Origin of the sequence: Pseudoalteromonas rubra, from assembly GCF_001482385.1 — a bacterium.
GTDB lineage: Bacteria > Pseudomonadota > Gammaproteobacteria > Enterobacterales > Alteromonadaceae > Pseudoalteromonas > Pseudoalteromonas ardens.
On record NZ_CP013612.1, the window covers coordinates 403,700 to 519,042 of the forward strand.

A 115,343-nucleotide genomic window follows, 5' to 3' on the forward strand; every position below is an offset into this window, starting at 1 on the left:
CAGCAATGGTTTTTCGAGCAGGCTTTTGCGGTCCCTGAGCACTGGAACCAGGCGGTCATGCTGAGCATTGATAAGTCCGTTTCTTATGCACATTTGTGCGATGCCGTGCAGGGCCTGATACAGTGCCATGATGCCCTCAGACTGTCTGTCAGAGGGGGGGAGCAATTACATATCATGGAGCAGCTCGACAGCGCAGCTGTGTGTCATGCTCACGACCTTAACGCCAAAGGCACTTGCTGGCAGGATGCTCTGGCGGAGATCTGTGCGCTAGCACAGGCAGGATTTACTTTTGACGGTTCCCCCTTGTTGCACGTGTGCCATATCGTGACACCAGACACAGAGCAAGCTGATCGGTTACTGGTGATTGCTCATCACTTACTCATTGATGGCGTGTCCTGGCGTATTTTGCTGGCCGATCTTGAACAGGCATGTGCTCAGGTTCAAAGGGGACAGGCTGTGCAGTTACTGCCTGCGAGTGCTTCGCCGGATGCTATTGCGTTTTATCTTCAGGGCCGCGCACAGGAAACTCAATATCTTGCCAGATGGCAGGACGCGGCAGCGCTCTCTCAGCGTCAACGGCTGCTGGGCGCAAGTTTTTCAGGCAGCCAGCTGACAACGGCCATTATAAATAAAATACAGTTCAGCCAGTCTCAAACACAGCAGCTGTTAAATGAGGCAAACCGACCGTACAGAAGTAATATCCAAACCTTATTGCTCAGTGCGTGGCAGTGGCTTGCGTTACGTCACTATCAGCGTACAGAGCAGGTAGTAATGCTCGAAAGCCATGGCCGCGCACAGCTGCAAGGTGCGCTGGATGCCAGTCGTACCATTGGCTGGCTAACCGCTTTATTCCCGCTGCGTTTAACCTGTGGTAGTGCCATATCGGAATCGACACTGACCGAGGTTATCTGTGCTGTCAAAGAGCAACTTGCCTGGACTACCCGCCATGGCAGTGAGTTTGGCGCTTTGTGCCATTCTCACCCGGACCCTCAGATCAGGGGGTCATTGAATATAAATACCCGTGAACAGGTCTTTTTTAACTATCTGGGGCAGCTCGATACGGTCTTGCAGCACAGCGGCTTGCTTGGTGACGCCACTGAGCACACAGGCTTGCTACGCAGCGAGCAGGATAACCTGTTCGGAGCATTACAAATTACCGCAGCGGTGACAGGCGGTTGTTTGTCAGTGACGCTGGAGTGTGCGTCTGATTATTATTCTGAACAAGATGCCAGGCAGCTGAGCACGCGTTTTGAGCTGGCCATTGAAGAAGTACTTGCGCATTGTGTCGCGCAGACAGAGCACTGTTTCACGCCCAGTGACTTTCCTCTGCTGCCGCAGCTCGACAGACTGCAACTGGATCAATTGCTGGACAAAGCAGGGCAAGGTGTTGCCGATATTTATCCAATGACGCCTCTGCAGCAAGGCATGTGGTTTCATGCACAAGGTGCTGATAACAGCGCCTATCTTGAACAGTCAGTGATGTTACTGGAGGGAGCTTTAGATACTGAGGCCTTCGGCTATGCCTGGGCGCAGCTGATAGCCAGTCATTCAATTTTGCGAACGGCATTTTTTGTCACCCCATATCAGCCTGTTCAGGTGGTATTTGAGCAGTGCCCAGTGCCTTTGCAAATTGACGAGCCGCAACCTTATGACGACACAGTGGAAGCTTGTCTGACTCAGGTGGCTGTACAGGAATATCGACATCCAATCGATTTACAAGGTGCGCCTTGCATGCGTCTGAGGCTGGTGCCGTTTGCCGATCATTGTCACGGATTTGTCTGGACGTATCATCACATGATCATGGATGGCTGGTCTTTGCCCGTGCTGTTTGCTGAGCTGGTTGAACACTATCGTGCGAGAGTGCAAACCCGGATGGTGAAATCCGTCATGGATCCGTTCCGCGACTATGTTGAATATCTTGAAAACCGGGATGTGCATGCAGAGAAGGCGTTCTGGCAACAGCAACTCGCACAGATCGATACGCCAACGCTGGTGACAGAGCATCTGGCCATCAGAGATGGAAACAATCACAGCGTCAGTGAGCTGACAGAAACATTGAGTACGGACTTTACCGCTCAGCTTAGCGCGTTTGCAAAGCAACGTGGACTGACGCTCAATCAGGTGGTTCAGGGAGCCTGGGCTTATTGGTTGAGTACCTGTTGCCAGAGTGACTACGTGCTGTTCGGTCAGACTGTTTCCGGACGTCCTGAGTTCCTGCCTCGAGTTGGAGAACGAGTCGGCTTGTACATCAATACTCAGCCGGTGCTGATTAATACTCCAGGTCAACTGTCGGTCAATGACTATCTTGCGCAGATCAGAGAGTTGCAGGCATCACTGGCGCAACATGCACATACGCCGCTGTCGCAGATCCAGCAATGGAGCCAGATTGATAACAGCAGCGATTTGTTTGATGCGCTTTATGTGTTTGAAAATTATCCCAGCGATCCGCTGGCTGAAAACAACGCGCCGTTTAAAGTGACGATATGCTCGGAGCGGGACCAGACGCACTATCCAATAACGCTTGCGGTCGGTGTTGCAAAACAACTGTCGCTAACGCTCTGTTATCGCGACGCGATGTTAGCCGCGCAGCAGGCGCGCCAGAGCCTGTGCCTGATAACGGATTTACTGACTGCCTTTATGGAGACTCCGGATAGTACGCTGGCGCAGTTGTCGCTGGTGAGGCCGGACCAAAATGCCCGGCTGCCGCATTTTGAGCTACCCGGTGCGAGCAGGCAGGCCGTTCATCATCAAACCATACAGCAGGCGTTTGGCCAGGTTACGGCCAGCCACAAGCAAAGCACCGCTATTCGTTTCTATCAGCAGGGCACAGCGCTTCCTATTCAGACACTAACCTACGGTGAGCTGGATGAGGCTGCCAGTCGACTGGCAAATTACCTGATGTCTCGGTATTCGTTGCCCGCCGACCGGGCTGTGATTGCGGTGTGTCTGCAGCCTGGGCCACAGTTGATCATTGCGATTCTGGCTGCGCTTAAGCTTGGCGCAGCCTATTTGCCGGTTGCACCAGCGTTTCCTGAACAAAGGCGTCAGTACATGCTTTCCAATGCAGAGGCCGCTTTATTGATCAGCACAAAACAAGACTGGCTTGGAGATATGCCTACTTGCCCGCTCGTTGATTTGGCAACCTGTGAGGCTGATATTTCAGCTGAATCGAGTGATTGTGTGCAGCGCACGTGCGACAGCACATCTCCTTGTTATGTCATTTACACCTCCGGTACCACGGGTGAGCCAAAAGGTGTGCAAGTTGCCCATCGCAGTGTGCTCAATTATGTGGCGTGTCTGCAAAGCAATTATGCCATCGCACCGGGTGACAACTATCTGCAATTTGCCAGCTGTAGTTTTGATGTTTTTGCAGAAGAAGTGTTTTGTACTTTACTCAGTGGCGCAACCCTGGTGATGGCTAAGCAAAACCAGTTGCTTGATAGTCATGCGCTTGCCACACTGGCGCAGAGCGCCGAGTTAAGCCTGATGAGCTTGCCAACGGCTTACTGGCAGCAACTGGCGGCCAGTCCCGTCGATTTTGGTTCTCGCATGCGGATCATCACAGTTGGCGGCGAGCAAATGCAAAGTGCGGCACTGCGCGCCTGGCAGGCCCATTATGGCTCTGCTATCCGAGTTATCAATGCCTACGGGCCGACCGAAACTACCATTTCTGCCACGCTTCAGGACGTTACGTGTTATCAGGGTGAGTCCGTGCCAATTGGCCAACCCCTGGCTGGCCTCGAGGCACATGTGCTGGACAGTGAGCTCAGAGCCCTGCCGGATTACGTTGCCGGAGAGTTGTATGTCAGTGGCGAGGCGCTGGCACTTGGCTATTTGGGCGATAAAGCGAAAACGGATAAAGCCTTTGTACTCAACCCCCACACTCAAACGCGCAGTTATAAAACCGGCGATAAAGTGCGAGTGATTGACGGGGCGTTACACTTTTTAGGACGCCTGGACGAGCAGGTGAAAATCCGCGGTTATCGCATTGAGCTGGGCGAGATTGAACTGGCCCTGTTAGCACAGCAGGCGGTGTCTGCCAGTGTTGTAGTTGTGAAACGAGATCAGCACAACGGCGATCAGCTGGTGGCCTTTGTGGAGTCAGCGTTTGAGCCTGATGCCTCTGAACTTAAAGCGGCTCTGGCTGACCACTTGCCCGCTTATATGGTGCCACAGTTGATAATCGTTCGCGCACAGCTACCCCATAACCACAATGGCAAACTGGACAGGAAAGCACTTGCCAGTGAGGCTGACACGCTAATGTTGGCCGAACCCGAACAGTATGTTGCTCCAACCACGCCCCTGGAGCGTCACTTATGTGACTATCTTGGCGAATTGTTGCAGTGTCCGCAGGTGGGGCTCAGTGATGACTTTTTTGCGCTGGGTGGTCATTCATTATTGCTCATGCGATTGCATACTGAGCTGTGTGATGTACTCAAAGCCCAGGTGCCCATCGCTTTGTTGCTGCAACATACCCGTGTTGATGCACTCGCTCAGGCCTTAAGTGATTTCCAGCAAGCCAGTCAGCAACATCCTGTGGAGCTTCAGAGCCTGTTATGCCTGCAAGCTGGCAGCCCGGGCGTTACGCCTGTGGTGTTGATAGCCGGTGCAGGTGGTCTGCTGATGGCCTTTCAGGCATTGGTACAGGGGCTAGATAAACAGATCCCTGTCTATGGTCTGCAGCCTGATCTGATCGCACATGACCCGGATGTCGTTGGGTCGGTTGATGCAACGGCGCAGCATTACTTGTCTGCACTCGGGGAGGCGCAGATTGGCTCTGTTCACCTTATTGGTCACTCATTTGGCAGCTTTATCGCACTGGCAATGGCGCAGCAGCTGGACAAGAACTCCCTACCTGAAGGAGAGACGCAGCGTGTATCGGTGTCGTCAATAACCATACTGGATACACCTAAACCAACGCATAGCTCAGTGTCGATCACGGCCGCTGAGGCAGATCAGTTGATGCTGGAGAATCTCAACGACTTCTTTGCACTGGGTTTGAATGCCGAGCAGCTCAGCGCGCTCAGAGTCGAGACGCTTGCTCAGCAAACCACAAGCCTGGTGGATGCCATGGCTCAGTCAGGTTACCACTTTACAGCTGAGCAGTTATCGCGCCTTCAGGCCGTGTTTCGCGGTCAGCTACTGGCTGAAGTGCACCTGGGGTTACAGCTAAGTTGTCCGCTGACCGTGATCAAAGCCAGTCAAACCCGGGAGTTTGAAGGCCGAAGGCTCTCAGCTGGTATGGGCTGGCAAACCTTGTATGCCAATGTGAATGCCCACGAAGTTGAGGGCACTCACTTGTCGATTTTGCAGTATCAGCAAGTCGATAGGGTTATAGAAATAATAGAGAGTTACTACTTTTTGTAGTCTATTGTTTAGCAAAGTGTTTTTAAATTGTTTTATTTGATGTTGATTGTGCGTAAGAAACAAACAATAAATGTCAAAATTGCGATGTAAGTTTTATTTGATACCTAACGAGAAGGATGGGAATAAAATGGATCAGTTACTATCAACAGACATGGATCTCAGTTCCGCCGAAACAGATCAACGGATCCATGATCTCTCAGGACAAAAGCAAAGTGGTCTTGCCTGGGTCAAGGCGAATGTGAAGGAAATTAATGCCTGGGTTGACCGCGATGGGTTCGCGTTGCTTCGCGGTCTCAACATCGTCAGCACCAATCAGTTCAGCACAATATTGGAAACGATTTTTGGTGAGCCGTTAAGCCAGTATATCTATCGCTCTTCCCCTCGCACAGCACTGCGCAACAACATTTACACCACCACTGAATATCACGCCGATCAGGTGATCCTGCAACACAACGAAAATGCTTATTCAAATTGCTGGCCAATGCGAATGGGCTTTTTCTGTGTTGTACCGGCCAAAACCGGGGGAGACACGCCACTTGCTGATAGCCGTGAAGTTTATAAACAGCTGCCAGAGGCGTTAAGAAATCGCTTTGAAGAGCGCGGCATTATGTATGTGCGCAACTTCGGGGACATAGATTTGCCCTGGCAAGAGGTGTTCCAGACTCAAAGCCGTGACGATGTGGAAGCCTACTGTTGGAAAAATGACATCCAGTGCGAATGGTTTGACGATGGTAGGTTACAAACTCGTCAGTTCAGGCCTGCGGTGATGACGCATCCACAGACAGGTGAAAAGGTTTGGTTTAACCAGGCACACTTGTTTCATTGCTCTGCTGTTGACACCGAAATGCCCGACAGCATTGGTGCTGACTATTTACCGCGTAACGCTTATTACGGCGATGGCGGTGAGATTGCGAAACAAGATATTGATGTCATCAACCAGGTCTATCGCGATCTGACGTTTTCTTACCCCTGGCAGCGTAACGATATTTTGCTGCTGGATAACATGCTGTATACCCACGGCCGTCAGGCCTATACAGGTACTCGTAAGGTACTGGTGGGAATGGCAAAAGCTGCGCGTTAAGACGCGCATAATGGGGTTTGTTAGTGGTGCGGCGGTTGACAAACAGAGTAGTCAAATTTGAGGAATCCAAACAATGAAATGGTTAAACCCTTCAAGGCTGAATATCATGGTGATGTGCCTGATCAGCCTCGCCCTGGCATCGTGTCTGCAAAACAAAAGTACAGCGAAAGATACTACGATCACCGCATCACAAATTGAAATGATAGATACCTCTGTCAGGCAATACTGTGATGCTATGGTGTTTTTCGGGACTATTTACATCACTTCTGTAGACAAAATGGTTTATGAATACCACTGTGGTCCGCAAAACATGCAGTACAACGTGGATAACACGGTTAATTCTAAGTACCGGATTGGCTCAAATACCAAAGCGTTCGCAGCTGCGATCCTGATGCGGATGCTCGAAGGGAAGGACCTTAGGGTTGAAACCGTTGGCGATCATCTGCCCTGGTATCCTAAAAACCAGTGTGCAGACGTGACTTTGCACAACCTGTTGGCCATGTCATCAGGGATCCCGAACTACAGTGACAACGAAGAAGTTTATAACGACTGGGGCTGGCGTCCTTATCTGTACGACGAAACCCTCAATTTGAATGGTCCGGAAGGGTTTGGCAATCGTTTTTGTACTTGTGAAGAGCAAGGCGGACAGCCGTCTTTTAGTCAGGGTAGCAAGTATGAATACAGTAACTGTAACTATTACCTGGTTGGCAACATCATTGAGCAGCTTGCAGCGGGTACTCAGGGTGACATCGACCGCAGTTTCTGGTTCAGCAATATCCTCAAAGAGCAGATACTCGATCCGCTGGACATGAGCGAAAGTGGCTCGTTTAGTGCCATAGGTATCTACTCGGATATGACGACAGGATACATCTACAAAGATAACCAGTATCTGCCACTGGCCAATGGTCGTCCGCCAGCAACTGGGGGTCCTGCGCCGTATGAAGACATTCTGGTGAACCCTTACAGCAATCCGCTCGTGCTTTACTCAGCCGGTGATATGTATTCAACCGTGGAAGATATGCACAAATGGGATCAGGGTTTATATACCAACAAAATACTCAATGAAGCCCAGAAACTGGCTGCATTTGCACCTTATTCCAACACCGGTAGTTCCTCATCATGTGAATACTACGGTTATGGCTGGTTTGTGACCTATATCGACCCAAATCAGTATGGCAAAGTCGCTGATTGTCCGGATGACCCAAGTGAAACAAACCTCAGAAAATATGAAAAATTCTTACAGTATTCAGGCAGCTATCCGTACTCATGGGTGACCAGTTTTAACCGCCTGTTGGAGCGCGACCAGAATGTAATGGTGTTCAGTAATTACGTTAAAACGGGCACTGAATCGGATTGTATTGCGCAGGAAATTCGCAACATCATCTTTTATAGCGATAAACACCGTACCGAAGCGTGTCAGACGGTATTGGATGAAGCGTAAAAGTGAATAGGGCCGCTCTGCACTCAGACACCTGCTGATGCGGGATCTGCTAACCGGCGACACATTCAGGAAGCAATGGGAGCAAAACGATGGTTCCATTGCAAACAAAGATAAAGCAGTGAGTAACGGCGGTTTTGTATCGTATCCATTGCATTTTAAACGAATTTACTTGCTGTGTTTTAGGACATGGAAAGTGAAAAAGGGCAAGTTAGGGTCTAGGCTTTACCTGACTTGGTGGGTTTAACAACTGTTTATGCCAACTGAATTTTTAACGACGTTGGTACAATTCCAATCATAGAGGAAAAAACATGACAGCGACAAAAACAGCGAAGGATGACAAGGCCACAGCGGCTGCTGGCGCTGCTCCACAGCAGGAATCAGCAAATGTTGAGGTTGAGAATCGCGAAGCCGTAGCACGCATTATTGTCGACAAGTACACCAAATGGTCTTTCGGTACGGGTTTGATCCCAGTACCAGCCATCGATTTGGTGGCCTTGACTGGTGTACAAATCAAGATGATCAGTGAGATTGCTCAGGTATATGGCCAATCTTATAGCGACAATAAGATCCGCGGTACGGTAAGTGCGGTGATTGGCGGCTCATTCCCACAGTCTTTGGGCGGTGCAGGACTTAGCAGTTTCTTAAAGTCGGTACCAATCATTGGCACGCTTAGCGCACTCGCATTTATGCCAGTGGTATCAGCTGCATCTACAAATGCAGTAGGTTCTACGTTTATCCGACACTTCGAAAACGGCGGCACTTTGCTAGATCTTAATCTGGCAAGCATTAAGGGAGACATCTCTGAAATTGCTGCTAAGTATCGAAAAGATAAAGGCAACAGCACTCAAGACAACCAAGCTACAGCGTAAGTTGAGAGGCTAAAACACAAATAAACCAACGGCGTGTCTGTTGGTTTATTTGCTCATCGGTTAATTGGAACTGCTTGTCAGTTCAGAGGAGCAAATTATGTTAGTTACTTTGTATCTGGTGCTATGTGTACTTTCTGGTTACTGGGGGCGCAATACCTTTGCCGGTCCAGTTGGGTTTTTCTTTATTGGCCTGGTATTCACGCCACTGGTGAGCTTACTGGTGCTGTTACTTGCCAAAACACGTCTGGCAGAGCCAAGAGAAGCGGAGGAATAACAGAAAATCCGGCATTGCCTAAATTCACTATTTGATTGTGACCAAAAAACAGGCAAGCTTAAAACCAGAGGATGTAGATCCTCAAGATAAGATAACAAGGATTGCAGTTCTGACTGCGTCGTAGCGCTCAGTATTATGACCAGTGGCGGACTTTCAGGCCACTGGTAACACAGTGAAAAGACAATAAAAATGGTATTATACGATTTAATAAGTCGAAACATTAAAATTAAAAAAAGGACCTTTGTATTACTCGGTTGTATCTCTGGCCTTGCCAATGCACTGGTGCTTGCTCTTATCAACAACGTGGCAGAAAACATTTCTGATATCCACAAAGAAAACCATGTGTTTTACTATCTGGTGCTCTTTACCCTGACGGTGTTGATCTACGGGTTAACCCAGCAAAGGTTAATGACTAAAGCCGCTAAAATGGTTGAAAAGTCCATTGATCATATGCGAGTTGAGCTATTCGAATCGGTTCGGCATACCGAACTATCGACGCTTGAAAAAATTGGCAAGGAGCGAATTTTTAATACGCTCAGCAAAGAGCTGCAAACCATTTCTCAGTCTGCTCAGCTCTTTGTGATCATTGGTCAGTCTATAAGCCTGGTGTTTTTCACCTCATTGTATATTGCTTATCACTCGGTGATGGCGTTTGTGGTCCTGAGTGTATTGATCATGTTAGGCGGCAGTATTCACCGCTTACGGGCCAATGAAATTCAGCGCAATATGGCGCAGGCATTTCAGAGCGAAAACCAGCTTATCCAGCGCTTGTCGGACTTGCTCGACGGTTTTAAAGAAGTAAAACTGAGCGCACCGAGAGCAGACGACCTGGAACACGAGTTTTCCCTATCCTCTGGCAAAGCGCGGCGCGCGCAAACGGTGACCAAAACGTTGTTTGCGACCGACTTTGTCCTTTCTCAGATAACCTTTTTCGCTGCAACCGGTGCAATGGTGTTTTTCGTGCCAGTGTTATCAGATGTTTATCCGGAAGTGGTCATCAAGGTGACGACGGCCTCGTTGTTTTTAATCGGTCCGATCACCAGTATTGTGGGTGGTATTCCAGTGTTCACCACGGCGACGGAAGCGGCGCAAAATGTACTGACACTTGAGGCAGACCTTAAACGGGAGCAAGCTGAAAGTACGGTACGGCGTAATACTCAGGTACAATCCATTGATAATTTTGAGGAGTTAAGGCTTGAGGGCGCGTATTATCAACATAATCGTAAGCCTGGCGACAGGCCTTTCTTTGTCGGGCCGGTCGACCTAACGGTTAAAAGAGGACAAATTACCTTTATTACCGGTGGTAACGGCAGCGGTAAAACTACGTTTATTCGTATGTTAACCGGTTTATATGAGCTTCAGGCCGGACAAATCTTCCTGGACGGGCGGGCGGTTCGCGACGCCGATCGAGAGAGCTTCCGCAGTATTTTTACCTCGGTCTTTGCGGATTTCCATTTGTTTAAACAGCTCTATGGGATCAAGACAACGTCACAGGAAGATATCGATGAATGGCTGACCTTTTTAGAAATGAACGCAAAGGTCAGTGTGATTGATGGAGAGTTCAGTACCATAGACCTTTCTTCCGGGCAAAGAAAACGCCTGGCGCTACTCAGCACCATACTGGAAAATCGGCCGATTTATATTTTTGACGAATGGGCCGCCGATCAGGACCCAATATTCAGACGAAAATTCTATGAACAGGTATTGCCCAGACTCAAGGCCCGTGGCAACACGGTGATCGCAATTACACATGACGACGCCTATTTCCATCTGGCGGACGTGCATTTGAAGATGGTAGAAGGACAACTAATGGAACATCATGAAGTAGAAACAGATGGAGTACCGTCATGAATATAATCCTGCCGCCTGATTTGGCGCTCATAGGACTGGCGGCTGCCTGCCTGTTGATACTTATTGCTAACCTGGTAATGCGGGCACTCAGGCGCTACAAGCCAGCATGGCGCAAACGTATATTATCCTGGCGCTTCAGAGCTGGATTAACCCTATTAATCTGTTTGTTCTTAATCGTGGCGCTAGTCCCGTTTATCTTTATCCGGGTTGACTCCGGTGAGGTTGCTGTATTGTGGAAGCGCTTCGGTGGAGGTACGTATCTGAAACAGCATTTTAGCGAAGGTACGGTATTGGTGATGCCCTGGGATAAGCTGATAATTTATAATGGGCGCTTCCAGACTGCACATGAAAGCATAGATGCGATCACCAAAGAGGGACTCAGGATCACACTCAATGTTACGGTCAGATATCGTCCGGTCATTGAGCATGTTCCCTATTTGCACCAGCTGGTTGGCCCAAAGTATTTGGAAGAAATGGTACTGCCAGAGGTTGCGTCTGCGGTGCGAATGATAGTGTCACGATTCAGGGCAGAAGAGGTATATAGTCATCAACGTTTAGAAATTCAAAAACAGCTTCTTAATGAAGTACTTGATGAATTACACATACAGGAAGAAACGATTTTAGAGCAAAGCACACACATGAAAGATGGTCATGCCTTAGTTAACCTGGACGATATGCTCATAAAGCGAGTTGATGTTCCAGATAAAGTGCATGAGGCGATTATTTCTAAGGTGAACCAAAGCTATCTGAACGAGGAATACGCGATGCGGCTGGAAGTAGCAAAGAAAGAAGCGCAGCGTAAGAAGACAGAAGCACAGGGGATTGCCGATTTTCAGGAAACTGTAGCAGGTGGTATTTCGGAAACTTACCTGAGATGGCGTGGTATTGAAGCGACCATTGAGCTGGCAAAATCAAACAATGCCAAAGTGGTTGTGATTGGTAGCGGTAAAGATGGGCTGCCTTTGATCCTGAACACGGAAAGCAGCTTGAATGGCTCAGCAGCTAACCTGGTTCAGGAAGCAGCCAATGTGGTTAAAGCTGAGGAGGCAACAAAACCTGTGCCTGACTACGCAAACAGTGTGATTAAACCAGGTGAGCCTATGAGTATGCATCATATGAGCTCAGCAAAATCTGGGGAACCATTGCATAAGTAATAGTATCGGCCTCATCTTTGCGTCGGCATAGTACGTCAATGGAGCCTGTGTTGAGTACTGGATGATGCAAAGCGGGGCAGAGTTGTAGTCGGTTTGATTACATTAATATACAACCAGCGCTGTATGGTTTATCTGGTCTCTGAAACTGTATTGCATGTAAAGATATCCACTAGCCGATACAAGGATATCTAAATAGTTTTGCAATCACCTTTGGTGTTACATGATCCACCTAAGCTATTCCCCTCACTGTCGCCCCGGCCTTCGAGCCGGGAACTACTTTGCAAACAGTGCGAATGTTGGACTAAAGACAAGCCGTGTAAAAAGTAGCGTGGATGCTGTAGTTCAGTAAATCCTGTGTCGAGCATGGGTTGATAGAGAGGAGTGAAGCGAGCGCATTTGCATATCGTCTGAGCTAACTAAATGGCCGTTCTGGTCTTCGGAGCGGTATTGAATGTTAAATGTGCCTTTACTTAATAAAGGATCAATCAAATAGTCTTGCAATCACCTCTGGTGTTAAATGATTCACCTAAGCTATTTCCCCCTCCGTCATTCCGGCCTCTGAGCCAGGCGCTACCGGCATACTACCCGATATGCCAGATACCCATAGAGATTTCGTTGCCTGTCGCTCTCGTAAAGGGGCTTTACATTTTTTCAGACCTGGTGTGTAGAGCGGCGAGTTAAAGGCAACAGCAACATGGTATGCACAAACGTGTTATGGAGGGTGGCAGAAATGATCAGATGACATGAGAAGAGTACAGTGTCTCTTATACAGGGCACACAGTGTGCCCTGTATGTAACCTGTTTATCTGGGGTTACAGGTATTTACTGGGTAGTAAGAAAAGTATGGGCAACCTTTCTGGACTCTGGTTGGCGGAATAGCCGTTGCACCACCAGCGATCATTGGTGTTTGATCTGAGTTCAGTGCGTTTTTATTGCCTAGGTTTTTTAGGTTCTTTTTACTTAGTTGTAACTTCATGGGGAACTCCTTCTTCTGTTTATAAAATGTTCAGAAGTATTGTTCGCACAAAGTACAGCAAGTGTAAATTGAAAGAATCTAATGTGTTAATTTTGTAAATTTAAAATGAGGCTTCATTCAGCGAGTTGAGTTTCAGCGTGGCACCTCGTAATGTGCTGTTCTCTGTATGATTTTAACGCGCTGTCTTTACAAAGATTGAGCTTAGTACAGAGGTTTTTGCCATATCCATATTTTGTTCTCATTTCTTGGTTAATCTTTCGGAACGGTCTGAGGGAGCATTGTCTGCTTATGAATCGAGCTGTTACTGGCGACAATTACCAGTGCGGAGTTACTCTGCGCAGTAGTGAATATTCCGATAGGGGATATTTCGCATTTCTATGCGCCTGACAGTAATGGCTTGATGGTTTATTTGGCCTTGATTTAAAGGGTAAATAGAATAAATAAGTCTAGTCACTGGCCAGGGTAGCCTGAAAAGGTGGTCAGTATAAAAGACTGTAATTGAGAGTACTTGTATCAAGGCACACAGGATGTGCCTTTTTTATCCTAAAGCGCCCGCATGATTACTAACAAGCACATCTTTTTCCATCGTACTTTGATTATTGGCGTGTTAAATTTCAACAATGCCATCATGTCATGGTTGTTTGACTTCCATCGTTTCCTGCACTCCCTTCTTGGGGAGTTATCAATATCGGGTTTCAGGCGTATATTTCTATGAGCTTAAACGGGCAGCACGAAACACCTTTAAACAACTCAATAACAACATAAGGCTTATATTGGTGTAATTAAGTACTTTTGGCGGCCAAGCACTGGCAATATAGCCATAAAAGAGACTGTTTTGACACAAGCGTAGCGCTGCTGTTTTTAGGTAAGACCAGATATGAATGAAGGGCGCAGAAAAATAAAGTTATCAAACACGGTGTAAAAAGGCACTCTAGTATGCGCGACTGCGTCCTTGGTTGCTAGTGCTGAATACATGGTTGTTATCTTGAGTTGTCCACGCTAGTTAGGGGGCAACGCAATTAGAAATACATTCTGGTATTTACAGCCAGAATCGTGAGGGCAGTGAGTTTTGAACAGTTTGAAGCACACTTGCACGGAACTTCGGGTTTTCGCGGGAGTCGAAAGCTTACACAAGCAAAGCGATGAAGTGAGTGATTATGGTAGTCTGATGTCTGGCTAAATCGGGTGCTGGTGATCGCTATCCAGCGAGCTTGCAGATAATCAGCCTGGGGTTTTATCACAGGGCTTAGTATTAAGAATCCAACTAAGTAAATTGAGTGTCAATAAGTAGGCCAACCACAGGGGTATACACTGGGTTGGCCTCTTTTTTTATGGGATGAGTAAACTCTGTTTTGCTTTGAGTACTGCCTCTGTTCTGTTCGCTGCACCTAGCTGATTAAGGATCTGGCTTACCAGCTCTTTAACTCTGTCTTTGGACACTTGCATCAGCTCAGATATTTCCGGGTTAGTCATTCCTTTGGCCATATACAGCAAACACTCGCTGCTTTTTGGCGTTAACGAGGGTCGCATAAATAAGTAGTCCGGACACTCTTTGATAATTCTGGGGATCAGAGTGAGTGTGATGTCACTTAAAATCGTACTATGTTGATGATAAATTGATTTAATTTCATCGTATGATTGGCTGGAAAAGAAATTTACCAACACAATGGCACCGCCATAATGAACCGGTATAGCTATACCGCCATTGATTTTTTCCTGAGCGAACAGGCTGCCTAAGGTTTTTGGTGCAAGCGTTATGTTGTTGTAGTCATGAGTACTCCAAAAACGCGGCGCCAGTGTTTGCTGGCAGTAGTGGATCAGGTCATCAGAAAAACAATGCCCATCCGTAAAGTAAGCGCGAAGGAACTGTTCGGAACAGGTAGAAAGATACCTGTAAACTGGCTCGGTGCCATTCACACCAACAATGAGAAACTGATCCATGCCAAGTGGTTCCGAAAATCGACTTAAAGCGGTGGTGATGGCTGTCTCCGGATACAATGCAAAGGCATCCGAGTGACTGATTTTTTTACCTGAGTAGTCCATATAAACTCCTGTGTGCTTTTTTGTTTATTCGCAGGTTCCGTTTTTGCGCTCTGCACCTTTAAGTTAGTGAATTTTAGAACTATCAGTTATGAGAAAAGCGACACCGAGTAATGTAAAAGCGACATATATAATTGTTAGTATATAAATCAATGGTTTATCTGTTTTTCAAGGTTGGCTTGGAAGAGTTTTGGGTGTTTGATTATTGTGCAAATTTAAAAACTCACTCTTTTTTGATTAATTCTGTTGGCAAATTTTTAACAAACTAGTTGACTGTACCTACTAAAGGTTATAGAAAGTAATTACGCATTTTACAGTAAGGACGTAAGGGCAATAATGCTAAAATGGACCTTGGCAGTTATCTTATTCTTTATCATTCAGTGCCCAGTACAGGCACGTGAGGTAGCCCAGCTCAGGCTGCACCTTCAATCCATCGACAAACTTGATATGGTCACCATTATTACTTCTGTTTCACAAGACAGTCAGGGTTATTTGTGGATCAGTGGCACTTCAGGTGTATTGAGGTTTGATGGGTATCAGTCCATATTCTACTCCCATCCGTTAGCAAGAAAAGTGGTCGAAGACGCTCAGGGGCGCAGGTGGTTGCTGACAGGCCATGGTTTGTTTTTACATAATGACCAGCAGGACAGGTTCATGCCTTATCTGGACACTTTGCGCCAACAGACTCCAAAAGACGCACGTCTGTTTAAGGACAGCTTTCTTTCTGTTCGCTCCAGGGATAATGATGCCTTCAGGCCAGCTGCTTTATATCAGGACAGCAGGGATAAGTTTTGGCTTGTGGGCGATGATGGCCAGTTAGTCCACTTTTCTCCTGATGAAGACGCCTATCAGCTATATGACCTCCATAGTTCAGGGGTCGAACATAATCTTCGCTTTAGTGTTACCCTATATAAAGATGCTCCTTTGTTTATCTCTAAACTTGGCGAAGTATTCAGATTTGATAAATCCTCCGGCACTTTTATTAAGTTGTGGCAAAACAGTGTACTTGCCGATACCCGGATCGTCACGACCGGACCTGATAACAGTTTATATGCCGTGTCTGAACAAGGTTTTTTCAGACTCGAACAGCCTGACTCCAGACAGCCTTCACTGATCCATTTAAGCGATATTGACCATCATGCAGTTACTTTTGTGTACTCAGGTCTCCACTCTACATATGTAGGAACTGAAAATGAACTCATAGCATTAGACTCCAGTGACAGAATCAGCCGGGTCAGCCGGTACCACACAAATGCCCGTTCGCAGCAAATATTCCTGATATATAGCGTGTTTGATGAGCAGGGAACGGTCTGGCTCGCAACCAGTCACTCCATATTTGAAGTGGAACTGATACAGCCCGAATTTACAACAGAAAAAGCGGATCAAATCTCCTTAGTGCACAAGATGCCAAGGATTGATGGCTTACAAGTCGATGAAAATGATAACTTGTGGTTTATAAGCCAGAATCGGGTTTTCATGCAGCATCATGGTTTTGCTGAGGCCGAGCCTATATATCTGGATCCCGCTCAGCCAGAACTTGAGTTTTACACCGTTTATGCCGGGCGAGATGGGACATTGTGGTTTGGTGCATTATCCGCCTTATACCGGCTTGAAAAGGGGGCGTCCTCTGCAACCAAGGTTCGTGTACCAGCCGAAAATGCAGGTAACGAACTGATGATTAGGGACATAGAGCAGTCGGATAACGGTCATTTATGGTTACTGACCTTTCAAGGAGTCGTAGAATTTTCGCCACAAACTGGTCGCTGGGTGTCTTTTTTGCCCGGGCATTTTAAAAACCTGAAAAAAGGCAGTAATGATGCGGTAATAGCTTGTGGTTTTGAGACATATATTTTGGGTCAGGGGGCACCTGCCAAGGTGCAATTCCAGATATCGAAAAGTAATAAGAAACTTGTTGTATTTGATGCTGATATCGACCCTGAAGGGAATTTGTGGGCGGCAACTTCTTATGGTTTATTACTGCATGACTTAAAAACAGAGCAATCACAGCTGCTTGATGTAAATGGTGTATATCCGAACGTAGCATTTAGCTTTGTATATCGAGATAGTACAAGGCATATCTGGGTGTCTGATATGACTAATCTATATAGACTCTCGCTTGATACTAAGGAGGTAGTATTTTCAACTCCAGTTAAGCGATTGAACATAGGTGCAAAAACCTATGACAGTGCCGCTGAATCAAGCACCGGAGTTTTATATCTGGGAGGAATAAGTGGGATCGTTGCCTTATCAAATATACAGGCTGTGGATCCCTATGGCGTGCACATAAGCACCGTATATGTACAAGGTGAGCGCTATGCGGTGTACCAGGATGCTTTGCATTCACAAAATATTATTCTGCCGGGCAGAGAGTTTAACAGTGAGCAAAGGAACTTTAAATTCGAGTTCGTGAATATCAAACGGGATCGGGACGTTGATGTCTATTATCAATATCGCCTTCTAGGGTTTGATACGAATTGGACGGAGGCAGAGCAAACGCAACGCAGCGCTACCTATACTAACCTGCCGCCGGGTATATACAAGTTTGTGATTAGAAGCAGGGCGATTTCGAGTGACTGGACTGAATCGCGCTTTGAATTTGAAATCGCAACGCCCTGGTATTTAACTGGCTGGGCTTTCACACTCTATGTTTTTGGCTTTGTGTTGTTGACCTGTCTTCTCCTGTTTGCCAGAACATACCAACTGAGGCGACGTAACCTGCACCTGGAAGAGCTGGTACTGTCTCGCACCAAAGAGATAGATCAAAAGCGTGCACAAATAGCCAGTTTGATGGAAAGTAAAAATGTGTTTTTTGGCAATGTATCCCACGAGTTGCGAACGCCTCTGGCCGTGATCATGCTGCCAATTAAAAGTATGTTGAGGCAGTCAAGTAGTGACGGCAATAGCAAATGGCATGCTGCCTATTCACAGGCCCTTAGGTTGGAAAAACTCATCGACAATCTGATCCGCTATGCTAAAAAAGACGATGTCTCCCCGTTTGAAAATCATCACTTTACTGCCAAAGAGGTGCTGCTAAAGCAGACTCATGCATTTGAGTTGCTCGCCAACGAAAAACAGATCCATTATAAGGTTACACATACCCTGGATGCACAGGAAGTGTTGCTGAACGAAGCAGATTTTGAACAGATAGTGACAAACTTACTCTCTAACGCTGTGAAATATACGCCTGAAGAAGGTGAGATTTTTATAGAAGCGCATCAGCTTGGCGGTTTCCTGAAACTTGTGTTTACTAACTCCGGGCCTGGTATTTGTAAATCCTTACAGGCTGATGTGTTTAAACGATATGTGCGGGGAGAGCACAGTGAAATAAACGGGCAGGGGATTGGTTTGTCTGTGGTTCACAAGCTTATTAGTGACTGTGGAGGCGATATAGTGCTGAGCAGTGAGCCGGGGAAAGGGTGTCAGTTTACCCTCATGCTCCCTCTTTACAGTGAAGTGTTAGTGCACGATCCTGACAGCAGAATACAAACAGAAACAAAGACTGAGTTTCAGTTGACTGACAAAGCTGAGTCTAATGCCCATGTATTGATTGTGGAAGACAACCCACAGCTAAGAATGATGCTACAGGAGTCTTTGTCTGTGTGGTTTGATTGCACAGTTGCCTGTGATGGAGAGCAAGGCCTGTTGCAAGCAAAATCTGAGTTACCCGACCTCATTATCAGTGATGTGATGATGCCCCAAAAGTCAGGACTGGAGATGTTGCAAGAGATTAAGCAGGATGAGACAACGAGCCATATTCCTGTGATATTACTGACAGCAAAAGAGGATGACGATAGCCGGATCTTAGGGTTTGAAGCAGAAGCAGATGATTACATAGGTAAACCCTGTGATCTTGATGTGTTGAGGCATAGAGTAGAAAACTTGATTAAAGGGCGTAAGAAGCTGGCGCGGCTATTTGCTGAACAGATCCTACGCAGCCCGCCTAAGGCTGATGTGCTCGGTGATACAAAACGACTTCCCTTTATTGATAAAATCCAGCAAGTGATTGCACAAAATTATCAGGACCCCACTTTTGATACTGAGAGCATGGCCAGCCATGTGTTTTTGAGTGTACGACAGCTGCAACGTAAAACCCGTAATCTGACAGGTTTATCGCCAAATGCGCTGCTCAGACAATATCGTTTAGAGCAAGCACGTGCCCAGTTGGTGGCACTGTACAAACTGAGTAATCACGCCGATGTGAACTGATCCCTGGCGCTGGCTTCACTGAGCTATAGTCGAGTCAGGCCAGGTAGTAAGACATTCGCTTGAGGATTTTTTCGAGGTACGAGGTTGTACCAATTTGGTAGTCATGCATATCCTGTAGGTCTTCGGTGAGTTTTCCAGCGAGTGAATGGTCAATGGATTTTAAAAAGGCCATTTTATGGTGATATGTGTCCTCAATTAATCCGATTTCGAGGGCTAGCTGCAACCAATAGTGATAGCACTGAATCGCTCCATCAAAATCGATGGCTTGTTTGGAGTAAAACCCCATTGGGACCAGGTAAAAACTCTCATTATCTGACTCGTCTGCATTTAGCCAGTTAGCAATGCGATAATACAAGTCTGCCGCAATGGGTGAAAGTGGCAGTGTCATTGCCATTCTCATGAACATTTTTGTTGTTGATATCAGCTCAGTACAAAGAGATGCGTATTCGGGATTGTGGACTTTCTCGTAAGTCAAAATAAGCAAGTAAGTGAGTGCATCCAGACTATCCTGCTCACTAAGTGCATGAACTGTTTTTCCATAAGGGTGCTTGCGTTTTATATTTCCGCTGGTTGTACGGGCAATACCCTTAGAGGATATGGCCGGTGGCAATGACAGCAAAATCGAGTTAATGTTTGCTTCAGTATAAGGTGTATCTAAAAGTTGCCAGATTGGATGGCAAATAGTTGAGTACATTAAGTCAATTTCGACGTGCAACTGTTTTTGCAATTTCTGCTCAATGTTGCGAACAACGCCTTCTCTCCCGATCACTTCTCCGTCACGCTTTTTATAAAACAGCTTATTTAGGTTGTGCTTTTTGGTTAGAGCACTTTTCGAGCCGTCTTCTGCATATAGTAGCTTTTTGGTCACCTGGTAAGGATTTTTTGATTCAGTGATGTTTTGAATAAAAGAAGCAAAGTAACGAGTCGCCAGGCTTTTACTTGGTCGTGAAAGGCGTTTGTAGTCATGGAAGTTGAGCATAAAAAGTTGTGCATTTCAATGTACACAGTGACCTATAAAAGCAAAGTGAAGTTAAGTCAGTGATTTAGAGTTCATCGTTTATGAAAATCCATATCTTTAATCTAATAATAAGGCCTTTGATGGTTTTTGCCAGCTTGACTAGGCTTACTCAGTTGCGTTTAGTTTACCTTTGAAGGGGGTTGTCTGTGAGTGAAGCGATTGACCCAGAATGTAAGGCGCTTGCACTGCAATTGGAGCAAGATTTACTGGGATTATACGCTAGCCCGATACTATCTGGTGAGCAGTTGAGGTTAGCCATGGGGTATAGAAGTGTTGAGGCACTTCGGCAGTCTATTGTTCGTAACACCATTCCTATCAAGATATTCACTATTCAAAACCGCAGGGGGCGTTATGCATTAACCAAAGACGTCGCACTCTGGCTGGCACAGCAAAGAACCGATTCAAGTGATACTTAACGTCTGGAGGTACTAAATGATTGTATAGCGTGTTTTATTTTTGCCGGAGCTAGAAAGCAGAAGGCCCGAGTTGGTCCCTCGAGCCCTATGTGTTGATTGTCGAGTTGTATACGCCGACTCCTCAATCCTAGTTCCTCACTGCACTTAGGTCAAGCTTTCTACTGCGAAGGCTGGTGATGCTTTGTGCTTGTTTTTTACATGAGGAAAGAAAATATGAGTTATTTAAAGCCACTGAAGCGGCGCAGGCTGGTGAAGCTAGTTTTAGTAACGCAGCACTCGAATAAAAAAATTGCTGGCATAGTCGGTGTTTCAGAAAATACCGTTAAGAGCTACCGGCTGAAATGTGAGCAAAAGTCAATCAAGGTAGAAATGGTGGATGATGCCAATGACAGCGAACTTGCCAACATATTTGGTGTCGGGCAAAAGGTTTCCTGTTCAAGTCTTAAGTGCCCACCTTTAGACTGGGTTCATGATTTGATGCAAGAAAGGCATCAAACACTGATGCAAATTTGGCACTCTACTCGCCTTCAGGATCCTGAAAACTTTATCAGTTATTCTCAGTTTACACATCGGTACCGAGCTTATGTGAAAAAGCTGGATATCAGTATGCGACAAACATATTCACCCGGTGAAGTTGCCTTTGTTGATTTCGCAGGAAAACGAATTCAGATAAAAGATCCTGAGTCGGGCAAGTTAACTTGGGTAGAGATTTTTGTCTTAGTCTTGGGCTACTCGCAGTATATCTTTGCGTGTGCAGTCAATTCACAGAAAACAGAAAACTTTTGCCTTGCACAGCAAAAAGGATTTGAGTTTTTAGGTTGTGTACCGAGAGCAATTGTCCCTGACAACTTAAAGGCTGCCGTTATTAAAGCGGGTAAAGAGCCGCATCTAAACGCAGCATACGAAGAGTTTGCAGATCATCACGGAACGACGATTGAGCCTGCCAGAGTTAGAAAGCCGAAGGATAAATCACTAGGAGAGCTTGGCGTGTTGCTTGTAACCCGGTGGATTACAGTCGTTTTACGAAGAAGAACCTTCTTTAGCATTGAGGAGCTAAACAAGGAAATTGCTCGGTTACTTGTTGTGTTAAACAATCGACCGTTTAAACGATTTCCGGGTAGCAGGTATCAACGGTTTCACGAGGTAGAGAGAGCAGCGATGCAGCCGCTAAATAGCACGGCGTTTGAGTATGGGGCATGGAGTTATAACCGTACAGTCGGAAAAGATTATCATGTCGATATTGAAGGGCATTTCTACTCAATACCTTATCAGTTCAGACATGAAAAAGTGGATGTGAAAGTTTGTGCCGACAAGGTTGAGATCTATCAAAACCATGAGCACCTGACCACTCATAAACGCAGCTTTGTAGTAAATGGAACGACAACAAACAATGACCACAGACCATATAACCATAAAAAGTATGCCCAGATGCACAAATCATTCTTTCTCGCTTGGGCATCCGGAATTGGTGAAGGGGCCATTAAAGTCGTCTCTGAACAATTCAAAAATAAGAGTGACCATTCGTCAAAGGCCTGTCAGGCCTGTGAAAAATTGAAAGTACTTGAGAACGATTTTGGGGTGACACGTTTTGAAAAAGCGTGTGAATGTGCATTAAGAATACACTCGCCAACTTACACAAGCATTAAGTCAATCCTACAGTGCCGCATCGATGAGCACGAAATGGTGGAGGAAGGGGGCGAGGGCAACCTGCCGGAGCATTCTAACATCAGAGGCCCAGAGTATTACAAAGGCCTAAGGGGGTCTCATGTATAAACAGCAGGTATTCGACAAGCTGGAAGGTCTGGGCTTAAGCGCTGCGGCAAAAAGGTTAGACTCAATCCTTTCTTCTCCGGATAGTGCTTCTCGACCTGTACTGGATATTGTTGCTGATTTGGCTGACGCTCAAGATGCTGAAAATATGAGGAAAAAGCTAGAGCGTATGTTGAAAAACGCGAAGTTGAAACAGTCCAGTGCATGTATAGAAGACATAGACTATAGCCCTCAAAGAGGTATTGATAAAAAGCTCATCGAATCTCTGTGTGAATGCTCATGGATTGAAAAAGCTCTGATTATTATATTGTCCGGTAGTGCAGGTGCAGGGAAAAGCTGGTTGGCATGTGCATTAGCGAATAAAGCGATCAGAGAAGGCTTTAGTGCTTTATATAAACGATGTAGCTTTTTATACGAAGAATGGGAAGTTGCCGCAAGAGACGGCTCAATATCTAAGGTCCGTAGGCAGCTCAAGCGACCGCGAGTAATAATCCTGGACGATTGGGGGATGACTCCTTTGAATGCCCGAAATAGGCAGGACTTGCTTGATATGCTTGAAGACAGAGCAGGCTGCGGCGCAATGATCATCACTTCCCAACTACCGGTTGAAAAATGGCATGAGTATATTGGTGAGCCAACTGCTGCGGATGCCATCATGGACCGTATTGTACACCGGGCCCATATCATTCAGTTGCATGGCGAATCAATGCGCAAGCTCCACTCTCCTATCGCGGAGGAAAACTCATGAATAACATGACTCAGCCTGAACATATTCGGCAATTTGATCTGCAAATTCGTACGCAAACGCTGCCTTTGCTCTGTGAGCATTACAGACAGTCTTTTCAGGCGTCTGCACGGGCAAAACACTATGTACGGGAGCAACTTGGTGAGGCGTGTAGCCTGCCCGGGCAAACAATGCTGGGGTTTGCGGATCGCACTATGGGTAATCGCCTGCCAGCGCCCCGCAGTGCAGAAGGACAGCTGGTGCGTGGTGTTCTAAAACGGTTGGGCATCATCAGGCCCAGTGGCCATGAAGTGTTGAGCGGGTGCATCATCGTCTTTCTGCAACAGGCCGAACAGTTACATGCGATATACGGTGAACGCATTGGCAGAAGGCGCAAAGGCGCATTTCAGCGGTTGTGGATACCCCTGTCGCATGAAAGCCTGAGGCAATCACTGCCAGAGGGGTTTAAGCCTGTATATGAGCTGGCGATGTGCCTGAGCCAACTCCGGCGGGAGGTGTAAGATGAACCCTCGAATTAACAGCGCCACACGACAGCTGCTTGATCGTAACGATCAGTACAGGATGGCCGATGGGTTGTCGCTGATGACCATTGACAAGCAGCGCAATAATCATGAGTTGTTCTTTGCCTGGCTGCACGCTCAGGGCATTGAAAGTGCGGAGCAGGTAACGAAAGCTTGTTTCGAGCAATACAAAGTCTACTTGTGTCGCCATATTAGCCCGAAAACACATGCACAGCTGAATGCCACAACGCGACGAAAACGTGCAGCAGACATTCGCACATTGTTCAAAGAGCTGGCCTATACGGGGCTCATTACTGAAGATCCTCTGGTGAGCGCCAGAATACCTAAGGCACCACGGCCCGTCGTGACCGCCTTTCTGAGCGAAGAAGAAATTGAATGGTTAATGTATCAGACCCGGCCATACGGCCTCACCGGCTTGCGCGATAGAGCCATTTTGGAGTGTTACTACGGCACTGCTGCACGACGTATGGAAGCCGGAAAGTTGCAGTTGCAGGACGTACGGACTGACTCAGACAAATGCGCCATACTGGTCAGAAAAGGCAAAGGTGGTAAAGGTCGCTACACCCCTTTGTATCCCAGAACGGTATCCTGGCTGAACGCTTATCTGAACTTTGCCAGACCAAAGCTGGCGAAACTGAATTCGGGGACTCACTTCTTTTTGGATAACCAGGGAAAACCGTTTAATGCGTCACAGCTAAGCAGGCTGGTAAAAAAGTATCTGCTGATGGCGGGTCTTGACGTTGGGGCTGCCTGCAATGTACTCCGGCATTCGGCCGCCACACATTTGCTACAACACGGTGCGGATGTGAGGTGTATTCAGGAGTACCTCGGACATGCCGACATTTCTACAACTCAGGTCTATCTGAGTGTTACTCAGGTGCAATTAAGGGAAACGCTGAGCCGATGCCACCCGGCGGCCAGGTCGCAGGCAATGGCAGACAGTAAGCTACATGACTATATCAGGGAAGATGTGTAGTTGAGACCGTGATGTTTATGGACATTAACAGGGTTTTATATCTCAATTTGTGATATTTTTGAGACATATCTTTTATCTTTATAATATACTTATCTCAAAATTCAGGTGTTTTGAGATAAGTATATGATTAAGCATCCACCGCAATTGACTCACACTGATCCACTGACCTGGATCACTGAGCATGCCCCTAAAGAGCTCTCCCGTTATTTTGATCACGCCTCCGTGGTTGATGACAAGGGGCGCTACCTGCACTATGACGAATTACGGTTTCGTCTGCCAAAAGGGCTGGAACTGGACATTGCCTGGAGCCTTATCAAGAAAGCCAGAAGTAAACAGCTGAGCCCCGTACTGCCATTGGATGAACCCGAGCGGCAGGCCCGTTTCTATCTGACACCGACCATGCAGAAGGCAATCTCAGAGGCAGACAGGCATGCAACCAGCGCCTCACTCGAGTACATGTGCAGTAAAGTAGGCGAAGAAAAACACTTTGAATATTTGCTTAATGACCTGATCGAGGACGAAGCCATTAGTAGCAGCCAACTGGAGGGGGCTGCTACCACAACAAAAGTGGCAAAAGATCTGCTCAAGCGAGCAAGAAAGCCAAGGACGCCAGACGAGAAAATGATCATTGGCAATTTTAAAATGATGCAATTCGCCTGGCAAAACCGCCACAAACGGTTGTCCATTGACCTTATTCAGTCCATGCACCAAATCGGTGTGGAGTCGATTGATGATGAAAAATACCACCCCGGCGCGTTCAGGCAGACAGATGATGTTGAAGTGGCTGATGCTGAGGGCAACACGGTACACACCCCACCGCCAGCAAACCGAATTCACGAGCGGCTGGAGCAGTTTATTGCCTGGGTAAATCAGGACCATCAGGATGTCGAAAGCAGTCACTATTTGCATCCACTTATTAAAGCAATCGTTATGCACTTTGTGATTGGATTTGAGCACCCATTCAGGGATGGAAATGGCCGCGTAGCGCGCTCGTTATTTTACTGGTACATGTTCAAAAATGACTACGCGGCCTTCAGGTATATAGCCATCAGCGTGCTACTTAAAGCAGCCCCTATCCAATATGGAAAAAGCTACTTATACACTGAAACGGACGACCTGGATCTAACCTACTTCATTGACTACCAGTGCAAAATTGTAGGTCGTGCGATTGGCGAATTTAAGCATGCCTATGAGAATAACCTGAGAGAGTCTGAAGCGTTCACCCGCTGGCTATGGGACTCCGGCCTGTTCAGTAAGCTCAGTGACAAACAAAAAACGCTGTTTATGGTGGCAAAAAGCGGTAAGACCAAGCAGTTTACAGCGGTTAATGTGAAAGAAAACCTGGGCTGCTCATACAATACCGCACGAGATGCCTTAAACGGCCTGGTTGAGCTGAACCTATTTGAAAAAGAAAAAGCAGGCAAGGAATGGGTATTCACGATGCGCAGCAAAACAGCAATTATTGAGAGCTGGGGGTAAGGCAATGAACAAGAATGGCCAAATATAGCTACGGGCCATTCTTACCTACAAAGTGGCGAGTTTAGCCAAAGTTTTGGCCTGACGAAGTTTGATAAGGCTGGTTTCAGATCTGACGATTTGCCTGCCTTCACTGGTACTCAGATCTAAATCGGACTTCACCTTGATAGCTGGCCTGTGTACCAGTTTTACACCATAATCTTTCATGTTACACCTATAGAATAGCCAGCTTTCCTGACTTGAATACAAGCAATAAGTTTTTATACGCTTTTAGGAAAGCATGGTGAGCTATGATACCGCATTGAGGGTTTCAGGCACCAAAATAATCATAGAACAAATATAGCGAGAGCTGATTGAGAGGGATCCAAGATCACATTCGCCCATATGAATGGTCGGATCTACGATGCAGACACGGGTAGGTTTATGCAGGCGGATCCGGTGGTGCAGGCACCGAGTAATTTGCAGAATTACAATGCTTATTCTTATGTGTTGAATAATCCGCTGAGTTATACGGATCCGAGTGGGTATTTGTTTAAGAAGCTTGGCAGCTTGTATAAAAAGTATTGGCAAGGGACTGTAGGCAACGCACTACGCGCAATTGCCAAAGTACCGGTCCTTAATGCGGCTGCTCAAATTGGGATTGGGATAGTATGTAATGCGGCGGCTCCTGCTTGTTTGGGGGCGTACAATGCAGCGCAAACTTATGCTGTGACGGGAGATTTTGGTGCAGCGTTAAAGAGTGGTGCTATATCTGCGGCCTCTGCTTATGCATTCCAGCAGGTAGGGGAGCATTTTAAAGGAGAATTTGGAAATTTCGCGACCGCTGAACTATCGGAGCAACTGGCTTGGGCCGGTAGTCACGCGCTTGTTGGTGGTGTATCTAGCGTCTTGTCGGGCGGCAAATTTGGCCATGGGTTTATTGCGGCTGGCTTTACTAAAATGGCCATGGGCAATGCCGGGTTTAATATGAATAACCGCGAATGGTCAGCAATCGCAGGTAGAACGGCTGTAGCTGCTATTGTCGGTGGTACAGCGAGTGCGATTACCGGTGGCAAGTTCTCAAATGGCGCACGAACAGCGGCTATGATGCACTTGTTGAATGCTGAGATGCGATTCAATGGCAAGAAATTGAAATGGATAGATGATGAAGGAAATGTCAAGAAGGAGTGGGATGCGGTATCGGGTAGAGATGGAGCTACTGCAGATCAACAGAATGTAAAAGATGTTGGCCCTATACCTGAAGGTGAATATTATGTGGAGCAGCATCGTTTGCAAGATTGGGAATCTCTTCCTGACGAGTATAAATTAGCTGCTATCATGAAAGCGGGTCCTTGGCCGGGCGGAAAGATTGCGTGGGGGGAACACCGAGTATGGCTTTCGCCAGAGTACGGGACTGAAACTTATGGAAGAAGTGGATTTTCTATCCATGGTGGCATGTATCCTGGTTCGGCAGGCTGTATAGATTTGACATCCAACATGTCTGATTTTGTAAGGTATTTTAAAAGTTACAATCAGGATATTATATTGAAGGTAAATTACGAGTGAAGATGTTTATTGTTTTTTTTAATGTTTTATTTTTACTTGTTGGGTTGTTTATTCTTGGTTTGTATTTAAAGTCACCAAGTGATTATATTTTTGGTTCTGAGGTGTATGGTTTTTGGTATTCCTCAAGTTCTCATTATTGGGGTTATATTTTTTTGGTAAATCTACTTCCATTCTTGTCAACTCTTTTATTTTTTAAAAAAAAGAGATGGTTAAGTTCTTTTCTGTTGCTAGTTAACTTTTATATCGTTTTTCTTTGAAAAAAAGTTAAAGATAGGAATAGTGGTACCCATTCAAGTTGGCGCTCAGTGAGCGCCTTTTTTCTGTGCAATCAAGCCAGCACGGTGTGCAGTGGAAATCAGCGCTGGCATGCACAACTGACCAGCGGAGGATGCATTTGCGGCCAGTCCCACCACCCAGTTACAAGCCGGTGCTTTAGTCGCTGATGTTGCTTATCAGGTTGGGTTTTCATCCCCTGCCTATTTTAGTAGTTGCTTTAAAGCAGAGTTTAATATGTCTCCGCAGCATTATACGAAGCAGTATGAGAAAGAGTCTGAGCAGCGAGAGTAAATCAACGAAAAAAGGCACAATGTGTGCCTTTTTTATATTTAATCAATTATATAGTTCAACATGATTATTTGTTTATATAGTATCTTGATTACATGTTGTAACATTCGACCCTGTAGCATGTGGTCTGCTATTTAGGTTGGTTACCGCTCCTCCCTGTACCCGCGGTGTAAATTGAGCTTGCATTGCTTGAATACCTGACAGGTTCTTCATCTTTTTTGTTTTTAGAGTAAGTTTCATAATGGTCTCCGTTTTGTTATGTCACCGGGGATTACTTTTACACTTTCGGAGCCGCTTGTAAATGGCCAAGTTACCAAAACGAGTACATATTCCGCCCCCATCTGGGGAGTGTATTTTATTTGAGAAAGCAGCTTTAGATTGCGGCATTTTTTTGGGGGGGACTCCCCGAGACTCATTGTAGAGAGTCAATCAGTCAGTACATACCGACACGCAGTAAGAATGTTATTTGAGCGACTAACTTTATTTTGAGCGCTATTTAATGATTGATTACTAACTTTTATTTGATCACAGCCTTGTTCTTACGTCTTTACTCTTGTCTAATAGCTGCGAATTTGTGCCGTTTGGGTACAAATCACATAAAAAAGGAATAACAATGAAGACAAAAGCAACAAAAGCCCTGATTGCAGGGTTATTACTTTCACCTGTGCTTAGTGCACACGCTGCGCTCGACCCGACAAAAGGATATTCTGATCCGTATAACTTTAACTCACATAGCAAATGTAGTTATGAGCAAAAAGGTCTGAATTATTCAAATGACTCAGATAGCTACTACAACGCTTATTTTCGCAACAAAGTATCGCCCTATGACTATCTGAACAGAACCCTTAACGAGCGTTTGCTGCGCGGTAGTTACTATAGTCTGGATAATCAGCTTTTTTACGTGGGTGGACAAAATGTACCTAAGTATTCAGGCCCGGCATCAACAGGATCAGCCAAAGCGGCACCGATGGCTGTTCAGCGTGGCGACTGGACTTATTACATCATCAATGGGGCACATTCAGACTGCGCCTTGAATGCGCCTGCGCCAAATAAAGGGTATGAACGTTTGGTGTACGCAGTGGGTGCCTACAACCACAAAACGGGCATGATCAAAGAGCCTGTGATTGTGCATGTTAAAGATACCAGTGATTTTCATGATACGGCCGTCATTAATGTTGACAGCCAGGGCTATGTTTATGTGTTTATCTCTGGACGCAACTCAACCCGGGGTGGCCTGATTTACCGCTCATCGAACAAGCACGATAACTTCTTCGCACATTTAGGCTCATTCAAACTGGTCGATGCGAAAAACGAACGCGGCCTGACACTGGACAGAGACCATAACTGTACTGACAGCAGCAAGAGCTGCTACAACCTGGGCTTTACCTATCCGCAGGCTTGGTGGGTTAATAACAAGTTTGTACTACTGAATACTCGTTATATCCAGACACCTACTGAGGTGACAAATGAGTACAAACAAACCGCGCGTCGCCAGCTTTATATGACAGAATACCTGCCACAATCGGGTGGCCTGACGGCCCTGACAAGTAAAAAGCTGGTTGCACTGGATGATAAACTGAGCTTTGGTCACTATTCAGTAAGTACTGAGCGCAATGGCGTATTGGCCATGGCCTTTAATGTGCATATGCCAGACAGCTGCACACTGAAAACAGGTGCACGAAGTGAGTGTCTTGCGCTTGGTAAAAATGGCATAAAACAAAACCGACATGTTCCTAACGACAACCGCACTAACCTGTACTTTATGTATTCCAGAGATGGCGGCAAAACCTGGAAGAACGCTAAACACAGGACGCTTATTGACACAAGTCGTGGGCAATACGTTAATACGCTGAGTAAGCTCAACGAAGCCTTGTTATATCAGCCAGATACCAGTGTTGATATCGTCAGTGGTTACAACCCTTACAGAACTACGATTAAAAAGCGTATTTACGTTAAAGACCTGGACATCACCACTAATGGGTATGGTGGTTACCTGACCTCTTTGAAAGTACTGGTAACAGAGGCCGATGGTATTCACGGATTTGTACCAAAAACATCAGCAGACTCTCGTCGTATGATCCGCGCATTGGTAATCGATCAGAATGGCAACAAAGAGTATGTTGGCTGTTACAACTCAGCTGATTGCTGGGCTGATCACGCTTATTCATCGGGTACGGTGATCTCTCATGGTCAAAGCGGTTACAGTGAACTTGCTTTCCCAATGTCCAGCGGTGACAAGCTGGCCGGAGGTAAAGTACATCTGTATAACAGCAATCTGAAAACAGCGGGTGACGTGAAAGTATGGAGCTATATGGGCGCACAACACTACCGTGACCCGAACGAGGTAAACTATATCCGTAAGGTACATAATGCCAAATCAATCACCGGTCAGGAGCCTGTGTATTTTTGGGCGCAAATGGCGAATAAATCCCGTGTGGATCTGGTGCTCTCTGGTCGCTACGGTCAGCAAGTACAGTTGACTGGCAACTTTGGTACAAGCAAGAAATTGGCGTGCCCAACGCGCTACGTGTTTAATCGCTGTACAACCGAAGATAACACGATGTAATTACACATCTGCACCGACCCCGAAGTTACCGCCGGGGTCGGCTTTATTTTTTCCCAGCACCTGCCCTTATCATAGCAGTTGTCGGACCTTTCGTAGCCCGAGCCCCAGAGCCTACGGTATCAAATCTGATCAACGCTCCATACTGTCATCCCGGCTGCTGAGCTCTTCGTTATCAGGCCTCCGTGCTTTTCGTCACCCCAGCCCCTAAGCCGGGAGTCACCTACCGAAAACACCCAAAGCCCAAACTACCCGCACTGATCAAAACACTGTACTGTCTTCTTGTCAGTGTAACTCACTGTAACAGCGCCAAAAGCACATTGAGTTAGGATAAAAGGTTAACCAAAAGCCCGCCACCCCCTCAATCTCCAAGCATTTCTGGTCAACAATCCAAGTTGTAATCAAAAGTTGTACAATTGTTTTAAAGTCGCTAACAACAGCAGATAAAAAGCTACTCAACCAGAAAAAAGTGTTGTAAATTAATCATGCGCCTGCACCAAATGATGGTCCACCTGATTACGGTTTAACTGATAGCCGTCTAACTCTTAATCGTCAAAAGAAGGGCAGGCACACAGTAAGAACAGTAAGAACAGTAAGAACAGTAAGAACAGTTTAAAGTGTCGCGCAAAGGAAGTTGTAACCGCCGAACAACAGGCAATGAGCCGGGAAGTTCCCTAAATGCCATTACCTGTCCCACTGCATCATCTCCTTACCAGCTACACCACAGAGTAAACGGGTGAGTGATGTCAGACTCCACATTAGAATACTACAGCCGCAACGCAGCCAGTTTTGCCGAGGCAACCTTCACGGTCGATATGCAGCCACTGTACGACGTGTTTTTACCCGCTATACCCAAAGGCGGCAAAATCCTGGATGCCGGTTGCGGCTCAGGCCGAGATGCACTGGCGTTTAAAAACCTCGGCTACCGGGTGGAAGCCTTCGATGCCTGCGCCGAGCTTGCCAACATCGCCAGCTTCCACCTGGAACAACCCGTCGGCTGCTTCAGTTTCGACGAACTCAGAGACATCAATACTTATGACGCCATCTGGTGCTGCGCCAGCCTGTTACATGTCCCCATGGCAGAGCTCTCGGCGGTTTTTCAGCGCCTGCAAAAAGCACTCAAACCAGAAGGCATCATCTACATCTCGTTTAAATACGGAGAGGGCGAACGCACCACAGATGGCCGCGCATTCAGCGACCTCACAGAGCAAAGCCTGAACACTTTGCTTGCACAAAACACCGGCCTTAAAGCCTGCAAAACCTGGCAAACCGGCGACCAACGCCCCGGCCGCGAACACGAACGCTGGCTTAATGCTTTGTTAGAAAGGGTGGGTGGTGAATAATTTTAGTCAGAGTACCGTATTGCAAAATAGCGCACGTCAGCTGACGACGGGTGGCACCGACCCCTTATTGCCAAAGCTTGTGCATGCCATTAACCATGCCGACGAAATAGAAATCACAGTGTCTTTTATTCAGCCAAGCGGTCTGGCGTTGTTGTTTGACCCTCTGCTTGAGGCATTACGCAGTGGCGCGCAATTAAAACTGCTCACTTCTGATTATCTCGACATTACCAGTCCAGTGGCATTACGGGAGCTAATGACTCTGGTTGAGCGCGGCGCTGATATTCGCATCTATGAAAGCGATAAAAACCAGAGCTTTCATATGAAGTCGTATATTTTTGTCAAAACGCAGGAAAACAGCGCAGAGATTGCAGCGGGCTGCGCTTTTATCGGCTCAAACAATATCAGTAAAAGTGCGTTAACAACGGGGCTTGAATGGTGTTTTCGACATGACTACACCCATCCACCAGGCAGCAAAGGTGCCTGCGAATTCAACCATATTCGCCAGTCTTTTGCTGAGCTGTTTTCTCATAGCAACGTCAGAACTCTGTGCCATAGCTGGATTGATAGCTATATAAATAGACGGAATGCGCCGCAGTTTATGGTGGCCGCAGAAGCGGAAGACGTGAGTGATGCAGAGCCTGTTACCCCGCGTGCTGATCAACAGCTGGCTCTGGATGCGCTGGCAAACACACGTCGTCAGGGATTTAGGCGGGGACTTGTGGTGCTGGCAACCGGAATGGGAAAAACCTGGCTTTCGGTATTTGATGCGCAGCAAATGCATGCAAAGCGAATTTTGTTTGTTGCCCATCGTGAGGAAATCCTGACTCAGGCCCAGCGTACATTTGCGCGCCTGTTACAATGCAAAACCGGGTTATATACGGGCAAAAAGAAAGATGCGGACGCTGATTGTCTTTTTGCATCGGTCCAGACGTTAGGTCAAAACCGCCATCTACAGCGGTTTGCTCAGGATCATTTTGATTATATTGTGGTGGATGAATTTCATCATGCCAGTGCCCAGGTGTACCGGGCATTGCTCAATTATTTTACACCACAGTTTTTATTGGGCTTGACTGCCACGCCGGAACGTACCGATCAGGCCGATATTCTAGGACTGTGTGATAATAATCTGGTGTTTGAACGCAATCTTACTCAGGGGATTGATAACGGCACCCTGGTGCCATTTCAATATTATGGCATTTGGGATCAGGACGTTGATTACACCGCAATTCCCTGGCGCAATGGCCGGTTCGATCCGGACGCACTGGAAAATCAGTTTGCCACCAGTAAACGGGCGGCACATGCATTAAAAGAATGGCAAGCGCGCAAGCAGCAACGCACGCTGGCATTTTGCATTTCTAAACGCCATGCCGAACACATGGCTGGATACTTTAATAATGCCGGTGTCAAGGCATTGGCAGTATACAGCGACTCTCAGATACGTCGTAATGATGCACTCGAACAGCTTGAGCAAGGACAGGTTGAGATTGTATTTTCCGTTGATTTATTTAACGAAGGCACCGACTTACCCAGCATTGATACTGTACTGATGCTGCGGCCCAGCGATTCCAAGATTCTTTTTTTACAGCAGCTTGGTCGAGGATTGCGTACTTGTGAAGGCAAAACCCACCTTACTGTGCTGGATTTTATTGGCAACCACCATAGCTTTTTGAACAAACCGGCGGCGCTACTTGATGCGCAAGGCGCAAAAGGGATCACGCAAGCACTGAGAGATCCGAAATTGCCCGAAGGGTGTTTCATTAACTTTGACCTGGAGATCACTGACTTTTGGCAGCAACTGGCCAAAATACAACGCACCACAGCACTGGAAGATTATGAGCATCTGGCGCAGTTGCTTGGTCATAGCCCGAGTGCGAGCGAGTTTTATCGTCACTACGGCGACCTGAAAAAAGTAAATAAACAACACGGCAGCTGGTTTTCGATGCTGGCCGATATCGGTGACCAAATCAGCGCTGACTGGTTAGCGCCTTACGTTGATTTTCTGTTTAATTCTGTACAGCAAACCAGTATGACTAAGTGCTTTAAGGCCATTTTATTGCAAGCTTTTATACAGCTCGATGGCTTCAGGGCTGCGCCAACCCTGACGAGCTTGGCTAAAGTCAGTGCCGCAATTTTAGCACGTTACCCACACCTTAAAGCACACGACCTGCCTGAATCTAAACGAGCACTGGAACCGGACAGCCAGGCCTGGTTCAGCTACTGGCTGGGCAACCCCATAGAAGCCTTTACCGGGCTTAAAAAAGCCAAACAAGGCACAACCTGGTTTAAGGTCGAAAAAAACGGCGAAGATCTGCAAACAGCCCGGCTGGTTGCTCAAGTGAATATTGGCCAGCTCCCGGACCAAGATATCGACAAGCTGGCAGACTGCGTTGCAGAGCTTATTGAACTCAGACTAGCTGAATACACTCAGCGCATTGAAAACAAGCGCATTTCAGAGCCTCAAGCAGCAACCCCTGAGCCGGATGACGAAAAAGAGCCAGATAGACCAGAGCAGCAAAGTGAACCCGAGAGCACCAATGTGGTTCAGTTGCCGTATTTCCCCAATCTGAAAATTGCCTGCGGCCATTTTAAAACCGGTGACGACAGCGACATGACATGGCGCCCCGCGCCTGAAGGGGTTGGGCGAATAGACCCGGATAAACACTTTCTGGCACACGCCAGCGGCAACTCAATGAATGGCGGTAAAAATCCCATTCTGGACGGCGATTTATTGGTACTGGAGCGCATCAGCAGCGACAACGCTGGTTCAATCACAGGCACCACTATCGCCATTGAACGATTTGACGAATCGGGCGACGCCCAGTTTTTACTACGAGACGTGCAAAAAGAATACAACGAAGAGGGCGAAGTCAGATACCTGCTGGTCGCTCGCAACCCGGATTACAAAACCATTATCGCGGATGATAGTTTCGTGACGTTTGCGCGGTTGAGGTGATTCAACCGCTTAGCAGCTTTGAGTTGTAGGTTGTTTTACTATAATCTAATCTCTTTCGGCACTTGTTATCCATTTCAGAAAGAGATCTAGTGTTCTGAACACTTTAAAGACCTTGTCTTCAACTGATTCTACTTTGTTTGTAAGCCAAGTGTATGCTTCTTTTTTATAACCCTCCCCGTCAAAGACGATGACCAAATGCTTTTCTGGCGTACCGAGCATAGACTGAAAGAAGAAAGGAAACTTTTGGTCTACCGAGCCTGATTTTTCTTGCCTGTGCGCTTCTACTCTAACTAGCCCGTATTGTGCTGAGTTTATTAAAAATGAGCTTTGGCGATCAGCACCATACATGTCTTTGTAAGTTTGTCATGTACAAAAAGAATTGGGTTTAAGGTTTTCATCTGGGCTAAGTGAGAAACCCAAGTCAATTAATGCCGTTTCCAGTTCTTTACAAAACCTTCGGTTAGACTCTTGGGGAGTAGCAGAGTCCCTAACTGTACTTGAGAGCTCTTTAAAAAGAGGCATTTGAGATTCCATAATCATATCCTTATTAGAAAATTCATATGTTGAATGCTTTTTGTACTTTAATTACATGTCAGATGTCAAAAAATAAGCAAAACTCTTTGATATGGAACCATATAGTGACCAGAAACTCTGAACTTTTAACTCAACCCACCGCTAATTTCCCTGCCTCATGCCAGATATCATTCGGCATGGGGTGGTGTAATTTCCAGGTGATATCCATAGGTTGGCTACCCTGATGCTGAACGTAGCTGACCTCGCCAAAATTGACAAACCCCATGGTTCTGCCGTTTTCGTCTTTGTTTTGTTCGCGAACAAACAAAAATAATCGTTTTCCTGTTTCTTTATGCTGGATATAACTCAGCCCCTTACCGCGTTCGGGGCGGGCTGTGTTCTGGCTTTGCCAGTGGAAAAGGGTAGGGCTGATGGCGTAATCATTGTATAAAGTTGTGGGTGAGTAAACTTTTTCGCATTTATTTAGAGTGACAAACAAAATCTCAATATTCAGAGACTTGAACTCCTTGACGCCTTCGCGTGATGATGAGCGTTTTGCAAAGGTGTGCTCTCCCATGGCCGCGAAGATCTGTTCTCGAGTGTATCGGCTATGTAGCTGTAGTGCTTTGTTAGGCAAAGATGCCAGTGGGTGTTCTAAGTGTTCGACATGGTTGATTAAAATAGATAATACGTCTTTTAGCTCAGCAGTTAGAACGGGATGGTTCAATGCTTTAAGGCCCGCGGCAACGGATTTCGAGTTTGCCTGATTTTGTGGTGTTTCCCAAAAGTTGTAAAACGCCATCATAGCCAAAGCATCTTTTGTTTTTCTATCAAACTGTTTGACTTGTGATACATCGAACTGGTTGTCACACAAAGCATGCAGAAAGCTCAGATAGGTAAGTGAGTTACACACCAGCAGTTGGGTATTGATTGCACGGTTATAAGCCTTAATGAGTAATAGTTCACGCTCAACCAATTGAGGTTGAGTCAGAATATGCCATCGGCTTATGCCAGATTGTGTGGCCTTATAGGCATCCTCAAGCGTGACACTGGGATTAACCTGTAGAAAATTGGCCAGGGTCAATGGCAGGTTGGTGTCTTGTGCAAAGCGGTTAACTAGGGCTCTTAACCTGTTTAAGTTATTCTCCGCTTTACGAATATTATTGAGAATAACTTCTTTGCTTTGTTTTTGCAGCTCAATGCGACAACCCAGCGGCACATGTGGAAAATCGTCTTTAATTTCATTGCCGATGGCAGTATTTGTTTTGCCTATCAGGCCTCTGAATTTGGTGGCGAAATCGTATTCTGGTCTGGCATTGCCGACAAAATCGAGTACGGTACAGCACTCTTTTTCATCATTGCTAAGCCGCAGGCCCCGACCTAGTTGTTGTAAGAACAATGTCAGGCTTTCGGTTGGACGTAAGAATAACAGTGTATCTATTTCTGGAATATCGACACCCTCGTTAAAAATGTCTATCACACACAAAATATTAATGTCGCCGGTGCGCAGGGCCGTTTGCATCTTGTGTCTTTCTTGGGTGTTATCGCTGGTTAACACATTTGCGCTTATGCCATTTAAATTGAATTGCTTTGCCATGAAATTGGCATGTGCTTTACTAACGCAGAATGCTAGCGCTTTGATGTGATGCACGTTGACGAGAATATCCTGCATACTGGCGATAATTTTTCGCGCTCTTTGGTCGTTATGCGTGTATAGCTGTGTAAGCGCGGCTATATCGTAGCGTCCTTGTTTCCATGGAATAGTGCGTAAGTCAGTGTCATCATCCACCGCAAAGTAATGGAATGGACATAAGTGCCTTTGGTTGATTGCTTCTGGCAATCGTAATTCTGCTGCAATGACCCCATCAAAGTCGTTTAGGATATTTCCGCCATCCTGCCTTTCAGGTGTAGCTGTAAGGCCCAGTAGTATTTCAGGAATAAAGTGCTTTAAAATATCTCGATAACTACGCGCTGCTATATGATGTACTTCGTCTATCACTATGTAGTCAAAGTAATCGGCTGTCAGGTTTAGGGAGTCAAGCTGGTTGTTGAGTGTTTGCACTGATGCAAAGAGCTGACGATAATGCTCTGGTTTATGGTTACCAACCCAAAGTTCCCCAAATTGGTTGTCTTTTAAAACAGCTCTGAAAGCGCCTCTGGCTTGTTTTAATATTTCTTCACGATGCGCAACAAAGAGCAATTTGGCATCTGGCTTGTCTTTGATAAATTGCTGAAAGTCGAAAGCGGAAATAAGTGTTTTACCGGTACCGGTTGCAGCCACTACCAGGTTTTTAGTGCGATTGTGGAGTGTTCGTTCAGCACTGAGTTTATCAAGTATGGTGCGTTGATGAGGTTTAGGGGCTAAGTCAAAATAACAGTGGCTGACATCTGAGAACTGATCTTTATCGTTTGATAAGGCTGCTTTGAGTTTCTGCTTACAGGTTTCCTGACCGGTGTATAACTCAAATTCATCTGACTCCCAATAGGTTTCAAAAGTACTGAGCGACTTTTTGATAATATGGGGGATTTCCTGGCTGGTGATCTTTAAGTTCCACTCCAATCCGCTTGATAGCGCAGAGTAAGAGAGGTTGGAAGAGCCAATATAGCCTGTATGAAACCCGTTGTTACGCATGAATAAATAAGACTTTGCGTGAAGCCTTTCACTGCGCGTGTTGTAGCTGATTTTGATTTCGGTGTTCGGTAAACCTGCCAAAAAGTCAATTGCGCGTTGATCTGTAGCCCCCATGTATGAGGTGGTAATGACCTTTAGTTTTTTGCCGCTTTGGGTAAACTCTTGCAGCACCTCTTTGAATATGCGGATCCCGGTCCAACGTATAAACGAGACCAGCCAATATATTGTATCTGAGGACTGTATTTCTCGCTTTAGCTCGCTCTCCAAAGACAAGCCCGCATTAGCACCAGAGAACAACTCGCTTTGAGTAAGCCCGGTTTGAGGAAAGATGGTATTACTATATTGTGCCAGGTCAGCTGCCAAAGGATTACGCTTATCAAATAAGGCCGTGAGTATTTTCCCCTGTGTATTAACTAAGTTCTCTTCGATGCTATGTGCGTCACTAAGCTGATCTTTAAGCCAAAAAACAAACTTGTTAGCGAGCTGGATCTGTTGTTCCAAACGGTTTTTTTCGCCCGCAGGTATGCGGTCGATAGCAAGTTGCATGAGTTTTGACATAAAACGTGAGAGCCAAATGGCTGCTTCATCACTTTCTAGCTGACGTTCGCCAACATAAAAGCGCTCTCGATCAAGTTGTTGCTCTACTACCTGTGTGATTAGTTGTTCATAGATGCCAAACTGCTGCACGGGCTATCCTTACTGTTTTTATGTGCTTGAAACGCTTTTAGTTTAAATCCTTTGTGAAGATCATTAAAGCATTGAATACAATTCGCCCTCAACCTTGGTAACTCTTTATTCACAATTGTGAAGCAAAAAGTCAATCAGCGCATTTTATCATCAGATTGGGCAATAAATTACTCGTTAATGAAACTCTAAAAATAAGTAAAAGGACTGAGAAAAGAAAAAACTGATTATTGCTGTTGCACTTAGCGCGTGTGCGTTTTTTCTGCGGCCAGAGAAGTGGTGTTACATAATGTGGGTGTTTATGCCAACAGCTCAGTAAAGCTGGATGTATGGGCGACTGCCTACAATGCGTATGGTTATTGCCATATCAATGGGTTTGATGATGCAGTTCGTTTTACCACTAAGTGTGGTGAAGACGAGTCTACTTTTGCTCGCTATGCCGGTGGCACTAAGTGGGTTCAAAAAGACAGCGGTTCAAAAAATCGCTGTTATGAGCTAATTGAAACGGTGACTTGTACAGATAATTAATAACAGTCTGTTGGCAGCATTGTCCGCTGACTGAATTTATAACTATCTTAAATTGAGCTTTTGGCTGCGTAAGCGGCCTTTTTTATGCTGTTCTTTGCTGTCTTCACGCTTTTCCTGTTGGGGAAGACACTTCTTTGACTCCCTTCGAATAGGTGCTTCTGGTATCGCAAATCACTTTGAATATATGCCATTTGGCCAACATGAATAGTGTGCACTATACGACCAAAATCTAATGCTATCAGGCTTTTGCTTGTACCTCTAATGTGGTTACATTGTAATCGTCTGTAATTGCTTTTGCTGTAGATGTTGTGCGACTGTAGTACCTGCCAATAGCGTGGTACCCAATTGAATGTAATGGTGATAAGCAGATTACAGGTCTGGTTTTGCGAACCCGGATTACTACGCACTCATTATTTGGCTAAATGACAGCGATATCTTTGTGGTTGTGAGTTACACAAAGCTGAGCGTATATGCTCGCCGCTTATGCGATCTGCGCCATAGGTATTTTGACAAATCGGGTGTTTGTTGATTCCGGTCTCATGTGAACCATCTGGATATTCAGATGGCCTTTATAGCAATGCCAGGCTCCCTGTGTGGCATTGCTTTTTTTATGTCGTACTTTGTCGTGGTTATACAAGGCTAGCCATCTTTAACGCTGCATAAGTGCATACTTAATGAGCGAACAAACGGTTTTTTTTGTATAACAGCTGTTATTTAATGGTTAATGCCTTTACCTTCGCGCTGCTGGGCGGTATAACACACTAAACTCATGCAAAAACAATTTTCTATGTCTATTCAGTTGATTAAAAAAGCTGTAAAAGCCTTTTCGGCAAATAGTGAGCTCCAGCCAGATATTCTTTACATTGAAGGATATTTAATGGGGCTGGGTGTTGCATTGCAGCCCCCTTTGCCAAGTGAATGGCTTGAGCACTTATTTGGTCACTACACACTTGAACATGCTAAGCAATTAGAAGCAGTGATGGATTTCTATACCTTGTGCTTTCGCAGAATGGTTCGAGATGAAAATACCTTACCTAAGCAATGCATAGTATCTAAAACGGATCCACAAGACAGTCTGAGCGCTGGCAAACCCTTACCGCTGTATTGCATGGGGATGTTGCGTGCGCTTACCTGGATAAATACTGAGCATATCAATGCAGAGCAGCGTCAGCAGTTACAGTGGCTAAAAGAAATTCTGCGTGGCTTTACCAGTTATGAGCAGGCCAAAAAAGAGTTTGAAGACGACTGTGGGGACTTTACTAAAGTGCTGTTAAAACAGCGCCGCATGATCCCCACGTATGTCGCCAATACGGCTTACGCCATGCGCTTTGCCGACGATATGGTTGAAGTGCTGGGCGAGTATGGCATTACTGACGAAGAAATGCTTGAGCAAGCCCACGAAGTGTTTAACGACATGCTGGAAGAAGTCTTAGACCGCGACGATGAGGCAGCGATTGCAGAATTCGACAGTCTGGTTAAACGGTTTGAAGAGAACATGATCACCCCCGATTTTAGAACCGAAAATATGGGGGTTTTCTGGAAAATGCATGAGACACGGCCTTATATGATGCTGCGTGCTAAGCGGGCACATTTAAATCTGTGTTATGGCAACCCCGATAAAGCTGCTGAAGAGCTGCAGGATCTGCTTAAGCTGAATCCCAATGATAATCAGGGCAACCGGTATTTATTGCTGAATTGCTTTATTGTTATGCAGGACTGGGCGCAGCTGAGAGACTGTTTGGGCCAGTTTAGCGAGTACTCAACATTTACTCAGGCAGCACATGCCCTTATGCTGTATGCCACAGAGGGAGATTCACCCCATAGTCGCGAAGCCAAAAAAGCTCTTAAGGATCGTAATAGTCACTTTCAGAGGATAGCGACCGGGCAGAAAAAGGCAAAACCTTGTCTTGATACTTATACGCCGGGCAGTGAAGAAGAAGTCGATTATTACCTTGAGGCGGGCGGTAAAAAAGCCTGGCTGAGTGTAGAGGGCAGCTTATTCTGGCTGCGACAGAAGTAACGGGTTTTATCAACCATGATAGCTCGTCTTGTTAGATTGCTCACCAAAAGGTCAAAGCCTAAGCGATGGGCCGACCAGCCTTTTGAGTATGTTGAAGACAAAAATATGCTTTGGTGCCCCTGTGTAAAAGGCCCTCTTGAAAAAGGCAGCCCTATACTCAAAATGCTTGAAGAAGGCACCTTAACCATGGGGCATGTACGAAAAGACCCTTATGCGGGCTTGTATGACGCCCGAAACTACGACTGGCGCGAAGACCCTGATAATCAACCCTAGTTATTTTTGAATTGCTTGTAACAAGGTCTTGAGTGCGAACGCTATCCAATCACTCATGACTTCAGCGACCTGTTTTGTTTGTCTGCCTGTTCCAGTTGATAACACTTCACACCACCTTCTGATAAACATTTGTACCTGGGCAATCTCGGTATAATCAGTTGCTGAGCTGTCTGCAAGCAGTTCCTGTGTCGAAGCATGAGATAGCGGTGTGTCGGGGCAGGAGATGACCGTGGGCGGTATTATGTGTGGCGTTAATTTGGCGGCAGAACGGGCTTTAATCGCTGTACCCGATAACCATAATATTTGGGTTGAAAGGGAGATGTGTAAATTTATGCTAGACTCAAATTTGGGGTGAGTGATTGAAAAGGTTCGATTGTTGTATGCTGGAGCGCTGTAAGTCTCTGACTGGTATAGCCATCATTTCATATCTGCTGCTGGTTAGCCATACTGCATTTTCTACAGAGTTGGTGGTGGGGTTTGGCCTGAGTCGTCCACCCTATGTGGATGAACGCAGTGGCTCTGGTATTAGTGTTGAGCTATTTAAACAGGCAGCGGCGCCTTTAGGCTGGCAATACAAAACTTTGTTTGTATCTATTAAACGAATGCAGCGTTTACTCGAACGCGGTGACATAGATGTCGCGGTTGAAATGTCTCGTGCTCAACCTGGCTTGTATTATTCCGTGCCTTTTATCTCTTATAGTAACTATGCTATCCACAGCCGCGATCCAAGTTTCACTCTGACCTCAATGCAAGAGCTTGCCAGGCACAGTATCTGCGCGTGGCAAAATGCGTCAGAACACCTTGAGCTCACCAAGATTGTGGCGAGCAAAGAAGACTATCTGGAATTTTCAAAGCAACGGGAGCAAGTGATTGAATGGTTGAACGGCAAGTGTGACGTGATCCTCATTGATGATACTTTGCTGCGCTGGCATTTGTCTGAACTCAATCAGTCATCCTCGGTTTACATCAATAATCAATGGGGTAAAGTACTGCTGCCATTCGAAAATAACCCGCTGTGGTTTTATGTCGCATTTAATGACGCACAACTCAGGGATGCGTTTAACACCAGCCTGACTAAACTGATCCAGACGGGCCGTTACCAGAAAATAAGAGAATACTGGCACAGCGCAGCACACAAGGAGTAATACGGATTTTGTATACATAGCTGGTATGATAACAGGCATCACCCAAGATACCTCACTCGTCAAGGAGGCGGAGTATGAAAGACTGGAAATCAAGCCTGGTACTGGCTGCTTTGTGTACGTGTAGAAAAATCTCTATTGGAGAAGATTTTTGCGCTAGATTTAGCCGAACTGTGCGTCCGGCTATGAATATATTAATGAGCGATTACGAAAATACGACCCACTTTTGACCTGCAAGCATTTTCCTACAAGGTACTTTTAGGGTAGACATCTCAAGCGCCATTAGAGAGCGACTTGGATTTCTTTTCCTTCGGTAATGTACTGATATCAATAATACCAATGCTTTTCGGATCGTGAGGGAGGTTACTTGTTCCACCACCGACACCTCCTTTAACGTGTTTCAAAAGCTCAGTTTCTAGCTTGTGTATTGTAAAACCCTTCGTTTTCGTATTCCTACTATCTGATTTGGCAATACATTTTCACAGTCTTTGATGAATATATTAATCAGTCTTATTAAAAAAACTTAACCTGATTTCTTCTTAGGAAGAGGTGGTATGTAAACAGCTTCGCGTTCTGGGAGGCCTGGGCCACCACCACCACCACCGCCACCTGTACCAGCATGAATTTTTACTAATAATTTAGTTGGAATTTTGTCCTTCATAATATTTCTCCCGTAGAGGTGTTTTGACAGTGTAAGTTAGGAGTGCACATATACCAAAAATATGCAAGCCGATCTGAATGGGGTTTCGGAATATAAGTTTAATATAGGGGTTATCTATTACATACAGCTTGTAGAGCCATATCTCTATGTAAACAATGAAATTAATAACAAAATTAAGGCCAAATATCAGCAGTAGACCAATCTCCTGCAGAGAATAATGATGAGATTCACAAACCCGTCTAAAAAAGTCCGAACCTGTTTTATTATATAGCCAGTTAGATATTGCTTTTCTGTATACAATCGGGACAACAAACATGATATCCAATACCATACAGTACAGGTAGTGGTGAGTGGTCCATGATAAACTTGTCTTGTATAGTACTTCGTCAATTAGCTCTACAATGAGCAACAGAAAAAGAAAGAAACGCGAACACTCATATTTCCACGTAATCAATAAAGCAAATATAATTAAAGGAAGTGGGGCATATGTAATAAAAGTACCAAAATCCATCCTAAGACTCCTTTTCTTCTTGTTCTTCTTGTTCTTCTTTGGTGCCAGACTCTTCTTCTTCGCTCGATAAGAAGCCCAAGTACGTTGTCACCATATCTTTACCAAAGATCAGAAATATATCCAGCAGTTGGGCACTGGTCATTTCTGTTTTTCCACTCTCCCAGTTACTCACGGTAGATTGGTCGACTTTTGAGGACATTTTGGCAGCCAATTCCCGTTGGCTCAAGCCCATTTCAATGCGCATTTGGCGAATACAGCGTTGCATTTGCACTTTGAATTTTTCTATTTGACGTTTTCTCTTCCCTGGACTGTTTTTCATGTTTTTTCCTGTAAGAGGTTCAATGAATATATTTTACATAATTGTAACGCACCTGCAATGTTTGCGATCATGTTTCCATCATTTGATGAAAATTTTCATCGCAACACTGTACCGCGTAGGGCTCATGTTTAATTTCATTGTTTTTTGGCTCGTTTAGTGATTTGTTAACTGGCTATGTTATCTAGTGAGCTTGAGTAATCTGTTTATTTGGCAAAGCCTTGCGCAGTTTTGCCTAATGAAACGTGCTGGGAGAGCTGTCTGTGTATTGTCTGGTTATTATTCACAGCATTGTGCTCGTAAGCTTGTTGATGGTCTGACTTGCACTCAGGCTGTAACCCTGACGCCATTCGGCAAGGCGTCAGAGCAACTCACTTCTAATTATGCGGGCGATGGAGGTCAGGTCGGTCTGGCGCTGCATGGCTTCACTTTTGCTGATCCCTTTAATGGCTTCGTAATCATCCAGAAAAAAGGCACTATCGTATTTACTGGAACGACTGCATTTGACATAAACCAGTACATAGCAATATTGAAATATTTGGTCCAATGAGCGGAAGAAGTCGATATCGCTGGCGCTGATGTTTGGCTTTACCGTTTCGTTAAGGCGATTGAGATAAACATGCTTGATATATACTGAGCGACCATTGCGAGAGTACTTAGCAATATCATGAACACCCTGATTAAAAACGGTTTTAATTGTTACATCGCTCAATGGGACTAAGTTTGAAGTAAACATATCCGTGCCGGATTTATGAGCAGACGTAGCCCACGACTTAAATTGTTCAAACATGTCTTGTCTCCTTCAAGTGTTATTATTCAATAAGTTATCTGTACAAGCTGCACTTTCCTTTGGCCTTACCTTCATTCAGGTAAGTACCTGCATCTGTTGTTATCATGTTAAATAATAGCGCAGTTAAATATTAATGTGTTCATTATTTTTAACTTAATTAACGGTAAAATTACTACCCATTTGGGTAGGGTAGCGAAGTGCGTAATCCAGGTTATCAAGTTGTTTATTTTTTCCTGGCGGATTTCTGTTCAGTTGAACGACATTGTCAGAGAGTGAGTCTGGGGTCTGAACTTGGCATTTGAGGCCGAAGTAAAAAACGCGTATCTCAGTTTGTTTGCTATTCATCAAAGTAGCGTGATTTGGAGAATTGTTTCTGTGGTCAAAAATTATCAGTGCCCTAGAATTGGTTTATTCATCAGGTGTTGAATTAATCGCCTCCTTCATGTTCGTTTTCAGGATATGAGCAGGCGCAGACAGGAGCAATATGAAAACCCGAGGTCGTCCCGATAAAAACGATGAAGATGGCAGAGCACGTCTGGTGCTGGCTGCCAGGCGCTGTTTTACCACTGCACCTTATTCGCAGGTAACCACGCGTATGCTGGCACAAGAGGCAGGTGTGGATGCGGCGCTGATCCGCTATTACTTCGAAAATAAAGAAGGCCTGTATAAAGCGATGTTTATGGAGGTCACCGGCGAGGTGATGTCTGGTATTGAAAAAGCACTAGGTAATGATGAGGCGTTTGATCTGGAAGATATCTTTCATATTTTCTATGGCGTTATAAAACAGTCGCCAGCGTTTCCAATTCTGATGTTTAAAGAAATTGTACTTGAACAAGGGATCTGCCGAGATTATTTAATAGAGAGAATCGAGAATACCCGAAAGCCATTTTTCTTCAATATGTTGAGCCAGCTTAAGCAGCAAGGGCTGATCAAAGAAGAGCTGGATGATCGGTTGTTGATGTTGAACCTGATGGGTTTGATGATATTTCCCTGGTACATGCGAGAGAGTATGGCGACTCAGATGGGCATAGAGTTTAACGATGAGCAGCTGTCAAAGATGGCAACCCATAACGCCAATATGTTCAAGTATGGCTGTTTCAAAGAGCGAGATAAAAATGAAAATTAATTGGCTACAAAAACGCTGGTTGCTTGTATTACCTTTGTTAGGTATTGCGATTTTAATTGCCCTGGCTTCGGGGAAAAAGCCACCGCAAAAGCACAACAAAGGTGCGACTGCTTTAATGGTCGAAACGGTAGAGGTTAGGAAAACCCTTATCGAACCCTATGTGACGGGTTTTGGGCGCGCACGGCCTAAGGAGCGCTGGCAGGCGCTGTCAGAAGTGACTGGCCGGGTTATTTATCGCCACCCTAATCTTGAAAAGGGTAAAGCCCTCATTGCTGGCACTGTGTTACTCAAAATCGACCCCATTGACTATGAACTTAAGTTGGCACAAGCTCGTTCAGATCTTAATTCTGCAAAAGCGGAATTGTCCCGTACTCAGCTTAACGACGAAAAACTGTCTTTATCTTTACGTTTGGAAGAGCAGCGCCTGAGCGTGTTGCAAAAAGAGCTTAGGCGTAAACAAGGTTTGCTTAAATCTGGTTCAGTGTCTGCTTCTACAGTGGACGCCGAGCAGGCGAATGTCTGGGCTCAGGAACAAAAAGTGCTTGATGTTCGCAATGCTGTGGATCAGCACCCTGACAACATGGCGGTAGCTGAGGCCAAAGTGAAACTGGCACAGGCCAGATTAAGTGAGGCAGAGCGTAAACTGGCAAAAACTACCATCACTTTGCCGTTTGATGCCCAAATAGCAGCTGTGAGCGTAGAGATGCAACAGGTTGTTGCAGAGCGTGAGAGTCTGGTAACAGCACATCGGACTGACTTAATGGAGATCCCTGTACAGGTTGCGTTGAGCGACATGCGTTATTTTGGACAGTATATTGCGCCTAAGCTGATCCAGGGAGAATTCCCGGATGTACAAACTTGGGACCTGAACGCAGAGGCCAGCTTATATATAGGTAACAAGCAGTTTAGCTGGCAGGGCAAGTTGACCAGTGTCGGTGAAAGTATCGACCCAGAGGGCAACACTGTCACCTTGATAGTTGATGTGGCATTCGATTACAAAGCGTTCGAACCCGGAAAGCGCCCACCTTTGATCAGTGATATGTACGTACAGGTAAAAGTAAAAGGTGCTCCACGGCCTCTGTTATCGGTGCCATCCGAGGCATTACATGGTGACAGGCTCTATTTGCTTGAAGGCGGAAAGTTAGTGATCCGCAACGTCGAAGTGGCATTTGAATCCAATGGCCGTACCGTGATCAGAAGCGGTGTCATTGAAGGTGATGTGGTGGTGCTGAGTGATGTGATCCCGGCAGTGCCTGGCCGTGCGCTGCGTACCCAGGCTCAGGCAGCCCAGGAGCAGGCATTATGATTGCTTATTTTGCCCGTCACCCGACCGCGGCCAATCTGCTGATGCTGGCCATCATTGTGCTTGGGCTGAGTGCGCTCCCGCAGCTAAAGCGAGAAACCTTTCCCGAAATAGCGCCCAGTCAGATTCAGGTCAGCGTGCCGTACCCGGGTGCTAACCCGGAAGAGTCCGAGCTCGCGTTATGTGTGCCCCTGGAAGAGGCCATGGATGGACTGAGCGACATCGAGCAGATCAGCTGTGAAGCACGTGAAAGCATGGCCAAAATGGTTGTCGAGATACAAGAAGGCGGTGATATCACCCGTCTGATGTCGGATGTAAAAACTGAGGTCGATGCCATAGATACCTTTCCGGACAAGGCCGAGAGTCCGGTTATCAAAGAGCTTGGCCGGACTGAGTCACTCATTACCTTAGCCATCAGTGCGGACCTGCCGACAGCAGAGCTAAAAGACTACGCTGAGCAGGTAAAGCGCAAGCTACAGCGATTGCCCGATATTTCTTTGGTTGAGATCCATGGATTTTCAGATCGTCAGCTGAGAGTTGAATTGTCTTTGTCGCTGCTACGCCAGTACGGGCTGTCTATAAACGATGTGGTTAGTCATATAGAGCGACAAAACATCAAACTGCCCGCTGGTAATTTAGAGACCAAAGGCAAAACGTTGCAAATTCGCTTTGATCAGCAAGGGGTGACAGCCAAAGAGCTCGGCGAGTTGGTGATCGCCAGTACTCAGTCAGGTGGGCAGTTAAAGCTTAAAGATTTGGGGCAAGTCATAGAGCGCTTTGAACTGGACGAAGCGAAAGTTGAGTTCAATGGCAAACCCGCCGCGTTACTTAAAATCAAGAAAACCAAAGCGCAGGATGCACTTGATTTGGTGGAGCAGGTTTATCAATTTGTTGAGCGAGAACGACAGCAAATTCCGGCTGGGATCGAAATGGCACTGACCTCAGATCAGGCCAAAATTGTCTCCGATCGTTTAACTATGCTTAGTACTAATTCATGGCAGGGCTTTTTGCTGGTGTTCGCCGTAATGTGGTTGTTCTTTACCTGGCGTTATTCATTCTGGGTGTCGATGGGGCTGCCTATCTCTTTTCTCGGTGCATTTTTTTTGATGACTGTGCTCGGGGTCAGCATCAATATGATCTCTATGGTTGGTATGTTGATGGCAATCGGAATACTAATGGACGATGCGATTGTGATTGCTGAGAGCATTGCCAGCCATGTAGAGCGAGGGGAAGACATTGATGAGGGTGTCATCAAAGGCGTTAAACAGGTCGCGCCTGGTGTATTGTCTTCCTTTTTAACCACGGCTTCGGTGTTCGCCGGGTTGGCATTTATAGCGGGCGATATTGGTCAGATCATGAAAGTGTTCCCACAGATGTTGCTTGCTGTATTGGTTGTGAGCCTGGTTGAGGCTTTCCTAATTCTGCCTAATCATCTATTACATTCTTTGCACAACAAGCAGGACGAAACGGCCTCTGGTTTCAAAATGCGCTTTAACCAAGGATTTGAACGCTTTCGTACTGAGGTGCTGGTCGAGTGGGTTGAGCGTGCCGTAACTTATCGCTATGCCGCAGTCGGTGCGGTGCTGGCTATGTTTTTCCTGAGCATCTCATTGATGGCCGGTGGTTTTCTGAAGTTTAAAGCATTTCCTGAGTTGGAGGGAGATATTCTTGAAATGCGACTGTTGATGCCGCAGGGCACTCCATTATATGAAACAGAGCAGCTGGTTACCCATGCAGTTAATGAACTGAACGAGTTAAACCAGGAGTTTACACCTGCGCAACCACAACAGCAGGCATTGGTACAAAACGTCATTGTTGAATACAACAGCAACCAGGATGCCGGTGAAGAGGGAACACATGTTGCTACTGTACGTGCTGATTTACTTACGGCCGAAACTCGAAATACCAGCCTGCTTAAGTTACAGGACCGCTGGCGAGATGCGGTTGGTGAGATCCCCGGCGCGTTGGCACTGGCATTTAAGCAACCAGCTTTGGGTCCAGCCGGGCGCGCGATAGAAATCCGATTATATGGTGATGATCTTGCTATGTTATCGAGTGCGTCGTTCGCTATTCAACAGGCACTGGCCGAATATGATGGCGTCCAGAACCTGATGGATGACCTGCGTCCGGGTAAAGAGGAATGGCTGGTGCGTCTGCTACCCGGGGCTATGTCGCTGGGCGTAGATGGCGCGACCATAGCCAATCAGTTAAGAACCGCTTTTTTTGGTCAAAAAGCGGATGAGTTTCAGCGCGGTGATGAAACCATAGAGCTGGACGTACGACTCAGAAAAGAAGATAAATCGTCCTGGTGGCAGCTACAAAATTACCCCATCACCCTTGCTGACGGCAGACAACTGCCATTATCAGCCGTTGCGGAGCTTATTCCGGCGCGAGGCTATGCCCGTATTAATCGGGTAGATGGTCAGCGTTCAGTCACCATTACTGGCGATGTGGATGCTGCGATTGCTAATACCGGAGAGATCATTGCGGCAGTCGACAAAGCTGTGGTTGCCCCTTTGCTGATTGAATACCCTTCGTTATCTGTGAGTTACGAAGGTGAAGTGAAAGAGGGTGGTAGCACAGGGTCGTCAATTGGTAAGAAGTTTCTGATGGGACTGGTGGGGGTTTTTATTATTCTGAGTTTTCAGTTCAGAAGTTATATGGAGCCTGTGATGGTCATGCTGGCGATCCCACTGGCGCTGATCGGGGCACTCTGGGGACATGTATTACTGGGATATGACTTTACCATTCCAAGTATGATGGGGTTTGTCTCGCTGGCCGGGATTGTAGTAAATGATTCCATCTTGCTGGTGACTTATATCAAGGAGCACCAAAAACAGGGACTGGATGCGCATCAGGCTGCGGTGCAGGCAGCGCGGGAGCGTTTTCGGGCAGTGTTTATTACTACTGCGACGACCGTTGCGGGCATGTTGCCACTGCTGCTTGAAAGCAGCTTACAGGCACAAGTCTTACAGCCTCTGGTGGTGAGTTTGCTGTTTGGTATTGCCGCGTCGTCTTTTCTGGTGCTGTTTATCTTGCCGTGTCTGCATGTGATCCTCGAAGACAGAGGTTTAGCGGCACAACATCATCTGAATGAATTACAAGCCAAGGCTTAGGCCAATCAGACGCCCCTGAAGCTAAGGTTTGGGGGCGTATGGTAATAGAGATCCTTCATTTGGCTGACAGACAGAACCTATCAGCCATCTTTTCATTCCGCATCTTTAATACAGATACCTCTCTACCTTCGCCATTCTGTGCTCAATACTGGCTCCTTGGCCGGGGAGAAAAGAAGCTCCTATCTCAGCATGATGCTGGTCAGGTAATGCCCTCATTCAAAAGTTTATATTAAGGTGTTGACCTAAAGTAATATTGAGGTTTTATCCTTGGCTTTCTTTCAGCGCGATATCGCGTTGTGACGACCAAAAAGGAGAGAACATGAATTTAAATCAGGTAACGATGAGCGTCCATAATATGGAACAGGCTGTCGAGTTTTACCTCAAACTGGGTTTTACCCAAATAGTCGATACGCCTCACTATGCACGTTTTGTTTGCCCCGAAGGAGAGGCGACTTTCTCACTGTCTCTGTGTGAGGAGGATATTCTTCACAACACTACGATTTATTTTGAGCATGAAGCGCTGGAGGATTGGATTGCGATGATTGAGTCGCGCGGTATCCGTTTATTACAAGCGCCAACTGACGAGCCTTACCTATGGCGAGAGGCCATAGTGGCCGATCCGTCCGGTAACAAAATCAAGTTATACTGGGCCGGTGAAAATCGCCTTAACCCGCCCTGGCGGGTTGAAAAGCGTTATGCGGATGAGTAACACAAGTCGCCGTATCTTGCTTGTGTAAAAGCAAAAAATGTTTTTTACTGGCGGTTGAATATCGCCGTAAACAGGAAGAACAACAATGATAGATTTCAGATCCGATACCGTTACCAAACCGTGTAAATCCATGCTTCAGGCTATGGTTGAGGCAGAAGTAGGCGATGATGTCTACGGAGATGACCCGACAGTGAACCATTTGGAGCAGTTTGCGGCGCAGCGCCATGGGTTTGAGGCGGCGGTGTTTGTCAGCTCAGGCACACAAGCTAATTTACTGGCAATACTGGCGCATTGCGAGCGTGGAGATGAGTACTTATGTGGGCAAAATGCGCATAACTATCGGTATGAAGCTGGTGGCGCGGCAGTACTGGGCTCGGTTCAGCCGCAGCCGGTAGAGAATGAGCCCGACGGCAGTCTGGATTTGCAAAAGCTGGCCACTTATATCAAGCCCGATGACTTTCACTTTGCCCGCACCCGGATGTTGAGCCTTGAAAACACCATTGGTGGCAAAGTGTTAAGTTTGGACTATTTAGCTCAGGCACGCGCATTTTGCGATCAGCACAGTTTGCAGCTGCACCTTGATGGTGCCCGGGTCTATAACGCGGCAGTGGCACTGGAAGTCGACATTCGGGCTATTGCAGCGCATTTTGATTCTATGACAATTTGCTTATCTAAAGGTTTGGGCGCCCCCATTGGTTCTTTGCTTTTGGGCAGCAAGGCACTGATTAGCAAGGCAAGACGGCTGAGAAAAATGCTCGGTGGTGGCATGCGTCAGGCAGGGATTCTGGCGGCTGCGGGCCAGTATGCGCTGGAGAACAATGTTGAGCGCTTGCGTGAAGATCATGACAACGCGCGCTATCTTGCACAGCGACTTGATGAAGTAAACGGATTTGATGCGTCTGCTTACCCGGTTCAAACTAACCTAGTGTATGTGGATGTTGGCAGAGAGGTTGATATTCAGCTGGTGGCCAAGAACTTGCTCGAGCAGGGGATCCAGATCACACCTGGCTATCAGGGGATGAGACTGGTCACTCACCTGGGGGTCAGCCGCTCAGATATCGATACGCTGATTAACGCGCTTAAAGCGCAGTAATAATTAACGTATTACATATATTTGTTTCAATTTGTTGACATGGTTAGGTTTGCTGTGTTCATAATTGAGTTTTCTCTATATAAGGAACATTGTAATGAAACTGAAATTAAGCAAAAGAAAACTCAAAGGCCTGACGGCAGATACCAAGGCTTTACCAGGAGCAATGACGCCTAAGGTTGCCGGCGGATGGTGGTATACGCAGAATGCGATTCAGTGCTTGCCAGAGCTAACCGACGTGCAAAAGGGGTGTCCGACGTACGATTTCTAACTGTCTGGGTGACTACGACATTTGGAAAATCAGCAAAGCCAGGTTTTATCCTGGCTTTGCTATAAGGCTAGTTGAAGCCTTATTTTGAGAACGAGAGGCCTTCAAATAAGTACAGGCGATTGCCATCCACTTGTGTCTTACCTGCATCCAGGTATTTCTGTTCAAGCATGCCATTGGTGGACCAGGTGGCAAAGTCGTCATCATTCAGTACACCCAGTCTGGAGTTATCAATTAACCACATACCTTCAAGCTTGTCGTGCGGATAGCTAACCTGCTCAACCAGATCGAGCACCAAAGATTTGCTCACAGGTACGATCCCTGCATCGTTTAAGGCGTCCCAGCCCTGTTCCATGACGACCTCTTCCAGGGTCTTGCCGTTCATCACTAACCCGAGCTGTTCATCCTGCATTATCTGTGGTGAGGAGGCTACCTCTTCCAGGTTGGTGGCATCGCTCAGGTTGATTTTATAAATGTGCTTCATCGCGTCTGGCGTCGTGTTATAAAATGCACCATCGCGTTCAATGACCAGAAACTCTGACGCCGACAGGGCGACGATCCCTGAATTTGAGTTCTGATTCTTTTCCTGTTTATATAAATATTGTCCTACCGCTTTGGTTTCCAGGTTAACCGTCACAATACGAACAATATCCAGGTCTTTCACGGCTTTTGACGGGTTATATAAAGTCGATTGCATTACACCGACCAGGGTTTTTTCGTCCGGTGTAATGGCCAGGCCTTCCATGCCCCGGTTTGCACGGCGATTTGCAAACTCAGCAGGCAGATGCAGCACTGCGCGGTCATCGTTTGCGAATGCATTGATACGGGATAGTTCAACACCGTTGGCATCGTAATGGACGATATGTGGGCCATATTCATCACTGATCCAGAAACTACCGTCCTTTAAGGCAACCAGACCTTCGCCATCCAGGCCATAGTCATCGAGTTTGAGCGGGTTGTTCTGTGCATCATAAGGTTGAGTGTTATCAACCAAAATGGGGGCACCGTCTGCATCGTACGGGGTTTCACCAGTACCGCCGAGATCTGAGCTGTTCGGCAGGCCTGTGATTGGCGTGCCATCAGGGCGTTTTAGCAGGATCTCTTTTAGTTTAACTATCTGGCCATTATTTTGTAGTTCAAATAAGCCAATACGGGGCGTGTAGTCCGGAGTCGGAAACTTTTTACCTTTGCCGTAGTCGCCTGTGTAGGTGGCATTAGGACCACGATCGGTGAGTGCATAGAATTGTGTATTATTGGTAGGGTGAGCAACCATGTCAGAGCCATAGCCGCCGTTGCGTACTTCAAAAGTGCTGCCTGCAATATCACCATTTTGCAGGTCGCCGCGCATGGCTGTATAGGGCAGTGGCGAGCCCTGATTAGTCACAGGAGACGGTTGGCATACATAGTTGGTTTGGCTGATCTCAGGTTCGCTCAGCGCACCACTATTGTCTCTATCGATACCTGATTGCAGCGCAACGCCGCCAAAATAGCAGTGTTCATTGCCCATAGATAAGCGTTCCTGGTTCAACAGGCTGGTCAGCCCATTAGCACCATCCGATCCTTTGCTACCTGTTTGCCCGGCGCTGCCGTTTAGACCATCTGTACCATTGGTTCCCGCCTGGCCGTCTTTCCCGTTATCGCCATCACAGGCTGTCAGAGCGAATATCACAGATAATGCCAGCAGACTTTTTGTACCACATTTCATTGTTTGATCCTTTCTAATTATTGTGGCCAGAGCACGCAAAGGAAGGGCAGCGGGTTCTGGCTGATTAAGCATGAAAACTGCGAGGACTAATCTAAACGGGTACAATAACGAAATGATGACACCGTCTGTTGGTTGTTGTCGTCTGTCTGAATATGCTGATTAAGGTAATAAAAAAGCTGCAATTTATCCGCTACTTGTGAGAGTCTGAGGCAACAAGTATGAAAACAACAGGACAGACAAAATGAAGACAATCGGCCTGATTGGTGGCATGAGTTGGGAGTCAACAGTTAGTTATTACTCCTTATTGAATGAAGGAGTAAAAGCCCAGCTGGGAGGCCTGCACTCTGCGAAAATCGCTTTGGTTAGTGTTGATTTTGCAGAGGTTGAGGCGCAGCAGCACAGAGGCGACTGGCAAGCTGCCGCTGAATTGTTAGCAAGAGCAGCGCAATCTGTTGAAGCGGCGGGCGCGGAGTTTGCGCTGATCTGCACCAATACCATGCATAAAGTGTCAGATGAAGTACAACAGGCCATCAATATTCCATTACTGCACATTGCAGATGCGACCGGTCAGGTGCTGGTGCGGGACAAAGTCAAAAAAGTGGGGCTACTTGGGACACGATTTACAATGCAGGAAGCCTTTTACCGAACCCGCCTGGAGGAAAAGTTTGGCCTTGAAGTGTGCGTACCGAACGAGTCAGATCAGCAAAAGGTGCATGATGTGATTTATCAGGAGTTATGCCTGGGTAAAGTACTGGATAAATCTCGTGAAGATTATTTGCGGATCATTGCTTCATTGAAGGAGTCAGGGGCCGAGGCGGTGATTCTGGGGTGCACTGAAATAGCGCTACTGGTCCGTGACTCAGACGCGGATATACCTGTTTATGATACGACTCATATCCATGTACAATCCGCTTTGCAAGCGTCGCTAAAATAGCAGTGTGAGCCTTGTCGCGTAATAACTCGTAATTGCAATTTTTATCATATTGAGCCAAGCTAACTTGTTGGTTATTAATAAAGAAAGAGTTTGGTTATGGTATCAATAGGAAAGGAAAAGCTGAGTTTTTACGAGCAAAATGGTTTTGTGCGCTTTGAACAGGCTTTGTCGCAAGGTTTGCTAGCGCGTCTGAGAGACTTATCTGTCAGGTTAGAAGACTCGGCAAAGGCGGATCTGGCAAACGGTGCGCTGCGTAATCAGTATTTTTTGTCAACAGAGTCGGAAGAACCAAAACTGTTTCGCTACAATGATCTGCTGTTTGATGACCCAGAGCTGGTATTGGAGCTGCTGGCCAGTCCAACCATGATGGCCATCTGCGAGCAGATGGTAGGGTTGGGATGCGTGCCTATGCAGCTTGATTTGGTTTACAAGTATCCGCACCCACATCCCCATATTGCCTGGCACCATGGTGCGCCACATCCACGTAACTACCCCTATTTAAATGTTGGTGTGTATCTGGACGACGCCGATCTGGATGACGGCTGCCTAAGATATGTGCCTGATACTCAGCATGAGGTTTTAGATATTTATGAGCTGTCCAGCCAGTACGGCTGGGATATCCCGGGTGTTGTGCAGCAACCAGCCAAAGCGGGTGATATTTTGGTGCAGGACATGATGATACTACACAGTTCTGAACCAAAAAGAAGTGAAGGCCCGCGTCGCACAATTTACATTGAACTGCGGCCGGTTGATGGTATTGCAGAAAGTGCTATGCAATCAGCGCAATGGGCCGAACTCAGAAAACAATGGATGGCCCATGTACTCAAGGCGGCAGACCCTCAGGACGTGCCTGCAGGCTGGCTGGAATACTATGGTGAACCAGAACATGACTTGCCAACTTTAGTCACTATGATTGAAGAGAGACGTGAATCACCCATCCCCGCTGTCTGGTCGCATCGCAATGTTGAACATCCGGATTACCCAACACCGGCAGATTTACGCTGACACAACGCAACCGAAATTGATCACTGAGTAATGTGGAAAGGGAATTGTGTTTCCCTTTCCTTAATTTTCTGGTGCCTCTTTAGCTAACCCCCCAGCTATGTTACCTCCGGCACAAAGGTGTTTAGCCAGTTCATAATTGTTAAGTATTTGATGCTTAACAAGTCATTGGTTGTCGGTTTTTTATACTGCTTGATCTGGTTTTGTTCATTTAGCATTCTAAATTACTTAATTTTTATGAATTTTTTATGCTTTTATTAAAGATTTCATATTTCAATTATGTGACAATGCTGATGCAAAATTAGTTAAGGAGTAATTATGAAGTTAAAACATCTTGCCTGTGTTGTTGCAATGGCAGCAAATACTCAAGTCAGCGCATTTACCCAGTTAGGCGGCAGCGGCGTTATGCCCATTGGTCATGAGTGGCTAACCAGAACCTCCGCCCTTGAGCTGTTGTCACAAGACACTAAGGTAGAAGATGCGAATGATCCTCGTCTGAGCTGGGGTCAGGGGCTCGCTAAATCAACGGAACTGAATATTGCTCAAACGGAAGTTGCTAAAATTCTCGCTAACCGTCGCAATGACAACACCTACTACTCTGAATATGATGCAATTTTCGCGGCCATTGTCGGTGAGCGCTGGGTTGATATCGCCGGTTTTAACGTCACCAATGCCAGCATAGATCCGACCGGCCCAAATTGTTTTAATGCCGTGGCCCAGGAGCCTGCCGATTTACAGCAGGATCACTTTATGCGTCGTTATGATGATGTAGGGGGCGAGGGTGGTGTCGACGCGGCTAAGCGTGGACAGGCACGTTTCATTGAGCATTTTGTTAATGCTGCAATGGCACAAAGTAAGGAGATCAAGGTGTGGGATGGTGGCGGCTACGCCAGTGCTGTTACCGTAGACCATAACTATTTCCTGTTTGGCCGTGCCGTACATCTGTTCCAGGATTCATTCAGTCCGGAGCACACCGTACGCCTGCCTGAGGATAACTATGAAACAGTCTGGCAGGTTAAGGCATATTTATGCTCTGAAGGCGCGGAACAGCACACCCATGCGACTGGCGATGCAATTAGCTATGAAAGTGGTGATGTGATCTGGCATCCGGGTACGCGCACAGATGGTAGCTGGGAGGGTTATCGTCCAAGCAATATGAAGCCGGTTGCACTGGTGGCTCTGGAAGCCAGTAAAGATCTGTGGGCTGCGTTTATTCGCACCATGGCGACTCCGGTTGAGCAAAGAGAAAGCTATGCACGAGCGCAGGCACAAATGCTGGTTAACGCCTGGCTATCTTTCGATGAAACGGCCATGCGTCAATGGTATGACGATGAAAGCCGCCGTGATCACACGTATGTGTTGGCACCTGGTGAATCTGGCAAAGGCAAGAGTCTGGAGCAATGTATGGCCGAGCTGAATGTTGGCACGGTTAGTCAGCTTGAGCGCGTAGCCCAGTTAGACGAAGAGCGTCGCCAGTGTCTGTACAATGTTGAGGCAGTCGAAGGTTACGAAGACCTTAACGATCCGCTGATGGATATGCCATACAACTGGAAATGGAAGTCGCCATTTTGGAAAACGGCTCCAGATGGTTGGACAGCGCCAGATTTACCAGCAGATGCCGGCCAGGCGATGATCCTGAAAAGCGCCGAAACTGGCCTTGCTGTATCGAGTGAGTCAGGGTTAGAAAACAACGCAAGACTCAAAGCCAGCGGTGCACACCCTTTGGCATTTGTGGGTGTGACTGGTAAAGACCAGCAAGTGTATTTTCGCAGTCGATACAATGCTGAACTGTTCCTCAGTTACAGTGCTTCTTTCAGTGGTTACGTAAAATTGTGGGATTCTGCCAAGGATTCTGGGTACTCGCTGATAGACCAGGGCGGTGTGTGGAATCTCAAGAACACGCGCTGGGATCAGTATGTCTGGCTTGACACCAGCTCACAACAGTTACACCTGAATCGTTATGGCAAAGCGAATAATATCAACGCGAAATGGACTATTGAATACCAATAACGCCTGAATGTGAGTGCCTGAAAGCCGGGCACTCTGACAAACGTTGATAACACCAAAGGTAGCTGGGTCGCGAGTCCTTTTGGCTTTCCCGTATTCAGCAACCTGCCGGCCTCACGTTAAGGCTCAGCTTTTTCATTGATTGACATGGCAGCTTGTGCGCAAATATCGTCAATGATGTTATCCGTATAAATGATATTTGGATAGAGCTTAGGGGTTGTATGTTGGGCTATGAGCGATGGCAGCTGTGCATTGGCTTTATTAGCAGCGCTTCGGATTGACTCTGCGTCACCGGAGAGCAGGCAGGCAACAACTTCTTCAGCGCCCTGTGTCAGCGTCCAAGACAGTAAAAAGTACCCCGACTGGCTTCTGACAGATTCCATTTTGGCAAATTGATCGTTTACCATTTTGGTAAAATCACTGGTATCGGCATATTCGTTGTATACCTTGAAGTTGGCATAAGGATAGAAGCCTTTCCCCAAATAAGTTCCGAGGTCGACGTTATCAGGTTCAACGATCACGATGACTTTGGCTTTGCCATCTCCAATCATGCTATTTAATGTAGACTGACAGAAATTTTCATCCGGGCTGGTGATGTAAAGTGCCTGGAGTTGTGTCAACGCCTCAAATAACCCACTCCACTGAGTTTGCGTAAATGAAGGGTAATTTTCATTACCACTGTCGGTGTCCATATCGTGAGACAGGTTTAAAATTACCAGCTCAGCATGTTGTTCTGTAAACGCGTTTATTTCGTCAACTATGTTCTCAATCGATTGCCCTCTGGAGCCTTGCATTGAGTCACCATACAGGGGAATTGATATTTTTGAATAATGCCCGGTGTAATAGTCGCCACTGCCAATGATAGGGCGAATGTCGAAGTATCTGGCACCAAGTGCCAATTGTTGACCCACGTTATAAGTTTGCGTCTGGGTATTACATTGATTAGAGCCAACTGTGCCATCCTGGATCAGGCTCATTCCAGAGTCATGTGAGCCAGTAATACAAATGTCAACAAGTTTGCGATTGCCAATCAAGGGTAGGCTATTTTGCATCCAGTCGGACGCATTAAAATCGTTCATTGCATTTATTCCTTTATTTTTGCGTATTTGTTGTATACGCATATAAAAGTAAGGTTGAACCACAACTTAGAGAGGTGGTGCTTTAGAAAATATGCAAGCAAAACCTCACCAATTAATATTAGTGTGGTAATTTAATTTGGTGTCTATATTTATTTCTAAGCCCTCCTTTGTATTTTTTTGTGTGTGGTTTGATTTCTTGTTCCTGAATTTTTCTGTATGAATGCTTGTTCGTATAATTAAGCTAAATCTAATCAACTTTAGGAGAAAACCAGAATTTTTCCATTACACCTTGTTACACTTGGTTTTACTTGGGTGAGAGCTTGCTTTTTTAACAAGTTGCGGACTGTTTTTTATTTGTGGTAATTGCCTGGTAATGCATTGATAATAAATTGATTTCTCTCTATCTGTGAGTGTTGGTGAAAATTTTTTTAAGTTTTCTTTAATAATTTTTGTTTTTTGACTGGCGAGTGTTGAATGAGAAGCTATATTAATTAACGCTAGGTTATTAACTAGCGCCACTAAACCTAAGTTTAAATAAAGTTAATAAGGAATGTAATCATGAAAAAAGTAATCGAACTTCAGAAAATAAATGCAAATGCAGGTACTTGTCACCCTTCACAAATCAGTGCTTGGTAAGTCCTGGTATTAGATGAAGACTAACCAAGTCTGAGCGCAGTTTCTAATTCATTGTTTTGTTTTATAAGCTGCGTTTAATATTGGTTTCTTCGCTCTATTATGTACAGCAAGGCTTCTTAAGGAGAAGCTTTGTTGTGGCCTTGTTGATCAAATCCAGATAACTTAGGTAACACCGAGATTTCAACTGCTTCCCTGATATTCAGGCATACCTAGCCTAGTCATTCTATTGAGTACTTTCACTTTGATCATCGCTTCAGTGTGTTGCTGATTGAATCCACGACTGACCAGCTTGTCACCCATTAGCTGTTTGTATCGGTACATTGCCGTTTCCGCCAGTGAACGTTGATGGTAGTTCACACATTTTTTCCACTCACTGCTGCCTATATGCTTTGTTAAAATGACCGCGCTGTTGCGAGCATGTCCATCCTCCCACAACTGTGCGTTACTCCTTGGTGGGATCACTGCTTCGGCCTTTTTAGCTGCTACTTCGGCATAACAGCCTCTGGTATCATAGGCACCATCTGCTTTAACTGAGCTGATCTTCCTGCGCAATGGTCTGAGTAGGTCACCCAAAACTTCTGAATCAGCTACAGACACTGTGGACAACTCAGCGCCTACGATTTGGTGCGTATCTGGATCAACTGCCAGGTGTAGCTTTCGCCATGTTCGGCGCTTGTTTGCACCATGTTTTCTTGCATGCCACTCACCATTTCCGTACACCTTCAAACCAGTGCTATCAACCACAATATCAATGCCTCCGGATGCACTGGAGTGTGGCCTATAGCGAACTGCCAGCTCTGCACTACGCTTGCACAAACAACTATAAGTTGGCGTATCCAAATCAAGCTTCATCATTGATATTAGTGACGAAACAAAACCCTGTGCAGCTCGAAGAGACAAGCGAAATACAGCCCGCAAAGTCAGGCAGGTCTCAATTGCCAGTTCAGAGAAATGATTAGCCCGGCCTTTACCGCCGTGATGTTGCGTGTTGTTCCACTGTTCAATCGCGTCCTCGGAAAACCAAAGTTGGATGTTACCTCTGGCGATAAGGGCTTTGTTGTATTCGCGCCAGTTGGTGATACGCTTTTCTTTCAAAGTTCAGCCTCTGTGTTTGCTTTCGAGATCTGATCACATAAGGCTAAATTAGTTCAATGATTTAGGAAACAACGCCCTTTGTTGTATGTCTGGTGTGGCTTGGTTTTTTAATTCCATAGCCAGGGTTTTTATTTTTATCGATTTTTATATTTAAGGAAGAGTATGGGTGATGCAATAGATAAGCGGATATCTGTAAGCGACCTGCCGCACTTTTTATTTAGTCAATCTAAGTTTTTTACTAAGGTGCAGTCTTATGATGTCAAAGATAAAAGTTACCTTAATATCGCTGAAGGAATACTGGGTGATAACTGGGAAATCAAACGAAGAGAGGCCTGGTATGTTGCTAAACCTCATTCAGTTGAACTACCCAGACACGGATTTAAGATCCATATTTCATTGATATCCAGCCTTACCCCAGAGGCACTCAAGAATATTCTTCCTGTTCTGGCCGAGTTTGGCGTGGCATTTAAATTTTTGGTTGATGCTCATATCCAGGATTTCTTTAATTCACAAGCTTGTAATAAGGTGTCATCCGGTAAGTTTTTAACCGCCTATCCAGCCAGTCAAGCTGAGTTTGAGGCCGTTATAGAGGCGCTTCTCACCGTGACTGAAGCGTACTATGGACCTTATATCTTAAGCGATCGTGCGTATAAAGAGAGTCGTTGTGTATTTTATCGCTATGGCACGTTTGCAGGCAATAAAGAATGCGATGTGACTGGTGCTTCGAAACCCGTTGTTATTAATGAGCTGACAGGAGAGACTGATCTTCGTTTACCTTACTTCCAATTGCCCGAATGTATAACGGATCCATTTCCTTGTCCTGATGATGATTCAGAATCTGAGTTGCTTAATCATCGCTATGAAGTCGTCGATGCGTTAGCGAGTCACTCCAGCAAAGGCGGGGTATATCTTGCCAGGGACAAAAAGTCTGGTTTGACAGTCGTTATAAAAGAGGCGCGTCCTTATATTAACCGCAGCCTATTAAATGAGCACGACGCAATTTCCGGCTTGATCCATGAGGCCCATATTTTACGACGACTTGAACACACAGGTGTGACGCCTAAAGTCGTCGAGGTGTTCAAAGAATGGCAGCATCAGTTTTTAGTGCTGGAACATATCCCCTTTGAAACTCTCAATTATAGAGATTGGGAAAATCACAACATATTGATAAATGATCAAGGCGAGCAGGCGCTCCAGCTCTGCCAGCGCTATTTCTTATTATTAGCTAATATTATCAAAGCGGTTGAGCTGGTTCACCAGACAGGCGTTATCATTGGTGATATTGCACCGCAAAATATCCTGATACACCCCGAGACGTTAGAGGTTAAGTTGATTGACCTGGAGGGGGCATATGATCAACTTAACGAACAATTTTACGCCAGGATAACCAGTCGTGGTTTTTCCGAATACGATAAAAACAAACGCAGAAAACCCACCGTGGATGAGGATTGGCAAGCTGTGAGTGCATTGTGTGTTCATTTGTTGCATCCGGTGTGTCCTCTTTTTGCCTTAAACCCGGCAATCAAGAACACATATTTAAGCACATTGGTAAAAAGCCATGGTTTGCCAGAGTGCATGTCAGAGGTTGCTATGCTGCTACAGGCTGCGCAAGTTGACAAAGTGAAACAAGTGATAGCCACTACGTTAAGGCAATTAACGGCGTCAGCCGCTCAGACAGGCTTATTTGAACGAAAAAGGCTGAATCTGGATGAGGGCGAGTGTACGCAATTATTGAAAAAGATGGCCGATGGCCTGGCCCATTTTATAGATAACCCGGTTGGAGAAAGCACTTTTCCCGTCGACTATCGGGCCTTGAGCACCCACCCCTATAGCGTATCTTATGGCCAGTTTGGGATTTTTTACTATCTCAGAAAGTACACAAATATCGTAGCCGAACCTTTAGTGCAAAAAGCCATTGATGAGCTCATGGCACTGAATATGGCAAACATGCCTCCGGGCCTATACTCAGGTCTGTCTGGCATTGCCTGGGTGATGTATGAGTGCGGGTATCAGTCAGATGCAACCTGTTTAATGAAGCTAGTACTGAAAAACGACCTGCGTCATGATGCTTGTGATTTGTTTTACGGTGCGGCTGGTTGGGGATTAGCGTGCTTACAATTTTACAGCAAAACTCAACAGCCCGAGTTTTTGCAGGGGGCAAAAGAAGCTGCAGAGATAATCACCAATCAGCTAAACGAGCATCAGGGCACCTTGTATTACAAAAACCTGGACGGTCAGCCATATTCCGGTCTGCTCCATGGTAATGCCGGTATAGCACTGTTCTTTTTACGTTTGTACCAGGTTACGCACAATCAGGAAGACTTACGCCTCGCTACACGTTGTCTGCAGTTTGAAATTGACAGAGGTGAGCGAATTAATAACGAGCTGGTCTGGCGCAAAAACTACAATGAAAAAACCACTTATCCATACTTGCAGTTCGGCTCGGTTGGTGTGGGTTGTGTGTTGTTACGTTTTTACAGTGTAACTCGGGAGGCAAAATACCTCGCGCTTGCACAAGAGATTGCACAGGCAACCCAAGGCAAATTTTGTATCTATCCAGGTGCTTTTGTTGGCATGAGCGGCATAGGTACATTCTTTCTGGATTTATATCGGGTAACCAAAGATGCGCAATATCTCAGGGAGGCGAACTCAATTGCTTACAGAGTGAGTTTGTATCAGTGTGCAGTAGGAGAAGGGGTTGCGTTCCCGGGTGATAAACTGGCCGGACTCACCACAGATTATGCAACTGGAACGGTTGGCGTCGGCTTTTTCTTGTCTCGTTTGCTGAATGATGGACAAGGAAGAGAACTATTTCTTGACCCCGACTTGTCAGGTCTGGAGACCTGCGAACAGGCAGCAAAAGTACAACTGGACTCGATGGAATGATGCTTAATAATTTAATCAATGTCAGTCAGCAGGGCGGCTCGTCAGAGTTTGAACATATGGTGGGGGCATTGGATAGTGCATTTGATTTTACGCATACTGAAGCGTCTCAGGACTTTACCGGAGGGGCATTTGTCCAACTGTATGACTTGACAAAGGGCTTTTATCAAACACATTTTCAGCATATTTATCAGCACTATGTCCCATTGTACTTTTCTCTTTGGAAACTGAGAGTCAAAGATACGATAGGGCTGGACAATACACATCAGGATGGTGGTATTCATTACTTCGCAGGTAATGGGTATCAATCGAGAATGATCACGCTCTGGACTGCACTGCACAAAGATCCTATGCCGAGTTTATCAGCAAGTGATTTGGGTTTGTTTGTGGTTGATAGTGAAAACCCGAGCCACTTTACACTCTATGAGCAACTGGCACAGACTAACACGCATTATTATCGCAGTGCTCCCGGTCTGTTGCGGGATATCAGGCAGATTGGCAATTCATCGGTTTGTTATGATGAACACACACTTGAGCGGCAAGTGTACGATTATGTGAATGGGACAACAATACAGTTTAATAGTCATCTGTTGCATGGGACGAACAGCATTGCTGAACAGGCACATCTAAGTCGCAAAGAATATGACTGTTTCAGAGCAGCTTTGACCAGCGTCTGGATCCATCGGGATGATTTCAATCATGCGATTTTAAATATGCACCTGGAAGACTATGCGCAATTATACCTTGCCGGAATTGAGCCAAAGGAGTGGGCTAAAATTAAGTGTCAGCAGGCGCACTTATGCAATAAGGAGATTGGACGCATAGAGACCATTATTCAGTTGGCACGCCATCATCTGAGTAACCAGGCTCTCCCGGAGGCCGGCTTATGATCCCGCTGAGTGTTGATATCTCCGATGCATCTCATTTTCATGAAAACACCACTTTAACTGGCTTATCTTGCTCATATGATGGTCGTTACTTTTTGCTGAGTTCAGATCAATCTGGCTGTGCGAATGTGTATCGGGTCGCCACTGAGGTCAACAGAATTGAGCAACTAACCCACTTCGCCACTCAACCGACGTTTGCCATTAGTTATTTTCCCAGGGACAGCCGATTTTTGTACCGCCAGGATCAGTGTGGAGATGAACTTGATCATATTTGGGTCCATGAACCAGACGGGCAGCGTCGGGATCTAACGCCCGGTGACGGTCTCAAAGCCAGCTTTTTACAGTGGAGTGACAGCGGTGAGCAATTTTGGCTGATACATAACCAGCGAGACGCCAGTGTTTATGATGTCTACTGCTATTGTGCAGCTGATTATACAAACCAGCGTGTCTTTACCAATTGTGATCAGGTTAACGTCTGTGACATCAGCCGCGATGGGGTGTGGCTGGCGTGTGAACAAGAATTGAGCAGTAGAGCAAATCAGTTAGTGTTTTATCGCTTAGACACATCAAAAGGTAAGCGTTGTGAATACCAGCCCCGTTATTGGGTAGGTAAAAGCGATATGCAGGCGCGGCACATGATAATGAGCTTTGCCCCGGATAGCCAAAGTGTGTTTTATACAAGCGATCTAGATTGTGAACATAAGAATGTGTGGGTGTTAGATTTGGTGACGGGAAAAACCGCCGAATTGATACGGCTTGGCTGGGATGTGACTGCATTTTATTTTTCGCCTTCGGGACGTTATCAAATCTGTGAAGTGAACCGGAATGCTAAAGCCTGCCTCCAGGTTACAGATACCAATACACAGAAGCCCTATCTCTTATCCCGCGAGGAAGACGCGGCAACAGGGTTGTGTTTTTCGCCCGATGAAAGCCGGGTTGGTTATTACACCGAGAGCTGTGTTTGTCCTGCCAGTTTGCACATTCACTACATTGATGGGAGCAATGATCGGCTAATTCAGGCGCAAAACCCTAAGTTGCCTCAGCAACGCCTTGTGCGGGCTGAAGTCGTTCATTATCGCAGTTTTGATGGGCTATCTATTCCAGCGTTGTTATATCGTCCCAGTGAGGCAAGTGCTGATAACCCTGCTGCGGCCATGCTCTGGATACACGGAGGACCCGGGGATCAGTCACAGCAAAAATTCGATCCTGTGATTCAACATTTGGTGAGTAATGGTTATGCGGTGTTGGCTGTGAATCATAGGGGGTCAACGGGCTACGGGAAAACCTTTTTCCATATGGCAGACAGGCAACACGGTGATGTTGATTTAGAAGATTGCCTTTATGCCAAACACTATCTTAGTAGTCTGGACTGGGTGGATGGTCAGCGCATTGGCATTATGGGCTGCAGTTATGGCGGTTTTCTGGCTCTGGCAGCATTAACATTTAAGCCGGATATATTTGCACTGGCGATTAATATCTTTGGTGTGACAAATTGGTTGCGTACCTTAAATAGTATACCTCCCTGGATGGGGGGAGTTCGCAAGCGAATTTATGATGTTATGGGAGATCCTGCCCTGGAGCATCAGCGCCTTAAGCAGGTGTCACCTTTGTTTCATGCTTCGCAAATCTGTCGTCCTCTGTTGGTAGTACAGGGAAAAAATGATCAAAGAGTATTACAGATTGAGAGTGATGAAATTGTGCAAGCTGTGAAGCGCAATGGTGTGCCAGTGGAGTACTTGTTGTTTGATGATGAAGGGCACGGGTTTAATCGCAGAGCAAACCTTATTGCAGCATCTAATCACTATCTCAATTTTCTTAATCAGTATTTGTAGCGACGAATTCGCAGTTGTCGAGACATATATATAACTTAACCCAATTTGGATGGATATGACCACTTCACTATTAACTGACCATCACGTTTATCCCAGGTCAACCTTGCCTGGGCGCGAGCGTTGGCATATTGAGGGTCTATTGAACCAGCCACTGCTTGCTAAGCATCTGAGTAGCTATATGAATAAGCAGGTCGGAATGGTGAAAGTGACGGCCAATCCTCTGACAGGCAGGGTTTTATTGTTGTTTGATCCGTCTTGTTGGCAAACGAAAACAATACGGAAACTACTAAAGCAAGCATTTCAGTACAGTCAAAAACAAACCGGTTGCGCAGAGAGTCATAGTACTCCGCGTCACAAAGGGCTGGCTGGAATCAAACAAAGGCTTAATGAAAACCACTTGTACAGCCTAGTTCAACGGATTGAAGATGAGCAATGTCGGGTATTGAGGAACACGGCAATAAGAGCCAGTGCCATCAACTCATTTTTTAAGATCCTATCGCCTATTATGACAGGCTTGATGATCTCAAGTGTGCTATCTCCGATTGCAGTATTAACAAAATTGGGGTTATCGCAAGGGGCTCAACTGGCATTCTTTACCGGTGCGTTTGGGCTGTCTAAAGGCGCTGAGTCGATCACTGCACATCATAAAAATGAACGTTGGAGCAAGTATTCCAATGAAATAGATAAAAAGATGAGTGAGCAGGTCTTTGCACACATACAGTCCTTACCTATGCCGTATTTAGACAGTCAAAGCCCTGACAAACTGCAGCATTTAGTTAGCCATGATGTGGATATTATAAAGCGATTTCTTAATTACACACCGGCTGAATTTACAGACAAAGCCACAACTATGTTGTTTAGTTCTGTGATCATACTTGCTATCTCTCCGGTGGCCTTCGCGCTTTGTTTGCTTCCGGTGCCATTTATTACCAGGCTCAATAAACGTCATCAGACGAGTATTCGTGAGCAGGCAAACAAAACGGACGATCTGACAGACAGCCACAGAAAAGTGCTATCGAATAATCTGAATGGCCTGTCTACGGTTAAAAGCTTTACAGCTGAACACATTGAGTATGAGCGGTTTTGCAGTGCTAAAGATGCGGCCAGCGAACACACTGTCAGGCTTGATAGGGAAAACTCCTATTACTCCAGTATGAATGAGTTGATCTTTGTTATGGGGATTATGGGGCCGGTCGTCTACGGTTGTATGAACGTTTTGCGTGGCGGCATCGGTACTACTGAGTTTATGGTTCAGATTGGCATTGCCCCCAGCATACTAAACTCTGCGACCGGGCTGGAATATGGAAAGTCTCTTTACAGAGATGCCCATGCTGCGGCGGCTCGTCTGGATGCAGTATTGAATATAGCGCCTGAAGTGATTTCACGTGACGGCCAGCAACAGCTTACAGCCGGGGTTGGCAGCATAGCATTTAGCGATATACATTTTGGTTATTCGCAGCATAAGGTGATTAAAGGGGTTTCTTTTGAGGTTAAGGCCAACAAGAAAGTCGCCTTTGTTGGGCCAACAGGATCGGGTAAAAGCACATTGATCAAGCTTTTATTGGGCTTTTACCAGGCTCAGCAAGGTCAAATTTATATCGATGGTAATAATATAGAGCAGGTAAGTTTAAAAAGTTTAAGGCAGTCAATCGCATTGGTAAGCCAGGAGCCATTTTTATTTAACGGCACCATCTATGACAACCTGGTTTATGGTCGACCCTCCGCAACTTTTGATGAAGTCGTAGCGGCTTGTAAGATTGCGCAAGCTTATGAATTTATTGATGCTCACCCGGACGGGTTCAACGCTCAGATAGGCGAAAGAGGACACAAGTTGTCGGGTGGTCAACGCCAGCGGCTTTCCATTGCGCGAGCGGTGTTAAAAAATGCCGCAATACTGGTTTTAGACGAGGCCACGTCGGCGGTTGATAATAAAACCGAAGCTGCAATCAGGCAGGCTGTTGATTTAATATCACATACTTGTACTGTGATTATTATCGCTCACCGTTTATCGAGTATTCGGTATGTTGATACGATTTACCACATTAAAGAGGGAGAGATCAGTGAAGCCGGGACACATGAGCAGCTACTGGCAAGAAATGGCGATTATGCTGCATTGTGGCAATTACAAATTTCTGAACAAAAGAATTCACCTGCGATGAGGTAATGGGTAAACCAATGATTGATTGCTCTTTCCTGACGACTAAAAGGCTCGTACTTAAGAAGACTTTTTCTCGTGATAGATATCTTCTACATCTTCAATAACACTTTCAATTACTTGTTCAATGGGTTGGCCTTTATCCAGTGCCTGTGACACGTCTTCTCGCAGACTTTGGTCGCCTGCGCCTTTTTTGGTGGTAAATTGGGTGAACAAGCTTTGCCCGGTTTTACTTAAGCAATAGGAGTTTGCTGCAACAAACAGCATTCCGGCCGGGCCCAGTGCTAATTTAGCCGCAAGCCCCACGCCTACATGCGCCAGACCCAGTTTGCCTTTGCCCTGGGCCAGCAGGCTAACACCGGGAGTTAACAGGGCTTCGCCTGCGAGGCATGCTGTATCTTTTGCTATTTCTTTGTTGGTCCGTTTGACGCTCATTTTGATTATCCTTTCTAACGCATTGACTATTAAGTGTAATCATACTTTGTAAAAAATCCAGGCCAGGCGATGCGTATCGTTTCTTTGATGCACTTTTAACTTCTGATGATTGACGATATGCTGAGTTTTAAGAGTCAGGGATCAGGTAACGGGAGCGCGGTATCACGATATTTCTCTGATACTCTGACCATCATAGGAACACTAAAAGGAGTACATAGATGTTTTCACTCTGGCAAAAGAAAAATTCGGTTAAGTCTATTGCACGCCAGCTGCCTGTGCGATTGGTTGAATCCTACACCAGACAAGAATATTACTCTGTTGAGCAGGTCACTGAAGTGTTTAGTCAGGTTTTTAGTCATGACCATAATCAGGCCTATGCCTATGCAATGTTTTGTTCTCAGGCTGATTTTGACGGACTGCAGACCGGGCTGAGTTATGCTGAAATGCGAGCGGACGTAGGCAAGCATTGTTTTCATGATTGGCCGAGATTTAATTTTGAATCGTTACTTGCTTATGCACGCAGTACATACAGTGATGGTGGCTTTATTGCTGGAGGTGAGGGTGGTGGTGCAGACGGTGGCTGCGGTTAGATATACACCCACATTTATATCAGAAAACAGGCTCTGCCAAAGACTGTGAATGGCAGGCCTTGTTCTGGATACTCTGAATTAAAAATACAAATATGAGTCGCAGTGACACTGCGGGTCGTCTTTTAGCTCATCAATATGCACTTTGACTTTGCATTGCGAGCGCGCATCGTAAATTGTGACTATGTTGTGTTGCCTGTCTACACTTAGTACTTCGACCGGGTGCTTGTGATACTCCACCCATTCTCCGTTACGGACGTCTTCAATATTCATGATATTTCCCCCATTTGTTAGTGAAACGGCGCAAAGAGTTATCATCATATTGTTGTATTAATGAGTTTAGTGACAAAAGCAAAAAAGCCCAAGCAAAGTGCCCGGGCTTTCTGGTTTTCAGGGAGTGTAGTTAGAAGCTATAGCTGACGCTGAGCTTCACACTACGTGGCATAATGTAGCGGCCATTGGGGGCATCGGCATTACGCGGATCGCCTTCGGTGATGCCTTGCTCATCGGTAAGGTTATCAACCGATACCATCAGTTTTACCTGCTCAGTTGGCTCCAGGGTAAAGCCAAGGTCAAATTTTTCGTAGCCATCCAGCACTACTGTGTTCTCATTATTACCAAAACGGTCGTCTACGGCTGAAATTGTGCCGTATACAGTGGCAAACATATCACCGAGTTCAAACTCGTAACTCGGCGTCACCCGTACTTGCCAGCCAGGCTGACGTTGCGCTTCGTTGCCGATATTGTCCGGGCTTTCTGTGATTTCAGTTTTTTGCCAGGTCGCATTCATATTGACGCTAAAACCAGAGCTATGGTTAAAGTTGTAATCAACCTCAATACCCATGGCTTCGTTGGTCAGAATTTCGGCTGGGTCGCCAGGCTTGCGCACAAAGGTATCGCCTTGTACTTCATTGGCAAAGAGTGTGGCGAATACATCGCTGCTTTCACCCATGTATTTGTAACCAATTTCGGCTTGGGTTACTTCTTTGAACAGGCGCTCACCGCCCTGATAAGCGCCATAGTTGTCGCGAAAATCGTCGAAGTAAGGCATTTTGTAACCTTTATTCATACGTGCGAACACACCGCTTTGGTCATCCAGTTTAAAGTCGGCACCAAGAGTCCAGGACGTTTTGCGCTCATCATAGGTAACAAACTTATTGATGGTGCCATCCAGGTCTTCATCTACTGAGTAGTCTACTTCGTGTTTTTCACTACGCAGGCCGAGATCTAACGTCAGGGCGTCGGTGGCGCGATAGCTATGCGTAGTATAGAACGCTAATGTGGTTGCATCACCGGTACTGTTAATGTCGTAATTAAAACCACAGCCGTCTTCGCTGTTGTTACACTCGATGCCGGTGAGCATTTCACCGCCTGCGGCGAGCACGTGATAGGCTGAGTTGCCCAGGCTCCACCAGTCTTTTGCAGAGGTGGTGGCTGTATAAACACCAAAGGCGCTGTTCACCGACGAAAATTCTTTGCTGATGGCTAAGTCATTGGTAAAAGCCTCAATTTCTTTGAGCACGACCCAGCGGCCATAGTTTTGTACCATGGTATCACCGTCGTAAACTGTACCAGTGACTGAACCTGTTGCATTGATGCCATTGTCAGCTACGCTCGCCAGGGTTGTTGCAGCGCCATCAGGCACTAAACCATAGGTGTTTGCGTCACCGTTAGTCAGGCTAAAGCGGTCAATTAACTGCCAGCCGTTAGATAATTCGAGTTTCAGACTACCGCCTGAGACATGGCCTTTCCAGCCTCGGCCTTCACCTAAGTCAATTTCCATATCCTGACCAGCAACATGGATCACGGCCTGACGATTTAAGGTGCCTAGTTGCGTAAAGCCAGCGTCGACACCGTCTACATTAAGCGGGGTCGGCAGGTACCAGGCGCCTGTGTCGTCGGTTTGGCGGGTATAGACATTGAACTCACCATTATCGAACTCTTTGGTCAGATTAATGGTAAACTGGTGGCCCTTTTCTGAGGTGAAGCCTGCATCGCGGATCCCGGAAGAGCGTTTTGCGTAGCCACCAATCATATAATAGAAGTCGTCGCTCAGCTCACCGCTCAGCACGCCGTCGATGCGTTGTAAGCCATAATCTGAAGTAGTGTATTTAACTGTGCCTTCGGTCTCTTCTGAGCCGCGCTTTAGATGAAAGTTAGTAGTCAAACCTGGTTGGCCGTTTGAAACCACCGGGTTAGGGCCGCCGCGAAGGCCTTCCATACGGGCAATGGTCTCATCGAGGCGGAAAATCGAAGAGTTTTCCAGGAACGATAAAGTGGGAGCAGGGTAAATAGGAGAACCTTGCAGGCTAACGGTCAGGAATGGCGCATCTCCGCCGCCTGGGAAACCCCGGACAAAAACGTTAGCACCGGATTCGCCGCCTGAGCTCTCTACCCAAATACCAGGTACAGATTTAAGTAAATCTGCGGTGCTCTTGAGCGCCAAACGTTCAATCTGTACCGCATCCACGTTGGTTACTGCGAAACTGGCGTCCAGTTTACGAATACCAGCGCCGCCCGGAGTACCAGATACAATGATGGTTTCTACTTTTTTGTCTTGCTTAGTGGCTTGTTGTTCAGCCTGTGCAGCGCCCGATACGGCCATAGCTGTGGCCACCGCGGATGCGATTAAAGAGTATTTATTGCCTAGGTTCACAGGAACTGCCCCCTTGGTTGTCATATGTGTTGTCTGTGTCTGCACAGCTTTGGCTGTGCTCATTGCTATTGTTATACGCCGCTCTGTCGTGCTCATAATGACTCATTCGAGCTTATTAGCGCTCAGGTTGCACGCGGTGTCATTCTAAAATAGAACGTTATGCAAACGTTTGCAATAGGTGGTTTGCAACTTTTTTGGCACTTTACGGCAAGCCTGTAACTGAACCGATAAGTGAAAAATCAAAAAGAGAAAAGGTAAGACAGGTAAGCAAACGCTGCGCTATAATGCGGTTAATGGGTATTGAAATTGCCTTTAAAACTAATATATTCAAATTGTTACAATGGTTCTTTGGTGGTGCGTTATACATGCAGTCAAAAAAAATGAAACTCGCGGATCTGGCAAAATTAGCTGGCGTATCTACGTCAACCGCATCCCGGGCACTGAATAACAATCCGCTGATTAAGGAAGAAACCCGTAAAAAATTGCAAGCGCTGGCCAAAAAGCACAATTTCAGTCTGAATGCTGCTGCCAGCCGATTGCGATTGCAAAAAACCAATGTGATAGCGGTACTGATTAACTTCGACGCTGAAACCGAGCAGTCCATCGATGACCCGTTTTTGTTGAAAGTGGTGAGCGATATTAATCTGGCGGTTAATCGCCAGGGGTATGAACTACTGCTCTCTAATTCTTACATGGCAGGTGATGACTGGCACGGTTATTTTATCGATGGTCGTAGGGCCGATGGGGTGATTGTGGTTGGTCAGGGTAAGCAGCAGGCGCGTATTGAACGTGCAGCCAGTGCTGGCACGCCGCTGGTGGTGTGGGGAGACCCCAAGACGGACGGGGATTACCCGATTGTGGGAAGTGACAACTACCTGGCTGGTTGCATGGCAACCCGGCATTTACTGGAGCAGGGCGCTCGTCGTTTGCTGTTTATGGGCGATCCGGCGCATGCCGAGCTGGCTGAGCGATATCGGGGCTTTTGCGAACAGATAAGTAAAGAGCCACAGGCAAGCGCTACCTTATTGAAAATCGACATCACCAGCCAGGCTGCGTATGAGGTTATCAACCAGACTTTATTGAGAGAAGGACTAAGCTTTGATGGCATCTTTGCATGCAGCGATATGGTTGCCCTAGGGGCAATGAAAGCACTCAAAGAGCGTTATGTTAGTATCCCAAACGACGTTCGTATGGTGGGATTTGATGATATTGCAATGGCGGACATCAGCTCGCCGTCGCTGACTTCCATACAGCAGAACACCCGCCTTGCCGGGCAGGTACTGGTTGATAAACTCCTGGCGCAATTGAAAGGTGACAAGCCTGATTCCACACAGCTTGAAGTGGAACTTGTTGTGCGCCAATCGAGCTAAGGCGCATCGCAAAGGTCAAATTAATCGCAGTGATATTTTTCGCAACCTCTGTTCGGTTCTGTGAACAAACCAAACAAATTTTCAATTTTAAAATTGCAAACGATTGCAAAAGTAAGTGGTCGCGGCTAGACTGACTGTTATTGAATGGTTACAGAGCACCCTTATGAAGCACACCAGAGTCGTGCTGGCCATGGCGGCCTGCTACTTTTTGTTTGCGATCTTACTCAACAGTGTTGGCACTGTGATATTACAGGCGATTAATTCCTTTGCTGTATCGAAAGCGCAGGCTGCCAGTCTCGAAGGTTTTAAAGACATTCCTATCGCCATCGTGTCTTTTCTTGTTGCCTCGTTTATCCCTCGTATTGGTTATCGAATAGCGTTGCTGGGCTCGTTATCCCTGGTGGCAGTCATGTGTCTGCTTACACCCATGCTGGGTGCTTTCTGGGCGTTAAAAGCCTTGTTTGCTTGCGTCGGTTGTGCGTTTGCTGTCGTTAAAGTCACTGTTTATGCCCTCATAGGTCAGGTTACAGAGGATGCGAAGGGGCATTCAAGCTTGCTTAACACCATTGAAGGTTTGTTTATGGTTGGGGTGCTAAGTGGATATTGGATCTTCGCGGCATTTATTGGTGAGCAGGCAGACTCTCTGGCCTGGCTCAATGTCTATTATCTGCTGGGCGCACTGACGCTGGTGACTGCATTGCTGGTTGTCAGCGCCCCGATGAACAAGCCACACTTCAACAAAGAGCAGCCGCTAAAAGACGAGTTTATCGGCATGCTAAAACTGGCTTATCAGCCTTTGGTACTGGTGTTTGTATTGTCTGCATTTTTATATGTGCTGATTGAGCAAGGTGTAGGTACCTGGTTGCCAACGTTCAATAACCAGGTGCTGAATCTGCCTGTCGATATTGCAGTTCAGCTAACCAGTATTTTTGCAGCCAGTCTGGCAATAGGTCGTCTGTTAGCAGGTCAGCTACTTAAGCATATTCACTGGTACAGCTTATTGAATGCCTGCCTGATTGGCATGGCTGCACTGGTGCTAATGACACTCCCTATGACTGAAAACCTGCAACCCAAACAAGTAAACAGCCTGTTTGATGCGCCATTGGCTGCTTATTTAATGCCTTTGATTGGACTTATGATGGCGCCGATTTATCCGGTGATTAACTCGGTAATGTTGAGCAGTCTGGATGAGAGACAGCACGCACCTATGACAGGCCTGATTGTCGTGTTTTCTGCACTGGGCGGAACCACAGGCTCACTGATCACAGGGTTTGTATTTGAATATATTGGTGGTCAACAGGCGTTTTACCTCTCTTTGATCCCCATGTGCGGCATTGCCATTACGTTATTTTTGTTTAAGCGACGCGCTCAGGTACAGGCCAGCGCTTGCGCACTTTAGGAGTTATTGATGCAGTTTGAACAATCAAACTTGTTTAAAGCGGTGCAAACGCAGGGCATTTTTTCTGACAGCAAACAGTTTGCAGATGCGATCCCAAAAATTAGCTGGCAACAGGCTTGCGCATTATACGATCAAGAATCGCCACAGGACTTAGCCGCTTTTGTCGCCCGGCACTTTGAATTTGCACCGCAGCCTGAGCTTGCAGCGCTGAATGCAACGTCGGTCAAAGACTACATCAGTCAGCTGTGGTTGCGTCTTGAGCGAGCACCACAAACAGGTAACGCCTCCTCACTATTGGACTTGCCTGCCAGCTATACTGTGCCAGGCGGGCGTTTCAATGAAATTTATTACTGGGATAGTTATTTTACCGCGCTGGGCCTGCTTGACGCCGGTCACACTGAACAAGTGTCAAATATGCTTGATAATTTTGTGAGTCTGATTGCGCGTATTGGCCACGTTCCAAACGGCAACCGCAGTTACTACACCAGCCGTTCTCAGCCCCCGGTAACTGCACTGATGGTATCTTTGTTATGGCAGACGCATCATCAGGATCAGGCATGGTTGAGTAAAGTGACTGATGCTCTGCAAAAAGAACATGCGTTCTGGATGGCGGATAGCGAAAAACTAAATGATGAGCTGACTGAAAGCCGGCGTGTTGTACGTATGCCCTGTGGTGGCGTAATGAACCGTTTCTGGGATGACAGCGCAGAACCGCGCCCTGAGTCTTATAAAGAAGACATTGAGGCTGCCAGCATGCTGGAGCCAGAACATCGTGGAGTCTTTTATCGAAATATTCGTGCGGCCTGTGAGTCAGGCTGGGATTTCAGTAGTCGCTGGCTGGATGATCCTGCGCAGTTGTGCAGCATTAATACGGTACAGCGTATCCCTGTCGATTTAAACGCTCTATTGCAGCAGCTGGAATGGCAGCTTAGCGAATGCTATGCAGCGCTTGGAGATAGTCAGCAAAGTGCGCATTACCTGAATCTTGTTCAGCAGCGAAAACGCCTGATCCAGGCCTATCTGTGGGATAAAGAACAAGGTTGGTTTATGGATTACCACATTGCTTTGCAAACGCGCAGTCAGGTGATGTCATTGGCCGGTGTCGTGCCTATGTTTCTTAGCCTGGCAAGTCAGCACCAGGCTGAAGCTATGGTACAACGTCTGGAGCAAGACTTTTTGCGCGCAGGTGGATTAGTGACTACGTTGACTGACACCGCACAACAGTGGGATAGTCCAAATGGCTGGGCGCCGTTACAATGGTTTGCCGTCAAGGGTATGCTGAACTACGGTTATTGCAAGCTGGCAACCAGTGTTGCCAGACGTTGGTTAGTTATGCTGGAGCGTGATTTTGAGCAGCGAGGTTGCTTACTCGAAAAATACAACGTGGTTGAACCGGGTGTGCGTGCCGGAGGTGGGGAGTATACGGTGCAGCAAGGGTTTGGCTGGACGAATGGGGTAACCAGCCGTTTGTATCAACTGTCGGAAGAGCAGAAGCCTCATCGTATAGCAAGTTTGGTGTATTAACGATGTCAGTTAATATCGGTATTTGATGGCGAAATTAAATGTGAGGACTTTAAAACCCCAGTAGTCCTCGCATTTTAAAGTCATTGAAGTATCAACCATGATAAGGGTGACGCAAACGCGTCGATATGCCCATAGAACCAATAGACACCATCGCAATGGGCAACTTTACTTCTCACATTGTTCACCTTTCGAGCGCGATAAGCCACTCAATCCATAAAAGCAACACGTACGATAATGGCGCCAATGACGATTATAAACAACACCAGCTCCAGTTTATAAACGACGGAACGTGTCTCCCTTTCTGCCTTATTTTTGGCTATCTCCTTTTTTATATTGGTACCTTCAGGATGCCTTTTCTCATAGGCTTGGTTTGCTTTCTCGGCGAATTTTTTGCGTTTGTCAGGACTTAGCGCTTTATTTAATGCCGCGCCATGGTCTGAAACATGACCTTTGGCCGAGCGTTTTGGTGGACTGGGCATAGTAACCTCCCCAACGAACCCCTCACGTTAAGTATAGCGCCAGATAGAGAAGACTGGCAGCATACTCTGCTGCCAGGAGAAATAAGAGACGCTGCCTAATGAACCAGTTCACGGCAAGCAAGTCAAAAGGTATACAATCGGGTGATATTTGTACATTACACCACATTACATGAAAACAGGCGGTGGCACTGGTGACTCAATTGGCAAAGCATTTTTTAGACGGTGCGATTTTTATGGCTGCGGTGGGATTAGTCGGATGTGATGCGCCAATTCAAAATAATGACGCTCAAACAATTAGCCTGCAACAAAACGCGGTTCAGGGCCAGTTTTCAGTGGATGGCAACTTGGCCGTGTTACACAATCCGGGTGATAAACTTGCAGTATTTCATATCAATACTCAGACCCTTATATTTGCAGTCGCAGATCCCATAACCAGGCTCGAAAATGCCAAGGGAAAAATACTGGCGTTCAGTCTCAGTGATGATAATAAGCGACTTGCAATAGGCTACCAAAAATCGGTAGAGCTATGGGACGTTGAGCAAGGACTGCAATTGGGAACGGTTACGGTACACCCTTCATCTGAACTGGCAAAGGTCTCGGCATTGCACTTGTATAGCCGCCCCAACTTGTTGCTAGTCGGGTTAAATGACGGCACCATCAACTTACTGGATTTGGATAACCAGTTGGTAAAAACAGCTAGGCTTCACGACAGTAAAGTGATGCATGTTGCGATGAGTGGACAAGGCCAGAGTGTGCTGAGTGCAGGGCATGATGGCCAGGTATTGTTATATGACGCGCGTACTATGAAAATAAAACGGCGTTTTGATTTTGGCCGCCGTATTACCAGCATCGCGCACAGTGCAGATCAAACCCAGCTGTTTGCATCCGATGCACTCAATGAGCAGCGTATTTTCTCCGTATACTCAGATGCCGAATATGACATTAACTTGCGCTATCCGGAGCGTTTCAGATGGTTTCGCGCGGCTGCATTTAGTGCAGACCAGCGTTATTTGGCTACTGGGTCGTCAAAAGCCTGGTGGACTTTATGGGACGCGCAAAACGGTCAGGAAATTGGCGCTTATGCTATCCAGGCCCAGAGTCGTGATGCCACTGTGCTTGATATGTATGCTAACTCACAAGGTGAACTGCTCACACTCAGCAGTGATGGTTTTGTTGAGTTGTGGCAGATCAGTACTTTACTAAATCGTGAGTGAGGGCTGGTGTGGTTCTTGCTGTCGATAGCACAGGTGAGGTGTTATCGAGATGTAATAGTAACAGGAACAGGTTTCGTCTACTATCTGTGCTGTTAAAAGTGGTACGCGTTTTCAGGTGTACTTTTTACTCTCAATTAATGCACGTATAATCGCGGTTTTAGTGGTGTCACGAGTAGAGTTATGTGGTTAAAGGTATTGCTGGCGGCGTTGTGTGTGGTGATGTTGAGTGCATGCAATGAGGAAATCCAGCTAAGTCAGGGTAATGTTGGCAGACTGAATGACAGTGGTATTGCGATAGGCCATTTCTCAAAGGATGGGACAAAGCTCGTCACATTTGATAATCAAAAACGAATTCAGGTCTGGAACGTGGCTACTCAACAGGTTGAGTTCACAGTGCCCAAAGAGAAGACGCCTGAGTTTGTTCGGGATGTAGCCCTGTCAGAAGATTTAAAGATGCTGGTGATTGCCAGCGAGTCAGAATTGGCTTTTTGGTCTCTGAGTAAAGGTAAGTTAGTGACCAAGGTCGCATTTGGTGGTGTGACACCCGGTGCGGTCATTACGGCTATGGCCATATCGCCCAAAAATGACAAAGCCATTGTGGCAATGGCGGATGGCACCATCAATATGGCCGATTTACATACCCAGATAAATAACCGCTTTGCACCGCACTCGCGGCCAGTTCAGCATGTGTTTTGGGATGATAAGGGTGAACTATTCGTAACTGGCGCTCAGGATGGCAAACTGGCGCTGTGGAAATTTGGCTCGGCAGAGCCTATTTTTATGAAAGAGTTTAATCACCGGGTTACCAGTGTTGCAGTGCGTGATGACTTTTCAGCCTTGTTTGCGTCCGATGCTTTGAATGAACAGGTTGTTACATCATTGACCGATGGGCAGAGTATTAGTGAACTTCAGTATATGTCACGCTTTAAAGTATTTCGTAAAGCGCTCTTTATTAAAGGGAGTGAGTTGCTCGCAACGTCCTCATCAAAGTCGCATTTGAGCATCTGGAATGCGAAAAATGGCGAGGAGCTAGGTACCTGGCAAATTAGCTTTGTTCACGATGGGGCGACTATCGTAGATATGTATGCGGCGGATAGACATACCCTCCTGACATTAAGCAGTGACGGTATTTTAGAGGCCTGGACGCTTAACGCATTAGCTCAACGCTAAAAGAAGGTGGCGGCATGGTTAGATGGATTTTGGTTTGCTTGTTTATCGTCAGCACTCGTGTGATTGGCGCAGAGCCAACCTCTGGCAATGAGCCAGATAAAGGCGATGGTGTACAGATAACGAATGCCGAGTCGCACCAGACCCATGATCTGGCTACGACACAACCGGATGTGCAATCTCAGTCTCAGTTCACTGCGCTTAACCTGATTGCGTTGTGCTTTTTGGTTTATCTTTTATGGACTGTTGCGCGTTACCTTTATATGCGCAAACGTGAAGCCGATAAAGCACAGGCTGAAAAGTTGAAATGGCAGGTTTATCGTAGCCTTACGACATCGCTTGACGCAAAACACTATACCATCTTAACACGTCACCTGTATCCGGAGCAGTTAGAGGCTTTATCTTTAGATTGCGTCGTGTTGTCACCATTTGGTGTTTTTGTGGTGGTGGTGGTTGAGCAAAGTGGGTTGATTGCTGTCGAAACGGACAGCCAGGTTTGGCCCTGCCGCTACAAGAACAAGACCCATTACCTGGCAAATCCGCTTACGGCAGCGGCACAACGCGCCGCTACACTGGCTGGAGTGTTAAATACGCCATTCGGTGTACGCTGGTTGGCGGTGTTTCCCGATGATGCGGAGTTTAGCCCAACCCGGCCAACAGATTGCTGTAAGGTCAGCGAAGTTTCGCTGGATATACTCAGGTATACTCGGTGTCAGTTTAGTCACGAGCAAGTCAGGTTATTTGAGCAGGCTGTGTTAAGCTATGGAGAGCGCCATAAGCAATTGAGTGCTTGAGTAAAATTCCGTGTCAGCCACACTGAAGTATGTTTATCTGGGCTAATAAACAGGCCGTTCATTGCCGTTAATACACTTCATGTAGATTATATATCGTACACTAAGTCGAACTTTCTTAATTTAGGTTCTGTTTTTACCGAGGTTTGCAAGCCCAGGTTACACCAATTTATTATTCAGATTGATATTACTAATGACATTTTTGATGCGCGGGCGTTGAAATCAGGGTACAATTGCGACTCTTTATCATTTCCCCTGCTGTATTTTATAAGGCATTAAACTGCTCGAATGACCGATCTGACTACACACCAAGCGTCTCGTAATCGACTCCTTATCGCACTTGCACTCACATGTACCTTTATGATTATCCAGGTTGTCGGTGCGTATTATGCCAATTCGTTGGCTGTGCTAGCCGATGCCGGGCATTTATTCGTACACAATAGCTCTTTGCTCATTGCGCTAATCGCCTCGTCCGTCGCAATCAAGTTGGCGAAAACCTATAATGATGGATATAAAAAGGCGGAGTACACCGGTGGTCTGTTTAATGGGCTACTGTATTTATCCATCGCTGCCATTATTTTGCTTGAAGGCGGCGAGCGGCTTGGCCATCATGCGCAAGGGCATGACCTAAATGTGAACGCCTTTGCGATGTCGAGCATTGCCGCTGTTGGGTTCTTGTTTCATGGTGCCTCGGCCTGGGTGTTATATAAGGGCCGTAAAGACAGTATCAATGTTTATGCGGTATTTCTGCACTCCTTTTTTGATTTACTCTCAACGGTTTCTACCTTTGTTGCAGGCGTACTGATCCATCTGACCAACTGGCAGGTTATTGATATTGTCTCGAGTATGTTGATATCTGTGTTCGTGTTGTTCACTGGCGTTAAGGTGATCTATGCCTGTATTCAGGGTCTGACGGAAAAAGCGCAAATGCTTCCGGCTGTCGAGAAACTGGAACAGCTGCTCCTGTCGACTGAACACGTGGAAAGTGTTCACAACATTACCGTTACCATGCTGGACAATCAGTTAACCGTTGGGGCGCATATTGTACTTAAACACCATTGCACGATTGAAATGCACGATGAAGCGTGTCGCCTGGAAGTAGAACGTGCTTTGATGAATACCTATGCGGTTAAACAATGCGTTTTACAAATAGAAAGCCACGATTGTCCAGATCACTAAACTTGGCAAAAGTCAGTTTTTCCTTTACTTTTTAACAGTATCAGTAAAAAAATCGCAAGCTTTAAAGTGAGCAACACAGGCTTGCGTGTTGCGGGTGATAACTTGCATAGCTGACCGAAGCTCAGGAATTGCGTAGTACTCATAAGATGAGGTGCAGGATCCTGTAGGTGTTAAGTTCAAGAGGAGCCTGAGTATTGTTCGGGAAAATAACAGCATTACCTAAGATCGCGATTGCGGTTGTGCTCGGGCTGTTAGGTGGCTTTGCTAACCTTTTACCCCTATGGTTCCTGGATAGTTCCGAGTTTCTGCTTGGTCAGCTGTTTGTTATTCTTGCATTGATGTCGCTGGGTTGGCGCTATGCTTTATTGTGCGTGGCGATTGGTGCGGCCTTTATATTTTATCGCTGGGGCCATTGCTGGCCATCTACGGTGTTTTTGTTAGAGATAGCCTGGTTACAGATCTTCTGTGTCAGACCTAACAAGCCTTTATTCATGCGGGGCCTGGCATTTTGGGTGTTGTTTGGGATCCCCTTGCTCTTCCTGTTCGGTAAGTTTGCCCTTGACCTCAACTTACTGGTTATTATAACGGCGCTGGCCAAATACTTTATTAATGCTGCTATTTGTCTGGTTATCGTCGACTTGCTGTCGTTATTTTTATTTAAACAATTGTGGCAGGCCAAACCACTGTATCGTATTTTGAATTATATGATCAGTCACCTTATTATTTTGGTGGTACTGGTAACCACCATCATGCTGACCAATAGCCACTATGAACGCATAGAATATGAGGTGAGAGCACAGCTGAGTGATGTCGCGAGCACAACGGCACAGCGAATAGATAGCTTTCTTGGTAATCATCGCCGAGCTTTGGCAAATGCTGCGCACAATATTGAAGCCGGATTAGACCAGCAGCATACGATCACCCGATTGGTCGAGTTTTACCCGAATATTCGCACTGCTATTACCGCGGATGAATCCGGGCTGGTTACACACTTCTACCCCGATACGCTCAGAACCAGTCTGGCTGGCGAAGTGCCTGCGGTATCCGACCGTCAGTATTTTATTCAGGCACCGTATTATCCGAATGGGTTTGTGTCGGGTATATTCCGGGGTAGGGGGTTTGGTGATGATTCAATAGTGGCTATTTCTGCACCTATATACGATAGGGGGAATTTTGCCGGGGTTGTGGAAGGGTCTGTATTTTTTGATACATTTGAACAATTTATTCCCCGTATTTTATCGCACCTTGGGCACCTGATGATCCTCGATAGCGAAAACAAAGTGGTATTTAGCTCCTTGAAGTCCGACTTTAATACACTCGATGAGCTGGATGAAGCGACGTTAAATTCGCTGACCAATGACGATTTAAATCTGTATGTTGGTAAGACGGAAGAAGTGTTTTATCGTCGCAGTGTGCGTTCAGAGGAGTTTAGCTGGCAAGTCATCAGTCTGGTGGAGCGCAAGTATGTCAATATAGCGGTCGCATCGGCATGGGGACAGTCTTTTTTCCTCGCCCTGTTTATTATTGCACTGAGCAGCGTTTTGGTCAGCAAACTAACCCGTATGCTGATCAACCCAATGCATGACCTTAGTACTCGTCTGAACGGTTTTGACCCAGCCAGTCGTAATGAGGAGCTATCTCCTCGGGCAGAAGCTACCTTTCTTGAAGTGATTACGTTACAGCAACAGTTTACCCAGCTGGCGTTTAAGCTGTCTATGAGCTTCAAAAAGTTGCAGAAAGCCAATCAGGAAAATCAGTCACTTAATGCTCAGCTCACCAATTTCAATGCCCAATTAGAGAGTCAGGTGCAGGAGAAAACAGAAGAGCTAATTGATGCGCTCGACAGGGCAAACAAAGCGAGTTCTGCAAAAAGTCTGTTTTTGGCCAATATGAGTCATGAAATACGCACACCGCTCAATGGGATAATTGGCATGACCGCGGATATGCAGCGCCACACCCATGATACAGACGTTGCTGAGTCTTTGCAGATCATTTACCAGTCTGCGCATAACCTGCTACTGATCCTGAACGACATTCTTGATTACTCCAAAATAGAGGCTGGCGCTCTGGAGCTAGACAGGCACGATGTTGCCTTTCGTAAGATGTTACATTCACTGACTACGTCCTTTTGCAAAACTGGCGTGAAGGCCGGGGTGACATTTAGCTACGAGGTTAACGACACTATTCCCGAGTATCTCAAACTGGATGAATTGAGGGTGACCCAAATCATTAACAACTTGCTTAGTAATGCTGGCAAGTTCACTGAGCAGGGGAGTATTAAGCTCAGCGCCTGTTACATCGACGAAGCCTTACGTATTGATATTTCGGACACCGGAGTAGGGATTGCGAAAGAGAAACAGAAGCAGCTATTTGGAGAGTTTATTCAGGCAGATGTCTCTACAACACGTAAATATGGAGGAACAGGGCTTGGCCTGACAATATGTAAACGTCTGGCAGAGGCAATGGGTGGGACAATTAGTTTAGAGAGTGAGGCCGGCAAGGGCAGCACGTTTACGGTGATTTTGCCTGCTACTCCGGGCGAGGAACAACAAGAAGAAAAGCAGCATGTTAGTGCACCAGACCTGAGCGGCGTGGATGTTTTGCTGGTTGAAGACAATCCAATTAACCAGATCGTAGCGGCGAAATTAATGGAACATACAGGCTGCAGTCTGACTAAATCAAACGATGGCCTGGATGCGCTGTCTGTTTTAGAGGGTAACCATATTCCCGTTATCCTGATGGATTGTCAGATGCCAAATATGGATGGGTTTGATTGTACACGTCGTATTCGTCAAAACCCTGAGCTATACGGTACGCCCTACATCATTGCTATAACAGCAAATGCCTTCAACGAGGACAAAGTGAAATGTTTGCAGGTGGGAATGGATGACTTTGTCTCCAAACCCATCGAGCCTGACGCACTATACCAATGTCTGGCTCGATGGCGTAGCGAATAAATACGTTAGCCCACGTTAGCCACATCAGCCGGGTATTGCTCAAACAAACCCGCTGCGCTTAAAGGTTTTGAAAAATAATACCCTTGCATGTATTCGCAGCCCAGATCCCTAAGAAAACTAAGCTGCTGGGCGGTTTCCACCCCCTCGGCGATACATGCCATATTGAGGTTTTGTGCGAGCAGATAGATGGTTTTTACGATGGAACGATTATGGGGGTGAGTTTCCAGTGTACGGACAAAACTCTGATCAATTTTGATAATGTCGATAGGGAATTGACTTAGGTATGTGAGCGAAGAGTAGCCCGTGCCAAAATCATCCAGCAGCAGTGTAAAACCAAACTTCTTAAGTTGGGCCAGCGTTTTACTCGCTTTATGCCGATCTGCCAGGAAGCTGGTTTCTGTGATTTCCAGTTTAAGTTGATGATTGCTCAAACCAAATTCCGCCACAATGCTGTCTAGAGAGGCCGCGAGGTTATCACGCATAATATGTTGAGGTGAGAGATTCAGTGACAAATAAAATGAGGACTGCTGGTGGAAAAATGGCATAAGTTCCCCCAGGGCATTGCGTAAAGCTTGCGTTGTCATTTGCTCAATTAGGCCGACTTCTTCAGCAATTGGAATAAACTCTGCCGGTGATACAGGTTTTGCCCCCAACTGCCAGCGCATTAACAGCTCTACACCAATCAAGGTGTGTTTGGTGGTGTTCACAATAGGCTGATAATGGTTGTAAAGCTGATTGTCTGCTACTGCTTCTTTGAGCGCCGCTTCTAAGCTGAGTTTTCTGCTCAGGTGCGCATTCATTTCGCTGGTAAAAAACTTAAAGTTGTTTCTGCCACTTTGTTTGGCATGTAGCATCGCGATATCTGCATTTCGCAATAAGCCTTCCGCTGTCTGTTCGTCAAATGGAAAAATAGCGACACCTACGCTGGCAGAGATGCTCATAGAGATACCATCTACTTCGTATTTATTGCACAACGACGTGATCATCTGTTGAACCAGCTCTGTGACCTGGGCGACATCTTCGAAAGTTTTTATCAGAACAATGAACTCATCGCCACTCTGGCGGCCCAAGATGCAGTGCGCGTTTAAGGAGCTGTTGATCCGTTTCGTAACTGCAATCAGGAGTTGGTCTCCTGCAGAGTGGCCATAGGCGTCATTGATGGGCTTGAATTTGTCCAGATCGATAAACAATAATGCGCACCCGGAATTACTTTTAGCTGCATTATATATTGCAAATTCAATGTGTTGCAGCATTAGGTTGCGATTAGGTAAATCCGTCAGGGCATCAAAGTTTGCGAGATAACGTAACTCACTTTGTGCTTGCTTCTGCTGAGATAAGTCGGAACCAACGATGACTAAAAATTCTATTTCACCCTGGTCATCTGAAATTGCATTGATACTGAGCTGAACTGTACTTTGGCGTTGATCATCAAATGTCACTTCAATTTCTAGTTTTATGTTCTCTTTAGGTTGGATGTTACGCAGTGCGTTAAGTAATTTTATTAGTTGTTGTCGGCCAAGTCGTTGTTTGAGTACGCTAAGTGTCAGTTGTTTTTGAGGCTCGTATGGGTCCAATCCCAAAGATGAAGACAAACTTTGGTTGACGGATAAAAGCTGCAAGTTGCTGTCGAGGATCAATAACCAGTCCTGGATCTGAGACAGGGCCTGGGCAAACATAGCTGCATTCAGTTGGTTCGCTTTTTGCTCCGTGATATTACTGTAGATACCTGATGCCTTTAGCGGCACACCTTTGGCATCCCATTCGCTGACCTTAGCAATATCGTGATACCAGAGCCAGCCTTGTTGCTTTGAAAAAATCCGATAGGTGATTGAGAGCTGACTGTCCGGTGAGGCAATAAAGCGCGCCCATTGACGTTGTACCATTTCTTGATCTTGTGGGTGCACTTTGTCAAAAAAACCGGTCAGACTGAGTTGCTTACTTTGGCTGGTGTCCTGAGTATTGCTGAGCAAGGCAAATTGCTGAGTCTGCATGTCCATGCTCCACAGTCCACTTTGCGTTTTCGTCAGTGCCAAGTCGGTCTGGGCCTTTGCATGTACTAGCTGGTCATAGGTTTGTTGCAGAGCAAGTTGCTTGCGATGGTGTCTGCGATAAAGCATGGCCAGTAAAACAGCAATCAGCAACAGATAACTGGTGATAGCTAACGGTGTATTCCACCAGGCATGCTTGATTTCAAAATGCAGCTGGCTTTGGGTGCGTTTTGCTGTGTCGCTAGGTCGGAACTCAGACAGGGTCAGGGTATATTTTCCTGGCTTTAAGGCATTAAAAAACAGATAGTTATTCTTAACATCTTTGATCTCAAGGGAAGTCGGGCCCGACAGTTGAGCCGTGACAAAATTACGGCGCACATTAAAAATATTGAACTGACTAAACTCAAAGCGAAACCCCATGTCGTCATATTCAAACTGCAAAGTCTGCGTGTCGAGTTGTGCGGGCGAGACAAGTATGGGTCTGGACATTAATTGCACACCGGAGAAGGAGAGTTGCTCTGTTTCTGCTGGCAGAGTAAAGGCACTCGGGTCGAATTTTATGGCACCGTTGGGCGTACCGAACAGCATTTCTCCTGAATGCAAAGACAGGCTGGCTCCGACATTAAACTCGTTGGTAACCAGCCCATTTCGGTGATCATAGTGGTCGAGCTGTAGTGTTTCTAAATTGAGTTTATAAAGACCATTTTGACTACTTATCCAAAGTTGGTTGTGCAGGTCACGTTCCAGTGCGTACAAGGTATTGGTGCCAAGCCCCTGCTCCTTTGTGATATGTATTATGCGCTGGAAACTGTGTGTTTCGAGTGCAATGAGCCCCATTGTGTTGGTTGCCAGCCAAAGTCGGCCCTGGCCATCCTTAATCCAGTCATTCACGATAGGGTAGGCTTTATCAGAGGCGGCTTCTGCTTGCCACAAAGTATCGACCTGGTGGCTCAGGCGATCGTAACTCACAAGCGCGTTGGCGGTGCTGAATAATAACTCATTGGGTTTTTCTGGTCTGGCTGGCAGAAATAACAGAGCTTGCAGGTCATCTATCTGTGCTTCCAGCTCACTTAATGTGGTAACCGTTTGTAAGGCAATGTCATAAAGGAAAATATTATGGTGCGTATGGAACAAGAGGGTACGCTGATCTACCAGCATAGAGCCGACTAAATGGTCTTCGCCCGTCATGGCAACAGTTGCGTTGGTGACTTTGAGCTCAGAGGCTTGTCCGGTTGATATGTCAAACTGTTTTAGCCCAGCTTTGGTATCAAGCAGGAGCATATTGTCAGTCTGATAGGGAGAGCTATAGATGTTGTAGACCGCTTGGCTGCCATACTCAGGTTTGTGGCTTTGATTACGAAAATAACTTTGTTGCAGGGTTGCTTGTTGCCCATCAGAAAATAGGTGTAATCCATCATCGCTGCCAAGCCAAAGTGTACCATCGTTTTTTTGATGCACAGCCCAGATATTGTTATTAAAGTTATTGTTATGAGAGGCGAGTAGTTTAAATCGGTACGCTGAAGTTGGCCAAATAAATGTCCCACTATTATTGGACCCCATCCACAGGTTTTCATGCTTGTCTAACAACATGACAGGGATGGTATTTTGCGGTGTCAAATAGCGGCTTTCGCTGAACGAGAACAGCTTACTGGCGCTATGGTTACGGCGGTCGAGCAAATATAGGCCCGAATCTGTGGCCAGGTACTCTCCATATGGTCCGATTGCATGTGCCCAAATATTGAGGTGTGAAACTAGTTCATAAGCTTGCTGGTCCAATAGCTGGCTGGTATCACCCGGAATGACAAACAAGCCTTCCACAGTACCCACCAGCAGTCCCAGCGCCGGGTCATGCTTGAGCAGTTTTACATTGTTATTGAGCGCAGACTTGTCTACTGAGCCCAGGTGGTTCAGTGAGCTGAGTTGCTCATTTTTGAATTGAAACAGTCCAGATTCTGAGCCAATGAGCAAAGCATCGTGCCATGCCAGCATGGTGCGAACATAGGCATTACGTGGCAGGGTGAGCAAACGTTCTGCCGCAAGTGTTTGTGCGTCGACGCTGTATAGTACGTTTTCAATTGCAATCACGTATTGCTCTTGATACTGCACAATGGCATTCACCGCAGCATCTGGCGCTATGCCCTGACGTCCGCCTTGGTCAAACAACTTCACCAGAGATAGAGTACGGGTGTTTAGCAAAAATGCGCCTGATTGTGCCGTTGCTATAAATAATTGATCATTGTCTAACAGTTGGAGCAGCAAAATGTCACTGCCTGAGAACAGTGCCTGACCCTTGAAGGGACTAAATTGGTTGCCGTCATGTCGGTTTAGGCCTTGCTGGGTGGCAATCCAGATATATCCCTGCCTGTCTTGTACTAGCGCGGTGACACTCGACTGAGAAAGCCCTTCCTGCGTCGACAAACGGCTGATCTGATTTGCATAATAAGGATCTGCAATCACCAAGTGGTGATATATCATTAAAAAAGACAATAAAGCTGCTTGTAGCCAGTTGTTCATTCACTCGTTCCCGGGCGCACAACAGTGAATAGTCCTTTTACGCTTTTGTGCTGTCATATTCGCTGAGGCATACATTGCTCAGATTATGCTAATTGTACCAAGTTATAGACTGAGCTGAACGAGAATTCGTAAATTTGCCTCATCTGACCATTTATTGGGTAAAAAAAGGCTGGTTTAGGTAAAACCTAAGCTATTGAACTAAAAGGTGGATCAAAAACACAAGCAATGCAACTACGAATTATTCTCATTATTTCTGCTTTTGTTGTTGATAACCATTTTTGTTTAGATTAAACTTGTCTGCAGTTAAGGTTATTGAGAATGGTTTTCAGTTATGTATATCTGCATTTGCCACGGTGTGACGGACAAAAAAATCGCCGAATCTATTGATGATGGCGCAAGGTCTATGCGCGATTTGAGCAAAGAGTTAGGTGTGGGCTCTCAGTGTGGTAAGTGTTGTAACTGCGCTAAAAAAATACTGAATGAAAAGCTAATCGACATCGTGGATGTGACAGAGCAAGTTGCTTAATTAATTTCTCGTTCAAACCATTTTCTCAAAAAAAGGGCTTTAAAGCCCTTTTTTAGTATTACATTTGCGTCTGCAGGTAGTTTTCGATACCGGTCACTTTGATAAGGTGTTGCTGGGTCTCCAGCCAGTCGATTTGCTCTTCCTGTTCATTGAGAATATTGTCGAGTGCTTCACGACTAATGTAGTCCTGCTTTTCTTCACACAATGCAATCGCATCAACCAGATCCCCCAAGGATGCTTGCTCAAATGCCATATTGGCCGCAATCATTTCCTCGCTGTTTTCACCAATTTTAAGTCGACCCAGATCCTGAAGGTTAGGCAAGCCTTCCAAGAACAGAATACGCTCAATCAGGCGATCTGCATTCTTCATTTTTTGGATGGACGTTTTATAATCTGCTTTATCCAGTTGCGTAAAACCAAAATCCTTAAACATACGGGCATGCAGGAAATACTGGTTAATACCTACCAGCTCGTTTGCAAGTACGGTGTTTAGTGCCGTTATTACCGCTTTATCGCCTTTCATAATGACTCCTTACGCCAGCTGAGATTGCAGATAGTTTTGAATACCGATTTTGTCGATAAGACCGATTTGTTGCTCTAACCAGTAAACATGATCTTCTTCGGTATCAAACAGCAGCTTTTCGAGGACAGCACGTGATTGATAGTCTTGCTCCTGTTCGCAGATCTTGATGGCCTGTTTAACGCTTTCTACCACTTCCAGTTCCAGCTTAAGATCGTTTTCCATCATAGATTTTACGTCGCTACCTATGAGCAGATCGCGGCGTTTAGTCATGTTAGGGACACCTTCAAGGAACAAGATACGCTTGATTAACCAGTCTGCGTGAGTGGTTTCTTCTTCCATTTCGTGATTAAGACGCTCATAAAGTTTGTTCAAACCCCAGTCGTCATACATGCGGGAATGAATAAAGTACTGATCAATGGCTGCGAGTTCATTAGCCAGTAGTGCGTTAAATGCATCAATTACCTGTTGCTTGCCTTGCATAAGTGTCACCTCAATTCGTTCTAAATTGACGCCAGTGTACGTGTATATAATTTCATGTCAATAAAAAATCTATATAAATCAATATATTAACAACTGATTATTATTCTCATTTCAGTTCAGTTTTTGGACTTTAAATAGCAATCAGATGCAATAGGACAGTGGGTTTATCAAGCCATAGTGAGTTTCTGGTAGAGGTCAAGGGGATTTAGTACCCGGTCATCTCTACTCATATGACGCTAATACGCGCATAATAGGGGTATAACCCGTGGGTATTTTTTATTGGGTTCCGAATATGGCCAGTACCGTTGCATGACTGGTTTTACACTGAGTCTGAGTCACATAGAAGAGTTGATGTATGTTTTCTTCAGAAGTTTGTGCCAGGGCACGACAGAGCCGGGATGCACGGTTTGATGGTTTATTTTATGTTGCGGTCAAGAGTACGGGTATATATTGTCGCCCGATATGTCCGGCCCCGGCAGCAAAAGAGCACAATGTGCAGTATTACCAACATGCACATTGTGCGGCACAGGCAGGGTTTAGACCTTGCATTCGTTGTCGACCAGACAGTGCGCCTGGTAGTTATGCCTGGCTAGGCACTCAAACTACAGCTGTCAGAGCGAAAAGATTGATTGACGGTGGTTTTTTGGGCAGTGCAAGTGTGACTCAATTGGCCGACAAATTGGGAATTACGACACGATACCTGACTAAACTGTTTCAACAGTATTATGGTATAGCGCCCAAAAAATATGCGCTGTTTAAACAGTGTGACTTAGCAAAGCAGTTGTTGCAGCAAACAGCCTTACCGATTACCCAGGTTGCGTATGCCTGTGGGTTTAACTCGCAGCGTCGTTTTAACGACGCATTCAGTCGGCTTTATCAGATTACGCCATCCAGCTTACGTCACGGTGCTGAAGTGAGTCAGCAGGTTGAATTAATGATGGCCTTTCGTCCCCCTTACAATTGGCAGGCGATGTGCGAGTTTTTAGCGCATCGTTTGGTGACGCCTCTGGAGTGGTTAGATGACACATCTTACGGGCGTAATTATAGATTGGGCGATTATCAAGGTTGCTTTACGGCGCATTATGAGGAGTCTCAGAACCGCTTCAGAGTAACGATTGAGATCAGCGATCTTAAAGGATTACCTTTGGTGGTCAATAATATCCGCCGGGTATTGGATTTAGATGCGGACGCCGCGTTTATCAACACGCATTTACAGCAACATTGTAGTGACATTAGGCTTCAGGACGGGCTGAGATTACCTGGGATCTGGACTCCTTTTGAAGCGGGAATACGCGCTGTTTTAGGGCAGCAAATCAGTGTTACGGCTGCCAGGAACCTAATGATCCAGCTAGTTGAACAGCTGGGAGAAAAGCAGAAAAATGGCAGGTATCAATTTCCCTCAGCAGACGTTATTGCGTCATCTGACCTGTCGTTTTTTAAAATGCCTGAACGCCGTAAGCAGGCAATAATAGCCCTAGCGCAGCATCATGTGGACAATCCAGATTGCACACCAGAATCCTGGCTGGCAATTAAAGGAATAGGTCCCTGGACTGTGGACTATGCAAGCATGCGGGGACTGAGTGCGCCGGATATTTATTTGGGCGGGGATCTCGGAGTGCAAAAAGCCATTGATAAGGTCGGGCAGATAGATGAGCCTGGCTGTGCGCCATTTAGAAGCTATCTGACTTTTCAGCTATGGCAGCAAATAAAATAACGAGACGTTTATTCAGGGAGTAATTTATGACTATTCAAACCTATCTGGCCAGTCCGGTTGGCGATATTACATTACAGGCAACTGATAAGGGGTTGAGTTATGTTGGCTTCGCGCCTAAATCTGTGTACTCAGAGGGGACCAATGAGCATCTTAAGCGCACCTGCACTCAGTTAACCGAGTATTTTGCCGGGCAACGGAGTGAGTTTGATGTTGCTCTGGATACGCAGGGCACGCCTTTTCAACAAGCTGTGTGGCAACTGCTGCGAGAAATCCCTTATGGCGAAATAAATACTTATGGTTGGATGGCAGCCAGACTTGGTAATCCGAAAGCTGTCCGGGCTGTCGGGGCTGCCAATGGCAAAAACCCAATCAGCATTATCGTACCATGTCATCGCATTATTGGCGCAAACGGAAAGTTGACGGGATATGCCGGCGGATTGGAACGTAAATCCTGGCTTTTAGCCCATGAAGGGATAAAAATTCCCCAGTAATGTAGGCTGTTCATAGCCAAGCTCTACGGTGAGTTATATACTAAGAGAAAGCCCGACCTAAAGTCCTGTTTTAATGCGATTGACTGTAATGTCGTTGATATTTTTGTTTGTTTGTTGCCAAGCTGCTGCGAAAGTATCCATCAGACTGTGTTACGAAGATAAACATATTCCGCCATTTTTCCTGGGTAACGGGTTTGACGTGCCACAGGAAAACCCAGGCGCAACCATTGAGATACTCAGACACCTTGAAACCCAGGTAGAGGGCGTACAGTTTAAGTTTGTACGCAAACCCTGGCAACGTTGCTTGTACGAAATAAAACGCAATCGTGTTGATGCTGTGATTGCCAGTTACCGCCAAGCACGGCAGGCCTTTTTGTCTTATCCGCTGAATGAAGATGGTTCCCCCGACACGCTGAGTTCTATTAGCCGATTCGGTACTTGTCTGGTCGGCATGACACAACTAAAAACCGCGATTCACGAACGCAGTTATCCTATCAATCTGGCTGTGCCAAGAGGGTATTCAGTTGCCGACTCAGTAGGTAGCGATAAGTACACTATCCTGAACACTGATTCACAAAGTGATGCGTTTGAGTTAGTACTCAAGGGCAAGGTACATGGCACATTTGGCTTGTGCCAGGTAGATGGTAAGGCGGTCGAAGCCTTTCCTTATCGACGACAACTTGCTGCGGTTTATCCGCCGTTGGACATCAGCTTTGGTTACCTGACGTTTTCGAAGCAATTTAAAGCGCTGCATGCGCCAACAGCAAAAGCCTTATGGTCTATGTTAAGTACCTCTGAACTGCACCATATCTACATTGCGTACATTAATCGCCAAAGCTATCCAGGTGATTCGCAAGGCAGTAGTCGAACCCCAACAAAAGTGCCATGGCAGGTATTTGACTAGGCTGGCTTAATTGTCTGAGTTTGGGTAGACTATCGCGAATTTTTTAGCGGCAGATACGAGCATATGGCGCAACTTTATTTTTATTATTCGGCGATGAACGCCGGAAAATCCACCACATTATTGCAATCTGCATTTAATTATCGTGAGCGGGGTATGAATCCGTTTATCCTGACCGCTGCACTCGATGACCGTGCCGGCGTTGGTAAGGTCGCATCTCGTATCGGGCTTGAAGCAGATGCACATACGTACGAGCCAGCAACGGATCTGTTGCACCTAATCAACCAGTCGCATGATAAGCAAGCGCTGGATTGTATTTTGGTCGACGAGAGTCAGTTTTTGAATAAACAGCAAGTCTCTCAGCTAACCGATGTGGTTGATTTGTTAGGGATCCCGGTATTGTGCTACGGGCTCAGAACCGATTTCCGTGGAGAGCTGTTCGAAGGTGCCCAGTATCTGCTGGCCTGGGCGGACAAGCTGATCGAATTGAAAACGGTCTGCCATTGTGGTCGCAAGGCGAACCATGTTCTGCGACTGGATGCGGCCGGAAATGCAATTGCTGATGGTGCCCAGGTTGAGATTGGCGGAAATGACCGTTACGTGTCGGTCTGCAGAAAGCACTATAAGGCTGAGCTCAATAGACTTTGAGCTCATACTTAACTAAAAACACCAGGCGATAAAGCGGCTGACTTTTTGACCCTGGTGCATATCAATGACTTTTACTTCGCTTGCTTTGACCGCTTGCAGGGCTTTTTTCAAGGCCGGCAGATTGTCTTTTTTCGATACGAGTGAAGTGAACCAGCCAACCTGACCTGCAAAATCCTGGCTTTCGTGGATCATCGACTTAATGAACGCCAGTTCACCGCCCGGACACCATAGTTCAGGTGCATGACCGCCAAAATTTAACTGTCCGGTTTTTTGGGATTTGCCCAGATTACGCCACTTTCGTGCTGTTCCTGCTTGGGCTGCCTGCTCACTCTCATGAAAAGGCGGATTACACATCGTCAGATGGTAGGTATCTTTTACGTTAATGATCCCATGAAAAATGGCCTGCTGATCTTTTTGCTGTTTTATTTTAATCCCCAGCCCATTCGCTTTCGCGATGGTTTGTGCCACCGAAACGGCCATCGGGTTGATGTCAGAGCCGGTAAACTGCCAGCCATATTCAGCTTGCCCAATCAGCGGGTAAATCAGGTTCGCACCAGTACCAATGTCGAGGCAACGGATCTGCTTCCCGGTTGGGATTTCGCCCTGATTTTCATCGGCCAGTAAATCTGCTAGCGCATGAATATAATCAGCCCGGCCAGGGACGGGCGGGCACAAAAATGGTTCTGGTAATTGCCAGAGTTTGACCCCATAGTCGCTGGCAAGCAGTGCCTGATTCAATGCAACTACTGCAACGCGATCGCTAAAGTCTATGGTGTCGTCACCATGCGGGTTGTTGCGCAGGTGTTGCGTGAGTGCCGGATTTACCTGGCAAAGACGGGCGAAGTCATAGCCCTGTTGGTGTTTATTTCTGGGGTGCATTGAATGATTGTTATCTTACTTCATTGATACGCCATTATATCGAAATTATGCGTTTTGCGCTGCTTCTTTCCCTGCAAAGATCGAATGAGCCAGCTTGCGACGGTTGAATGCTGCTGGTACGATGAGTTTAAAAAATCACGTAACAATCAGATATGATCATACAAAACTCGCTTTATGTGCCTGTTGGGGAAGGGTATCAGCTGCATCTTCGCCATATTTATCAGCAACAGAAAATGGGCCCTACTGTGTTGCTTATCCATGGTGCTGTTGAAAATGGCAAGATCTTTTACACCCAAAGTAATAAAGGCCTTGCCCCTTTTCTGGCCGAACAGGGCTATCAGTGTTTTGTGGCGGATTTGCGAGGCAGAGGGGGAAGTAAACCTGCCATCAGCAAAGGGGATAAGCACGGTCAGACAGAATCGATTGTTGAAGATATTCCCGCTATTCTTGCGCACATCACGGCAATGACCGGTAAGCGGCCTCAGTTCTGGGTTGCGCACTCCTGGGGTGGGGTGTTGTTGAACAGTGTTCTAGCAAGGTTTCCTGAAGAGATAGAACATATCAGTGCCTGTGTTTACTTTGGCACTAAAAGGAGCCTCTATAATCGGCACCCAGAAAAGCTGCTCAAGGCTAATGTGATCTGGTATACGCTGGCATTCTGGCAGGTCAGAAAGCATGGTTACCTGCCTGCTCGCCAGCTAAAGTGGGGCTCTGATAATGAAACACGTAAATCTCATGCTCAGAGTGTGCAGTGGGCGAAACGCCGACCCTGGGTAGATAGCGATGACGGCTTTGATTACGCTGCGGCATTAAAAGACAAGGCACTGCCTCCGACATTACATATTGCGGGCGTCAAAGACAAAGCACTGGCACAGCCAGTAGACATCAGGCAGTTTATGGCTGAGTCGGGAACGGGCACTCAGGAGATTACTGTGTATGGCAGGCGCTATGGTCACCAGTATGATTACGATCATATCAATATGCTTACGCACAGCGCCGCGCATCACGACCAGTTTTCCGATCTACTGGCCTGGTTCGAACGGTACGGACATATCTGATTAATGCGGGTCGGGCTGGGCCAGCTCTTTTTTCATCTGTGCTTCGAACTTTTTCCAGTTTACCAGGGGCGCCGTATTCAGTGGCTTGCGCACCTGAGCTTTACTCAGTGTTGACACAACCTTGTGGCTTTTATAGAACTCCATACATTCAGGCTCGTACTTTTGATACATAAAGTTAAGTGCCTTGCGGATCTCCCGCTCCGGTTCCTCAAGCAATTTTTCGTAGCTCATAGTGTGGATGTTGCGTGGGAGCATCGTCTTAAAGTGCGTCATCACGTCATCGGTCAAATCGCTATATAACTGATACTCTTGTAAAGAGCAGAAGTAGGGCTCATCTTCAGCAAAGTGATTGCTATACACGGACCAGGCATTTGGCATAAAGTCCCGGGTCATATGGATAAAGCGGGCGTCCGGGAACATTTTGTAGATCAGGCCAATATTCTGGAAATTGGCAGGCAACTTGTTGATCACGGCTTCTTCTGCAACTCGATGGCGTTTTATTTCATCGACGTATAAATTACGGCAATGGTCGAGCATCGAGGTACTCAGTGTTTTGGTGCAATCCGGAAATGGCGCTTCGTTGCGCATGCTCAGATAAGGCACAATATCGTCACTAATGACCGTACTTTCGCCCATAGAGCCTACTTGAGAGTGCTGGATCAACATTTGTTCCAGCAAAGTGGAGCCAGTCCGAGGCAGGCCAACGATAAAGACGGGGGTAAACGTTGCCCTGACTTTATCTGGCGGTCTTGAAAAAAATGCCTCATCAAAACTGCTTTTCAAATACTCAAAAAAGGGCTGCATGGCAGAGGTATGAAAGTCACAGAGCGCATGCTGAGCCGCATTGGCTTGCTGGTAATGTGCGAAAGCTGCATCAATATCTGTGAGCTTTTCATAGGCATGTGCTTTAGCGTAATGAACCACAATGTGTATTCTGGGGTTATCCAGGTCTGCATTAAGTGTATCGAGCAGTGCCAAATACTCGGTTAGCTTTTCGCCCTCTGTGAGCTTGATTAATTCGTGGAGCATGAAAACCGTAATGGCGGAATGAGGGCAAGATAAGCCAGCATGAAACACATTCCGTGCGTTGTCGATAAATCCATAGTCGAGATAAAACTGCCCTAAATGATAGTGAGCCTGGGCGTTATGCCTGGCAACACTCAGGGTGTATTCAAGTACTGTTTTTGCATCAACGGGTGAGCCAACCGCGACAAACGCATCAGCCAGCGCATAGAGCGGATCGAGCATTTTAGGTAAGTGTTCACAGGCGCGTTTCAGATAATAGATGGCGTTATCGTATTGTTCGAGCCGCATACAGATCCTGCCAAGGCCAAACAGGGCCTTGCCGTTTTTTGGATTCTGTTTAAGCACTTGTTTGAACATAAACTCGGCTTCGCGAAGCCGGTTTTCTTCGAGTAATTCGGAGGCTCTTTCTAGCAGTAACATGTGGTTATAAATAGTTTTTTATACATGATAGAAATAAAAAGGGGAAATAGCTATAGCTACTTCCCCCTTTGTTTCTGGGTTACAGTAAGTCGTTAGAAGGTGTATGTTGCTTTTACGTAGTAGAAGCCACCGTTAATGCCAAATGGAGAGGTTTCGTAGTAGATACCGCCCCAAGTGTTTGAAGGCGTAAGCTCTGTGTTGCCATCTTCCAGGAAGTCGACCACTTTCTCAGCATCCTGGTCGAAGATGTTGTTAGCACCGACCGTCAGGCTAATATTTTCAGTTGCAAAGTATGTCAACTCGGCATCGAATGTGAATGTTGGGTCAGCCATGATAGCAGTTGCATCATAGTCGACGTGTACACCCTGGTATTCGCCATAGTAGTTGTAACGCAGGAAGCCTGAGAATTCTTCCCATTGTTGCGTCCAGGTATAGGTCGCTCGGTGCTGTGGCAAGTCTTTCTCAAGACGGGCTACCTTGAAATCACCTGTGATGACAGAGAACTCGTCAACTTCAGTTTCATTCCAGTTATACGCAGCACTGAAAGTGGCAAAGCCGCCTAGCAGGTCCATAGAGTAGTTAGCAACAACGTCAACACCCTGAGTTGTGGTATCGAAGTCATTGGTAAAGAAGGACACTTGCGCGATGCTGTCGACGTTAGGTACGCCATCTGCTTTCAAAGCTTCTTTTTGTGCCAGGGTCAAATCAATCTTATTCGACTGACTCAGACGGTCTTCTACCTTAATGTTGTAGTAGTCAATCGTCAGGAACCAGTCACCTGATTGATAAACACCACCGAATGTGTAACTCTGTGACTCTTCAGGCTGAAGTTCGGTACCGCCCAGAATTTGGGAAACTGGGTTAGTAGGTGGCAGCAGTGCCGAGTCAACCAATACACCACTACTCAGGTTGGTTTGTACGTTACTCACGTTTGCCTGGCCGACTGTTGGAGCACGGAAGCCCGAGCTAACAGAGCCACGTAATGCAATGTCTTCAGTAACATGATATTGCCAGGTCACTTTGTAATTGGTAGTAGAGCCGAATGAGTCATAATCTTCGAAGCGCAGTGCCCAACCCATTAAAAATTCTTCGGTGAATGGCGTTTCAATATCGACGTAAGCTGCGTAGTTACGACGCGAAAATTCCCCACCAGCTGAAGGCTGGAAGCCAGGGAAACCATTTGAACCGATACCAAACCCTTGGGTCGTTAATGGCCCTGCGATGAATGAGGCTTCATCACCAGGAATCACTTCAAAGGTTTCTTCGTGCCATTCAAAACCAACCGCGACGTTAACATCGTAGGCCAGGTCAAAGTCATACCCTTTAGAGAAGTCGGCGTTAAAGTTCTTCTCAAGCTGAATGTACTTACCCGGGCTAAACTCCATTGGCGTGTCTGGACCCAACGACGCGTTGACCGTGTTAGTTATAAAGTAGCGTGATTCATTACGGCCAACCGAGCCACTGAAATCGTAGTAGGCGCCTTTGAGGAAGCCATCAGTGAATTCCCCTTTGGTACCAATGGTCAAAGAAGTATCTGTAATGTTGCCGCCAAAGAAAGGCGTAAAACCTGCTGGCAGGATATTGTTAAATGCAAAACAGTTGGCAGCTGCAAGTGAATCTAATGCCGCTTGATCCGGCAGACCATTGGCCTGGATTTCAACCACTGGGCAGTTCAGCTGTTGGTCATAGCCATCCAATGAACCGACTAGTACCGTTGGGTTTGCTGCATCCCAGGCTGCTTGTTGCGCTTCGTCTGTCAGGTGACGTCGTGCAGGAGCACCGTCGACATTACGGATCACACCGCCGTATACACCCGGACGCGTTGTTGGATTACGATAATAGAACCCGCCCTTCACATCGCGCTCAGAGTAGTTACCAAACATGTAAAACTGAGAGTCATTGGTCAGTTCAAGACCAACATTACCAAACAGTGTGATGTCGTCTTTAATTTCTGGTGCCCCCCAAACCTGAGCCGGGTCTCTAACACCTTGTAAGCCCGCATCTATAAATGCTTGCGCATCAGGGCGTTGAACACTACGGCTGGTTGGATCGGCTTCTTTGTATTGGAAGCTTAAGTTAGCAAAACCTTGGTCAGTAAAGGGCAGACCTATGTTACCTTCGATGGTTGTTGTGTCGCCGTCGCCTTCATAATATTGGCCTTGTTTGACGGAAACGCTGCCGCCTTCTGAAGCATCCTTAAGTACAAAGTTCAGTACCCCGGCAATGGCGTCTGAACCATATTGTGCCGCAGCACCATCACGCAGTACTTCCACTTGTTTGAGCGCAATGCTGGGGATTACGGAAATATCCGGGCCCTGAGCACCATCGTTGATACCACCGCCTAGGAAGGCGATCACGGAAGAGCGGTGACGGCGCTTACCGTTGAGTAAGATTAGAGTAGAGTCTGCTGGCAGGCCTCGCAGGTTTGCGGGACGGACCAAGCTGGCTGCGTCACTGATTGGGTTGGCGTGAACGTTGAGAGAAGGAACGGACCCTTTCAATAATTCCAGCATGTCGTCGCCACCGGCCTTGCTTATCTCATCGCCACCAATGATATCGATGGGAACGGGAGAGTCACCAACCGAGCGTGGTGCAGCACGTGAGCCCACCACAGCGATTTTTTCAATTTTTTTGTTTTCGGCTCCAGCATCGGCCTCTTCTGCCTGTACGCTGGTTACCGCCAACCCCATTGTTGCTGTTGACGCTAATGCAAAATTAATCGCACGACTTAACGCGTTTTTCTGTAGTTTCATCCTGTTTCCCCAGTTATTATATGTTGTCATTTCTTACAATATACACAAATTGCGCACTTTATATTAACCTAATGTGTACTGGTTATTAAAGATAATTGCAAATATGTTCACTGCACCTTTAAAGGTAGCAGTGAATTTTACTAGGTCAAATTTTTCAATAACTTTTTGTTTGTGGTACAAAAAATAGTGTTTTTTTGGGGGTTTTTAAGGTACATGTCAGCATGAGATATGTTCACCAAAATGTCATTATTGTGCACTCCAGCGCGATTGTTTGTTGAAATGTTTAAAATGTGAACTGTTGTATTCTTCATCTAACTCGCTCATTTGTTATCGTCAAGCGGGTATTCGACTAATCGGTGAGGGGCTGTTGGTCAGACGTATGTAGGCTAACGTCTCGTTTTTATTTCTGCTAGTATTGGCAATACTAAGATTTCCCAAGTATGTTAATGCGATTAATTAAAGTAGTGCACAAAGCGCCCATTCGAGTTGCAAGGATCAGCAAGAAGCGTCAGCAAATCAGGCTCAGGCGCGCCTTGGTTGGGTTGAAAATAGCGTTGGCTCAGGAAAAGCAAGAAACCCGAGAGATGCTGGATATTTATAAGCGATACCCTCAGGGTGGTGTGTCTAAGCAAGAGCTGGCGGCGGCAAATCAGCAGTTTTTTGATATTTTAAAAGGGCTGGGTCTTGGGGTGTTTGCTTTATTGCCTTTTGCGCCCATTACCATTCCGCTGATTGTGAAGCTCGGCCAGTGGTTAGGGGTTGACGTGTTACCCAGCTCGTTTTCTTTGGGAAAAAAGCCTAAAAACTCCGACAAATCAGCTGACTAAGAATCGACAGATAGCTGTTCCCACTTTATTACTGTGCTTTGTGCATCCAGTGAGTGAAATATTTTTCCCACCTTGGTATTCTCTTGTCAGGTTTATGTAATTCAAGAGGCACGTATGAGTAATTTACTTGTTCACTCATCACAAGGAATACCGGTACATTTTATTAAGGAAAACCAGCTTAGCGAATGGCTAGAGGAAAATGCGCCACAAGCCAAAAGCATCACGCTGGCGACCAGACAGAAAACGCAAAAAACTTTACTGATCCCAGACGTTCAAAACGGCGAAATTCAGGCTGTACTGAGCCTAGTCGATTCACTGGATGATATGTGGCTGGCTGGCGATTTACCTGCTCAGTTACCGCAAGGCACATATCAACTGCAAGGTGATGAGGCATTTGTTGAACAGGCTGCGCTTGGTTACCTGTTAGGTGCATATACGTTTGATGCGTACAAGAAAGCGTCTGCGCCAAGTGCAAAGCTGGCGATTGAGTCAGAAACCATGTTGAAGAAATTGCAGGATCAAGCTGATGCCATTTATCTGGTCAGAGATTTGGTCAACACGCCTGCGGCGGACATGATGCCGCAACATATGGCAGAGATCTGTGCAGAGATGGCAGCGCAATTTGGTGCACAGTTTACTCAAGTCGTCGGTGATGAATTACTGGAACACAACTATCCAACGATTCATATGGTTGGCAGAGCAAGTGAAAACAAGCCACGCCTGCTGGATTTGAGCTGGGGTGATGAACATGCACCCAAGCTAACTTTGGTCGGTAAAGGTGTCTGCTTTGACTCGGGTGGTCTGGATCTTAAACCGGCCTCCGGCATGCGTAACATGAAAAAAGACATGGGTGGGGCTGCTCATGTGCTGGGCCTGGCGCATATGATTATGGCGGCTGGTTTACCGGTGCGTCTGCGGGTATTGATCCCAGCGGTTGAGAATGCCGTGTCGCGCAATGCATTTCGTCCGGGCGATGTGGTCCAGACGCGCAAAGGCCTGACAGTTGAAATTGACAACACGGATGCCGAGGGTCGCCTGGTACTGTGTGATGCACTGGCAGAAGCACAAGCGGATGAGCCGGATCTGTTGATTGATTTCGCCACTTTGACAGGTGCATGCCGGATTGCGCTGGGAACTGAGTTGCCGGGCTTTTATAGCACAGATCAGGAAGTGGCCAATGGTATGATTGCTCAAGGTAATGCGCTTCAGGATCCAATCTGGCAGCTACCTTTGTTCGAGCAATACAAGGCCCTGTTTAAGAGCGACGTTGCAGATATGGCAAATTGTGGTTCTACGCCATTTGGCGGTTCAATCACCGCTGCATTGTATTTGAAAGAGTTTGTCGAGCCTGAACAGACTCCTTGGGTGCACTTTGATGTGATGGCGTGGAACATACGCGCCTTACCTGGCAGACCTGTGGGCGGCGAAGGGCTTGGCCTCAGAGCGACCTTTGCGTATCTAGAGCAGCGGTACGCGTCGTAATTTATTCTGACTAATGTCAAAGTGATAAAAGGGCCGTAGTGGCCCTTTTTAGTGTTTCCAAACGGGGAAAACAGTCAGGCTCAGTTGCTATAATTTTAAAAAGTCTTAGAGTATCGAAGGTTATGCCCTTATTCTGAGTACCATTTTGTCCGTGTTTTCACCTCAAAAATCTGAACTGGCACCGCTTGAACCTGAATCATCAGCGCTACCACATTTATCGAAACAGTTTTGGAGTTTGCAAATTGCTGGATGGCTCGGCTATGCCGCTGTGGTGTTTCTGGCAATCATTCAGCCTCAGTTTGATGCGTCCGGTTTTAATCTGGCCGGACAGATCATAAACCTGGGGGTCGAAAGTCTTAGCGGCTTCATGCTCTCCTTGGTGCAGTGGCTTTTTATTCGCAAAATCATTCATCAGCCCTTGCAGCGTACCCTGGTTATCAGTTTTCTCTCTGCTGCCTTGCTGGGACTTATCTATAACGTTATTAAACTCGCCAGCTATAAAGTTATCGTACACGACCAGCGCTGGAACGAGGCCTGGACCATGCTGGAGTTTGGTGGCTGGTTGCTGTTCTCTTTGACTACTATGTTTGTCTGGACTTCGATATTTTTTATCATGCTGTATAACAGTCGATTACAAAAAGAGCATGAACGCTTGCTAAGAGCGCAGACTCAGGCCAAGGATGCACAGTTACAAATGCTGCGTTATCAGCTTAATCCGCACTTTATGTTTAATACGATGAATGCCATCTCAACGCTGATCCTGAAACAGGATAACGACGCGGCATCAGAAATGCTTGATAAGCTGTGTGACTTTTTCCGTCACTCACTCGAGGCCACGCAAGGCAGCAGGATCCCGTTAAAAGAGGAAATTCAGTTGATTGAGTTGTATCTGGCGATCGAGAAAGTCCGTTTTGGACACCGGCTGTCGGTGCGCTATGAGATTGAACCGCAAGCGCAGAAGGCATTGGTGCCGAATATGTTATGCCAGCCTGTTGTTGAGAATGCCATTAAGTATGCTATCGAGCCAAGTAAACAGGGTGGAGAGATTACGATATCGGCAAAGCGGCATACACAGCATCTTATTATAATGATTTCAGACTGCGGCACAGGCTCAGATGAGGCGGCTGTAAAAGGGTTTGGCATAGGACTAAACAATGCTAAAACCAGACTGGATGTGATGTATAACGGTAATTTCACCGTGTCTTTGAATAAAAATACAGCCGGGGGGAATACCGTGACCTTAGTGCTGCCATACGAGGTTGAATGACCATGACAAAACCACTGAGCGCCATCATAGTGGACGATGAACCCCTTGCGCTGGAGGGGCTGAGTCTCAGGCTGGCTAAAATCCCCGAAATAGAAGTGATTGGTCAGGCCGAAAATGGTGATGATGCGATCCGCTTGTGCCATGAATTGAGTCCGGACGTGCTGTTTTTGGACTTACAGTTGCCCGGGCTTAATGGCATTGAAGTGGTTCAGGCGATACAGGCCGATGTCTTGCCTATGGTGGTTTTTGTCAGTGCTTATAGTGACTACGCCCTCGAAGCCTTTGAGCTTAATGCCATTGACTATGTTTTGAAGCCCGCGAACCTGGGTCGGTTGCAAAAAACGGTGACCCGGATCCTAGAACGTCGAAAGCCTCGTCAGGCTGAGCAGGAAAAATATCGCTTGCTACAGGCACTGACCAAAACTTCTGGGTTGGATGTGGCTGAGTTAGAATCCTGGCTGGAAACGGACAGCCCGTTGCCTGCAATGCAGGATAGAGAGCTGGTTATTAAAAACAGTGATAATGAACAGGTCTTTGTACCGATGGACACGATCCGCTGGATTGACGCAGCCGGTGATTACATGTGCGTGCATACTGAGTCAGAAACCCATGTCCTGCGCATTACCATGAAAAAGTTGCAGACTTTGCTGGATGAAACCCAGTTTGCCCGGATCCACAAGTCGACCATAGTTAACTTAAGTTATGTCACCGCGATTAAACCTATGCGAAATAACGAGAGTCTGGTGACGCTTAAAGGGCAGGTAGAACTCAAAGTCAGTCGTAACTATAGTCAGGCATTACATCAGTTTGTTGCTAAAAAGAAAACGTTGAGCTAATTAGTTCGCGTAAGTACATAGAAGAAATATCAGTCGGGAGCAAGAAGCATTACCTCTTCTGGTGCAACGGCTACAAGGTTTGGTGCAATATATATGTACCCGTTCCCCTCCAAAAGCCAAGGAAAACAAAAGGCTAACCTTTCATCTTATTTTTGTATCGCTTTGTCGTGCACTATTGTGGCCCACGTTCTTGTGTCGCAACAGCTGCCCGTGATGGCGCGTTTCCATTGTAACATTCAGGTTAATTTAACAGGATAGCCTCAGGAGCAGACCGAATTGGTCTCCGGTTCGCTGCTCATTCTTGGTAGTACGGACATTGCAACTGACTGCACCTGAGTGTGATTGATTGCAAATAACAAGTACAGCGGCTCTGTGCCAGACTGTAAAAAGAACACGTCCGCGCTACACAACAATCGGTTCGATTAGTTGGAACATACATTATGATAAAAGTTGCAAAATCCTTCACCAGTCTTGGTGTCTTGCTTGCGATAGCTGGTTTAACTGGCTGTGGCGGCGACGCTGAAACCAACACTGATCTGAGCAAAACGGATCCTCAGACACCGGTCTCTGACTGGCAACTCGTCTGGCAAGATGAGTTTGATGAGACACAAATCAATACTCAAAACTGGACGCACGAAGTGAACTGCCTGGGTGGCGGAAATGAAGAACGTCAATGCTACACAGATGATTCGGTCAATTCGTATGTCAGCGATGGGACATTGAAAATAGTCGCGCTTCGCGCTACGGAAGGTGCTGAAAAGCCTTATACATCTGCGCGCCTTATTACAAAACATAAAGCGGATTTTAAATATGGCCGCTTTGAAATGCGGGCAAAGTTTCCCAGCGGGCAGGGCAGCTGGCCGGCATTTTGGATGCTGCCAACTGATGAAGTCTATGGTGGCTGGCCCAAATCTGGCGAGATTGACATAGTTGAAGCGGTGAACCTCAAAGCACAAGATGCGGATGGCATGCCTGAGGCTCATGTCTACGGGACCTTACATTATGGTAAGGATTGGCCTGACAACGTTCACTCTGGTAAAGCGCATAGCTTACCGGATGGTGTTAACCCGGCCGACGACTTTCATACCTATGCGGTGGAATGGCAAGAAGGAGAGATACGCTGGTATGTTGATGATTACCTTTATGCTACACAGCGACAGTCAGAGCCCCTGTATGACAGTAGTGGCAACGTATTTAGTCTGAAACACCGGGGGTGGTTCGCCGAGTACCATGATCAGGGTAGTGGTGAGCTGGTAACACACTGGGACAGTGCACCGTTTGATCAAAATTTTTATCTTATTCTGAACCTGGCTGTTGGCGGCAATTGGCCTGAAGCGGTTAATGAAACGGGCGTCGATGCTGGTGCTTTTGCAAATGGGCAAACCTTCGAAGTGGATTATGTCCGGGTCTATCAATGTCAGCAAAACCCGCAAACAGGCAAAGGCTGCGAAACGATCCGCGCTGGATGGGATTCACTGGATGATGCACTGGTTGAAGGTAAAGCGCCCAGCCCACCGCCGCCTGCGACTTCAGGGGATAGTCTGCAAATCTTTGACGGTGAGCTTAATAAAGACTGGCCAGCGTGGGATTGCTGTGGCGGCAGCGTGCCCGCTTTAGTCGAGGATGACACAGCTGGCATGGCGGTAGAGTTTAGCGTGGGCAGTGAGCCTACGGTCAATGGGTTTATCTCTCGAGATCCGATGGCGTCTGATGCTGGCGGTAGTCCCAGCCCGTTCGATGCCTCTTCGTTGATTGAGTCCGGCGTCGTGCGTTTCGATTTGAAAGTGACTGCTGCGCCTGCGAATTCAGAGGCGTCCTGGATGCTAAAAATTGAAAGCGCAAACGGAGAAAAAGCGGTTGAGCTGGCTTTGTCTGAAAGCGTAGAAGGGGTACTGCCGGCGGTTGAACAATGGCAAACTTTTACTTTCCCCCTACAGATGTTGGCAGAGCAGGGGTTGGACATCAGCAGTATTGATGCATTGCTTATTTTTCCGGCATGGGGCAGTGGCGAAGGCGCAGTTTATCGCGTCACAGATGTTGCGATTGTGACACCAGACACAACCACCGCATTGGTGGTGTTTGAAGAGACCGAAAATCCTGCCTGGCCAATGTGGGATTGTTGTGGCGGTTCTTTACCTACGGTTGAGCTAGACGATGATGCGCACGGCAATGTTGCAGAGTTTGTGATCGGTGATACAGCAACGGTGATGGGGTTTATTTCCCGACAAGAGTTTATTTCAGCCGAAGGGATGAGCGCGGCACCATTTGATGCCTCCTCTATCCTGTCTAACGGCGTAATCGAGTTTGATATGAAGGTGGTGAGTGCGCCACAAGACGCCACTGCAGCCTGGTTCTTCAAAGCTGAATCAGTGGACGCAGAAAGTGCTGCTGAACTGACCCTGGATAAGAGTATTCAGCAAACAGCTCCCGAGGTTGGCCAGTGGCAAACTTATACATTTACTTTAACGGATCTGGTGGCAGCTGGCCTGGACATCAGTGCGGTTGACGTATTAATGGTTTTTCCCAGCTGGGGCCAGGGGGCTGGCGCGATATACCGCATAGATAACGTGAAAATTTACGATCCGAATCAGGCGGATGACTTTGTCGGTGAAGTGTTATTTGCCGATGACGTTAAAGCCAAATGGTCGCTGTGGGATTGTTGTGGCGGCTCCACCCCCACGCTTGAAAATGACGATATGACTCAGGGCATGGTAGCGGAATTTAAAGTTGGCGGTGAGCCTACTGTTATGGGGCTGTTTGCTGAAGACGACCACTATCTTGATGCATCCCCCTATCTGGAGAATGGCTCGGTTCAGTTTGATCTCAAAGTAGTGACAGCACCCAATGATAGCAGCGCACCCTGGAAGTTTAAGATAGAAGCGCTGGATGCCAGTTTTGCACTGGAGCTTAATCTGACCGACAGTCTGGAGGCTGCGGCACCTCAGGTTGGCCAGTGGCAGACCTATACCTTCCCACTTCAGACACTGCAGGATGGTGGGGTGAACATCAGCGGCATTGACATCATCATGATTTACCCGGCCTGGGGGCAGGGCGAAGGAGCTGTATACCGGCTCGATAATGTGATGATCACAGCGCAATAAAACCAAACCGATGGCGTGGGATTGCCACGTCCAGACAGCGAAAATTATTCAAGCAGGTCATTATGAATACAGTAAATTATAAACTATCACATGTCGCGATTCTGATCGGTGCGGTACTTGGTACTTCTATAGTACAGGCTGAGGAAGCCGCGTCGCATGCTGCTGAGAAAACGCCCGAGGTCATTGAAATTCGCGGCATCAAGGGGAGTTTGATCCGCTCTATGAACGTCAAACGAGATATGTCAGGCGTGGTGGATGCGATTTCAGCAGAAGAAATGGGCAAATTCCCAGACACCAATCTTGCGGAGTCTCTAAAGCGCATTACCGGTGTGGCAGTGAGTCGCAGCAATGGTGAAGGCAGTCAGATCACCGTACGTGGCTTCGGCCCGGACTTTAATCTGGTAACGCTCAATGGCAGACAAATGCCGGGAACGGGTAACAGCCGCTCTTATAATTTTGAAAACCTGTCATCCGATGGGGTTTCGGCACTCGAAGTCTATAAAACAGCACGTGCTGACAATCCGACAGGCGGATTAGGTGCGACGGTGAATATTGTCACTGCTCGTCCTCTGGATAGTGGTGCTGAGAATATGTCGTTTTCAGCGAAAGCAATCCACGATTCTTCAAATGTCGCAGGCGATGACGTTACGCCAGAGATCTCAGCTTTGTACTCCAATGCATTTTTGGATGGCACAGTCGGGTTTGGCTTTACCGTCAACCACCACCGCCGTGATTTTCAGCAGCAAAGTGCCAATATCCAGGGCTGGCAGGCGAATGTCGATTTACCAGCTAACCTTGAAGCAGACAGCGTCACTGACAATCGCCCTTTAAATGATCAAGGGGTGCCCGCAGGTGACTATTTTTTCCCTCGGGATATGAATTATCAGATAAGTGATTTACAGCGTGAGCGAACCAACGGTCAGGTTGTTTTCCAGTATGCGCCCAACGATGACATAGTGATGACGCTGGATTATACCGGAACTAAGTCTGTTACCGGTAAGAATGCGATTTCCTGGGGGATGTGGAACGACTACGGCGGTAATATCAGCGGCTATGAACTGGATGAGAACGGCACCGTTGTGTATGCCGATATCAGTGGTAACGACGGGTCTTTTAGCGCCTCACGTTCAACCACCGAAGTGAAAGAGCGCTCAGTTGGTTTTAATATTCAATGGCAAGCCAGTGATGCTCTGAGTCTGAGCCTGGACTATCACGATTCTCAAAGTGAAACCGATAATGGCGCAGACGCCGGCCTGGGTAGTGAAGGCACGCTGGTACTGGGCTCTGATCAGCTAACGACCAAGCGCTACGATTTTCGTAGCGGAGAGATCCCGCACGCTGAAATTCTGTGGCGAAATGGCACCAATGAGCTGGCAGCCAGTGAAATCGATTCTCACTTTAGCCAGTTTGTACACTCACCGGGCAAAGCAACCGTCGAGCAGTTACAATTAGATGGTGTCTGGGAAAATCTGAGTGACCGTTGGGCTCTGGTGAACATAAAATTTGGTGTGGCACGCACAGAGCAGGAAATGAGCGGATCGAATGCCTGGAGTGGCCTGATAGGTGGGTTCCTGTTTAATCCTGCCTGGCCGGAATTATTCCCCGATGGCATGTTTACCCAACATGACACGAGTGACTTTTTAAATGCATTCGATGGTGGTGGCAGTGCGTTACAGCCACACTATTACTATACCTTTGACTTCGATGAAGTTGCCGCTCGCTCCGAAGCCTTCTTGACCAATGAATTACTCGGTGGAAATGATTATTTTGCGACTACGGCATATCACGACATGGGAACGGTATCGCGTGAGAGCGTGACCGAAGAAACCAGCAGTATTTACGTGTCAGGTTTCTGGGAATTTGAGGTTGCTAGCTATCCGGTGCAGATAAACGCTGGTGTTCGTTACGAGCAAACCGATGTGACCAGCAACACCTTCCAGCCTACGCCGACTGCTGTCTGGTGGAAAGGCGGCAGTGAGTGGCATACCCAGTACGTGCCTGATGGCGATGCCTTCTTTACCGTGGAGGGCGAACATGATGTGGTTCTGCCAATGGTGGACTTACGCGTGGATGTGACTGATGAGCTGGTTGCCCGAATGTCCTGGGGCAAAACCATTTCGCGGGCACCTCTGGGGGATCTGGTTGGCGGGCGGAGTCTGTCAAACAGCCCTAAAATTGGCTCTCGTAATGCCAGCGAAGGCAATACCAATTTACAACCATTTGAGTCCACGAACTTTGACCTTAGCCTCGAGTATTATTATGCCGAAGGCAGTTACGCAGCCATTGGTTACTTTGATAAGTCGGTGAAAAACTTCATTGGCAGTCAGATAAACTCAACGACTGTTGAAGGCTTTAACGACATCTATCAGGGGCCCAGGTGGTTGCAAGCTGTTGCGGATATTGAAAGCCGGGGTGAGCAGGCCACGAACGATGCCATTTTTGCTCAGATGCAGGCCAATGGCGCAACCCTCAATGAGCAGGGCTATATTACACCAAACGCCGATGATCCTTTGATAGTGTGGGATTTTACACGGCCATTCAATGCGCCCGATACCAAGTCAGTTGATGGCTTTGAAGTGGCTGTGCAGCACCTGTTCGGCGAAACCGGATTTGGCGTCGGGGTGAACGCGACATTTGTAAATGGTGATGTGGAGTTCGATGTTGCCAGTCTGGAGCAACAAACCCCGCTTACCGGGCTAAGTGATTCTGCAAACTTTCAGGTGTTTTATGAGCTTGACGGACTGTCTGTGAAGCTGACATATGCCTGGCGTGATGAGTACCTGATCGGAGTCGGCCAGGATCAGGGGTCTTCTGATAACCCGCCGCAATTTGCCAAGGCCTTTGGTCAATGGGATATGAGCGTCAACTACGATATGACAGAGCAGCTGACGGTGTTCTTCGAGGGCGTGAACCTCAATGATGAAACCGAGCAGGGCTTTGGTCGTTATGAACGTCAATTCCTGTTCGCCCGCCAATACGGCCCCAGGTATGCACTGGGCTTCCGATATAAGTTTAATTAATTCTGAATCCGCTCTGGTTTTTGCGTTAAGCAGGACCAGAGCCTGCTGGAAATATTTTTTGGAAATTCATTATGGCTAGTTCATCCGTGATACTGGATACCAAGCATGAGTCGCAATCCGCTCAGGGGCACAGATTTGCGCTGTTTACGCTGACGACTCTGTTTTTTATGTGGGGCTTTATTACCTGCTTAAATGACATTTTAATCCCTTATCTCAAAGGGGCTTTCGATTTAACTTATACACAGGCTATGTTGGTGCAGTTTTGTTTCTTCGGTGCCTATTTTATCGTCTCTGTGCCGGCCGGCATGCTGGTTGGCAGGATTGGCTTCAAAAAAGGCATCATCACAGGCCTGAGTGTCGCAAGCATTGGGTGTTTGTTGTTTTATCCGGCCGCTGAGCTCGGTGTTTATGGGTTATTTTTAGGCGCGTTGTTTGTATTGGCTTCTGGCATTACTGTGTTACAGGTTTCCGCTAACCCTTATGTGAGCGCGCTCGGGCCTGCTAGGACGGCTTCGTCGCGCCTGACTATGACGCAGGCATTTAATTCGCTTGGCACTACGGTTGCGCCATTTTTTGGTGCCTGGCTGATTTTCTCAGGCAGCAGCGAGCCGGCACATGCTGATGCTTCTGCGGTACAATTTCCTTATCTGATGATAGCGGCCACCCTTGCGATACTGGCCATTGTGTTTGCCTTTATTAAGTTGCCGTCATTGGGTGTACAGTCCCAGGGCGCGCCGTCGTTGAAAAAAGCACTGCAATATAAACACCTTAAGCTCGGGGCCGTGGCGATTTTTCTCTATGTCGGGGCAGAAGTGGCCATTGGCAGTTTTTTGGTGAATTTTTTACATGACCCTCGTATTGCCGGCCTTAATGAAGCACAGGCGGCACAGCTTATCGCCTATTACTGGGGCGGGGCTATGGTTGGACGTTTCATTGGTGCACTGGTGATGCAAAAAATTGCAGCAGGTAAAGTACTGGCATTTAACGCAGTCATGGTCATTGTGCTGTTGTGCGTCGCTGTCGTGACCGAAGGACGTATGGCGATGTGGTCCGTATTGGCCGTCGGCCTGTTCAATTCAATTATGTTTCCAACCATTTTCAGTCTGGCAATCGACAAGCTGGGAGAAAGCGCCAGCCATGGTGCTGGCGTGTTATGTCTGGCGATTGTGGGCGGTGCCATTATTCCTTTGCTACAAGGGATGTTGGCTGACACATCAGGGGTACAATTGTCGTTCCTGCTACCGGCATTGTGTTATGTATTTATCGGTTATTTTGGGCTCAAAGGACACCGACCTGTTTTGCTGTCTACGGAGAAGTAAAGTGAAGAAAACAACAACCAAGATTTCACTCAGCGTACTAGCTGTCGGTATTTTAACTGCATGTGGTGCCGGGCAACCTTCGCCGGAGGTGAAGAGAGGGCTTGATATCTGGCCCAAAATTTACTCAGAGGTAGCCCAGGACCCTGAAATTGAGCGCCAGGTGTTGGCCCTACTGAGCAAGATGACGTTAGAACAGAAAGTAGCGCAGATGATCCAGCCGGAGATCCGTGACATTACGGTAGAAGATATGCGGCGCTACGGGTTTGGCTCTTATCTCAATGGGGGCGGAGCATTTCCCGGGAACAACAAGCATGCCAGTGTTAAAGACTGGGTTGTTCTGGCAGACGCTATGTATCAGGCATCCGTAGATGACTCATTGGATGGCATTAATATTCCTACTATGTGGGGGACCGATGCGGTCCATGGTCATAACAACGTCATCGGGGCAACTTTGTTTCCTCATAATATTGGGCTGGGTGCGGCCAATAATCCCAAACTGATTGAACAAATTGCTCAGGCAACTGCAAAAGAAGTGATGGCGACGGGCATTGACTGGGTCTTCGCGCCCACAGTGGCAACAGTACGTGATGATCGCTGGGGTCGCACTTACGAAGGCTATTCGGAAGATCCTGAGATTGTGAAAGCATACGCCGCAGCCATTGTGCATGGCTTGCAGGGACATGCCAGAGAGGACTTTTTGGGCGATGACCGGGTCATTAGTACGGTGAAACACTTCTTAGGTGATGGCGGTACAGTGAAAGGAGACGATCAAGGTAACAATATCGACTCGGAGCAGGCGTTGTTTGATATTCATGCTCAGGGTTATGTGGGTGGCCTCACGGCAGGAGCACAATCGGTGATGGCCTCATTTAACAGCTGGCAGGCTGAGAAGATACACGGACATCAATATCTGCTGACCGACGTGCTGAAAAACAAAATGGGGTTTGATGGTTTTGTGGTAGGTGACTGGAATGGCCATGGGCAAATACCCGGTTGTAGCAATGACAATTGCCCTCAGGCTGTGAATGCGGGTCTGGATGTATACATGGTGCCTACCGACGCCTGGAAACCCCTGCTTGAGAACACCATTGCACAGGTCAGAGCGGGCATCATTCCAATGTCTCGCATTGATGATGCTGTCCGTCGTATTTTGCGGGTGAAGTTCCGCGCAGGCTTGTTTGATAAGCCCAGCCCGGCACAGCGTCCCCATGCTAACAATACGCAATTGATAGGCCACGAAGCCCACCGGGAAATTGCGCGCCAGGCGGTGCGGGAGTCATTGGTGTTACTTAAAAACAATCAACAGCTATTACCGCTTGCACCCAATCAGCGCATTCTGATAGCCGGTGATGCTGCCAACAACATTGGTAAGCAATCAGGGGGCTGGACTATCACCTGGCAGGGTACCAATAATCAGAATTCTGATTTTCCTGGTGGTCAGTCAATATACGACGGACTTGCCCGGCAGGTAACCCAAGCGGGTGGTCAGGTTGAGCTCAGCGAAAATGGCCAGTTCGACACTAAACCTGATGTGGCCATTGTGGTATTTGGTGAAGAGCCATATGCCGAAGGGCACGGTGATCGGGAAACTTTGATTTATCAGCATGGCAATAAACGCGACCTGGCTTTATTAAAGTCACTTAAGGCGCAAGGTATTCCAGTGGCCTCTGTGTTTATCAGTGGCAGGCCTATGTGGGTTAACCCTGAGCTGAATGCCAGTGATGCCTTTGTGGCCGCCTGGCTACCGGGCTCACAGGGCGAAGCCGTTGCCGATGTTTTGCTAAAAAACAGCGAGGGCAAGATACAGCACGATTTCACTGGTCGTCTGTCCTTCTCCTGGCCTGCCCATCCAAGTAAGCCGGTTAACCGTTTCGACCAGGATTATGCGCCTTTGCTTCCTTACGGTTTTGGTTTGAGTTATGGCATGTCCTCAACGCTGAGCAACAGTTTACCTGAGGAAACGGACGCTGCGCTGAATACGTCAGATGTGTATGAGGTTTTCAATGGTAAAACTCAGCAACCCTGGCAGTTGAGGCTGTTTTCAGGTAAGCAAAATCTTGCCGTCACCGCAAGCAGTATGACGCTGGCTAATCTGAGTTACAGAACCATAGATAAAGAAATCCAGGAAGATGCCTTTCGGCTTGACTGGCAGGGCACAAAAGCAGGTGTTCAGTTTGTCAGTGGCAATGGCTTCAGAGAAGATCTGGCCCGTTACCAGGCTGGGGGTGGTGTGCTCAGTATGACCGTAAAACGTGGTAACACGGTTGCAGACCAAGCATTTGTTGGTATGCACTGTGAAAGTGAAGGGGATATGCCGGGAAGCTGCCGGGCTCAGGTTGATATTGGCGCTGAGCTGAACAAGCTGGAAGCACAGCAGTGGCAAGTGCTGAGTATAGATTTGCAATGCTTTGCCAGCCAGGGCGTGATGTTTGATCAGATGGTGATGCCATTTGAACTGTCTGCTACTGGCAGTATGAGCTTGTCGTTTAGTGACATCAGTATAAAGCCGGCAGGTGATAAGCAGGCTACAATCCATTGTCAGGATTAAAACCTGGCTTAACATGGTTCAGGCACCGTAAGGTGCCTGAATCAATTATTGAGCGATATTAGTCGCGCTCTGGAATATTCTGCAGTAATGCCTGCATCTGTTGCCAGTACAAGCCAACCGATGCAATATGCACTTTTTCGTCAGGCGAGTGCGGGAACTTGATGGTTGGACCAAATGAAATCATATCCATGTCAGGGTAGGGTTCTTTGAACAAGCCA

At 46.7% G+C, this 115,343-nt stretch carries 81 protein-coding genes and 1 pseudogene (2 of these 82 running past the window's edge); 59 read left to right on the forward strand and 23 right to left on the reverse strand.

Annotation, left to right across the window (positions count from 1 at the left end; all coding sequences use genetic code 11):
• From AT705_RS21020 to AT705_RS21045, 7 genes are all read left to right on the forward strand, one after another.
• Positions 1-5,367: the end of a non-ribosomal peptide synthetase gene (locus tag AT705_RS21020; protein WP_058798321.1), read on the forward strand. 6,669 nt of this gene lie to the left of the window's left edge; the window shows 5,367 of its 12,036 coding nt (coding positions 6,670-12,036); the start codon falls outside the window, past its left edge; its stop codon occupies positions 5,365-5,367.
• Positions 5,368-5,494: 127 nt separating this feature from the next.
• On the forward strand, positions 5,495-6,448 hold the full coding sequence (locus tag AT705_RS21025) for a TauD/TfdA family dioxygenase (RefSeq protein ID WP_058798322.1): 954 nt from the start codon (positions 5,495-5,497) through the stop codon (positions 6,446-6,448).
• A 73-nt stretch (positions 6,449-6,521) separates the two neighbouring features.
• The gene (locus AT705_RS21030; RefSeq protein WP_058798323.1) at positions 6,522-7,889 is read left to right on the forward strand and encodes a serine hydrolase domain-containing protein; all 1,368 of its coding nucleotides are present in this window, start codon (positions 6,522-6,524) and stop codon (positions 7,887-7,889) included.
• Positions 7,890-8,197: 308 nt separating this feature from the next.
• Positions 8,198-8,758, forward strand: coding sequence for a YcjF family protein (locus tag AT705_RS21035; protein WP_058798324.1), 561 nt, complete (start codon positions 8,198-8,200; stop codon positions 8,756-8,758).
• Positions 8,759-8,855: 97 nt separating this feature from the next.
• A complete protein-coding gene (locus AT705_RS25530) occupies positions 8,856-9,032 on the forward strand; it encodes a hypothetical protein (RefSeq protein WP_164487838.1) in 177 nt (58 codons plus the stop codon).
• A gap of 189 nt (positions 9,033-9,221) precedes the next feature.
• Complete coding sequence (locus AT705_RS21040; RefSeq protein WP_058798325.1) at positions 9,222-10,883, forward strand: cyclic peptide export ABC transporter; 1,662 nt, start codon at positions 9,222-9,224, stop codon at positions 10,881-10,883.
• Entirely contained in the window at positions 10,880-12,037 is a 1,158-nt protein-coding gene (locus AT705_RS21045; RefSeq protein WP_058798326.1) for a prohibitin family protein, read from the forward strand. Before AT705_RS21040 ends, AT705_RS21045 begins: the two co-directional genes overlap by 4 nt.
• Positions 12,038-12,839: 802 nt before the next feature.
• Here AT705_RS21045 and AT705_RS25405 read toward each other — a convergent pair.
• Together AT705_RS25405 and AT705_RS21050 are read right to left on the reverse strand one after the other, a co-directional pair.
• Positions 12,840-13,013, reverse strand: a complete 174-nt coding sequence (locus AT705_RS25405; protein ID WP_155946409.1) for a hypothetical protein — start codon at positions 13,011-13,013, stop codon at positions 12,840-12,842.
• Positions 13,014-14,342: 1,329 nt separating this feature from the next.
• Entirely contained in the window at positions 14,343-15,056 is a 714-nt protein-coding gene (locus AT705_RS21050) for a helix-turn-helix transcriptional regulator (RefSeq protein WP_058798327.1), read from the reverse strand.
• 333 nt (positions 15,057-15,389) lie between these two features.
• Between AT705_RS21050 and AT705_RS21055 the strand changes: the two genes are divergently transcribed.
• Positions 15,390-19,259, forward strand: coding sequence for a hybrid sensor histidine kinase/response regulator (locus tag AT705_RS21055; protein WP_058798328.1), 3,870 nt, complete (start codon positions 15,390-15,392; stop codon positions 19,257-19,259).
• 34 nt (positions 19,260-19,293) lie between these two features.
• On the opposite strand, the gene AT705_RS21060 is transcribed toward AT705_RS21055, so the two are convergent.
• Entirely contained in the window at positions 19,294-20,238 is a 945-nt protein-coding gene (locus tag AT705_RS21060; RefSeq protein WP_058798329.1) for a hypothetical protein, read from the reverse strand.
• A 185-nt stretch (positions 20,239-20,423) separates the two neighbouring features.
• Between AT705_RS21060 and AT705_RS21065 the strand changes: the two genes are divergently transcribed.
• The 6 genes from AT705_RS21065 to AT705_RS21090 all read left to right on the forward strand — a co-directional run bounded on the left by AT705_RS21065 (position 20,424) and on the right by AT705_RS21090 (position 26,184).
• A complete protein-coding gene (locus tag AT705_RS21065) occupies positions 20,424-20,693 on the forward strand; it encodes a hypothetical protein (protein ID WP_208856794.1) in 270 nt (89 codons plus the stop codon).
• Positions 20,694-20,906: 213 nt separating this feature from the next.
• Entirely contained in the window at positions 20,907-22,466 is a 1,560-nt protein-coding gene (istA, locus tag AT705_RS21070; RefSeq protein WP_058798330.1) for an IS21 family transposase, read from the forward strand.
• Positions 22,459-23,211 (forward strand): IS21-like element helper ATPase IstB, encoded by a 753-nt coding sequence (istB, locus tag AT705_RS21075; RefSeq protein WP_058798331.1) that lies wholly within the window; start codon positions 22,459-22,461, stop codon positions 23,209-23,211. The genes istA and istB overlap by 8 nt, the downstream gene beginning before the upstream one ends.
• The gene (locus AT705_RS21080) at positions 23,208-23,708 is read left to right on the forward strand and encodes a hypothetical protein (protein WP_058798332.1); all 501 of its coding nucleotides are present in this window, start codon (positions 23,208-23,210) and stop codon (positions 23,706-23,708) included. The genes istB and AT705_RS21080 overlap by 4 nt, the downstream gene beginning before the upstream one ends.
• A 1-nt stretch (position 23,709) precedes the next feature.
• A complete protein-coding gene (locus AT705_RS25985) occupies positions 23,710-24,705 on the forward strand; it encodes a tyrosine-type recombinase/integrase (protein WP_058798333.1) in 996 nt (331 codons plus the stop codon).
• 123 nt (positions 24,706-24,828) lie between these two features.
• Positions 24,829-26,184, forward strand: coding sequence for a Fic family protein (locus tag AT705_RS21090; protein ID WP_010387415.1), 1,356 nt, complete (start codon positions 24,829-24,831; stop codon positions 26,182-26,184).
• A gap of 45 nt (positions 26,185-26,229) precedes the next feature.
• On the opposite strand, the gene AT705_RS25410 is transcribed toward AT705_RS21090, so the two are convergent.
• Positions 26,230-26,388 (reverse strand): acetyltransferase, encoded by a 159-nt coding sequence (locus AT705_RS25410; protein ID WP_157576943.1) that lies wholly within the window; start codon positions 26,386-26,388, stop codon positions 26,230-26,232.
• A gap of 216 nt (positions 26,389-26,604) precedes the next feature.
• On the opposite strand from AT705_RS25410, the gene AT705_RS21095 reads away from it, so the two are divergent.
• The 5 genes and pseudogenes from AT705_RS21095 to AT705_RS21115 all read left to right on the forward strand — a co-directional run bounded on the left by AT705_RS21095 (position 26,605) and on the right by AT705_RS21115 (position 35,149).
• Complete coding sequence (locus AT705_RS21095; RefSeq protein ID WP_237113872.1) at positions 26,605-27,726, forward strand: tlde1 domain-containing protein; 1,122 nt, start codon at positions 26,605-26,607, stop codon at positions 27,724-27,726.
• A 429-nt stretch (positions 27,727-28,155) separates the two neighbouring features.
• Positions 28,156-28,293 (forward strand): annotated as a pseudogene (locus tag AT705_RS26115) (helix-turn-helix domain-containing protein); the annotation flags it as partial.
• A 610-nt stretch (positions 28,294-28,903) separates the two neighbouring features.
• Entirely contained in the window at positions 28,904-30,856 is a 1,953-nt protein-coding gene (locus AT705_RS21105; RefSeq protein ID WP_058798336.1) for a BNR-4 repeat-containing protein, read from the forward strand.
• A gap of 740 nt (positions 30,857-31,596) precedes the next feature.
• Complete coding sequence (locus tag AT705_RS21110; protein ID WP_058798337.1) at positions 31,597-32,196, forward strand: class I SAM-dependent methyltransferase; 600 nt, start codon at positions 31,597-31,599, stop codon at positions 32,194-32,196.
• Positions 32,189-35,149 carry a DEAD/DEAH box helicase family protein gene (locus AT705_RS21115; protein ID WP_058798918.1) on the forward strand — a complete coding sequence of 987 codons (2,961 nt, stop codon included), beginning with the start codon at positions 32,189-32,191 and terminating at the stop codon, positions 35,147-35,149. The genes AT705_RS21110 and AT705_RS21115 overlap by 8 nt, the downstream gene beginning before the upstream one ends.
• Positions 35,150-35,194: 45 nt before the next feature.
• Here AT705_RS21115 and AT705_RS26120 read toward each other — a convergent pair whose 3' ends face one another.
• Both AT705_RS26120 and AT705_RS21125 read right to left on the reverse strand, forming a co-directional pair.
• On the reverse strand, positions 35,195-35,497 hold the full coding sequence (locus AT705_RS26120; protein WP_058798338.1) for a PD-(D/E)XK nuclease superfamily protein: 303 nt from the start codon (positions 35,495-35,497) through the stop codon (positions 35,195-35,197).
• A gap of 316 nt (positions 35,498-35,813) precedes the next feature.
• Positions 35,814-38,981, reverse strand: coding sequence for a DEAD/DEAH box helicase (locus AT705_RS21125; RefSeq protein WP_058798339.1), 3,168 nt, complete (start codon positions 38,979-38,981; stop codon positions 35,814-35,816).
• A gap of 246 nt (positions 38,982-39,227) precedes the next feature.
• Here AT705_RS21125 and AT705_RS21130 point away from each other — a divergent pair, with 246 nt between their 5' ends.
• From AT705_RS21130 to AT705_RS21145, 4 genes are all read left to right on the forward strand, one after another.
• Positions 39,228-39,506: a hypothetical protein gene (locus AT705_RS21130; protein ID WP_058798340.1), complete on the forward strand. Its 279-nt coding sequence runs from the start codon at positions 39,228-39,230 to the stop codon at positions 39,504-39,506.
• Positions 39,507-40,293: 787 nt separating this feature from the next.
• Positions 40,294-41,526, forward strand: a complete 1,233-nt coding sequence (locus AT705_RS21135; RefSeq protein WP_058798341.1) for a UPF0149 family protein — start codon at positions 40,294-40,296, stop codon at positions 41,524-41,526.
• A 105-nt stretch (positions 41,527-41,631) separates the two neighbouring features.
• Positions 41,632-41,799, forward strand: a complete 168-nt coding sequence (locus AT705_RS21140) for a hypothetical protein (RefSeq protein ID WP_157576944.1) — start codon at positions 41,632-41,634, stop codon at positions 41,797-41,799.
• A gap of 380 nt (positions 41,800-42,179) precedes the next feature.
• Complete coding sequence (locus tag AT705_RS21145) at positions 42,180-42,944, forward strand: substrate-binding periplasmic protein (protein WP_058798343.1); 765 nt, start codon at positions 42,180-42,182, stop codon at positions 42,942-42,944.
• A gap of 520 nt (positions 42,945-43,464) precedes the next feature.
• Here AT705_RS21145 and AT705_RS25415 read toward each other — a convergent pair.
• The 3 genes from AT705_RS25415 to AT705_RS21160 all read right to left on the reverse strand — a co-directional run bounded on the left by AT705_RS25415 (position 43,465) and on the right by AT705_RS21160 (position 45,219).
• Positions 43,465-43,602 carry a hypothetical protein gene (locus tag AT705_RS25415; protein WP_157576945.1) on the reverse strand — a complete coding sequence of 46 codons (138 nt, stop codon included), beginning with the start codon at positions 43,600-43,602 and terminating at the stop codon, positions 43,465-43,467.
• A 512-nt stretch (positions 43,603-44,114) separates the two neighbouring features.
• Positions 44,115-44,432, reverse strand: coding sequence for a helix-turn-helix domain-containing protein (locus AT705_RS21155; protein ID WP_058798345.1), 318 nt, complete (start codon positions 44,430-44,432; stop codon positions 44,115-44,117).
• A gap of 358 nt (positions 44,433-44,790) precedes the next feature.
• Positions 44,791-45,219 carry a hypothetical protein gene (locus AT705_RS21160; protein WP_010380912.1) on the reverse strand — a complete coding sequence of 143 codons (429 nt, stop codon included), beginning with the start codon at positions 45,217-45,219 and terminating at the stop codon, positions 44,791-44,793.
• A 484-nt stretch (positions 45,220-45,703) separates the two neighbouring features.
• Between AT705_RS21160 and AT705_RS21165 the strand changes: the two genes are divergently transcribed.
• The 6 genes from AT705_RS21165 (at position 45,704) to AT705_RS25420 (ending at position 52,834) form a co-directional block, all read left to right on the forward strand.
• Complete coding sequence (locus AT705_RS21165; protein ID WP_058798346.1) at positions 45,704-46,345, forward strand: TetR/AcrR family transcriptional regulator; 642 nt, start codon at positions 45,704-45,706, stop codon at positions 46,343-46,345.
• Positions 46,335-47,651 (forward strand): efflux RND transporter periplasmic adaptor subunit, encoded by a 1,317-nt coding sequence (locus AT705_RS21170; protein WP_058798347.1) that lies wholly within the window; start codon positions 46,335-46,337, stop codon positions 47,649-47,651. The genes AT705_RS21165 and AT705_RS21170 overlap by 11 nt, the downstream gene beginning before the upstream one ends.
• Complete coding sequence (locus AT705_RS21175; RefSeq protein ID WP_058798348.1) at positions 47,648-50,764, forward strand: efflux RND transporter permease subunit; 3,117 nt, start codon at positions 47,648-47,650, stop codon at positions 50,762-50,764. Before AT705_RS21170 ends, AT705_RS21175 begins: the two co-directional genes overlap by 4 nt.
• A 319-nt stretch (positions 50,765-51,083) precedes the next feature.
• Positions 51,084-51,473, forward strand: a complete 390-nt coding sequence (locus AT705_RS21180) for a VOC family protein (protein WP_058798349.1) — start codon at positions 51,084-51,086, stop codon at positions 51,471-51,473.
• Between the two features lie 85 nt (positions 51,474-51,558).
• Entirely contained in the window at positions 51,559-52,566 is a 1,008-nt protein-coding gene (gene ltaE / locus AT705_RS21185) for a low-specificity L-threonine aldolase (protein WP_058798350.1), read from the forward strand.
• A gap of 94 nt (positions 52,567-52,660) precedes the next feature.
• Positions 52,661-52,834, forward strand: coding sequence for a hypothetical protein (locus AT705_RS25420; protein WP_157576946.1), 174 nt, complete (start codon positions 52,661-52,663; stop codon positions 52,832-52,834).
• Between the two features lie 79 nt (positions 52,835-52,913).
• Here AT705_RS25420 and AT705_RS21190 read toward each other — a convergent pair whose 3' ends face one another.
• A complete protein-coding gene (locus tag AT705_RS21190) occupies positions 52,914-54,536 on the reverse strand; it encodes an esterase-like activity of phytase family protein (RefSeq protein ID WP_058798351.1) in 1,623 nt (540 codons plus the stop codon).
• Between the two features lie 241 nt (positions 54,537-54,777).
• Here AT705_RS21190 and AT705_RS21195 point away from each other — a divergent pair, with 241 nt between their 5' ends.
• From AT705_RS21195 to AT705_RS21205, 3 genes are all read left to right on the forward strand, one after another.
• The gene (locus tag AT705_RS21195; protein ID WP_058798352.1) at positions 54,778-55,470 is read left to right on the forward strand and encodes an aspartate/glutamate racemase family protein; all 693 of its coding nucleotides are present in this window, start codon (positions 54,778-54,780) and stop codon (positions 55,468-55,470) included.
• Between the two features lie 96 nt (positions 55,471-55,566).
• Positions 55,567-56,475, forward strand: coding sequence for a phytanoyl-CoA dioxygenase family protein (locus AT705_RS21200; protein ID WP_058798353.1), 909 nt, complete (start codon positions 55,567-55,569; stop codon positions 56,473-56,475).
• A gap of 315 nt (positions 56,476-56,790) precedes the next feature.
• Complete coding sequence (locus AT705_RS21205; protein WP_058798354.1) at positions 56,791-58,482, forward strand: hypothetical protein; 1,692 nt, start codon at positions 56,791-56,793, stop codon at positions 58,480-58,482.
• Between the two features lie 116 nt (positions 58,483-58,598).
• Here the strand turns inward: AT705_RS21205 and AT705_RS21210 are convergent, their stop codons facing one another.
• Positions 58,599-59,558, reverse strand: coding sequence for a hypothetical protein (locus tag AT705_RS21210; protein ID WP_058798355.1), 960 nt, complete (start codon positions 59,556-59,558; stop codon positions 58,599-58,601).
• A gap of 816 nt (positions 59,559-60,374) precedes the next feature.
• Complete coding sequence (locus AT705_RS21215) at positions 60,375-61,289, reverse strand: IS5 family transposase (protein WP_058795072.1); 915 nt, start codon at positions 61,287-61,289, stop codon at positions 60,375-60,377.
• 162 nt (positions 61,290-61,451) lie between these two features.
• On the opposite strand from AT705_RS21215, the gene lanKC reads away from it, so the two are divergent.
• Genes lanKC through AT705_RS21235 form a run of 4 tightly spaced genes read left to right on the forward strand, consistent with a single transcriptional unit; the run spans position 61,452 to position 69,055 of the window.
• Positions 61,452-64,175, forward strand: a complete 2,724-nt coding sequence (lanKC, locus tag AT705_RS21220) for a class III lanthionine synthetase LanKC (RefSeq protein ID WP_058798356.1) — start codon at positions 61,452-61,454, stop codon at positions 64,173-64,175.
• Complete coding sequence (locus AT705_RS21225; RefSeq protein WP_157576947.1) at positions 64,172-65,062, forward strand: hypothetical protein; 891 nt, start codon at positions 64,172-64,174, stop codon at positions 65,060-65,062. The genes lanKC and AT705_RS21225 overlap by 4 nt, the downstream gene beginning before the upstream one ends.
• Positions 65,059-66,891, forward strand: a complete 1,833-nt coding sequence (locus AT705_RS21230) for a S9 family peptidase (RefSeq protein WP_058798358.1) — start codon at positions 65,059-65,061, stop codon at positions 66,889-66,891. Before AT705_RS21225 ends, AT705_RS21230 begins: the two co-directional genes overlap by 4 nt.
• Before the next feature lie 55 nt (positions 66,892-66,946).
• Positions 66,947-69,055: an ABC transporter ATP-binding protein/permease gene (locus AT705_RS21235; protein WP_058798359.1), complete on the forward strand. Its 2,109-nt coding sequence runs from the start codon at positions 66,947-66,949 to the stop codon at positions 69,053-69,055.
• Between the two features lie 51 nt (positions 69,056-69,106).
• On the opposite strand, the gene AT705_RS21240 is transcribed toward AT705_RS21235, so the two are convergent.
• Complete coding sequence (locus tag AT705_RS21240) at positions 69,107-69,481, reverse strand: DUF6072 family protein (RefSeq protein WP_058798360.1); 375 nt, start codon at positions 69,479-69,481, stop codon at positions 69,107-69,109.
• Positions 69,482-69,699: 218 nt separating this feature from the next.
• Between AT705_RS21240 and AT705_RS21245 the strand changes: the two genes are divergently transcribed.
• Entirely contained in the window at positions 69,700-70,071 is a 372-nt protein-coding gene (locus AT705_RS21245) for a DUF6559 family protein (protein ID WP_058798361.1), read from the forward strand.
• Positions 70,072-70,149: 78 nt separating this feature from the next.
• Here AT705_RS21245 and AT705_RS21250 read toward each other — a convergent pair whose 3' ends face one another.
• Together AT705_RS21250 and AT705_RS21255 are read right to left on the reverse strand one after the other, a co-directional pair.
• Complete coding sequence (locus AT705_RS21250) at positions 70,150-70,341, reverse strand: hypothetical protein (protein WP_058798362.1); 192 nt, start codon at positions 70,339-70,341, stop codon at positions 70,150-70,152.
• A gap of 130 nt (positions 70,342-70,471) precedes the next feature.
• A complete protein-coding gene (locus tag AT705_RS21255) occupies positions 70,472-72,673 on the reverse strand; it encodes a TonB-dependent receptor (RefSeq protein ID WP_420492128.1) in 2,202 nt (733 codons plus the stop codon).
• Positions 72,674-73,089: 416 nt separating this feature from the next.
• Here AT705_RS21255 and AT705_RS21260 point away from each other — a divergent pair, with 416 nt between their 5' ends.
• The 3 genes from AT705_RS21260 (at position 73,090) to AT705_RS21270 (ending at position 77,017) form a co-directional block, all read left to right on the forward strand.
• On the forward strand, positions 73,090-74,094 hold the full coding sequence (locus tag AT705_RS21260; RefSeq protein ID WP_058798920.1) for a LacI family DNA-binding transcriptional regulator: 1,005 nt from the start codon (positions 73,090-73,092) through the stop codon (positions 74,092-74,094).
• Between the two features lie 163 nt (positions 74,095-74,257).
• Positions 74,258-75,493, forward strand: coding sequence for an MFS transporter (locus AT705_RS21265; protein WP_058798921.1), 1,236 nt, complete (start codon positions 74,258-74,260; stop codon positions 75,491-75,493).
• A gap of 9 nt (positions 75,494-75,502) precedes the next feature.
• A complete protein-coding gene (locus AT705_RS21270) occupies positions 75,503-77,017 on the forward strand; it encodes a trehalase family glycosidase (protein WP_058798363.1) in 1,515 nt (504 codons plus the stop codon).
• Between the two features lie 206 nt (positions 77,018-77,223).
• Here the strand turns inward: AT705_RS21270 and AT705_RS21275 are convergent, their stop codons facing one another.
• A complete protein-coding gene (locus tag AT705_RS21275; RefSeq protein WP_058798364.1) occupies positions 77,224-77,496 on the reverse strand; it encodes a hypothetical protein in 273 nt (90 codons plus the stop codon).
• A gap of 200 nt (positions 77,497-77,696) precedes the next feature.
• Between AT705_RS21275 and AT705_RS21280 the strand changes: the two genes are divergently transcribed.
• The 5 genes from AT705_RS21280 to AT705_RS21300 all read left to right on the forward strand — a co-directional run bounded on the left by AT705_RS21280 (position 77,697) and on the right by AT705_RS21300 (position 84,804).
• Positions 77,697-78,710, forward strand: a complete 1,014-nt coding sequence (locus tag AT705_RS21280) for a WD40 repeat domain-containing protein (RefSeq protein WP_157576948.1) — start codon at positions 77,697-77,699, stop codon at positions 78,708-78,710.
• Between the two features lie 180 nt (positions 78,711-78,890).
• Entirely contained in the window at positions 78,891-79,880 is a 990-nt protein-coding gene (locus AT705_RS21285; RefSeq protein WP_058798366.1) for a WD40 repeat domain-containing protein, read from the forward strand.
• 14 nt (positions 79,881-79,894) lie between these two features.
• Positions 79,895-80,671: an NERD domain-containing protein gene (locus AT705_RS21290; protein ID WP_058798367.1), complete on the forward strand. Its 777-nt coding sequence runs from the start codon at positions 79,895-79,897 to the stop codon at positions 80,669-80,671.
• Between the two features lie 285 nt (positions 80,672-80,956).
• A complete protein-coding gene (locus tag AT705_RS21295; protein ID WP_058798368.1) occupies positions 80,957-81,847 on the forward strand; it encodes a cation diffusion facilitator family transporter in 891 nt (296 codons plus the stop codon).
• Between the two features lie 194 nt (positions 81,848-82,041).
• The gene (locus tag AT705_RS21300; protein ID WP_082669104.1) at positions 82,042-84,804 is read left to right on the forward strand and encodes an ATP-binding protein; all 2,763 of its coding nucleotides are present in this window, start codon (positions 82,042-82,044) and stop codon (positions 84,802-84,804) included.
• A 5-nt stretch (positions 84,805-84,809) separates the two neighbouring features.
• Here AT705_RS21300 and AT705_RS21305 read toward each other — a convergent pair whose 3' ends face one another.
• Positions 84,810-89,306, reverse strand: a complete 4,497-nt coding sequence (locus AT705_RS21305; RefSeq protein WP_058798369.1) for an EAL domain-containing protein — start codon at positions 89,304-89,306, stop codon at positions 84,810-84,812.
• Positions 89,307-89,637: 331 nt separating this feature from the next.
• Between AT705_RS21305 and AT705_RS21310 the strand changes: the two genes are divergently transcribed.
• Complete coding sequence (locus tag AT705_RS21310; RefSeq protein WP_010380974.1) at positions 89,638-89,832, forward strand: (2Fe-2S)-binding protein; 195 nt, start codon at positions 89,638-89,640, stop codon at positions 89,830-89,832.
• A 58-nt stretch (positions 89,833-89,890) separates the two neighbouring features.
• Here AT705_RS21310 and bfr (AT705_RS21315) read toward each other — a convergent pair whose 3' ends face one another.
• Both bfr (AT705_RS21315) and bfr (AT705_RS21320) read right to left on the reverse strand, forming a co-directional pair.
• On the reverse strand, positions 89,891-90,355 hold the full coding sequence (gene bfr / locus AT705_RS21315) for a bacterioferritin (protein ID WP_010380977.1): 465 nt from the start codon (positions 90,353-90,355) through the stop codon (positions 89,891-89,893).
• A 9-nt stretch (positions 90,356-90,364) separates the two neighbouring features.
• A complete protein-coding gene (bfr, locus tag AT705_RS21320; protein WP_010380979.1) occupies positions 90,365-90,835 on the reverse strand; it encodes a bacterioferritin in 471 nt (156 codons plus the stop codon).
• A 355-nt stretch (positions 90,836-91,190) separates the two neighbouring features.
• Between bfr (AT705_RS21320) and AT705_RS21325 the strand changes: the two genes are divergently transcribed.
• The 4 genes from AT705_RS21325 (at position 91,191) to AT705_RS21340 (ending at position 94,589) form a co-directional block, all read left to right on the forward strand.
• Positions 91,191-92,549, forward strand: coding sequence for an AlkA N-terminal domain-containing protein (locus AT705_RS21325; protein WP_058798370.1), 1,359 nt, complete (start codon positions 91,191-91,193; stop codon positions 92,547-92,549).
• Positions 92,550-92,575: 26 nt separating this feature from the next.
• Positions 92,576-93,040, forward strand: a complete 465-nt coding sequence (locus AT705_RS21330; protein WP_058798371.1) for a methylated-DNA--[protein]-cysteine S-methyltransferase — start codon at positions 92,576-92,578, stop codon at positions 93,038-93,040.
• 88 nt (positions 93,041-93,128) lie between these two features.
• On the forward strand, positions 93,129-93,944 hold the full coding sequence (locus AT705_RS21335) for a transporter substrate-binding domain-containing protein (protein ID WP_167552016.1): 816 nt from the start codon (positions 93,129-93,131) through the stop codon (positions 93,942-93,944).
• A 63-nt stretch (positions 93,945-94,007) separates the two neighbouring features.
• Positions 94,008-94,589: a thymidine kinase gene (locus tag AT705_RS21340; RefSeq protein WP_010380985.1), complete on the forward strand. Its 582-nt coding sequence runs from the start codon at positions 94,008-94,010 to the stop codon at positions 94,587-94,589.
• A gap of 12 nt (positions 94,590-94,601) precedes the next feature.
• Here AT705_RS21340 and rlmF read toward each other — a convergent pair whose 3' ends face one another.
• Complete coding sequence (gene rlmF, locus AT705_RS21345) at positions 94,602-95,468, reverse strand: 23S rRNA (adenine(1618)-N(6))-methyltransferase RlmF (protein ID WP_058798373.1); 867 nt, start codon at positions 95,466-95,468, stop codon at positions 94,602-94,604.
• 152 nt (positions 95,469-95,620) lie between these two features.
• Between rlmF and AT705_RS21350 the strand changes: the two genes are divergently transcribed.
• Positions 95,621-96,526, forward strand: coding sequence for an alpha/beta fold hydrolase (locus AT705_RS21350; protein ID WP_058798374.1), 906 nt, complete (start codon positions 95,621-95,623; stop codon positions 96,524-96,526).
• Here AT705_RS21350 and AT705_RS21355 read toward each other — a convergent pair whose 3' ends face one another.
• Together AT705_RS21355 and AT705_RS21360 are read right to left on the reverse strand one after the other, a co-directional pair.
• A complete protein-coding gene (locus tag AT705_RS21355) occupies positions 96,527-97,972 on the reverse strand; it encodes a tetratricopeptide repeat-containing sulfotransferase family protein (protein ID WP_058798375.1) in 1,446 nt (481 codons plus the stop codon). It abuts the gene before it with no gap.
• Between the two features lie 92 nt (positions 97,973-98,064).
• A complete protein-coding gene (locus tag AT705_RS21360; protein WP_058798376.1) occupies positions 98,065-100,725 on the reverse strand; it encodes a TonB-dependent receptor plug domain-containing protein in 2,661 nt (886 codons plus the stop codon).
• Positions 100,726-101,171: 446 nt separating this feature from the next.
• Here AT705_RS21360 and AT705_RS21365 point away from each other — a divergent pair, with 446 nt between their 5' ends.
• The 8 genes from AT705_RS21365 (at position 101,172) to AT705_RS21400 (ending at position 115,125) form a co-directional block, all read left to right on the forward strand.
• On the forward strand, positions 101,172-101,552 hold the full coding sequence (locus tag AT705_RS21365) for a hypothetical protein (RefSeq protein WP_040645637.1): 381 nt from the start codon (positions 101,172-101,174) through the stop codon (positions 101,550-101,552).
• Between the two features lie 114 nt (positions 101,553-101,666).
• Entirely contained in the window at positions 101,667-103,034 is a 1,368-nt protein-coding gene (locus AT705_RS21370) for a leucyl aminopeptidase family protein (RefSeq protein WP_058798377.1), read from the forward strand.
• A 151-nt stretch (positions 103,035-103,185) separates the two neighbouring features.
• Positions 103,186-104,301, forward strand: coding sequence for a sensor histidine kinase (locus AT705_RS21375; protein ID WP_058798378.1), 1,116 nt, complete (start codon positions 103,186-103,188; stop codon positions 104,299-104,301).
• On the forward strand, positions 104,298-105,137 hold the full coding sequence (locus AT705_RS21380; protein WP_058798379.1) for a LytR/AlgR family response regulator transcription factor: 840 nt from the start codon (positions 104,298-104,300) through the stop codon (positions 105,135-105,137). The genes AT705_RS21375 and AT705_RS21380 overlap by 4 nt, the downstream gene beginning before the upstream one ends.
• Positions 105,138-105,577: 440 nt before the next feature.
• On the forward strand, positions 105,578-108,238 hold the full coding sequence (locus AT705_RS21385) for a glycoside hydrolase family 16 protein (RefSeq protein WP_058798380.1): 2,661 nt from the start codon (positions 105,578-105,580) through the stop codon (positions 108,236-108,238).
• Positions 108,239-108,300: 62 nt separating this feature from the next.
• Positions 108,301-111,258, forward strand: a complete 2,958-nt coding sequence (locus AT705_RS21390; protein ID WP_058798381.1) for a TonB-dependent receptor — start codon at positions 108,301-108,303, stop codon at positions 111,256-111,258.
• 71 nt (positions 111,259-111,329) lie between these two features.
• Positions 111,330-112,577: a sugar MFS transporter gene (locus AT705_RS21395; RefSeq protein ID WP_058798382.1), complete on the forward strand. Its 1,248-nt coding sequence runs from the start codon at positions 111,330-111,332 to the stop codon at positions 112,575-112,577.
• Positions 112,513-115,125: a glycoside hydrolase family 3 protein gene (locus AT705_RS21400; protein ID WP_058798383.1), complete on the forward strand. Its 2,613-nt coding sequence runs from the start codon at positions 112,513-112,515 to the stop codon at positions 115,123-115,125. The genes AT705_RS21395 and AT705_RS21400 overlap by 65 nt, the downstream gene beginning before the upstream one ends.
• Positions 115,126-115,183: 58 nt before the next feature.
• Here AT705_RS21400 and AT705_RS21405 read toward each other — a convergent pair whose 3' ends face one another.
• Positions 115,184-115,343, reverse strand: the final stretch of a protein-coding gene (locus AT705_RS21405; protein WP_058798384.1) for an aminoacyl-histidine dipeptidase. The gene runs 1,313 nt beyond the window's last position; the window shows 160 of its 1,473 coding nt (coding positions 1,314-1,473); the start codon falls outside the window, past its right edge; it ends in the stop codon at positions 115,184-115,186.

Bases quoted from the DNA above. Each gene is read 5' to 3' on its own strand.
- AT705_RS21260 (WP_058798920.1), top strand. From the start codon at position 73,090: ATGCAGTCAAAAAAAATGAAACTCGCGGATCTGGCAAAATTAGCTGGC.
- AT705_RS21045 (WP_058798326.1), top strand. From the start codon at position 10,880: ATGAATATAATCCTGCCGCCTGATTTGGCGCTCATAGGACTGGCGGCT.
- AT705_RS21180 (WP_058798349.1), top strand. From the start codon at position 51,084: ATGAATTTAAATCAGGTAACGATGAGCGTCCATAATATGGAACAGGCT.
- istA (WP_058798330.1), top strand. From the start codon at position 20,907: ATGAGTTATTTAAAGCCACTGAAGCGGCGCAGGCTGGTGAAGCTAGTT.
- AT705_RS21395 (WP_058798382.1), top strand. From the start codon at position 111,330: ATGGCTAGTTCATCCGTGATACTGGATACCAAGCATGAGTCGCAATCC.
- AT705_RS21060 (WP_058798329.1), bottom strand. From the start codon at position 20,238: ATGCTCAACTTCCATGACTACAAACGCCTTTCACGACCAAGTAAAAGC.
- AT705_RS21140 (WP_157576944.1), top strand. From the start codon at position 41,632: ATGCTTTGGTGCCCCTGTGTAAAAGGCCCTCTTGAAAAAGGCAGCCCT.
- AT705_RS21255 (WP_420492128.1), bottom strand. From the start codon at position 72,673: ATGGCCGTATCGGGCGCTGCACAGGCTGAACAACAAGCCACTAAGCAA.
- AT705_RS21175 (WP_058798348.1), top strand. From the start codon at position 47,648: ATGATTGCTTATTTTGCCCGTCACCCGACCGCGGCCAATCTGCTGATG.
- AT705_RS21340 (WP_010380985.1), top strand. From the start codon at position 94,008: ATGGCGCAACTTTATTTTTATTATTCGGCGATGAACGCCGGAAAATCC.
- AT705_RS21285 (WP_058798366.1), top strand. From the start codon at position 78,891: ATGTGGTTAAAGGTATTGCTGGCGGCGTTGTGTGTGGTGATGTTGAGT.
- AT705_RS21155 (WP_058798345.1), bottom strand. From the start codon at position 44,432: ATGAAAAACAGTCCAGGGAAGAGAAAACGTCAAATAGAAAAATTCAAA.
- lanKC (WP_058798356.1), top strand. From the start codon at position 61,452: ATGGGTGATGCAATAGATAAGCGGATATCTGTAAGCGACCTGCCGCAC.
- AT705_RS21350 (WP_058798374.1), top strand. From the start codon at position 95,621: ATGATCATACAAAACTCGCTTTATGTGCCTGTTGGGGAAGGGTATCAG.
- AT705_RS21160 (WP_010380912.1), bottom strand. From the start codon at position 45,219: ATGTTTGAACAATTTAAGTCGTGGGCTACGTCTGCTCATAAATCCGGC.
- AT705_RS21030 (WP_058798323.1), top strand. From the start codon at position 6,522: ATGAAATGGTTAAACCCTTCAAGGCTGAATATCATGGTGATGTGCCTG.
- AT705_RS21325 (WP_058798370.1), top strand. From the start codon at position 91,191: ATGTTTTCTTCAGAAGTTTGTGCCAGGGCACGACAGAGCCGGGATGCA.
- AT705_RS21370 (WP_058798377.1), top strand. From the start codon at position 101,667: ATGAGTAATTTACTTGTTCACTCATCACAAGGAATACCGGTACATTTT.
- rlmF (WP_058798373.1), bottom strand. From the start codon at position 95,468: ATGCACCCCAGAAATAAACACCAACAGGGCTATGACTTCGCCCGTCTT.
- AT705_RS21095 (WP_237113872.1), top strand. From the start codon at position 26,605: ATGCAGGCGGATCCGGTGGTGCAGGCACCGAGTAATTTGCAGAATTAC.
- AT705_RS25420 (WP_157576946.1), top strand. From the start codon at position 52,661: ATGAAACTGAAATTAAGCAAAAGAAAACTCAAAGGCCTGACGGCAGAT.
- AT705_RS21270 (WP_058798363.1), top strand. From the start codon at position 75,503: ATGCAGTTTGAACAATCAAACTTGTTTAAAGCGGTGCAAACGCAGGGC.
- AT705_RS21110 (WP_058798337.1), top strand. From the start codon at position 31,597: ATGTCAGACTCCACATTAGAATACTACAGCCGCAACGCAGCCAGTTTT.
- bfr (WP_010380977.1), bottom strand. From the start codon at position 90,355: ATGAAAGGCGATAAAGCGGTAATAACGGCACTAAACACCGTACTTGCA.
- AT705_RS21265 (WP_058798921.1), top strand. From the start codon at position 74,258: ATGAAGCACACCAGAGTCGTGCTGGCCATGGCGGCCTGCTACTTTTTG.
- AT705_RS21250 (WP_058798362.1), bottom strand. From the start codon at position 70,341: ATGAATATTGAAGACGTCCGTAACGGAGAATGGGTGGAGTATCACAAG.
- AT705_RS21240 (WP_058798360.1), bottom strand. From the start codon at position 69,481: ATGAGCGTCAAACGGACCAACAAAGAAATAGCAAAAGATACAGCATGC.
- AT705_RS21310 (WP_010380974.1), top strand. From the start codon at position 89,638: ATGTATATCTGCATTTGCCACGGTGTGACGGACAAAAAAATCGCCGAA.
- bfr (WP_010380979.1), bottom strand. From the start codon at position 90,835: ATGCAAGGCAAGCAACAGGTAATTGATGCATTTAACGCACTACTGGCT.
- AT705_RS21245 (WP_058798361.1), top strand. From the start codon at position 69,700: ATGTTTTCACTCTGGCAAAAGAAAAATTCGGTTAAGTCTATTGCACGC.
- AT705_RS21230 (WP_058798358.1), top strand. From the start codon at position 65,059: ATGATCCCGCTGAGTGTTGATATCTCCGATGCATCTCATTTTCATGAA.
- ltaE (WP_058798350.1), top strand. From the start codon at position 51,559: ATGATAGATTTCAGATCCGATACCGTTACCAAACCGTGTAAATCCATG.
- AT705_RS21385 (WP_058798380.1), top strand. From the start codon at position 105,578: ATGATAAAAGTTGCAAAATCCTTCACCAGTCTTGGTGTCTTGCTTGCG.
- AT705_RS26120 (WP_058798338.1), bottom strand. From the start codon at position 35,497: ATGTATGGTGCTGATCGCCAAAGCTCATTTTTAATAAACTCAGCACAA.
- AT705_RS21330 (WP_058798371.1), top strand. From the start codon at position 92,576: ATGACTATTCAAACCTATCTGGCCAGTCCGGTTGGCGATATTACATTA.
- AT705_RS21200 (WP_058798353.1), top strand. From the start codon at position 55,567: ATGGTATCAATAGGAAAGGAAAAGCTGAGTTTTTACGAGCAAAATGGT.
- AT705_RS21050 (WP_058798327.1), bottom strand. From the start codon at position 15,056: ATGGACTACTCAGGTAAAAAAATCAGTCACTCGGATGCCTTTGCATTG.
- AT705_RS21195 (WP_058798352.1), top strand. From the start codon at position 54,778: ATGAAGACAATCGGCCTGATTGGTGGCATGAGTTGGGAGTCAACAGTT.
- AT705_RS21080 (WP_058798332.1), top strand. From the start codon at position 23,208: ATGAATAACATGACTCAGCCTGAACATATTCGGCAATTTGATCTGCAA.
- AT705_RS21380 (WP_058798379.1), top strand. From the start codon at position 104,298: ATGACCATGACAAAACCACTGAGCGCCATCATAGTGGACGATGAACCC.
- AT705_RS21205 (WP_058798354.1), top strand. From the start codon at position 56,791: ATGAAGTTAAAACATCTTGCCTGTGTTGTTGCAATGGCAGCAAATACT.
- AT705_RS25415 (WP_157576945.1), bottom strand. From the start codon at position 43,602: ATGAAGGACAAAATTCCAACTAAATTATTAGTAAAAATTCATGCTGGT.
- AT705_RS21035 (WP_058798324.1), top strand. From the start codon at position 8,198: ATGACAGCGACAAAAACAGCGAAGGATGACAAGGCCACAGCGGCTGCT.
- AT705_RS21355 (WP_058798375.1), bottom strand. From the start codon at position 97,972: ATGTTACTGCTAGAAAGAGCCTCCGAATTACTCGAAGAAAACCGGCTT.
- istB (WP_058798331.1), top strand. From the start codon at position 22,459: ATGTATAAACAGCAGGTATTCGACAAGCTGGAAGGTCTGGGCTTAAGC.
- AT705_RS21105 (WP_058798336.1), top strand. From the start codon at position 28,904: ATGAAGACAAAAGCAACAAAAGCCCTGATTGCAGGGTTATTACTTTCA.
- AT705_RS21170 (WP_058798347.1), top strand. From the start codon at position 46,335: ATGAAAATTAATTGGCTACAAAAACGCTGGTTGCTTGTATTACCTTTG.
- AT705_RS21305 (WP_058798369.1), bottom strand. From the start codon at position 89,306: ATGAACAACTGGCTACAAGCAGCTTTATTGTCTTTTTTAATGATATAT.
- AT705_RS21190 (WP_058798351.1), bottom strand. From the start codon at position 54,536: ATGAAATGTGGTACAAAAAGTCTGCTGGCATTATCTGTGATATTCGCT.
- AT705_RS21365 (WP_040645637.1), top strand. From the start codon at position 101,172: ATGCGATTAATTAAAGTAGTGCACAAAGCGCCCATTCGAGTTGCAAGG.
- AT705_RS21225 (WP_157576947.1), top strand. From the start codon at position 64,172: ATGATGCTTAATAATTTAATCAATGTCAGTCAGCAGGGCGGCTCGTCA.
- AT705_RS21235 (WP_058798359.1), top strand. From the start codon at position 66,947: ATGACCACTTCACTATTAACTGACCATCACGTTTATCCCAGGTCAACC.
- AT705_RS21025 (WP_058798322.1), top strand. From the start codon at position 5,495: ATGGATCAGTTACTATCAACAGACATGGATCTCAGTTCCGCCGAAACA.
- AT705_RS21090 (WP_010387415.1), top strand. From the start codon at position 24,829: ATGATTAAGCATCCACCGCAATTGACTCACACTGATCCACTGACCTGG.
- AT705_RS21145 (WP_058798343.1), top strand. From the start codon at position 42,180: ATGCTGGAGCGCTGTAAGTCTCTGACTGGTATAGCCATCATTTCATAT.
- AT705_RS25530 (WP_164487838.1), top strand. From the start codon at position 8,856: ATGTTAGTTACTTTGTATCTGGTGCTATGTGTACTTTCTGGTTACTGG.
- AT705_RS21360 (WP_058798376.1), bottom strand. From the start codon at position 100,725: ATGAAACTACAGAAAAACGCGTTAAGTCGTGCGATTAATTTTGCATTA.
- AT705_RS21400 (WP_058798383.1), top strand. From the start codon at position 112,513: ATGTATTTATCGGTTATTTTGGGCTCAAAGGACACCGACCTGTTTTGC.
- AT705_RS25985 (WP_058798333.1), top strand. From the start codon at position 23,710: ATGAACCCTCGAATTAACAGCGCCACACGACAGCTGCTTGATCGTAAC.
- AT705_RS21335 (WP_167552016.1), top strand. From the start codon at position 93,129: ATGTCGTTGATATTTTTGTTTGTTTGTTGCCAAGCTGCTGCGAAAGTA.
- AT705_RS21165 (WP_058798346.1), top strand. From the start codon at position 45,704: ATGAAAACCCGAGGTCGTCCCGATAAAAACGATGAAGATGGCAGAGCA.
- AT705_RS21390 (WP_058798381.1), top strand. From the start codon at position 108,301: ATGAATACAGTAAATTATAAACTATCACATGTCGCGATTCTGATCGGT.
- AT705_RS25410 (WP_157576943.1), bottom strand. From the start codon at position 26,388: ATGAAAGATTATGGTGTAAAACTGGTACACAGGCCAGCTATCAAGGTG.
- AT705_RS21295 (WP_058798368.1), top strand. From the start codon at position 80,957: ATGACCGATCTGACTACACACCAAGCGTCTCGTAATCGACTCCTTATC.
- AT705_RS21210 (WP_058798355.1), bottom strand. From the start codon at position 59,558: ATGAACGATTTTAATGCGTCCGACTGGATGCAAAATAGCCTACCCTTG.
- AT705_RS25405 (WP_155946409.1), bottom strand. From the start codon at position 13,013: ATGAAGTTACAACTAAGTAAAAAGAACCTAAAAAACCTAGGCAATAAA.
- AT705_RS21135 (WP_058798341.1), top strand. From the start codon at position 40,294: ATGTCTATTCAGTTGATTAAAAAAGCTGTAAAAGCCTTTTCGGCAAAT.
- AT705_RS21275 (WP_058798364.1), bottom strand. From the start codon at position 77,496: ATGCCCAGTCCACCAAAACGCTCGGCCAAAGGTCATGTTTCAGACCAT.
- AT705_RS21290 (WP_058798367.1), top strand. From the start codon at position 79,895: ATGGTTAGATGGATTTTGGTTTGCTTGTTTATCGTCAGCACTCGTGTG.
- AT705_RS21055 (WP_058798328.1), top strand. From the start codon at position 15,390: ATGCTAAAATGGACCTTGGCAGTTATCTTATTCTTTATCATTCAGTGC.
- AT705_RS21040 (WP_058798325.1), top strand. From the start codon at position 9,222: ATGGTATTATACGATTTAATAAGTCGAAACATTAAAATTAAAAAAAGG.